The 100,235-nt window shown below is 51.8% G+C and carries 87 protein-coding genes and 4 pseudogenes (1 of these 91 only partly in view); 55 read left to right on the top strand and 36 right to left on the bottom strand.

Going from position 1 to position 100,235, the window contains the following annotated elements; all coding sequences use genetic code 11:
• Window positions 1–30: 30 nt before the first annotated feature.
• A complete protein-coding gene (locus ACN0YN_RS26260; protein WP_417387997.1) occupies window positions 31–687 on the bottom strand; it encodes a hypothetical protein in 657 nt (218 codons plus the stop codon).
• A 323-nt stretch (window positions 688–1,010) separates the two neighbouring features.
• On the opposite strand from ACN0YN_RS26260, the gene ACN0YN_RS26255 reads away from it, so the two are divergent.
• The 4 genes from ACN0YN_RS26255 to ACN0YN_RS26240 all read left to right on the top strand — a co-directional run bounded on the left by ACN0YN_RS26255 (window position 1,011) and on the right by ACN0YN_RS26240 (window position 6,562).
• Complete coding sequence (locus tag ACN0YN_RS26255) at window positions 1,011–1,907, top strand: efflux RND transporter periplasmic adaptor subunit (RefSeq protein WP_417387996.1); 897 nt, start codon at window positions 1,011–1,013, stop codon at window positions 1,905–1,907.
• A gap of 34 nt (window positions 1,908–1,941) precedes the next feature.
• Complete coding sequence (locus ACN0YN_RS26250) at window positions 1,942–4,155, top strand: site-2 protease family protein (RefSeq protein WP_417387995.1); 2,214 nt, start codon at window positions 1,942–1,944, stop codon at window positions 4,153–4,155.
• A 172-nt stretch (window positions 4,156–4,327) separates the two neighbouring features.
• Window positions 4,328–5,290 carry a D-alanine--D-alanine ligase gene (locus ACN0YN_RS26245; protein WP_417387994.1) on the top strand — a complete coding sequence of 321 codons (963 nt, stop codon included), beginning with the start codon at window positions 4,328–4,330 and terminating at the stop codon, window positions 5,288–5,290.
• Between the two features lie 294 nt (window positions 5,291–5,584).
• Window positions 5,585–6,562 (top strand): cell division protein FtsQ/DivIB, encoded by a 978-nt coding sequence (locus ACN0YN_RS26240; RefSeq protein ID WP_417387993.1) that lies wholly within the window; start codon window positions 5,585–5,587, stop codon window positions 6,560–6,562.
• 2 nt (window positions 6,563–6,564) lie between these two features.
• Here the strand turns inward: ACN0YN_RS26240 and ACN0YN_RS26235 are convergent, their stop codons facing one another.
• The gene (locus tag ACN0YN_RS26235; RefSeq protein ID WP_417387992.1) at window positions 6,565–6,984 is read right to left on the bottom strand and encodes a hypothetical protein; all 420 of its coding nucleotides are present in this window, start codon (window positions 6,982–6,984) and stop codon (window positions 6,565–6,567) included.
• On the bottom strand, window positions 6,981–7,943 hold the full coding sequence (locus tag ACN0YN_RS26230; protein ID WP_417387991.1) for a DUF1559 domain-containing protein: 963 nt from the start codon (window positions 7,941–7,943) through the stop codon (window positions 6,981–6,983). The genes ACN0YN_RS26235 and ACN0YN_RS26230 overlap by 4 nt, the downstream gene beginning before the upstream one ends.
• Window positions 7,944–8,184: 241 nt before the next feature.
• On the opposite strand from ACN0YN_RS26230, the gene ACN0YN_RS26225 reads away from it, so the two are divergent.
• Window positions 8,185–8,916 carry a phytanoyl-CoA dioxygenase family protein gene (locus ACN0YN_RS26225; protein ID WP_417387990.1) on the top strand — a complete coding sequence of 244 codons (732 nt, stop codon included), beginning with the start codon at window positions 8,185–8,187 and terminating at the stop codon, window positions 8,914–8,916.
• A 14-nt stretch (window positions 8,917–8,930) separates the two neighbouring features.
• Here the strand turns inward: ACN0YN_RS26225 and ACN0YN_RS26220 are convergent, their stop codons facing one another.
• Window positions 8,931–10,049, bottom strand: a complete 1,119-nt coding sequence (locus tag ACN0YN_RS26220; RefSeq protein WP_417387989.1) for an acyltransferase family protein — start codon at window positions 10,047–10,049, stop codon at window positions 8,931–8,933.
• A gap of 526 nt (window positions 10,050–10,575) precedes the next feature.
• Between ACN0YN_RS26220 and acs the strand changes: the two genes are divergently transcribed.
• From acs to ACN0YN_RS26195, 5 genes are all read left to right on the top strand, one after another.
• A complete protein-coding gene (gene acs / locus ACN0YN_RS26215) occupies window positions 10,576–12,531 on the top strand; it encodes an acetate--CoA ligase (protein WP_417387988.1) in 1,956 nt (651 codons plus the stop codon).
• Between the two features lie 127 nt (window positions 12,532–12,658).
• The gene (larB, locus tag ACN0YN_RS26210; protein ID WP_417387987.1) at window positions 12,659–13,441 is read left to right on the top strand and encodes a nickel pincer cofactor biosynthesis protein LarB; all 783 of its coding nucleotides are present in this window, start codon (window positions 12,659–12,661) and stop codon (window positions 13,439–13,441) included.
• A 34-nt stretch (window positions 13,442–13,475) separates the two neighbouring features.
• Window positions 13,476–14,984 carry a PKD domain-containing protein gene (locus ACN0YN_RS26205; protein ID WP_417387986.1) on the top strand — a complete coding sequence of 503 codons (1,509 nt, stop codon included), beginning with the start codon at window positions 13,476–13,478 and terminating at the stop codon, window positions 14,982–14,984.
• A gap of 128 nt (window positions 14,985–15,112) precedes the next feature.
• A complete protein-coding gene (locus tag ACN0YN_RS26200; protein WP_417387985.1) occupies window positions 15,113–16,972 on the top strand; it encodes a glycoside hydrolase family 88 protein in 1,860 nt (619 codons plus the stop codon).
• 110 nt (window positions 16,973–17,082) lie between these two features.
• The gene (locus tag ACN0YN_RS26195) at window positions 17,083–18,519 is read left to right on the top strand and encodes a neutral/alkaline non-lysosomal ceramidase N-terminal domain-containing protein (protein ID WP_417387984.1); all 1,437 of its coding nucleotides are present in this window, start codon (window positions 17,083–17,085) and stop codon (window positions 18,517–18,519) included.
• 8 nt (window positions 18,520–18,527) lie between these two features.
• Here the strand turns inward: ACN0YN_RS26195 and ACN0YN_RS26190 are convergent, their stop codons facing one another.
• Together ACN0YN_RS26190 and ACN0YN_RS26185 are read right to left on the bottom strand one after the other, a co-directional pair.
• Window positions 18,528–19,562, bottom strand: a complete 1,035-nt coding sequence (locus ACN0YN_RS26190) for a PDZ domain-containing protein (protein WP_417387983.1) — start codon at window positions 19,560–19,562, stop codon at window positions 18,528–18,530.
• 112 nt (window positions 19,563–19,674) lie between these two features.
• On the bottom strand, window positions 19,675–20,451 hold the full coding sequence (locus ACN0YN_RS26185) for a glycerophosphodiester phosphodiesterase (RefSeq protein ID WP_417387982.1): 777 nt from the start codon (window positions 20,449–20,451) through the stop codon (window positions 19,675–19,677).
• A 401-nt stretch (window positions 20,452–20,852) separates the two neighbouring features.
• Between ACN0YN_RS26185 and thiS the strand changes: the two genes are divergently transcribed.
• Both thiS and ACN0YN_RS26175 read left to right on the top strand, forming a co-directional pair.
• The gene (thiS, locus tag ACN0YN_RS26180; RefSeq protein WP_145223693.1) at window positions 20,853–21,053 is read left to right on the top strand and encodes a sulfur carrier protein ThiS; all 201 of its coding nucleotides are present in this window, start codon (window positions 20,853–20,855) and stop codon (window positions 21,051–21,053) included.
• Between the two features lie 5 nt (window positions 21,054–21,058).
• Entirely contained in the window at window positions 21,059–21,892 is an 834-nt protein-coding gene (locus tag ACN0YN_RS26175; RefSeq protein WP_417387981.1) for a thiazole synthase, read from the top strand.
• Window positions 21,893–21,910: 18 nt separating this feature from the next.
• Here ACN0YN_RS26175 and ACN0YN_RS26170 read toward each other — a convergent pair whose 3' ends face one another.
• Entirely contained in the window at window positions 21,911–22,609 is a 699-nt protein-coding gene (locus tag ACN0YN_RS26170) for a hypothetical protein (protein ID WP_417387980.1), read from the bottom strand.
• 152 nt (window positions 22,610–22,761) lie between these two features.
• A complete protein-coding gene (locus tag ACN0YN_RS26165) occupies window positions 22,762–23,385 on the bottom strand; it encodes a ClpP family protease (protein ID WP_417387979.1) in 624 nt (207 codons plus the stop codon).
• A gap of 226 nt (window positions 23,386–23,611) precedes the next feature.
• Between ACN0YN_RS26165 and ACN0YN_RS26160 the strand changes: the two genes are divergently transcribed.
• Window positions 23,612–24,754, top strand: coding sequence for a PmoA family protein (locus ACN0YN_RS26160; protein WP_417387978.1), 1,143 nt, complete (start codon window positions 23,612–23,614; stop codon window positions 24,752–24,754).
• 102 nt (window positions 24,755–24,856) lie between these two features.
• Here ACN0YN_RS26160 and ACN0YN_RS26155 read toward each other — a convergent pair whose 3' ends face one another.
• On the bottom strand, window positions 24,857–24,988 hold the full coding sequence (locus ACN0YN_RS26155; protein ID WP_417387977.1) for a hypothetical protein: 132 nt from the start codon (window positions 24,986–24,988) through the stop codon (window positions 24,857–24,859).
• Window positions 24,989–25,109: 121 nt separating this feature from the next.
• Here ACN0YN_RS26155 and aspS point away from each other — a divergent pair, with 121 nt between their 5' ends.
• Together aspS and ACN0YN_RS26145 are read left to right on the top strand one after the other, a co-directional pair.
• Window positions 25,110–26,873 (top strand): aspartate--tRNA ligase, encoded by a 1,764-nt coding sequence (gene aspS / locus ACN0YN_RS26150; RefSeq protein ID WP_417387976.1) that lies wholly within the window; start codon window positions 25,110–25,112, stop codon window positions 26,871–26,873.
• A 45-nt stretch (window positions 26,874–26,918) separates the two neighbouring features.
• The gene (locus ACN0YN_RS26145) at window positions 26,919–28,259 is read left to right on the top strand and encodes a PQQ-binding-like beta-propeller repeat protein (protein ID WP_417387975.1); all 1,341 of its coding nucleotides are present in this window, start codon (window positions 26,919–26,921) and stop codon (window positions 28,257–28,259) included.
• On the opposite strand, the pseudogene ACN0YN_RS26140 reads toward ACN0YN_RS26145, so the two are convergent.
• Window positions 28,253–28,725: pseudogene (locus ACN0YN_RS26140) on the bottom strand (protoglobin family protein). The gene ACN0YN_RS26145 and the pseudogene ACN0YN_RS26140 overlap by 7 nt on opposite strands.
• 109 nt (window positions 28,726–28,834) lie before the next feature.
• On the opposite strand from ACN0YN_RS26140, the gene ACN0YN_RS26135 reads away from it, so the two are divergent.
• The gene (locus tag ACN0YN_RS26135) at window positions 28,835–29,308 is read left to right on the top strand and encodes an RrF2 family transcriptional regulator (RefSeq protein WP_417387974.1); all 474 of its coding nucleotides are present in this window, start codon (window positions 28,835–28,837) and stop codon (window positions 29,306–29,308) included.
• A gap of 7 nt (window positions 29,309–29,315) precedes the next feature.
• Here ACN0YN_RS26135 and ACN0YN_RS26130 read toward each other — a convergent pair whose 3' ends face one another.
• The 3 genes from ACN0YN_RS26130 to ACN0YN_RS26120 all read right to left on the bottom strand — a co-directional run bounded on the left by ACN0YN_RS26130 (window position 29,316) and on the right by ACN0YN_RS26120 (window position 31,864).
• Window positions 29,316–30,356 carry a hypothetical protein gene (locus ACN0YN_RS26130; protein WP_417387973.1) on the bottom strand — a complete coding sequence of 347 codons (1,041 nt, stop codon included), beginning with the start codon at window positions 30,354–30,356 and terminating at the stop codon, window positions 29,316–29,318.
• Between the two features lie 104 nt (window positions 30,357–30,460).
• Window positions 30,461–31,018 carry a DUF3592 domain-containing protein gene (locus ACN0YN_RS26125; protein ID WP_417387972.1) on the bottom strand — a complete coding sequence of 186 codons (558 nt, stop codon included), beginning with the start codon at window positions 31,016–31,018 and terminating at the stop codon, window positions 30,461–30,463.
• A 57-nt stretch (window positions 31,019–31,075) separates the two neighbouring features.
• Window positions 31,076–31,864, bottom strand: a complete 789-nt coding sequence (locus tag ACN0YN_RS26120; protein ID WP_417387971.1) for a TIGR00266 family protein — start codon at window positions 31,862–31,864, stop codon at window positions 31,076–31,078.
• 362 nt (window positions 31,865–32,226) lie between these two features.
• Between ACN0YN_RS26120 and ACN0YN_RS26115 the strand changes: the two genes are divergently transcribed.
• From ACN0YN_RS26115 to ACN0YN_RS26090, 6 genes are all read left to right on the top strand, one after another.
• Complete coding sequence (locus tag ACN0YN_RS26115; protein ID WP_417387970.1) at window positions 32,227–33,120, top strand: FliM/FliN family flagellar motor switch protein; 894 nt, start codon at window positions 32,227–32,229, stop codon at window positions 33,118–33,120.
• A gap of 522 nt (window positions 33,121–33,642) precedes the next feature.
• Entirely contained in the window at window positions 33,643–36,591 is a 2,949-nt protein-coding gene (locus ACN0YN_RS26110) for a serine/threonine-protein kinase (protein ID WP_417387969.1), read from the top strand.
• A gap of 150 nt (window positions 36,592–36,741) precedes the next feature.
• Window positions 36,742–39,372, top strand: coding sequence for a tetratricopeptide repeat protein (locus tag ACN0YN_RS26105; protein WP_417387968.1), 2,631 nt, complete (start codon window positions 36,742–36,744; stop codon window positions 39,370–39,372).
• A gap of 25 nt (window positions 39,373–39,397) precedes the next feature.
• Window positions 39,398–39,847: a hypothetical protein gene (locus ACN0YN_RS26100; protein ID WP_417387967.1), complete on the top strand. Its 450-nt coding sequence runs from the start codon at window positions 39,398–39,400 to the stop codon at window positions 39,845–39,847.
• Entirely contained in the window at window positions 39,822–40,169 is a 348-nt protein-coding gene (locus tag ACN0YN_RS26095; RefSeq protein WP_417387966.1) for a hypothetical protein, read from the top strand. The genes ACN0YN_RS26100 and ACN0YN_RS26095 overlap by 26 nt, the downstream gene beginning before the upstream one ends.
• 8 nt (window positions 40,170–40,177) lie before the next feature.
• Entirely contained in the window at window positions 40,178–40,885 is a 708-nt protein-coding gene (locus tag ACN0YN_RS26090) for a class I SAM-dependent methyltransferase (RefSeq protein WP_417387965.1), read from the top strand.
• Here the strand turns inward: ACN0YN_RS26090 and ACN0YN_RS26085 are convergent.
• Window positions 40,882–41,655: an SDR family NAD(P)-dependent oxidoreductase gene (locus ACN0YN_RS26085; protein WP_417387964.1), complete on the bottom strand. Its 774-nt coding sequence runs from the start codon at window positions 41,653–41,655 to the stop codon at window positions 40,882–40,884. The two genes, ACN0YN_RS26090 and ACN0YN_RS26085, sit on opposite strands and share 4 nt — an antisense overlap.
• A gap of 166 nt (window positions 41,656–41,821) precedes the next feature.
• Here ACN0YN_RS26085 and ACN0YN_RS26080 point away from each other — a divergent pair, with 166 nt between their 5' ends.
• On the top strand, window positions 41,822–42,340 hold the full coding sequence (locus ACN0YN_RS26080; protein WP_417387963.1) for an SRPBCC family protein: 519 nt from the start codon (window positions 41,822–41,824) through the stop codon (window positions 42,338–42,340).
• Here ACN0YN_RS26080 and ACN0YN_RS26075 read toward each other — a convergent pair.
• The 4 genes from ACN0YN_RS26075 to ACN0YN_RS26060 form a co-directional block, all read right to left on the bottom strand.
• Complete coding sequence (locus tag ACN0YN_RS26075) at window positions 42,337–43,425, bottom strand: DUF1559 domain-containing protein (protein ID WP_417387962.1); 1,089 nt, start codon at window positions 43,423–43,425, stop codon at window positions 42,337–42,339. The genes ACN0YN_RS26080 and ACN0YN_RS26075 overlap by 4 nt on opposite strands.
• A gap of 24 nt (window positions 43,426–43,449) precedes the next feature.
• Window positions 43,450–44,541, bottom strand: coding sequence for a DUF1559 domain-containing protein (locus ACN0YN_RS26070; RefSeq protein ID WP_417387961.1), 1,092 nt, complete (start codon window positions 44,539–44,541; stop codon window positions 43,450–43,452).
• A 28-nt stretch (window positions 44,542–44,569) separates the two neighbouring features.
• Window positions 44,570–45,526 carry a DUF1559 domain-containing protein gene (locus ACN0YN_RS26065; protein WP_417387960.1) on the bottom strand — a complete coding sequence of 319 codons (957 nt, stop codon included), beginning with the start codon at window positions 45,524–45,526 and terminating at the stop codon, window positions 44,570–44,572.
• A gap of 94 nt (window positions 45,527–45,620) precedes the next feature.
• A complete protein-coding gene (locus ACN0YN_RS26060) occupies window positions 45,621–46,325 on the bottom strand; it encodes a hypothetical protein (RefSeq protein WP_417387959.1) in 705 nt (234 codons plus the stop codon).
• A 368-nt stretch (window positions 46,326–46,693) separates the two neighbouring features.
• On the opposite strand from ACN0YN_RS26060, the gene ACN0YN_RS26055 reads away from it, so the two are divergent.
• From ACN0YN_RS26055 to ACN0YN_RS26015, 9 genes are all read left to right on the top strand, one after another.
• Window positions 46,694–48,043: an FG-GAP repeat domain-containing protein gene (locus ACN0YN_RS26055; RefSeq protein WP_417387958.1), complete on the top strand. Its 1,350-nt coding sequence runs from the start codon at window positions 46,694–46,696 to the stop codon at window positions 48,041–48,043.
• Complete coding sequence (locus tag ACN0YN_RS26050) at window positions 48,040–49,422, top strand: tetratricopeptide repeat protein (RefSeq protein WP_417387957.1); 1,383 nt, start codon at window positions 48,040–48,042, stop codon at window positions 49,420–49,422. Before ACN0YN_RS26055 ends, ACN0YN_RS26050 begins: the two co-directional genes overlap by 4 nt.
• Before the next feature lie 251 nt (window positions 49,423–49,673).
• Window positions 49,674–50,612, top strand: a complete 939-nt coding sequence (locus ACN0YN_RS26045) for a DUF1559 domain-containing protein (RefSeq protein WP_417387956.1) — start codon at window positions 49,674–49,676, stop codon at window positions 50,610–50,612.
• Between the two features lie 204 nt (window positions 50,613–50,816).
• Entirely contained in the window at window positions 50,817–51,227 is a 411-nt protein-coding gene (locus ACN0YN_RS26040) for a carboxypeptidase regulatory-like domain-containing protein (RefSeq protein ID WP_417387955.1), read from the top strand.
• Between the two features lie 199 nt (window positions 51,228–51,426).
• Entirely contained in the window at window positions 51,427–51,912 is a 486-nt protein-coding gene (locus ACN0YN_RS26035) for a hypothetical protein (protein WP_417387954.1), read from the top strand.
• 80 nt (window positions 51,913–51,992) lie between these two features.
• On the top strand, window positions 51,993–52,991 hold the full coding sequence (locus ACN0YN_RS26030; protein ID WP_417387953.1) for a DUF1559 domain-containing protein: 999 nt from the start codon (window positions 51,993–51,995) through the stop codon (window positions 52,989–52,991).
• A gap of 65 nt (window positions 52,992–53,056) precedes the next feature.
• Complete coding sequence (locus ACN0YN_RS26025) at window positions 53,057–53,857, top strand: DUF4198 domain-containing protein (RefSeq protein ID WP_417387952.1); 801 nt, start codon at window positions 53,057–53,059, stop codon at window positions 53,855–53,857.
• Window positions 53,858–54,145: 288 nt separating this feature from the next.
• The gene (locus tag ACN0YN_RS26020) at window positions 54,146–56,545 is read left to right on the top strand and encodes a DUF4159 domain-containing protein (RefSeq protein ID WP_417387951.1); all 2,400 of its coding nucleotides are present in this window, start codon (window positions 54,146–54,148) and stop codon (window positions 56,543–56,545) included.
• A 135-nt stretch (window positions 56,546–56,680) separates the two neighbouring features.
• Window positions 56,681–57,073 (top strand): hypothetical protein, encoded by a 393-nt coding sequence (locus tag ACN0YN_RS26015; RefSeq protein ID WP_417387950.1) that lies wholly within the window; start codon window positions 56,681–56,683, stop codon window positions 57,071–57,073.
• A gap of 15 nt (window positions 57,074–57,088) precedes the next feature.
• On the opposite strand, the gene ACN0YN_RS26010 is transcribed toward ACN0YN_RS26015, so the two are convergent.
• Complete coding sequence (locus tag ACN0YN_RS26010; RefSeq protein ID WP_417387949.1) at window positions 57,089–57,490, bottom strand: hypothetical protein; 402 nt, start codon at window positions 57,488–57,490, stop codon at window positions 57,089–57,091.
• Window positions 57,491–57,772: 282 nt separating this feature from the next.
• On the opposite strand from ACN0YN_RS26010, the gene ACN0YN_RS26005 reads away from it, so the two are divergent.
• Window positions 57,773–59,071, top strand: a complete 1,299-nt coding sequence (locus ACN0YN_RS26005) for a glycosyltransferase family 87 protein (protein WP_417387948.1) — start codon at window positions 57,773–57,775, stop codon at window positions 59,069–59,071.
• A gap of 42 nt (window positions 59,072–59,113) precedes the next feature.
• Here the strand turns inward: ACN0YN_RS26005 and ACN0YN_RS26000 are convergent, their stop codons facing one another.
• From ACN0YN_RS26000 to ACN0YN_RS25985, 4 genes are all read right to left on the bottom strand, one after another.
• Window positions 59,114–60,478, bottom strand: coding sequence for a right-handed parallel beta-helix repeat-containing protein (locus tag ACN0YN_RS26000; protein WP_417387947.1), 1,365 nt, complete (start codon window positions 60,476–60,478; stop codon window positions 59,114–59,116).
• A 324-nt stretch (window positions 60,479–60,802) separates the two neighbouring features.
• The gene (locus ACN0YN_RS25995) at window positions 60,803–61,492 is read right to left on the bottom strand and encodes a hypothetical protein (RefSeq protein ID WP_417387946.1); all 690 of its coding nucleotides are present in this window, start codon (window positions 61,490–61,492) and stop codon (window positions 60,803–60,805) included.
• A gap of 41 nt (window positions 61,493–61,533) precedes the next feature.
• Window positions 61,534–62,091, bottom strand: coding sequence for a hypothetical protein (locus ACN0YN_RS25990; RefSeq protein WP_417387945.1), 558 nt, complete (start codon window positions 62,089–62,091; stop codon window positions 61,534–61,536).
• Window positions 62,092–62,177: 86 nt separating this feature from the next.
• Window positions 62,178–62,948, bottom strand: a complete 771-nt coding sequence (locus ACN0YN_RS25985; RefSeq protein WP_417387944.1) for a hypothetical protein — start codon at window positions 62,946–62,948, stop codon at window positions 62,178–62,180.
• Window positions 62,949–63,507: 559 nt separating this feature from the next.
• Here ACN0YN_RS25985 and ACN0YN_RS25980 point away from each other — a divergent pair.
• Window positions 63,508–65,913, top strand: coding sequence for a DNA gyrase/topoisomerase IV subunit A (locus ACN0YN_RS25980; RefSeq protein WP_417387943.1), 2,406 nt, complete (start codon window positions 63,508–63,510; stop codon window positions 65,911–65,913).
• Window positions 65,914–66,005: 92 nt separating this feature from the next.
• On the top strand, window positions 66,006–67,937 hold the full coding sequence (locus ACN0YN_RS25975) for a DNA gyrase/topoisomerase IV subunit B (RefSeq protein WP_417387942.1): 1,932 nt from the start codon (window positions 66,006–66,008) through the stop codon (window positions 67,935–67,937).
• Window positions 67,938–68,026: 89 nt separating this feature from the next.
• On the opposite strand, the gene ACN0YN_RS25970 is transcribed toward ACN0YN_RS25975, so the two are convergent.
• Window positions 68,027–70,348: a hypothetical protein gene (locus tag ACN0YN_RS25970; protein WP_417387941.1), complete on the bottom strand. Its 2,322-nt coding sequence runs from the start codon at window positions 70,346–70,348 to the stop codon at window positions 68,027–68,029.
• A gap of 576 nt (window positions 70,349–70,924) precedes the next feature.
• On the opposite strand from ACN0YN_RS25970, the gene ACN0YN_RS25965 reads away from it, so the two are divergent.
• Window positions 70,925–73,192 (top strand): ATP-dependent helicase, encoded by a 2,268-nt coding sequence (locus ACN0YN_RS25965; protein ID WP_417387940.1) that lies wholly within the window; start codon window positions 70,925–70,927, stop codon window positions 73,190–73,192.
• A 141-nt stretch (window positions 73,193–73,333) separates the two neighbouring features.
• The gene (gene xerD, locus ACN0YN_RS25960) at window positions 73,334–74,284 is read left to right on the top strand and encodes a site-specific tyrosine recombinase XerD (protein ID WP_417387939.1); all 951 of its coding nucleotides are present in this window, start codon (window positions 73,334–73,336) and stop codon (window positions 74,282–74,284) included.
• Here the strand turns inward: xerD and ACN0YN_RS25955 are convergent, their stop codons facing one another.
• From ACN0YN_RS25955 to ACN0YN_RS25910, 10 genes are all read right to left on the bottom strand, one after another.
• Window positions 74,285–75,202: a DUF1559 domain-containing protein gene (locus tag ACN0YN_RS25955; protein ID WP_417387938.1), complete on the bottom strand. Its 918-nt coding sequence runs from the start codon at window positions 75,200–75,202 to the stop codon at window positions 74,285–74,287. It lies immediately after the preceding gene.
• An 81-nt stretch (window positions 75,203–75,283) separates the two neighbouring features.
• Window positions 75,284–75,700: a hypothetical protein gene (locus tag ACN0YN_RS25950; protein WP_417387937.1), complete on the bottom strand. Its 417-nt coding sequence runs from the start codon at window positions 75,698–75,700 to the stop codon at window positions 75,284–75,286.
• A 13-nt stretch (window positions 75,701–75,713) separates the two neighbouring features.
• Window positions 75,714–76,325 carry a PulJ/GspJ family protein gene (locus ACN0YN_RS25945; protein WP_417387936.1) on the bottom strand — a complete coding sequence of 204 codons (612 nt, stop codon included), beginning with the start codon at window positions 76,323–76,325 and terminating at the stop codon, window positions 75,714–75,716.
• Window positions 76,325–76,780, bottom strand: a complete 456-nt coding sequence (locus ACN0YN_RS25940) for a type II secretion system protein (protein WP_417387935.1) — start codon at window positions 76,778–76,780, stop codon at window positions 76,325–76,327. Before ACN0YN_RS25940 ends, ACN0YN_RS25945 begins: the two co-directional genes overlap by 1 nt.
• Window positions 76,781–76,800: 20 nt before the next feature.
• Entirely contained in the window at window positions 76,801–77,913 is a 1,113-nt protein-coding gene (locus ACN0YN_RS25935; protein WP_417387934.1) for a type II secretion system F family protein, read from the bottom strand.
• Between the two features lie 69 nt (window positions 77,914–77,982).
• On the bottom strand, window positions 77,983–79,218 hold the full coding sequence (locus tag ACN0YN_RS25930; protein ID WP_417387933.1) for a type II secretion system F family protein: 1,236 nt from the start codon (window positions 79,216–79,218) through the stop codon (window positions 77,983–77,985).
• An 81-nt stretch (window positions 79,219–79,299) separates the two neighbouring features.
• The gene (locus tag ACN0YN_RS25925; RefSeq protein ID WP_417387932.1) at window positions 79,300–80,388 is read right to left on the bottom strand and encodes a type II secretion system F family protein; all 1,089 of its coding nucleotides are present in this window, start codon (window positions 80,386–80,388) and stop codon (window positions 79,300–79,302) included.
• Window positions 80,389–80,471: 83 nt separating this feature from the next.
• Window positions 80,472–81,677, bottom strand: a complete 1,206-nt coding sequence (locus ACN0YN_RS25920) for a GspE/PulE family protein (RefSeq protein ID WP_417387931.1) — start codon at window positions 81,675–81,677, stop codon at window positions 80,472–80,474.
• An 11-nt stretch (window positions 81,678–81,688) separates the two neighbouring features.
• Entirely contained in the window at window positions 81,689–82,126 is a 438-nt protein-coding gene (locus ACN0YN_RS25915; protein WP_417387930.1) for a hypothetical protein, read from the bottom strand.
• Window positions 82,119–82,688, bottom strand: a complete 570-nt coding sequence (locus ACN0YN_RS25910; protein WP_417387929.1) for an RNA polymerase sigma factor — start codon at window positions 82,686–82,688, stop codon at window positions 82,119–82,121. The genes ACN0YN_RS25915 and ACN0YN_RS25910 overlap by 8 nt, the downstream gene beginning before the upstream one ends.
• A 398-nt stretch (window positions 82,689–83,086) precedes the next feature.
• On the opposite strand from ACN0YN_RS25910, the gene ACN0YN_RS25905 reads away from it, so the two are divergent.
• The gene (locus tag ACN0YN_RS25905) at window positions 83,087–83,608 is read left to right on the top strand and encodes a shikimate kinase (protein ID WP_417387928.1); all 522 of its coding nucleotides are present in this window, start codon (window positions 83,087–83,089) and stop codon (window positions 83,606–83,608) included.
• Between the two features lie 57 nt (window positions 83,609–83,665).
• Window positions 83,666–84,709, top strand: coding sequence for a 3-deoxy-7-phosphoheptulonate synthase (locus tag ACN0YN_RS25900; protein WP_417387927.1), 1,044 nt, complete (start codon window positions 83,666–83,668; stop codon window positions 84,707–84,709).
• A gap of 12 nt (window positions 84,710–84,721) precedes the next feature.
• On the opposite strand, the gene ACN0YN_RS25895 is transcribed toward ACN0YN_RS25900, so the two are convergent.
• Together ACN0YN_RS25895 and ACN0YN_RS25890 are read right to left on the bottom strand one after the other, a co-directional pair.
• The gene (locus ACN0YN_RS25895) at window positions 84,722–87,142 is read right to left on the bottom strand and encodes an ATP-binding protein (protein ID WP_417387926.1); all 2,421 of its coding nucleotides are present in this window, start codon (window positions 87,140–87,142) and stop codon (window positions 84,722–84,724) included.
• 270 nt (window positions 87,143–87,412) lie between these two features.
• Window positions 87,413–88,936 carry a tetratricopeptide repeat protein gene (locus ACN0YN_RS25890; protein WP_417387925.1) on the bottom strand — a complete coding sequence of 508 codons (1,524 nt, stop codon included), beginning with the start codon at window positions 88,934–88,936 and terminating at the stop codon, window positions 87,413–87,415.
• A gap of 367 nt (window positions 88,937–89,303) precedes the next feature.
• Between ACN0YN_RS25890 and ACN0YN_RS25885 the strand changes: the two genes are divergently transcribed.
• From ACN0YN_RS25885 to ACN0YN_RS25810, 16 genes and pseudogenes are all read left to right on the top strand, one after another.
• Entirely contained in the window at window positions 89,304–90,128 is an 825-nt protein-coding gene (locus ACN0YN_RS25885; RefSeq protein WP_417387924.1) for a class I SAM-dependent methyltransferase, read from the top strand.
• A 205-nt stretch (window positions 90,129–90,333) separates the two neighbouring features.
• Window positions 90,334–90,951 (top strand): hypothetical protein, encoded by a 618-nt coding sequence (locus ACN0YN_RS25880; RefSeq protein WP_417387923.1) that lies wholly within the window; start codon window positions 90,334–90,336, stop codon window positions 90,949–90,951.
• Window positions 90,952–91,278: 327 nt separating this feature from the next.
• Window positions 91,279–91,713, top strand: coding sequence for a secondary thiamine-phosphate synthase enzyme YjbQ (locus tag ACN0YN_RS25875; protein ID WP_417387922.1), 435 nt, complete (start codon window positions 91,279–91,281; stop codon window positions 91,711–91,713).
• 2 nt (window positions 91,714–91,715) lie between these two features.
• Entirely contained in the window at window positions 91,716–91,955 is a 240-nt protein-coding gene (locus tag ACN0YN_RS25870) for a hypothetical protein (protein WP_417387921.1), read from the top strand.
• A 33-nt stretch (window positions 91,956–91,988) separates the two neighbouring features.
• Window positions 91,989–92,157, top strand: a pseudogene (locus ACN0YN_RS25865) (YjbQ family protein); the annotation flags it as partial.
• Window positions 92,158–92,183: 26 nt separating this feature from the next.
• The gene (locus tag ACN0YN_RS25860; RefSeq protein WP_417387920.1) at window positions 92,184–92,573 is read left to right on the top strand and encodes a hypothetical protein; all 390 of its coding nucleotides are present in this window, start codon (window positions 92,184–92,186) and stop codon (window positions 92,571–92,573) included.
• 206 nt (window positions 92,574–92,779) lie between these two features.
• A pseudogene (locus tag ACN0YN_RS25855) lies at window positions 92,780–92,865 on the top strand (YjbQ family protein); the annotation flags it as partial.
• Window positions 92,866–92,868: 3 nt separating this feature from the next.
• On the top strand, window positions 92,869–93,081 hold the full coding sequence (locus tag ACN0YN_RS25850) for a hypothetical protein (protein WP_417387919.1): 213 nt from the start codon (window positions 92,869–92,871) through the stop codon (window positions 93,079–93,081).
• Window positions 93,082–93,215: 134 nt separating this feature from the next.
• A complete protein-coding gene (locus ACN0YN_RS25845; RefSeq protein ID WP_417387918.1) occupies window positions 93,216–93,878 on the top strand; it encodes a class I SAM-dependent methyltransferase in 663 nt (220 codons plus the stop codon).
• Window positions 93,879–94,028: 150 nt separating this feature from the next.
• Window positions 94,029–94,373: a contact-dependent growth inhibition system immunity protein gene (locus ACN0YN_RS25840; RefSeq protein WP_417387998.1), complete on the top strand. Its 345-nt coding sequence runs from the start codon at window positions 94,029–94,031 to the stop codon at window positions 94,371–94,373.
• An 86-nt stretch (window positions 94,374–94,459) separates the two neighbouring features.
• Window positions 94,460–94,879: a hypothetical protein gene (locus ACN0YN_RS25835; protein ID WP_417387917.1), complete on the top strand. Its 420-nt coding sequence runs from the start codon at window positions 94,460–94,462 to the stop codon at window positions 94,877–94,879.
• Window positions 94,880–94,989: 110 nt separating this feature from the next.
• The gene (locus tag ACN0YN_RS25830) at window positions 94,990–95,580 is read left to right on the top strand and encodes a DUF421 domain-containing protein (protein WP_417387916.1); all 591 of its coding nucleotides are present in this window, start codon (window positions 94,990–94,992) and stop codon (window positions 95,578–95,580) included.
• Window positions 95,581–95,607: 27 nt separating this feature from the next.
• Window positions 95,608–96,732 carry an endonuclease/exonuclease/phosphatase family protein gene (locus ACN0YN_RS25825; protein ID WP_417387915.1) on the top strand — a complete coding sequence of 375 codons (1,125 nt, stop codon included), beginning with the start codon at window positions 95,608–95,610 and terminating at the stop codon, window positions 96,730–96,732.
• Window positions 96,733–97,004: 272 nt separating this feature from the next.
• Complete coding sequence (locus ACN0YN_RS25820; RefSeq protein ID WP_417387914.1) at window positions 97,005–98,243, top strand: AI-2E family transporter; 1,239 nt, start codon at window positions 97,005–97,007, stop codon at window positions 98,241–98,243.
• Window positions 98,244–99,203: 960 nt separating this feature from the next.
• A pseudogene (locus ACN0YN_RS25815) lies at window positions 99,204–99,902 on the top strand (manganese catalase family protein); the annotation flags it as partial.
• Window positions 99,903–99,992: 90 nt separating this feature from the next.
• A protein-coding gene (locus ACN0YN_RS25810; protein WP_417387913.1) for a TlpA family protein disulfide reductase crosses the window boundary here: on the top strand, window positions 99,993–100,235 show its 5' end (the start). Its footprint extends 504 nt past the window's final position; the window shows 243 of its 747 coding nt (coding positions 1–243); it begins with the start codon at window positions 99,993–99,995; its stop codon lies beyond the right edge, outside the window.

Genomic DNA, 100,235 nt, shown 5'->3' with positions numbered 1-100,235 from the left:
CAAGGTTCAATAAACTATGTTTACCACGCGTTAAAGAATACCACCACCGGCTCGACCTTCTTTCATAGTTTCACCCTCTTTTGTGTATTTGTGGATGAAGTGCGAACCATAACCATCGCCGACATAAAAACCCCCATCGGGAGCAAAGGCAATATTCGTCGGGCTGTAACGCTGCTTCTGATCTTTGTAGTGTTCGGGAGCGGCAGGTCGTCCGATGGTCCAGACAACGTCGCCAGTCAGACTCGTCTTTGCCACGACGCCATGTTTCGTATCGGAGAGATACAAAAACTCGTCGCTCCCTTCTTTGCGCACATCAATCCCGTGTCCGCCCCCATGATATTCTTTGCCGAATGAGCGGACGAATTTACCAGCCGGATCAAAGACCACAATCGCATCCATGGGCGTTTTCGTTTTCGAACGATGCTTGATATAAATCAGCCCCGCAGAATCGACGCAGACGCCATGCGTTTCCCCCCATTGAATATGCTTGGGAACCTCACCCCAGTTATGGATCGCTTCATACTGAAATGCCCCTTCCCCCAGGACAGGCGGTTTGCTTCCTGCTTTGTCTTCCGCACCGAGGATGGCTGGCGCGAAAAAACTGCCGGCGACAGCAGCACTGGCGGTCTTCAAAAAGGAACGGCGGGAATCGATCTGTCGTGAGTTCAAGGTTGAGCGTTGATCCATAAAAACGGGTACCTGGCAACAAAAAGTGCGATAAAATCTGTTGTTTGAACGGTCAGAGAATAGCTTCCTCCTGATCGATCTTAACGCACACATTGGCCCCTGCTCAATTGAGGATGCCAAAAAATAGGGTATTCTGACAATGTTCTCCGTAGATCCCCGCCTCGTTTCACGTACAACTCTCAGAGTCACGTCAATTAAGATGGTCATCCCTGACAAGATGTGGTATGAGAGGCTCACAACGAGAAAGAAACGTTTATCCTGACTGTTACTGACTTTAACTTCATCCATTCCTGCTGATTTCCTCTGAGAAGGAAGGGAATACCATGAATGCCACCCGCACGATTCCTGTTTTGTTCACCATCGTGTCACTGTTTTTGCAGCAGCCCCTGATTGTGGCAGACGATAAATCGACGAGCACATCCGAATTAAAGATTGATTCGGTACTGGTCAGCCTGATCGAAGAAGTGGAAGTCCCTGCGCAGGAAGTCGGCCAGTTGAATTCGATCAAAGTCAAAGAAGGAATGACGGTTGAAAAAGGCGACATACTGGCCCAGATCGAAGATTCCGAAGCGATGCTGCTGTTACAGCAGGCAAAACTCGAATATGAAATGGCGCGACTCAAAGCCGCCAACGACGTCGATCTCCGCTTCGCCCGGAAAGCGCATGAAGTCGCGATTGCAGAACTGCAGCGGGCGGAAGACTCGATCAAAAAATATCCCAAGAGTATTTCCAAGACCGAACTCGATCGTCTGAAGCTCACTGCAGAAAAATCGGAACTGGAAATCGAACAGGCGGACGAAGAACGTAAGACGACACAACTGGAAGCCAGCCTGAAACGCAACGCCGAGCAGATCGCCGCGCTGGCAGTGCAACGGCGAAAAGTCGTCTCACCGATCAATGGCATGGTCGTGCAGATTCAGATTCGCAATGGCGAATGGGTGCGCCCCGGTGATACCGTCCTGCGAATTTTAAGACTCGATCGTCTGCGCGCCGAAGGACTGATTAACGCTTCGCGACTGCAGGAACAGGATCTGATGAATCGCCCGGTCACACTGGTTGTGAATCCCGGCACAAAACAGACCATGGAATTCCAGGGAAGAATTTCGTTCGTCAGTCCCGAAGTCAATCCGGTCAACAACCAGACACGCGTCTGGGCCGAGATCGAAAATCCGGACCTCAAACTGAAACCGGGAATGCGGGCTTCCTTAATCATTAAATAAACTCCGTTCGATTCAGAAAGCGACTCCAGCCACCATGTCGTTCGGTCCTCAAGATTTTTCGAACCAGCCTCTGCGATTGAGAATGCGGGCCGACCTGCATGTGCAACCGCTGCAGTTTGGGGGAAAGAAATACTGGGGCATAAAAGATCCGATTTCCCTCCAGTATTATCAGCTGCGGGATGAAGAATATTTCATTCTGCAGCAACTGGATGGGCGGGCCTCTTTCGATGTGATTCGGAAAAAATACGAACAGCGGTTTCTGCCTCAGAAACTGCAGGCTTCCCATCTGCAGGGCTTCCTGTCGCGGCTGCATCAGTCGGGGCTGATCATCGCCGACGCCTTTGGTCAGGGGGAAATCCTGCTGGACCGTCAGCAGCAGAAACTGCAGCAGGCACGACGCGCACGCTGGATGAACCCGCTGGCAATTCGCTTTCGCGGCATCGACCCGCATCGCCTGTTGAACTGGCTGCAGCCGTGGACCGCGATCTGTTTTACCCCCCTGTTCCTGCTGGCAGTATTTGTGCTGATGGGCGCAGCGGTGACATTGATTTGTACGCATCTGGACGCGGTCATATCTCAACTTCCCGACTTTGCCACCTTTTTTGAAGCACGAAATTTGGTGCTGCTGGGCTGCAGCCTGGCTCTGGTCAAAATCGTGCATGAACTGGGACATGCGCTGGCCTGTAAACAGCTGGGAGGCGAGTGCCGGGAACTGGGAGTGATGCTGTTGGCCTTCATTCCGTGCCTGTACGTAAACGTAAGCGATGCCTGGACTATGCGCGACAAGTGGCATCGGATCATCGTGAGCTCCGCCGGGATCTTTGTAGAACTGATCATCTCGGCGGTCTGTGTGTTTCTCTGGTGGTTTTCCTATCCCGGGCTGTTCCATTCACTCTGCCTGAATATCGTAGTGGTCTGCTCGGTAAATACACTGCTGCTGAATGGGAACCCGCTGCTGCGCTACGACGGCTATTATATTCTGCTTGATCTGGTGGAAGTTCCCAACCTGCGTCAGCGGGCACAGACGATTGTTTCCAATCGACTGCATCACTGGTTTTTCGGACACAAAGCAGAGACGCTGCTCAAGGAACCCAGACGGCTCCGACGTTTTCTGTTTGTGTACGGCATTGCTTCGGTCATTTATCGCTGGTTTATCGTGTTCGCCATTCTGACCGTCTGTTATTATGTTCTGGAACCTTACGGCCTGGAAATCATCGCACAGGTGATGGGAACCGTTGTGTTGATGGGAATGTTAATCGTGCCTGTGAAATCTGCCGCTACTGAAATTCAAACGTATTCCAAAGCGGGCCAGATCCAATGGCGGCGTTTCAGCATTCGTTCCATATGCGTGCTGCTGTTTCTGGCGGGACTGCTCCTGACCCCACTGCCTCACCGGGTGACCGCACCTGCTCTGATTGAGCTCAAAGATGCAAAACATGTTTACATCACTGCACCCGGTTTTCTGCAATCGATTACCACTCCGCAAACCGCGATTGAGCAGGGCGCAGTGATTGCAGAACTTTCCAATGAAAAAATCAGACAGGACATTCTCAAGCTGACCGGGCAGATCAGCGAACAGGAAATTCGCATCGCGACCCTCGAACGCCGCCAGCTGGATGATCCGGAAGCGGCACAGGAACTCCCTACCGCGCAGGAACAACTGCTCGACCTGAAAGATCAGTTACAACAAAAGCAAACCGATCTGCGTCGACTCACTTTGAAAGCCCCTGTCGCAGGCACACTGATTCCGGCACCACGCAAGACAGGAAACCCGGACGAAGCAGACCTGCCCGCCTGGACCGGTTCCCCCTTTGATGCGGATAACCGGAACTGCTATCTGGAACGGGGGACCTGGTTGTGCTCGCTTGGTAATCCCGATCAGCTGCAGGCGCGATTGATTGTCGATCAGGAGCATGTGGAATTTGTCGAACCGGGACAGAGCGTGCGAATCCTGCTGGACGAATTCCCGAATGAAGTCTTAACGGGTACGATCCAGGAAATTGCGGAAATCGATCTGGATGATCTGCATCCCAACCTGATCCATCGGGAAGAACTCACCACCGAAGTTGATTCCACCGGAAAGCAGCAGCTCAGCAGCACTTCCTATCTGGCTCTGGTCACGCTGGCAACTCCGGTCGAACAACCTCTGATTCACTCAACTGGCCAGGCCAAAATCGCTGTGCCACCTGAATCGCTGGGAAAAAAGCTGTATCGCCAGCTCAGAAAGACGATCCGCCTCTTCCAATAAGTGATACTGCATATTTTGCAAACTTCCTGTTTTGACATTCTGGTGAGATAGAGAATCAACGTTTGCAGATTCGGGTAGAATTGTTAAAATTCCGCGACTCAAATACAGCAGATGATCGATTAATATAACGACAACATATTTTTCCAGCAGACGGCGGCAAGGAGGCTTCCCGATGACCGATTCACAAACGAATCCCTCTTCTACTTTAAACATTGTGGTTCTCTCAGGTGGAGAATCGGCTGAATGCGAGATCAGCCTCAAAAGTGGAGAGACGGTCGCGCGGGCTCTGTCTTCGCGCGGGCATCAGGTCAGAATCATTGACCCCTCACTGGTGGACCTGGAAAGTTTTGACTGGACCGGCTGCGACGTTGTCTTCATCGCCTTACATGGTACCTATGGTGAAGACGGCACGATTCAATCGACGCTGGATCGACTGGGCATCCCTTACTCGGGTTGCGACGCCGCGACTTCAAAACTGGCATTCAGCAAATCGGCTTCGAAAGAACGCTTTATCCAGCACAACGTGAATACACCCTCTTATGTGCTGATTCACGAATCAGACGACGCCGGTCGCATCGAACAGCATGCCCGCAGTATGGGCTATCCCCTGGTCGTCAAACCCGATGCGCAGGGCTCCAGCCTGGGGGTGACGATTGTGAAAACTCCCGAAGAACTGCCACAGGCGCTGGCAAGATGTTTCCATTACGATTCGTTCGGCATTCTGGAATCAGCCATCAAAGGGACCGAGTGGACGGTCACGGTCGTTGATGATCAGGTCCTGCCTCTGATTCAGATTCAGACGCCTCACGAATTTTTTGACTACGAAGCCAAGTACATTGAAGATTCGACACAATACCTGTTTGAATTTGATCTGCCAACCAATGTGATTCAGACCATTCTCAAAACCGGGGCCAATGCCTGCACAGCTTTGGGCACAACCGGGATTGTGCGCGTCGATCTGCTGGTCGACCGTTTCCAGCAGCCCTGGGTCCTGGAAGTGAATACGATTCCCGGGTTTACCGATCACAGTCTGGTCCCCAAAGCGGCTGCTAAGGCCGGCATCGATTTTGGTGAACTGTGTGAACAGGCACTGGTCAACTGCCTGAAAAAAGCAACCACCCGCCCGCAAAATTGATAAAGTTTCACCAGTCGGCCTGATTCGCTGAGGAAACCCCTGTTTTTCGGTGTGCGTCGCAACACAGACCGCTTCAATTTGCGATAATTATCATACAGAGACCGTGCGCAGACGCAGCGGGCGGTCTACTGTTCTTCTAGAGTGCATCACATTTAACCATAGCGTCTCTCAATCTCATATACTCGGTCCAAATGGCCCTGGAGACGCTACAGTAAAACTGGATACAGTCTACCCCCGATCTACTGCGGTTCGCAGCCCGATGATTTGTCAAAGGTCCACAATAAACCAGAGCACATGAGTCGAAAAACAAGCAAAAAACGACCTGTTAAAAAGAAGGTCGAAGTGGTCGAAGAAGAAGAGGAAACACTGGAAGAAACGCCTTCCCTGTTGAGCCCTTCGTCATTGATCCGCCTGTTGTTTCGCCCTAAAGTGCTGCTGGTTCTGGCGGCAGTCGTGACCGGCCTGTTCTTCTTTCAGAAAGTGAAAGAACAGATTCCCGACCTGTCCCAGCGCGAAGAATACCAGATTGAAACTAAAGAACTCTCCCTGCAGCCGGCACCCCCGCATTATGTCCCGATCGACATCGTCGACCAGGTCATCAGACGCAGCGAATTACCTGCGCGCGTCTCCCTGCTCGATCAGGGGCTGGTACTAAAGATTGCGGATGCCTTCCAGAAACATCCCTGGGTAGAGAAAGTCATTTCCGTCCGCAAGACAAACACGGTGGAAGTCGAAATTCAGTTTCGCAAGCCGGCAGCGATGGTGGAACTGAAACAGGGACTGTATCCGGTCGACAACGCGGGAGTTCTATTACCGCCTGAAGATTTTTCTGTCTCCGATGCCCGTCGCTTCCCGATCATCACCGGGGTCAGCTCAATCCCGGCCGGCCCCGCGGGCACCTCCTGGGGTGACCTGTCTGTCACGGGCGCGGCCCAGCTGGCAGAAGCATTGGGCCCCCACTGGAAAGAACTGGATATTGTTTCCATTGAAGCACCGCCACGCGTGGCTGCCGACGTCACTCTGGATGATCTGATCTATCGACTGATCACGACCGGCGGTTCGGAAATTGTGTGGGGTCGCTCACCCAAAAGCCAGCGTCGGGGTGAATTACGCGTCGATCAGAAAATCGGTAAGCTGGAAAAATACTATCGGGATTACGGCGGCTTTGACCGCCCGCATGGTCCCTATGAAATCGACATTCGCCACTGGCAGGAAATCTCCCGACGCCCGCTCAAACAGCAGAGCAGTCAACGGACCCTGATGCGTCGCTGAATTTATTTGCCTTTCACGGTGACATCAAAATTCACATCCGATGCGTCCTTGGTCACATCGATCTCCGTTTTATATTCGGTAAATAACATCGGAGGATCGCCGCCCGGGATCGTCGCTTCGGCTGAAGCGTATCCGTTCAACATCGCGATATGCGGGCCCGAAACAGGGCCTTTTTCCGGATCGGTATGCCAGCGACCATTTTCAATCGTACCGACGGCACCTGGCCCCTGATTTCCCTTCGCCGTATCAGGCATCAGGATGACCTGTCCCGCTGGCACTGGTTGACCGTTATGCAGCACCTCCCCTGAAAGCACGAAACGTTCCGGACCTGACGAACTCGCGCCACAGGCAGTCAGCAACAGGCAACTGAATCCCAGACTCAACCAGCAGTACCATTTCGATCTCATAAGTTGATAGTTCAAAATGCATATCCTCCCACAGGCAGGCCGTCTGCAATGATTCCCAGGGTCTGATAAGTGCTCAGATCGATATTTTCACTGATGAAATGTACGGAGCCATCACCCATCAGAAAGTGGGCTCCTCCGATATGGTTGCTGCCAAAATAAGAAGTCGCGACTTCCAGTTTGTAACCGTCTCGATGCGGGACGAACGAAGAACCGTTGATTGGCAAATAAGTGCCCCCCACCTGAGCTGGTGCATCTCCCCAGGAGGTCGTCGCCCAGGTCATCCAGTAGGTTGCTGCTGAACCGCTGCTCGCCCAGAGCGTCTGATAGCGACTCTCTCCGATCATGAAGACGTTCGAAGAACCATCGGTAATATCACGCATGCGGGTACTGGAGTCAGAATAAAAAATCCCATTGAAGAAATACGTGCGGATATTATATGCCCGGCAGGCTTTCCCGATCACAGCCATCGCGGTGTAGTCGCCGCCCCCCTGTACCCCCAGGTAATTGTTATTGGCCAGGGATTCATTCGAATTCGGATCGGACGGACATTCGAAGTTGGCGTTTCGCTGTTCCTGCAGGGTCTCGTTCACCGCGTCCCCGGTTCCATTCTGCAGGTTACGAAACCTCGCGTTGAAATCAAACTTGTTATAGAGTGTGGACTGTTCGATGTAGGGTAAGATCAGAATCGTCCAGGGGGCAGAGCGTGTTCCACCGGTCGTACAGGTTCCCCCCGATGAGCCACGACGGGCCGCGGTTTCGATGTAAGCGGGAGGCAGACGATTGAAGGTATCGTGATAATTGTGGAGTGCCAGCCCCAGCTGCTTCAGCTTGTTTTTGCAGGTGGAACGACGTGCAGCTTCACGGGCCTGCTGGACCGCCGGCAACAGCAGCGCAATGAGAATCGCAATAATGGCAATGACAACTAATAATTCAATCAGCGTGAAGCCACGCTGTTGTCTTCTGTGAGAGCTCATGTAAAAAATCCTGAAGTGAATCTTTACAGAGGTTGACATGAGCCCTGTCACACCATTCCTATTAAGTAAACTATACTAATAGAACATTTGACTAAATCAAGGACATATTTTCAGACTTTTGTATGAAACGTATTTTCTGCTGCAAAGCGGCATTTTCATGCGGAAAGTGGGAATTGCCTTTTTATAATGGAGTCGCGCCAGTCGTCAGGGACTGAAAACCATTTCAGACAGGAGAGTTAAGATGAATCAAGAAGAAGTCGTCCGACATTATCGGGAACAGGGATTTGTGCATCTTCCCGCCTGGTACTCGAGTGAGGAACTGGCTGAAATCAGAACAGCGATTGAACACTATAATCGGGAAATCGTGCCTGGGTTGCCTGAAAGTGACGTCGTCTTCGAAGCGGACGGTAGCGCCATTCGCAACTGCTGGCGAATGCAGACTCATGATCCCTTCTTTACAAAACTCCCTGCAGAAGAACGACTGCAGGCACTGATTGCCGATCTGGTGAATGGCACGCCGACCTGCATGGGAGTCGAAACCTTCAACAAACCGGCTAAGGTAGGATCAGGAGTCCCCCCGCATCAGGACAATGCTTATTTCTGTCAGGAACCGCCGGATGTACTCACCGTCTGGATCGCGATGGATGATGTGACACCGGAGAACGGCCCTGTGCATTATCTGCCCGGTTCTCATACTCAAGGGGTCTCTGAACATGTCCCTTCCGGCGTGAAAGGCAATTCCTTCGGACTGGCGGAAACAGTCGATGAAACGCAGGCGAGTGCGGCCCTGTTAAAGGCGGGTGATATCCTGATCCATCACAGTCAGACAATCCACTTCAGCGCCCCTAATGTCAGCGATTTTCCCCGTCTGGGACTGTTGCTCGTTTTTCGCGGCGAACACACCCGGGAGTCACCGGAAATGAAAGCCGCCTATCAGAAAGCCCGGGCACTGATGGAAGCAGGAGCAAACTGAACATTGAATGGAACTTATGCTTCTGACATTTCTTTCAATGGTTCCGTGTTCTCATCTGAAGCAGGAACTGTCGTCTCATCAACCAGGTAGTTCGTCCGCAGTTTCAGAAACGGTGACTCGATATAGCGGTAGCTTAAATGTGCAATCGGAACCATTATTAAAAAACCGATGATCGAATAAACGAACGCAATATAGAAGTTTGTAACAGGCATCAGGTACCTGCCCAGAATGAAACTCAAAAACCTGTAAGTAAAGAAGTGCAGCAGATAGATTGAATACGAATACACCCCAATCATTGCGATGAAACGGGAAAGAATATTTTGGGAATGCGAGAACGAGTTGTCGTACCAGGCAATCAGTAAACCATATGCCAGTCCCTCCAGAGTCGGGAGATAAACCCAGACCAGATTATTCGATGGATAAGCGGGGTTGTGATAAAATCCTCCCGCAGCATCAAAATACCAGTAGAAGAGTATGAAAGCAGTCAGACCACTCAGCACGAGTATATGACGCCCTTTAATCCAGGAACGAAGCTGGAAGGCAAGCATGCCCAGCAGGAACTGATCAATGTGCCCGATTATTGTGAAGTAAGAATACACTTGAATTCTGCCCACTGTAAGCGAGAGTGCCAATCTGAGAAGCACGGTACAACAGACGATCATTCCCAATGAGTATTTTGACTTCCGGGCAAGAAACAGGAGAAGAGGCAACATCAGGTAAAAATGGAATTCAACCGTAATCGACCATCCCCCGTTCGGCAGTGTTGGAAAGATAATGCCTTCAATCAGGGTTTTGTAATAGCGTGTGAGGCTTTGACCAGAGTTATAAATAGTGACCCCATACAAAACACAGACCACACACAGTAGTGGTGCCAGCCTTAAAAAACGGTTCCACAAAAAAGGAAGATAGCGAATTCGTTTGCCTTCCAGCAGTTTTGCAAACAGATAACCACTAAGTGTCATAAACAGGGAAACGCCTGTGTGACCTTCGTTAATCAGTGAGACTGGATAAAAAGAAGGGACATACTCGAAAGGGATTTTTTCGTGAATGAAATGCCAGGAAAATACCATGAACGCAGCCAGCGCCCGGAGATGATCCAATCCGATAAAATATTTTCCGCTAGATGATTTCATATCTCTGACAACACCGTTGTGAGCAAACGACTACACGAACTTTCTACTGAGCATGCGCCTATATTCCACGACCCTTTTTTAAACAGGGAGCGGAATCACAGGCAAGAAGTAAGTTCCGCAACAGGGCGTTTAAGACGATCTCGAATTAAACGGTTCTCGTTATAGCGATTATTCGTACAGATATCACAAGCGGCGAGAAAACAGACCAATTCGGGAAGAAAACAGGAGCCAGAGAGTCTTTCCCCGAATTTAAAGTGACTTGTGCACCCCGTCCCGCTTGATTTTCCGCGTTTTGACGCTTAGATAAGGTATTCAACAACGCTGTTCCGTTATCTGAGGAAGCGATTGTCCGTTTGTTGACTTCAAAAAAACAGTGCCCTAAAATCGCTATCTTAGCATTGTTTATTAATTCTTTAGAAAGACACAGGGAGAGAATCGAATCGGCGGTCCTGATACAAACAGGTAGCTGATCCACATTTTCGGTTCTTATTTCGCTCGCCAAATAAAACAAAGGGGAATGACAACGATGAGTGACCAGGCTAACGAAAACATTGAAAGTGTGCTTCAGGAAACTCGATCATTTCCGCCGCCAGCCGAGTTTGTGGAACAGGCTAATATTTCGAGCAAAGAACAATACGAAGAACTCTGGAACCGGGCCAAAGATGATCCTGCCGGCTTCTGGGGCGATCTGGCACAGGACCTGGAATGGTCTCAGCCTTACGAGAGTGTCCTCGAAGGCGAAATGCCCGAAACCAAATGGTTCAAAGGGGGCAAGATCAATGCTTCCGTGAACTGCATCGACCGTCACCTGGACAGCTGGCGCAAGAACAAAGCCGCGATTATCTGGGAAGGCGAACCAGGCGACACCCGCGTACTGCGTTACCAGGATCTGTACCGCGAAGTCTGCAAATTTGCAAACTGCCTGAAAAAGCTCGGCGTCGAAACCGGCGACCGCGTCACACTCTATATGCCCATGGTTCCTGAACTCGCGATTGCCATGCTGGCCTGTTCCCGTATTGGCGCCACGCATTCGATCATCTTTGGTGGTTTCAGTGCCGACGCAATCGCAGACCGCAACAACGATGCCCAGGCAAAACTGGTCATCACCGCCGATGGTGGCTGGCGACGCGGTAAAAACATTCCGCTCAAGGAAGCCGTCGATCAGAGCCTGGAAAAATCTCCCAGTGTGGAAAAAGTCGTCGTTTATAGACGCACGGGCTGCGAAGTGGACATGGTCCCCGATCGTGATTACTGGTGGCACGACCTGATGGAAGATGCTTCGCCTGAATGTGATCCCGTCGAGCTCGACAGCGAACACCCGCTGTTCATTCTCTACACCTCCGGAAGTACCGGCAAACCCAAGGGCGTACAACACTCTACCGGCGGTTACCTGCTGGGAGCCAAAATGACCTCCCACTGGGTCTTCGATCTGAAAGAAGACGATACCTACTGGTGTACCGCCGACATCGGCTGGATCACCGGTCACAGCTACATCGTTTACGGCCCGCTGGCCAACGGTGCTACCACCGTGATGTATGAAGGTGCTCCCAACTGGCCCGATGAAGGTCGCTTCTGGGAAATCGTCGAAAAGTACCAGGTCAACATTTTCTATACCGCACCAACGGCGATTCGCGCCTTCATTAAATGGGGCGATGAATGGCCGAACAAATACGATCTGTCCAGCCTGCGTCTGCTGGGAACCGTCGGCGAGCCGATCAATCCGGAAGCCTGGATGTGGTATCACACCGTCATCGGTCAGGAACGCTGCCCGATCGTTGATACCTGGTGGCAGACCGAAACCGGCGGCATCATGATGAGCCCGCTGCCCGGCGTCACTGCTACGAAACCCGGTAGCTGTACGACTCCTCTGCCTGGCGTCGTACCTGACATTGTGACAGCAGAAGGGGAAAGCCTGGGCGACAACCAGGGCGGTCTGCTTGTAATGCGTCAACCCTGGCCTCACATGCTACGCACCCTGTACGGCGACCACGAACGATTCAAAGAAGTCTATTTCAGCACGATCCCCGGTTGTTACCTGGCTGGCGACAGTGCCCGCCGGGATGAAGATGGTTACTACTGGATCATGGGGCGCATCGATGATGTGATCAATGTTTCCGGTCACCGCCTGAGTACCATGGAAGTGGAAAGCGCTCTCGTCTCGCATCCGAAAGTGGCGGAAGCTGCCGTCGTCGGCTTCCCGCACGAACTCAAAGGGGAAGGCATCTGCTGCTTTGTCTCTCTGAAAACAGACGATAGTACGGACGAACTGAAAGAAGAACTGAAACAGCACGTGCGCACCCAGATTGGCGTCGTTGCGACCCCCGATCAGATCCGGTTTGCTGCTGCACTTCCCAAAACCCGCAGTGGTAAAATCATGCGACGTCTGCTGCGAGACATCGCTGCCGGCCGGGAAAGTACCGGCGATACGACCACACTGGAAGACTTCTCAGTGATCGCCAATTTAAGTAAAAGCGAAGACTGATCTTTCAGGTTGCGTCAGTCAGCAACTTGAAACCGTGATCTGTTTTCACGCAAAACACAATTCCGCAGGATGGCCGGACTTCGACCATCCTGCTGTTTCTTTATCGCAGTCGAATTGAGGTATTCTGATGTCCGATGACCAGCTTTCACAACTGTTTGAGCAGGTCCGTCAGGGGGCGCTCTCCGTGGAACAGGCTGTCGAACAGCTCCAGGGTCAGACGTCTCAAAAAACAGGCGCACTCGCTTCCGCGAGCATCGACCTGGATCGCAACTCACGTTGTGGCTATCCCGAAGTCGTCTACTGCGAAGGCAAAACATCTGCTTCCCTGGTGGAAATTTTCACGCTGCTGCTGGAAGCAAAACAACGCTGCCTGGGAACACGCATTTCAGAAGAACAGGCCGAAACCGTACTCAAACAGTTCCCCCAGGCGATCTACAATCAGACCGCCCGCACGATTCGCATCCCTGAAAAAGACGCTGCCTTCGATGAAGAACTGATCTCCGGGAAAATCGCCGTCCTGACTGCAGGCACCAGTGACCGTCCCGTAGCGGAAGAAGCCATCGAAACACTGATCTGGATGGGTTATGAACCGGACTTCATCGTTGATGTCGGGGTCGCCGGTCCACACCGTCTGCACGAACAACTGCCGCGCATTCAGAATGTCTCTGCCATCATTGTTGCTGCCGGCATGGAAGGCGCACTGCCGTCTGTTGTGGGAGGCTGGGTCTCCTGCCCGGTCATCGCGGTTCCCACCAGCGTCGGTTACGGCGCCAGCCTGGGAGGCATGACGGCACTGCTGGGCATGCTCAACAGTTGTGCTGCGAATGTGACTGTGGTTAATATCAATGCTGGCTTCAAAGCCGGTTTTATCGCCGGCCTGATTGCCGACCAGAAACAGACAACTTCCTGATGCGCGCCCCCGACTCAACCCAGAGAGCCCTGCCATGTTGAACTCTTCCCTGCGATATAAGTGCTGTCTCCTCCTCTTCACGGTAATCTGTTTTCATACTCAGGTTGCAACTCTCCCGGCTGCGGACCCGGAAATCGATCCGGAATTTGCCCCGATCGTCCGTGTTGTCGATCTGAATGTCGGCGAGTCCACAACAGTCACACTCAGTAACGGCGAACAGGTACAGGTTAAATTACTCGACCTTAAGGAAACCCGCGATCCCATCCGTAATGCCGTTCGCAGTGCCATCGTAACCGTTGAAGTGGACGGCAAACCGATCAAGCTGGAGTCCGGCATGTACAATCTGCCGCAGACGATTGGCAAAGTGCAGATCGACTGTTCGATTACCAGCGGTTACAACTCGAACGGCACCCCCTCGTTCTGGGGACTCGACAAAGATGCCCGCCTGCGTTTCTGGCCGAAAGATTCTCCCTTGATCAAACCGGGTTCGTTTATCTACCCGGTGGAACAGCGCTGGTTTGCAACCCGTACCTGGTACGACAATGAGCCGGTCGACGGCGGACATGAAATCCTGCCGAAAATTTATTATCACAGCGGTCTCGATATCGGCGGTGCCGAGAAGCTGACGCGCGTCATCGCGGCTACCGATGGAATTGTGGTTTCAGCCGGTGACCAGGTGCTGGATGCCCACAAAAAAGATACACCGGTTGCACCACGGTATGATGTCGTCTATCTCCTCGATACCCGGGGCTGGTATTACCGCTACAGTCATCTGCATCAAATCAACGATCGCATCAAACCGGGACGCATTATCAAACAGGGGGAAGAAATAGGCATCCTCGGAAAAAAAGGAGCCAGCGGCGGCTGGTCGCATCTGCATTTTGAAATCAAAAGCCGCCAACCCTCAGGCAAATGGGGCACGCAGGCAGGCTATCCGTTTATCTGGGAAGCATATCGCAATCAGTACGAGCCCAGACTGGTAGCCAACACCCGCCGCAAACATTTTATCTTACCGAATGAGACGGTGACGCTCCGCGGAGATCAGTCTTACAGCGCAGACGACAGCATCGTAAAGTACGAATGGACCTTCAGTGATGGCTCAACTGCCCGGGGCCCGGTTGTCAAACGCAAATACCCTTCGCCCGGCATCTATAGTGAAGTTCTCAAAGTCACGGACAAAGCAGGCAACGTCGACTACGATTTTGCAGAAGTGCAGGTACTGGACCCCGCGGACCGGGAACATTACGTCCCCCGGATTCATGCGAGTTACTGGCCTTCGCTGCAGAATAAAGTTGGCGAACCGATCACCTTCAAAGTCCGTTCGTTCAACAACACGTTCGGCGAAGAGACCTGGGACTTCGGCGACGGCAGCCCGACCGTCAGTGTCAAATCAGACGGTAACGTGAAGCCGCTCAACGAAGACGGCTACGCGATCACAAAACACACCTATCAGAAACCAGGCGACTACCTGGTGAAGGTCGAACGCAGTCGCGAAGATGGTGTGAAAGCAGAGACACGCCTGCACGTGCGGGTAGAACCGTAATTCGAGATTGCTTTTCAAAGGGAATCGAGTTCTCTGCTGGCATTTGCTCTGCAGCAGTTTTACAATAATTGTGAGCCACTGTTTTCACTTTCATTCTTCCTGATTTCCCTGCCTGGATTCTGCCTGCCATGAAACTGCCACTGCTGACACTCTGCCTGATGCTTGTGACTCTGCTGTCTGTTCAACCAGTCTCTCTGTTTGCAGATCCCGTCCATGCAGACAAACCGGAAGCCTCTGTCGATTTCAAATCGGCCGTCCAGCAGAAACTGGAACCTTTAAAAAAACAGCCGGCGTTGATTCACTCTGCCATCGGTGTCACCCGTAAAGAAACACCGATCCCCTGTGTCTTCTCTGCCGACGATCTGAACTTTCATACGGGCAAAACCCGGATCCTGCTGATTGGGGGACTGGATGGCTCGAAGGACTCCGTGAACGCAGTGATCGAAGCGGTCGAATGGTTTTATTCGGCTGATGTCGCCGCACCACTACGGGAAAAATTTTCGCTGTCCGCGGTTCCCATCGCCAACCCGGATGGCTGGGTATTGAAACAGGGTCCTAAAAATGCTTCGGGAGGAAATCCCACAACAGGCTACCCACCACTGGGAGACTCCTACCTCAGCCCGACCAAACCCGAGTCCGAATACCTGTGGCGCTGGATCGGAATGCATGCCCCGGACCTGGTACTCGATGTCCGCGAAGGCAAACAGTTTGAATGGGTGGTCCCCGTCGACAGCTTGCCTGTCGTCCAGAGACTGGGCAAACTGCTGGCTCCCCAAATCCGCCCGGTGTTCGGGTGGGAACTGATTTCAGCACTCGCTTTCAAATCACCGTCGAACGTAGGCCGCGTGCCCGCTTTAGCAGTCGAACTGGATGCGAGCAGTCCTCGTGCGTTTCTTCCCGAATTGCTGACCGCAATGGAAAAAAGTTCTTTTCAGAGCCCTTCCCCGGCCCGGCTGGAGTTGATGCGACGTCAGCAACGCACTCCGATTCAGGTCGCTACGCAACTGTCAAAAGTGTATGGCAACGACCTGGGACGGCTCTCGTATCTTCCGGTACTCTCCCTGATCAGCCAGATCCGTTTAGGCGAACTGACGGACGACCACAGTCGACTGCCACACGTGGAAAAGATCACGCAGGATTATCTGAAAAAGAATCCGCAGCCACTCGATAACAAAGGGGGCGGATCTGTCATCGCCGGGCATCTGCTGTTTTCCGAACTGACAAAAGCAACCGGTAATCTCGACTATCTGAAATATGCGAAACAGGCGGCTGACCTCGGCTTTGACGAGCAGGGAAACATGAAAGAGTCGATGCCCCATCATGTGGAGATGAGCGATGCGGTTTTCATGTCCTGCCCGATCCTGGCGGCCGTCGGTCGGCTCACCAGGGACCCCAAATACTATGAGATGGCGCTGAAGCACTGGCGGTTCATTCAGAAGATGGATCAGCGACCGGACGGCATCTATCAGAATTCCCCCCTCAGTGAAGCGGCCTGGGGACGCGGAAACGGCTTTCCGGCTCTGGGACTGGCATTAGTCCTGTCAGAACTCCCCTTGAATTCACCACTGCGGAAACAGTTTGTGGAAGGGCATCGAAAACATCTGGAGGCGTTGAGCAAACATCAGGACCCGACCGGTATGTGGCATCAGGTCATTGATCATCCGGAAAGTTATCGCGAGATGACTTCCACCTGTATGATCACATTCTCGATGATTCGTGGCGTGCGCGAAGGCTGGCTGGATGAAAAAATCTATACGCCGATCATTGAACGCGCCTGGAATGGCATCAAAACCCGTGTTGCCTTCGATGGCACACTCGTCGATGTCTGCACGGGAACCGGCAAGCAGAAAGACCTGCGTGGCTATCTGGATCGGACCGCCATTCTCGGCAATGATGCCCGCGGCGGTGCGATGGCGTTCATCGTCTCTAACGAAATGGCACAGTGGCTGAATGAACGCGACAACGCCGCACAGCAGAAACAGAATTAATCCATCGGGGCTTCGTCAAATCCCGGCTCTGTTCTGGAAAAACAGCTTCTGTATCGTGTATGCTGGAAACGACGCTCTTTTCATCATTGAATCATTTTGAGAGGTCCCGCATGCTGCCCCGCATCATCCTGACATTGATCCTGCCTGCCTGTTTTCTGTTTCTGACCGTGACTGCCCGCGAAGCACAGGCGGAGACCACCGGTCTGCAGGCTGGCGCTGCTGCTGTTGATATTACTCCTCCGCTGGGAACGTCGCTGGATGGCGTCATCTCTAAAAATGGATCTGTCACCGGAGTGCACGATCGGATTTATTCACGGGCACTCGTACTCGCTGACGGGAACACACGCATTGCCATCTGTGTGAACGACCTGTGTATGGTCGAGCGGAGTTACTTTGATCGTGCGAAACAGATCGTCTTTGAAAAAATCGGTCTGCCCGTGGATCGCATTCTGATGACCAGCACGCACACGCATGCCGCCCCGCGCGTACCATACGGTCGCGCCAGTGAGAAAGATGACGCTTATTACGAACAGCTGCTTGAACAGATGGCATCTGCGATTATCCAGGCAGAGCAGAACCTCGCACCGGCGCAAATCGCCTGGGGCTCCTTCGATGCCGGCAAGTATGCCGCCTGTCGTCGATTTCTGGCAGAGAAAGGGAGCGTTTCTTTAAACCCGTTCGGAGTCGCCGGCGAACAGATCAAGTCGGTCTCGGGGCGCAGCAACTCTATCATTCAACCCGCGGCTCCCATTGATCCGCAATGCTCCATCCTGTCAGTTCAGCATCGAGACGGAACACCTCTGGCGGTCCTGGGCAACATGAGCATTCACTATTGCGGCGGTTATCAGAAAGGCCAGATCAGTGCCGACTATTTTGGCGCCTATGCCCGACACCTCGCGAAAAAACTGACGACAGAGAAATCACATCCTCCGTTTGTGGGCATGCTTTCCAATGGCACGAGCGGAAACGTAGGTGCGGTGATGAAACAGGACCAGAAGAAATACGCCGCGTTTGAATGGATTGAAGAGTCGGGCAAACAGTTTGCCGAACAGTCACTGAAAGTCATTGATCAGCTGAATTACAAATCGAACCTGAAGATTGAAATGCTGGAGCAGGAGCTTGAGTTGGGAATTCGCCGACCTGATGCCGAACGCCTGAAGTGGGCGCGTGAAATTCTGGAACATCCGCAACAGAAAACCGCGCACAGCTGGTCGAAGATTTATGCCAACGAAGCGGTTGAACTGAGTAAGTATCCTGCGACAGAAAAAATTAAGATCCAGGCAATCCGCATTGGCGATCTGGGAATCGTGGGGCTGCCTTGCGAAGTGTTTACGGAAACCGGACTGGCAATTAAAGATCAGAGTCCGTTCGCTGCCACCTTCTCGATGGAACTGGCGAATGGCTCGAGCGGCTATCTACCGACACCCGAACAGCATGCTTTGGGAGGCTATGAAACCTGGCCGGCTCGCAGCAGTTATCTGGAAATCGACGCGGAAACGAAGATTCGCCAGACTGCCCTCAAACTGCTCAACCAGTTGCATGACTGAATCAGAGATTATCGTTCGAGCCAGCTGCTGAGTGTCACGCTGACTGATTTCGGTTTGCCGTTTCGAATCAGCAGGACTTCCACTGTATCGCCGGCTTCTTTTTTGCCGATGAGATCCACCAGGCTGTTAAAACTATCCACTTTGTGATCGCCGAACTGCACGATACGGTCACCGGACTGGATGCCTGCTTTCGCCGCTGCCAGCCCTTCGCTGACATCACCGACCAGACAACCATCTGTTTCGACGGCGCCTGCCTGCGAAGAGGAGATTCCCAGCATCGCATCGCTGTCGCGTGTCTGGAAACGGGTTGAGGGAAGCGCTTTCATCAAATCATCCATGGCCAGTTCCGGAATCGTATTCCCCTTGATCATGTACAGCGTTTCCAGATTTCTGATCCGTTTGATAAATCGCAGACCGCGTTCGTTCGCACCTGTCGGTTCTGCCGCTTTCTTTTCTTTGCCACCTGTTTCAGTGACTGCTGGTGCTTTTTCATTCCCGGACCACCACTTCTCACCCAGCACAATGTAACGGACCTGACCTGGTTCCCGTGTACTGGCGCCGGGTGTTCTGGCAATGTCTTCGGCTGTCCAGAAAATGACTTTGCCGCCCAGTTTTGTGATTTCGCGGACGGCCCGTTTTTCGCGAATATCGGCGTGACGATCGATGGCTTCTTCCGCACGAATGGCGACGGAAGGATTTCTGGCATGGGCCAGTTGTTCCAGCGCGTCTTCAGCCTGCCCTACTGATTTTTCTTTTCCCTGAATGTAAACCTGCTCGATCACCAGAATCGCACGCACTGCTGCTTCCAGGCTGTCCCCCTGTGTCACTTTCAACAGCGGGGGAATAATCTGCTCGCCGTATTCAGGCAGTTTCTGCGTGGCCTGCTGACGTGTCTGAAAATCATCGCTTTCGAGATCGAGAATGTAGTCGATGGCCTGCTGAGGCAACGGTTGCGCTTCGTCTTTGGCGTACACTTCTGCAGTACAGAAGCAAGATGCCAGCCAGAGTGCAAAACCTGTCAGCAGAATCAAGCGGGTTTTCATCGGGTTTGTACCTCTTCTAAAATCCTGTCGAAACGGAGCGACAAGGTTCTATTTTCGAACAAACCCGGGTCTAAATCAATACGAGACACCACAGGGAACGCGGGAAAGGACGCTATTTTTCCTGTTTTAAAGCAGAAAGCAACAGCCCGGGCCGATCTGTGGTAATCCCGGTGACGCCCATTTCCACCAGTTTTTTCGCATCCGCCACTTCGTTGACCGTCCAGACATACACGGGCAGCCCAGCTTCTTTCGCCTGTTCGACAAATGCTTTGTTGACGAATTTATTATAGCCCAGATCCAGACCATCCAGGTTGGCTTCTTTGGCTTTCTGAATATAGTAATCCGGCTTGTGTTCCCACTTACGGGTAATTTTGTTCTGCTTGACTTTGAAGACCCAGATGACTTCCAGCTCCGGCATGAGCTGCTTGGCCTGCTGCATCGTGTCGTAATCAAAGCCAATGATCACAGTCTGAGCAGCTGTTTTTCCCGAGTCAGCCAGTTCCTGTTTCAGTTGAGGCAGGACTTCAGGTCCACATTTGATCTCAATAAACAGTCGCTTCTCTGCAGGAATCGTTTCCAGAACCTGGGTCAATGTGGGAATCCGCTCTGCTTTGTATTTTGCATTTTTCCAGGCGCCCACATCCAGAGTCTGCAACTCGTCGAAGGTCTGGTCTTTGACTTCCTGATTGCGTCCGCCGATGCGTTTGGTGGTTTTATCATGAAAGGCAATGATCTTCCCGTCTTTAGACAGGTAGATATCAATCTCGACGGCATCCGCGTTTCGTTCCCAGGCCAGATTGACGGAAGCGAGTGTATTTTCCGGTGCATCATAAGAAGCACCACGGTGACCGATGATCTCAACGGCGGAAAGTGAAGACGTGACTGTCATGATCAGAAGACCTGCACCAAAAGAAAGAAACCTCGAAATTCGTCTGCCGGACATTCTACACAATCCTCACTTCAAGTTATCGGTTTTCATAACGAACCACTGATTACGGGAAATCAAATCGTTATTTATATCGAATCATATTAAAGACTTGTAAAGAACTGATGAAATCAGTAATCCACGTCACAGGAACTCCGCAGGAGCTTCTGTTCAGAATATCATATGCGAACTCCACTGGAAATAGTCTGGCCGCTTCCCGGCCATTGCTTGACGACTGGCAGTATCACTTCTAAACTCGCTTTTTGCAAATAGCAGCAACCTGCTGAGCAACAGCAACCGCTCTTTGATCGGTATTCACTGATATTTGCAGGATCGCAAAAGCACATTTCCAAGGAGCCTGGTTGGTGAAAATTCAGGTGAACGGTGAAACCCGCGAGGTTCCGGCTGAATTCACAGTCGCCGATCTGCTGGTGGAACTGGCACTGCAGCCAAAATATCTGGCCGTAGAACGAAATTTAATTTTAATTCCACGCGAAGAACATGCTGCCTGCGCGCTGCAGGAAGGGGATCGCCTGGAAATTGTAACACTGGTAGGCGGTGGGTAATCATTATGGCAACAATCGGCAGCACAGAATCGTCTCTCATTCTGGGAACGCATCATCTGAATTCCCGCCTGATCGTAGGCACGGGAAAGTATTCAACGTATGAACTGATGCAGGAGAGCCTCGAAGTCAGCGGTGCCGATGTGATTACCGTAGCTGTCCGCCGCGAACGCCTGATTGATTCAGACGGTCGTAATATTCTCGACTTCATCGATCTGGATAAATACACCATTCTCCCCAACACCGCCGGCTGTTTCTCTGCCGAAGATGCCGTCCGTGTGGCACGCATGGGCCGCGAAATTCTGCGCGGACTGGAAAACCCGGGAGCCGACTGGGTTAAGATCGAAGTGCTCGGCGATACGAAAACGCTGCTCCCCGATCCGGTCGCCACACTGGAAGCCACGAAGCAGCTGGTCGACGAAGGCTTTTCCGTCCTCTGCTATTCCACCGACGATCCGATTACCGCAAAGCGGCTCAAAGATGCCGGCGCTACCTCAGTAATGCCTGCCGGCAGCCCGATCGGCAGTGGCCAGGGAATTCTGAACCCGAACAACATTCGCATCTGCCTGGAATACCTGAAAGAAGACGACCCCGATTACCCGGTGATCGTCGATGCAGGCGTCGGAACTGCCAGCGATGTGACCATCGCCATGGAACTGGGCTGCGATGGCGTGCTGCTCAACACTGGTATCGCCGGTGCACAAGATCCAGTGCGGATGGCAAGGGCGATGAAACATGGTATCGAAGCGGGGCGCGACGCCTATCTGGCCGGCCGCATCGCGAAGAAACTGTATGCGACCGCTTCCAGTCCGGAAACGGGTGTGATCGCACCTAAGGGTTAACCGATCGCTTTCTGACAACTATTCAGACTTCTTCGGCTTTGACTTCGAAGCAGCAGCGGGCTCGATTTTCCAGGCGGGCTGACGCTTCGCCACGATGACCACGCTGAGCTCGTTCAATCCAGCGATGCCTCCTACTTCACCCTGGACCGAATCGACTTTCCATGAAGCGGTCGCATCGCGCACGCCATCTTCACCTAAAGCCTGATTCAAACGGGCTAAAGCCTGCTTGAGTGCCTCCTCGTACGATCCCTGCTTTGATGTCCCCTTGAATCGTCGCATGTGCGGGCGGGTTTTCGGCTCTCCCTGATTGAAGAGCACCTCTTTCACTCCGTCATCCACGCCATGCACGCGAATCCCCTTGACCCAGAACGGCATGCCTTTCCATGTGTCGGTCGCTTTGACTTCTGAGATCACGGCAATCGCAGGCTGCGTGGGAGCTACCGCTTTCAGATAATAATCCTGAATTCCATCCTGCGGCGGATTGCGATAGCTGACGCGTACCAGTTTCACATCAGTAAATCCGCCACTGGGTACTTCTCCACTCACCGCAACAACTAACTGAGGGGGATTCGTTGTTAGAACCTGGGTTGCTACTTTTTTTATCTTTTTAACGGTCTCCGGTTCCACCTGTGGATCGGAGGCGTAGATGGCATTCAGCCAGCAGTTTGTGAGTATCAATATCAGTAAAGCGCAGGCGCTCTGTTTGAAATCTTTCATAGGACACCTTTTGACAATTAAATCAAACAATCGAACAGTCAGGTTTCAGCAGATGCTGCCTGAACTTCAGAATGGACGTCATTGAAACGTATGGAGTTCCAGAAAATCGTCTCTGGCTGTATTGGTACTCTGACACGCCCCGGATAAGCTCTCTATCTTGCCTCAATCAGCTGCCACTGATCTTCCGCTGAGAAAGGATCGATTAATTGTGCCAGGCCGGCATCAACCAGTTCCTGACCGGAGACGAACTTCCCGGGCCGCGTCCATTGATCCAGCAGACTCTGTTCACAGCCGAACAGCTGTGCCTGCAACCGGTCGAAATCCGACTCCATTATTTTGAAGTGCCGGGCCCATTCGGCTGCTTCTTCAAAGCGGACATCGTCTTCACTCTGCCAGCGGATCGGGTGAAACAGCAACGTGGTATAAGTTGTCACAAAGCGATGTCGGCAGGCTGCAAAGGGAAGAATCGCAGCAGACGAGCATTCGCCCAGCGCGACACCGGCGACATTTAACTTGCGGAGACGAATCAGACTCGCAAGCGTCAGACCGGCATAAACCGAACCGCCGGGTGAATCGAAGAAAATCGTACCGCGGCTGCCGCGTGGCAGCTCCACAATCCGCGACACCAGATCAGATTCTTTATCACCCAGATCCCCGGACAGGGCGATTTCCCACGCCGGTTCTCGATCCTGTGATCCTGATTTTCGCAAACCAGATGATTTCCCGGGATAGGACTTCAAGGGGGACAGAGTTCGCTGCCGTCGTTTCGTATTCATTGTTTTGTAGAGATGTCTTCAGATAAGAGTCAGGCGTTCTATATTCCTCAAGCTACTTAGGATAACAGATCAAAAGGTCATTTCGCAAACTGAGTTCCGGTTCAGTTCCAGAAAAAATCATTGAAATTGCCTGTGCGACTTGGCGCAGCAATGCCGTTCCGCACACAATAACTGACAGTAATTAACTAACCCGTTATGAATCACTGCCTTTTGAGGAATTTTCGCTGTGAAAATCGTGTTAAGTATACTCTGCCTGTTTGTTGGCTTCAGCTCAGTTGCCAGCGCCAAAGATGCCCCCGTTCAAATCACAAAAGCCGGTACGAAAGTGAATGTGACCATCGCGGGAAAACCATTCGCCACATATAACACAGGCGGCGATCTGCCCAAACCGTTTTTCTCCCCTGTACGTGCCGCTGATGGCACCGTCATCACACGCTCCCTGGTCGACCCTGAAGATCACCCGCACCACAAAGGGATCTGGGTGGCCGTCGATGAAGTCAACGAAGTCGACTTCTGGGCAGAAAAAGGCAAGATCAAAAACAGCGAAGTGAAAATCATCAAAGCAGACGGTAATCCCGGTGTGATGCAGGTCACCAATCAGTGGCTCGGCGCAGACGGAAAGCCAATCGTCACCGAAACTACCGTGATTTCAATTTACGCTAACCGGCTCCTGACATACGACATCACCTTCAAAGCAGGTGACAAACCGGTCGTCTTCGAAGACACGAAAGAAGGTCTGTTTGGAATTCGTCTGCCCAACGGCATGCGGGAAAAAGAAGAAGGCAGTGTCGAGAATAACACCGGAATTAAAGGCACCAAAGACAACTGGGGCAAACCTACTGAATGGATCGACTACTACGGTCCTCTCCACGGCAAACTGTATGGCGTGGCGTTGATGGACTCTCCCCAGAACTACAAAAAGTCACGCTACCACGTCCGTAACTACGGCCTGTTTACCATCAGCCCCTTCGGCGATCACTCTTACACAAACAAGAAATCGCCAAACGATCCCAAGCACCTCAAAGCAGGGGAAACGTTCAACCTGAAGTACGGTCTGTATATACATGAAGGCGATACAGCACAGGGAAAAGTCGCTCAGGCCTATCAGCAGTTCCTGAAAGTGACTGGTCCCAAGTCAGCAGACAAAAAGCAGACTGCCAAACCACAGACCAAAGCGAAAAAGGTCTCGGCGGCTCCCAAAAAACCAGCGGCTCCTGCAAAGAAAGTCGCTGCAGCTCCACAAAAAGAAAAGACTGCTCCGGTAGAACCGATTCCTGCTACCGAAGCGGTTTCCAATCCGGACTGCAACTGCTGCCCGGCTCCCGTGCAGCGACGTCGTGGGCTGTTTCGACTGCGTCGCAATCGCTAACAGCGCACACAAGTCCACCTCATAGCCAGCCAGATCCAGCTTCGGTCTGAATAATCGGAGATTCCGTTAAAAGATCACAGTCTGTGTCTGGCTATGCGCGTGCTATTCATTGCGGGCAGTAGCCTGCTTGAATAAGATCAGCTTCATTGTTTTTGCCTTAAGGAGCATCCAGGCGAACCCCGGCTCCTTAAAGCGGATCATAACCCGCAGGACAGGTCGGGATTGATGAGCCATCAGTGGCTCTCGGTCCAGTCGGTTGCGTTTGACGCGAATGGACTGGATCTACTCCTGACCGCGCGGGATCCACACAAACGTTATTTCGGTACTGCAGATTTCTTACCAAGGACTTACTAAGGTGTTACGAACACATACCTGTGGCGAATTGAGAACAGATCATGTCGGGCAGACAGTCACACTGGCGGGCTGGGTGATCCGCGGTCGCGACCATGGCGGCCTGGCTTTTATCGACCTGCGCGATCGCTACGGAGTGACCCAGATTGTGTTCAATCCGGACCGCGACGCCGCCATGCATGAGCTGGCCCGCTCCCTGCGTGCGGAAGACGTCATACAGGTCTCCGGCGAAGTCGTGCTGCGGGATGACCGGGAAAACGAAAAACTGGCGACCGGCAAAATTGAAATCCGCGCTCATGAGTTGAAAGTGCTCAACAAAAGCAAGACGCCCCCCTTCGAACCGGGTACGAGCGAACTGCCTAATGAAGAACTGCGATTGACCTATCGCTTCATCGATCTGCGCAGTGAACGCCTGCAGGAAGCACTCAAGATCCGGCATCGTCTGACCAAACTGACGCGCGACTATTTCGACGAACATCAGTTCCTGGAAATCGAAACACCGATTCTGGGACGCAGTACACCGGAAGGGGCCCGCGATTACCTGGTTCCCAGCCGCGTCCATGAAGGCAGCTTTTATGCGTTGCCTCAGTCACCGCAGATTTATAAACAGATCCTGATGATCGGCGGCTATGATCGCTACATGCAGATTGCCCGCTGTTTCCGTGACGAAGACCTGCGTGCCGACCGTCAGCCGGAATTCACACAGATCGACCTCGAGATGGCATTCGTCGAACAGGAAGACATTCTGACTCTGATCGACGGTCTGATCGCCCGCATTCTGAAAGAGCTGCGAAACATCGAAATCACTGAGCCCCTTCCCCGTTATGACTATCATGACGTGATGGAAAAATATGGTTCCGATAAGCCGGACCTGCGATTCGGTCTGGAGCTGGTTGACATCGGTGAGATCGCCGCCAGTTGCGACTTTGCTGTCTTCAAGAAAACCATGGAGACCGGTGGCCGCGTCAGAGGTTTAAACGCGAAAGGTGCCGCCGACCGCTACAGCCGCAAAGACATTGACGGCCTGACCGAATTCGTGGGTGAGTATGGTGCCAAAGGGCTGGCCTTCTTCAAAGTCACCGACGAAGGACTGCATTCCCCGATTGCCAAGTTCTTCTCCGATGAAGACAAGCAGAAGATCATGGAAGCCATGAATGCAGAAGTCGGCGACCTGCTGTTCTTCGTTGCCGATCAGTGCGAAGTGACTTCAGCTGCGTTGGCAGCACTGCGAAACCGGCTGGGTAAAGAACTGGAACTGTACTCTGCAGATGAGTTCAAGTGCTGCTGGGTCGTTAACTTCCCGCTGCTTTCCTACAACGAAGATGAAAAACGCTGGGACGCCGAACATCATCCCTTCTGTCAGCCCGTCGATGAAGACGTGCAGTACTTCGAAAGTGATCCGGCCAAGGTGCGGGCACAATCGTACGACCTGGTGATGAATGGTTATGAATTAGCCAGTGGCAGTGTCCGTGTGCACGATCAGAAAGTCCAGCAGACCATCTTTGACCTGCTGGGGATCTCGGCAGACGAAGCGGAAGAACGGTTCGGCTTCCTGCTGCAGGCACTGCGATATGGCGCACCACCTCACGCCGGCGCTGCTCTGGGCCTGGACCGTCTGGTGATGCTGCTCTGCGGTAATGATAATATCCGTGACGTCATCGCGTTCCCCAAAACTCAGAAAGCAGCCGACCTGCTGAGTGGTGCTCCCTCAGAAGTCGATCCACATCAGCTCCGCGATCTCCGGATCAAAGTTGACATTCCCAAGTAAGGGATCTGCGGGCATAATAGGGTGACATCCCTTAAGGAGAACGGAATGAAATTTGTCACCCCGTTTCTGTGTTCGCTGGCCTGCCTTTTCCTGTTCGCCTGCAGTGAAGCAGCACCGGAAACCGTTGAAGCCAGTGAACCGCATGAGCCCGCGGAGTCGCTGCCACCCGTCATCGCAGAAGTATCGTTCAAAGAAGCCCGCACGAAACCGGTTCCGCAGTCCGGGTTCTGGCCACACTGGCTGGGCCCGAACTTTGATGGTATTTCAAGCGAAACTGCGTGGCGGGCCGACTGGTCCGACAAACCACCGAAGGTAAGCTGGCGCAGAAATGTAGGAACCGGTTACAGTTCGATCTCTGCTGCCGACGGTCGCCTGTATACGATGGGCCACAAAGAAGGCAACGAAAGTGTGTTCTGCCTGGATGCGAATACCGGAGACGTGATCTGGGAGCAGAGTTACCCGGCGGAACTGGTCAATCATCTGAATGCCGGTGGCCCCGGAGCGACGCCGACCATTGATGGTAATTTTCTTTTCACCAACAGCCGTGACGGCAGACTGATCTGTTTTGAAATCAAAACGGGTAAGATTGTCTGGGAGAAGAAATTAACGGAAGCCTATGATATGGAAGTCCCCGAGTGGGGCTTTACCTGTTCGCCGCTGATCCAGGGGGACAAACTGTTTATCGAAGCGGGACGACTGGTCGCACTGGATAAACGCACGGGGAAAGAGCTCTGGAAATCGACGCCTCACATGCCGGGTTATGGAACGCCGGCCCCCTTTGAACTGGAGGGGACACAGTATCTGGCACTGCTCAACAATGACTGCCTGACCATCGCCCGCGCCAGTGATGGCGTTGAAGTCACAACATTCAACTGGCCTTCCCCCTTCGATACGAATTCCACCACGCCCATCATCGACGGCAAAACGATTTTTATCTCATCGGGCTACCATAAGGGTTGTGCACTGCTCGAATTTGAAAACGAGAAACTCACTGCCCGCTACACCAATAAAGACATGAAGAATCACTTCAACAACAGTGTGCTGTTTCAGAAGCACTATTATGGTATGGATGGGAATTCCAATCTGGGTCGTGTCGTGCGTCTGAACTGCCTCGATCAGCAGACAGGCAAAGTAAAATGGCGCGAAGCAGGTTTTGGCTGCGGTTCAGTTCTGATTTCAGATGGGAAGCTGATCATCCTCTCTGACGAAGGAACTCTCGTCACTGCGAAAGCCTCTCCTGAAGCCTATCAGGAAATTTCCCGTTTCAAGGTCCTCGATCATCAATGCTGGACGGTTCCCCTGCTCTGTGGCGGGCGCATCTACTGCCGCGACTCGTCTGGGAATATCGCCTGTGTGGACGTTCGCCAGCCGACACCGGATCAATAATCAGGCCTGATAATGGCGGTTGAGACAAATCCCATCAACGCATTCATCTGCACGAGAGGTACGTTCAAAGCGGGACTACCTGCCTTCGGCGTGTGAATTTTTCCCACAAGATCCAGATACTGCACCATTTTTTCGTCATACGGCCGGGTGACCAGGGCTTCCAGATAACGAGCCAGATGCTGTTTGCGAAACTGAATCATTTCATGATCCAGAGTCAGGGTCTCAAGGCTTTCAGGAATCTGGCCTTCATAACCAGATTGGCGCGGGACAAAATGGCGTTTCGTGCAATCATACCGGAACAATTGACATATACACCATCCACCAATGAGGGGACCAGCGGGGCAAGCGCACCTGCGGCTCCGTGAATCGCCTGCAGGTCGCTTTCCGTAATTCCAATAAATTCCGCCAGATACTGAAATCGACAGGCTAAATCCGATTCCAGTTTTTCTTCATCAATCTGCTTCATTTTTGATTTCTCCCAGAGTGGAGCGACTATAATGATTTGAGATTGAATCTAAAAATAACAAACGCCATAATAGACATCAATGTCCATTTATCGTTTTAAGGACTCGCATATGTTTTCGCAGACTGTTGAATACGCACTTCGAGCAATTGTCCATCTCGCGGATCAGGCTCCTAATCCCTGTACTACTGAACAAATCGCGAAAGCCACCAAGGTCCCCCAGGCCTATCTTTCGAAAGTACTTCAAAGTTTGCGGCAGTCAAGCGTCGTACATTCACAGCGGGGAATCGGCGGTGGTATCTCTCTGGTGAAGACACCTGAAGAACTGAGTCTGCTGGAAGTAGTCAATGCCGTCGATCCTATCTGCCGCATCCATACCTGTCCGCTGGGTTTGAAAGGACATGGTGCCAATTTATGTCCACTGCACCGCAAGCTGGACGATGCCATGCGTGAAACGGAAACCGCCTTTGCCGAAACCACGCTGGCACAGATCCTCCTGTCATCTACCAGCAGCTACCCGCTGTGCAATGAACCCCACGAGCGGCTGACCCAACTGGGCGGCACTACGATCTCTCCTTCAAACTGATCCGGAATTACTCACCAGCCTGATTGAAGTTCAGACGCTTTACACTTTGGTCTGTCTGCATTTCCTGTTCGTCAGGCCGGGCCATCTGTTCAAAGTGTGCATGTTGAATCTGCTGTGGATTCTCATCCGTCTGGTCCGAAGCCGGCTCCGTTTGAGTCGCCGAGACCTGCTGCAGTTCTGATCTGGCATGACGTGCGAGCTGTTCCTGTTTGACTTCGCGTGCTTTCCAGCGTCCTGCCAGATGACCGGGAATCACAGCTCCCGCTTTCACTGTGAGATCACCAAAAGGCAGGAAGGGCGTTGCCGCCCCTGCGATATATGTTGCGTAGGCAGGGTAGAGCACTTCGTACGCTTCTTCTTCCAGCTCATAATTTTCTTCCGCACGCAGGTAACCTAACGCATCGTTGGTGGCGATTGCTTCCGGCCAGAGTGAAACAATCGGCAGCGCGCCAGCGACAGCATAGGTGCCTTTATATTTCCGGGTGCCAAAATCTTTCGCGTGCCCCCCTTCATGCAGAGCGACAGCAGGATGATCGGAATACAGGCTGATCGTATTGGTAAACGGATTGTAGTTGTCGCCTCCAATAATCCGACCGGGCAGCAGCGTATAGGACAGAGCCGTCAATGTGCCCGCGGTATAGCGCCAGCCCCAGCCAACGGCTTTATTTCTGCGCAGTCGCTTCCATTCTCCCACCGGATCGTATTCATTGATGCGCACCTTCACCTGATCCAGTCCGTTCTTTTCCAGGTAGGCAGCGATCGCTGCTTCGGTCTCCGGAGAAACGTGATGGTTGTCAATGCGACGGTCCCAGAGCAGAACTTTACCGGGAATCCCGACGACCCAGCCGATGCCATCAATGACGGGTCTGCGTTTGCCTCTCGCAATTTGAGACTCGCCTTCTGTGAGTAAAGGCTCGGGGGACTGGATCAACGCAGGCTGGTAGACATAAGGAGTGGTAGCGCAGCCTGACATCGAGGAGCAGATCAGGCAGACGACCAGCATCGGTAAAATGGTTTTTCGCGCACAAAATCGCTGTAAAAAAGACATGAGAACTCAGCCCGGAAAGGGAATTGGTGAGAGAGGGAGGAGTTCTGTATCAGAGGTCTCCGTTTGAAGCAACCCCGTTTTCTGAATCGCACGATTTCCGGCATTTATTCGGCAAAGTCTGCCGTTTCGATCGGGCCATTTTTCATAAACAGGCGAAAAAACGAGCTGAACAGCGGAATTCCCGCCATCAGGATCCCCACCCCGAGGAAGACCCAGCCAAACAGGTAATAAAACCACGTGGTCTTAAAGACGCCCGGCTCCAGCACCGCTGCTGCCGGAACCTGGGGATCGTAATGCACGGTTACGCTCTGTTTGACCGGATATTTTTTAACGGTATTCTGAGCCAGTGATCGATCAGATGTGGAAATATCACTGCCAAACCAGACCGTTTCTGCCTGATAGTCTTTACCCTCGACCTGATAGCGATAGACAACATGCGCAGAGTAAGTGGAGGAATTCGAATTATTGCTGCGATGCGCTTTCACGTCCGATTCGAGGACCGTGCCCGTCGTTACAGGCCAGCTGGTACTGGCGCGGGCCTGTTCGAGCAGGGGGAGCCCTTTCTGATAAGCCATCAGATAGCCGACAAACAGAAATATAAACCCCAGAAAGATGATCAACCTGCGTCCGACTTTTTGCATGCGGTCCCGTTTGATATTCATTTCCAGACTCCTCTTTTTACCGTTCGTATCTGAGTTTCCTACCGGTTAAATCGAAGTTCAACGGTCGCCAAACATATCACTGAGGCCCCCCAGTACAGAGCCTTCCCCTACCGAAGATCCGCCGGCAGCCGGGGCGTGTGCCAGTACGCGATCCGCCAGTCGGGAAAAAGGCAGACTCTGCAGCAGTACGGTCCCATGCCCGCGCAGGGTTGCCAGAAACAGACCTTCTCCCCCCAGAACCATCGACTTTAAATTGCCGGCTTTTTCAATGCTGTAGTCGATGTCGCCGGTAAACGCGACAATACAGCCTGTATCCACGCGGAGCGTTTCACCGTTGAGTTTCTTCTTGATGACGGTTCCCCCCGCATGCACAAACGCCATCCCGTCCCCCCGCAGTTCCTGCAGGATAAAACCTTCTCCACCAAAGAAACCGGAGCCCAGTCGTTTATTGAATGCCATCGTCACTTCCGTACCTAAAGCGGCACAGAGAAAAGAATCTTTCTGGCAGGTAATCGCGCCCCCTACCTGATCCATATCAATGGCGATGATTTTTCCCGGATACGGGGCAGCAAATGCCACACGCTGCTGACGCGCCCCCTCGTTCGTAAAGTGGGTCATGAACAGTGACTCACCCGACAGCATGCGTTTTCCCGCTTTAAATAGTTTGCCAAAGAAGCCGTCATTGGGTTGCGAACCATCGCCCATCCGTGCTTCAAAGCGGATTCCCTCTTCCATGTAATTCATCGAGCCGGCTTCGGCAACCACCGATTCACCCGGGTCCAGAATGATCTCCACGATCTGCAGATCTGAACCAAATATTTCGTAGTCCACTTCATGACAACGCATAGGATTTTCCTCTTCCTTCAGTTGCTCGGCGATAACGCGTCGAATTGTAATAGAGCGGCTCCGGAAACCAGGATTCTCATTCCCGATGCTTCTGGCGACACTTCAGTAAACAGGACTTAAACCAGCTTAAGTGCCCGTCTGTGTAACACAACGAACAAACAGGCAGCAAGGCTTAAAATAAAGCAGGCAGACCCCTCAAATAATGTCAATCTTTTCCGAATAAATGAAGATTGCCGATTTTGAGTGAAGAACTAAATTTCAACTGGTCGATTGTATGAGTTAAGGATTCTTCATTTCAGACCACAAGTACGGTCACTGAAATGATGAACAAAACATCATTTTAAGGATCTAAATCACAAGAAATGTCGGGCTTCAGCCAGGAAAATGTAGAGACGATTTTCGCCCAGTCGGGTGAGAGTCTGTCTGCACTTGCTGACTCTTTCAACCAGTGTTTCGATTTTCAATATCGCCTGGAAATGGGGGAGTCTGGTGTCTGGTCGCCTGAAGAACTGGATGATGCATTTCAGGGCCCTGGTCTGGTTGCTCTGTTTCGAATTGGTGGCGAGGCGATGGCCGGGCTGTTTCCCGCGAATCTGCCTTTACCCGACTGGTATTCGGAACCTGGTGACTCGCAGAGTTCACGTCTGCAGACGCTGGCATTGGAATGGTCAATGAACCTGATCCCGATGGATCTGGGTGATGTTGACGAATTTAAAACGTACTACGTAGACAATTTACTAAGTGAAGTCACCGCATGTGTTCCCAGTGAATGGGCGGCACTCCTGCGTATCCATTTATTTCCCTCAGAAGAAGAGAGAGACGGCCAGAGCCCGAGTGCTGTGATCCCTGTAATTTGGCCACTGACGAAACCGCCTGTTACAGAATCCGCTGAACCGGAAGCCGATCCAGCACCGCAGCCGTCCTCTTCATCTTCCTCTACTTCTCAAGCGACGCCACAGATGGCACAGGCAACTTCTGCCAGACCGAACCAGAATCCCCTCAACCGGCTCAATAAACTGCCGGTACAGGCAATTGTGAAACTGGCATCCAAAAAAATTGAAATGAACCAGTTACTCTCCATCTGCCCCGGTTCACTGATCACTTTCGACAAGCCCTGTGAAGACCCCCTGGAGTTGTATATTAACAATCAGGTTTTCTGCCTGGGAGAAGCGGTCAAGATTGGTGAAAACTTTGGTTTGAAAATCGATCGCGTCGGCTTCAAGAAAGAATACGAATCCAAGATCATCGAGTTTTAAACTCGAACGAAATAACTTCTGTGATCTACTGATTCGGTAATCTTCGAATAGCGAATCTTTCGAACTCTCAGGCACCCCATGTAGAAACAATGTGAAATCAGCAGTTCAGGTACAGGATTAATTGGATGAAAAATCACGGAAATTGAAATTTTCTCAGAACGAATTACGACCGAAGCACGTATGATATAGTAGTTCCTTATTTTTAGTAACGAATTCCAGTCTGAGATCTTTTATCACATCTTCAACCTGATTCAGCCTGCTTGAATTCCAAGGCAACAAGAAGCTCCTAAACAGTCATTTCAAAAAGGTTTAGGACGATAAATCATGAAACAGTGCTCAAGCGAATCTTGCACAGGGCCTACGACACGCAATGATCCGGCATTACTTTACACCAATCGAGGTGAATTTGAATTGCGCTGTTGCCTGCCCGATAAAACGTTCGATATCATTTCACACATTGAATCATCGCTACTTTTAAGTGAACCTTAGATCATGGGCTCCGAGTCAAAATCTGAACGATCTATGACGGAACAGGAATCTCTGCCCGATTTTTTTGCGCGGCCGGTTCCTGACGCGGAAGGTCCGGAAACGATCATCAGTCCGCTGGAGCCCATCCCCGCACCAGACTCGAACCGCGACAAAGGGAGCGGCCAGGCGAATTTTGCCCGCTCCTCTATCTGGAATCGATTGTTTCCTCCGACAACGTCGGACGATCCGGATGCACCAGAAGAAGCAGTCAGTCCTTCCGGCATGCAGCTCGAACACTTTATCATTCGGGAACGCATTGGACGGGGAGGCATGGGTGCCGTCTTCCGTGCCATCGATACCCGACTGGATCGTGTGGTGGCACTCAAAGTACTAAGCCCCGGTCAGTCGCGTGATCCAGGTTCCGTCAAACGATTCCAGAACGAAGCCAAGTCGGCAGCGCGACTCGACCATGAAAATATCTCACGCGTGTTTTACATCGGCGAAGATCAGGGGCTGAACTTCATCGCCTTTGAATATGTCAAAGGAACCAACGTTCGCGAGATCATTCAGTCGCGCGGTATCCTGCCGTCGGCCGAAGCCGTCAACTATGCCTTGCAGATTGCCTCGGCTCTGAAGCACATCAACAAAGCGGGCGTGGTACACCGTGATATCAAACCATCTAATATCATTATCACTCCAGGCGGTCGCGCCAAGCTGGTCGATCTGGGTCTGGCACGCAAAGAAAGCGATAACGCTTCCGCCGACCTGACCACAGCCGGCACCACGCTGGGTACGTTCGATTATATCTCACCCGAGCAGGCGAAAGATCCGCGGAATGTCGATGTCCGCAGTGATATCTATTCGCTGGGATGTACCCTGTATCATATGTTGACGGGAGAGCCTCCCTACGGTGAAGGGACCGTGCTGCAGAAACTGCTGGATCACTCTGGGAAAAATGTTCCCGATCCGGCAGCCATCAATAAACAACTGCCACGCGAACTTTCGTTGATCGTGCAGAAAATGATGGCCAGTGATCCGGAAGACCGCTATCAGACTCCCGAAGAGCTGATGTATCAGTTAATGCAGGTCGCCGGACAACTGGATCTGCGCGGCGTCAATCCCGAAGGTCTCGTCTGGACCTCCCCTACAAATTCCCGTCTCGGATTTCTGGAAAAACATATCGGCTGGATTGCTACTGCAGCTGTCCTGCTCATCATTGTTGTTCTGCTGGACCGTTACCCTGCATTCAACCCGGCCGTAGTGAATGTGGCTCAAGACAACAGTCAGAAGAATGACGGTTCTGTCAAATCGACATCGGAAAAGACCGAACAGCAGACCCCAGGCGCAGATCCCGTCATCGCGAAAGCGGATACTCCCATTTCTCCGACCATCGCGAGTAAAGAAATCGTCGGTTCTCTCTCTTCGTCTGAAACAAACAGTAGTAAAACGGACACGAAGGCTGCAACGCCTGAGAAAACAACTGCCAGTGAAAGCGTTGAGGATAACCGATTAGCAAAAATGAATCTGGAAGAGGATAACAAACCTCTCAGCGAAATCTTTGACGACGTGCCTCTCCTGTCAACCAAAAGAACCATCAGCGAAATCCTGGATGCCGGAAAGTTCCCCGAGACTGGTTCTACGACAGGCAATAAAGTATTGCGGGATGACAAACCCGACACGACACTGGCCATGTCCGATAACAGCCAGAACAAAACCATGGTTCCACTGGCTCCTGCCAGCGAAGGTCCAACAGAAACAGAACCCGATCCGTTCCCGAAGAAAAACGACAACGAGTTTCGCAAGATCGAAATACCCGCCATCACCATTATAAATCCTGATGGCACCGCCGGCCAGGACTTCAAAACGCTGGATGCCGCCTGTGCTGCCGCCGATGATGGCAGTATTATCGAGCTCGGTTTCACCGGCATTCGTAAAGAAGCTCCCATCCACATCAATAACAAACGCGTGCGGATTCGTGCCGCCAAAGATCGCAAGCCGATCCTGCTCTTTGAGTCCGTCGAAGAACCAGCCGAAGGATTCCAGACTCACATGATTCAGATTGCCAATGGCTCTCTGGAACTGTTTGAGCTGGGAATCATGGTGGACGTTAAAGATCTCAATACCGATTCCTGGGCAATCTTCTCATTGAAAAATGCTCATGACATTCGCCTGCATCAGGTAACCGTCACCTGCGCGAATACCACCAGCCAGCAGGTTTCCATCTTCGAGATGAACGAACCCATCAACCAGGGTCTCAATGATGACTCGATGATGGGTAAACGTCAGGTGAAAGAATCAACGTTTGTGGAAATCGTCAACTCCGTACTACGGTGTGACGGCCACGCGTTTTCCATTCGGGAAACTGCTCCCACACGTCTGGAAATTACCAACTCTGCTTTGATGATTGCCCAGTCCCTGATTGAACTCGTGGGCTGCAATAACAAACCCATGGAAGGCGATCACCTGGAACTGGTATTGAATCATTCGACGTTCGTACTGGGTAAGGGTCTGTCGGTAATGGACAGTGGCGCGATTCCGCGTGAACTGATTCCACTCCATGTCTCTGCACGCAATAATGTCTTCTTCTCACGGACGAATGCCCCGTTTGTGATGATGAAGGGGAACACCAACGAGAACGACTTCCGCCAGAAAATGCTGACCTGGCGCGGATCCAACAATTATTTTGACCGTTTCAGCACCTTCTGGACGATTCAGTCTCAGCAGGGAACCACGGGAGCCCTCTCCATGGATGCCCTCGACTGGAAAGATACCTGGGGACTGTCTGCCGACGTCAACAGCTACCAGATGGAAATCCCCTGGGTGGTCGACCGCCAGAAGCTGATCAACGCGTTGTGCTCGGAACTGCAGCCGGCACAGTTGCAGTTCACCCAGCCCACCGATGGCAGCCCGACCATCACTGCCATCGATCGTACGAACGCCGGCGCCGATCTGGTGACGCTGCCCGAATTGCCTCGGGTGATCAAAGCACCAAGAACGGAATAATTGCCGCTTTTCTCCCCAAATCAGGGGCTGAGACACGAAATCAGGTCTGTCTGCTCTGTGCATAAATGTGTATGATGACACAATGCAGCAGCCTGTATTTTAATGCTGTCACTGACATTCCCGTTTCATTCAGCCTCTCGTTTTGTATTCATGATACGTCGTTCTCCACAACCCGACGGTTCCCTCACAGTGATCGCGAACAGACGATCTGCCTGGTGGCTGCGCGTCTGCTTACTGCTTGTCTTATTCTGCTCGCCAGCCATCAGTTCAGCCGACGACCCGACGGGGTCTTACTTTGAGGGTCTGCGACAGAGGCATCTGTTCGGCATTGCTGAAGGCTATTGTTTAAACCGGCTGGAACAGCCTCGCATTACTGACAACGAACGGGCACGCTACACGCTGGAACTGATACGTACCCTGGCGGCACATGCCATGGCGACCCAGGGACAGGAGCAGGAAGAGCTCTGGAAACGGGCTGAAGAGACGCTCACGGAATTCTCCCGGAAATATTCCGACTGGTCTGATACAACGGTCTTCGAAGCCGAGCGGGCACGCATTGCCGCGTTCAAAGCGGAAATCCTGTACTGGCAGGTCAAAGCCGATCCGCAAAACCAGTCACTCAGACAGACGGCCATTACACAACTTTCCCAGGCAGTCTCAGTGCTGAACCAGGCAGACACCCGCTTAAGCCAGCTGCTGAAAAAATCGGGGGCATTCAAAAAATTTACGGTTCTCAAGACAGCCACCATTCGCGATACCCTGCTCGACTTTCAACTGTTGATCGCATTGACGGGAATGAAACTCGGAGACCTGTATGAAGTAAACAGCCCGCAACAGAAAGCCGCTCTGGATGCGGCAGAGAAATGGCTGGAACCGTTGTCCCGCAGAGCAACCACACTGCAGCTGACCTGGCTCAGCAAACTCGCGTTGATTCAATGCGAACGGATCAGCGGGGATTCTGCCGGCGCGGCACGGGGCATTCAGGCACTCCTCAAAGAAAAACCGCCCGCCTATCTGAATGAACCGCTATTCGTGGAATCGATGCGTATTTCGCTGCAGGAGGGGAAAGCACAGCAGGTCGCTTCTCAGATCATTCAGTATCGACAGGAACATGGTAGCGTTTCCAGCGAACTGGGCTACCTGGAAATCACGGCACTAATTCAACTGCGAAAAATTGCTCTCGAGAAAAAACAGGAAGCGCTGGCGGAAGAAATCTGGCAGCAGGTTGAAACGCGGTCGCGCATTCTCAGACAGATACAACCCGGCTACTGGTCACAGCGGGCCTGGATGCTCGTCGATCAGCAGCATCAGGTCGATCAGTACGGCAGTCAGCTTTCTCAAAGTCTGAAGCAGGCGCAACTCCTCTACTCGCAAGGCAAGATCGAACAGGCCATCGAAGCTTATACGAAAACGGCAGAGCAGGCCACCGCGGAAGGAAAAGGCGATCTGGCATTTGAACTCGCCTTCACCAGTGCATCACTGCAGATGCAGGCAAAACAATACAAAGAAGCGGCTGAACAGTTTCAGTCACTCTCACGAAAATACAGCACCGCACCCCGTGCTGCGGACGCTGGCCTGCTGGCTGCCTGGTGCCTGGGACAGCTCTATACACAAAGCCGCACCAAATCGCGCAGGCTGGCCTACACCGCCGCGCTGGAAGAAGTACAGAAACAGTTCCCCGACAGCAAAAGCGATTATGAAGCAGGCTGGATGCTGGCGCGGCTGGAAGAAGCCCGGTTGCAGTATTCCAAAGCACTCGTGCTCTATGCAGAAGTGCCCGCCGATCATCCCCGGGCGGCTGACGCCCATCTGGGAATCGCCCGCTGCTACGAGCAGATCCTGCAACGACTCACTTCTCTTAGCAAACCGACCAGTGCCTGGCGGCAGGAAGCCATTGATGTCCTGGAAAAATATCTGGTCAACTTCCCTGCTGAATCTGACCCGCTGATCCTGCAGTCGCAGGCAGACATCGCCTTACGACTCACGCGCATTTATCTGAATGACTCGCCCCCTGGCTACACAAAGGCCAATCGACTGCTGGAACTAATCATCAGCACGGCATCGCGCAGTATCACAGAACTCAAACGCAATAATGAACATGCAGCAGCCAGCGTCGCCCAGACAGCAAAGGTGATCGAACGCTGGAATGAAATCGCCAATCAGGCACGACGTCTGGAAATCATTACCCTGGCCGGACAAGGTAATCCGACTGCGGCCCGCGCGCTGGTCGAGAACCTGGAGAACGCGGGAACAAACGAACTGCTGGCGGTACTGAATGGTGTCTCCCAGATCAACCTGGATCTGTCTGCAAAAACTCGCTACGAACTGGGACTACTGCAGTTGAAATCAGCTGAGAAACTGATCAGTCGCCGCGATGAACTGAATCCCCGACAAAGGCAGCAACTGGACCTCTGCCTGGCCGAAGCGTATCTGGCGACGAACCAGCACATTCGCGCGCTGGAGTATTACCAGGAACTGTTAAAACAGGCACCCCGGAACACGGCACTCATTAAACAGGTCGCGCAGCTGCTGGAGCACTGTGGCACAAAAGCCTGTCTGCGGGAAGCGGCACAAAAATGGCGGCAACTGGAATCAGCAGAAAAACCAGGCAGCATTCCCTGGCTCGATGCCCGCCTGCACATCGTTGAGACAACCTTCGATTCCGGTGATGAAGCCGAAGCCAGAAAACTGCTCGGCGTAACGATCCTACTCTACCCCGATCTGGGTAATGACGAATTAAAACAACGTTTCCAGGAACTGCAGCAACGCATTCAAAAGTAACCGTTTCCTGCTCATTCGGTGAATCATGTATCAGGTAGACCCACTCTTTAAAAAACATTTCTTCTTCTGTACCGGCATGATCACTCTGTTATTGATGTGGTACATCGATTGTCTGAGAGTTGCTGACGGCAAAGGATCAGGCATCAGTAATGCCATCGCTCTCGTCCTGTTTGTACCGGTCGGGGGAAAACTATTGTCAGCAAAGCAATACCTGTTATTTATAGCCACATTACTGCTATGTCTGGCTGTTGGCTTTGGAATCGGCAGCTTGATTGAAACACACCTGATGACGCTCTCCCTGTCTCACGGCCTGATCGTGAGCGGAATCGGCGGTCTGCTGGGGCTGCTGGAATATGGCTTATTATGGCTTATTATGGATGTTTTATCGCAGACTGTTTTTTCGCTCTCGCTATTATCTGCATCGAATCTTCAGCGACAGGAAATAGCGAATGAGCCTGGAACCTCTGCCCAGTGACGTCGGCTTTGCAGATGCGGAACTGGACCACTACCTCAAAACGCATTCCCAGCTGAAGGTGATCGTGAGAGCCTGGAATCAAAAGAAAATTGAGCTGGTCTTTCAGGATGTAATCCAGTTGCTCGATCAGGGGATCGGGGAGATTGCAAATGTTTGCAGGGAAACCAGCCAGACAGATTTCCTGATCTCCGCGCTCGAAACCATGTATGAAAGCATCCCGGCATCACATCCTTATCAGGAATATGTCTTTTTAGACTATAACGACAGTAAAGTCCTCACGGTGGTCGCGAAATCAGTTGAAGTCCAGGTGACCGACAGATGAGAGACGAAATGAAATACCCTCTCCTGACGAACTCAGAGCTGGAATGGTCGGATGTGGCGGCGAACTGTCGCATGAATCGCGAGCGGGAAATCACAGGGACGAACAGTTATACCGCCGACCTGAAATTCAACCCCCTCGAATTCCTGATGGCGCGGACCGAGACAAATTCCAATGTCCGCTGGCTTGATTTGTGCTGTGGATCAGGCCGTGCTCTGATTCAGGCGGATGAATATTTTCGCGCGCAACAGCAGTCCATTCAGATCCGAGGCATTGATCTCGTCGATCTGTTTCAGCCTGTCACGAATGCGACCTCTACACTGCAACTGGAAACAGCCTCACTGCATGACTGGACCACCAGCCTTACATACGACCTGATTACCTGCGTGCATGGTCTGCATTACGTTGGTGACAAACTGAAGTTGATCGCTGACGCAGCCAGCTGGTTAAAACCCGACGGGGCCTTCATCGCCCATCTGGATCTGGATAATCTGCAGAGCAGCACCAACAACTGGAGTGCACGCGAGAAACGCGAATACCTGCGACGATACCAACTGGATTTCAATCCACGCAGACATCTCCTGACCTGTCGCGGTTTTCAAACGATCAAGTTCCCCTGTCGCTATCTCGGTGCCTCGGATCAGGCCGGTCCCAATTTCACAGGTCAGCCGGCCGTCAATTCGATTTATGAATTACCGGACTGTCAGGAAAACCTTTAACCGCTTTTCTGACGCGTGCGGGGAATGATGGTCGCCAGTCCGCCGTCCACACCGAATACCTGACCGGTGACCCAGTCATTCGCCGGCTGCAACAGCCATTCGATCATCGATGCCACCTGATCCGGTTCCCCCAGGCGGTTCAAGGCATGCATGCTGCTGGACATCGACTCGGCTGCTGCAGACTCCCAGAGAGAGCGAGTCATATTCGATTTCACGAGACCGGGGGCCACCGCATTCACCCGAATTCCGCGCCCGGCATAAGAAGCAGCCGCCGATAGTGTCAGGCCGATTACGCCTGCTTTCGCAGCCGCAATCGCTTCATGATTCGCCAGCCCCACTCGCGCTGCAGCAGAGGAAACCAGAACCACCGATCCTCCGTGCCTCCCCATCACCTTCGCAGCACTGCGAACCGTCTCAAACGCTGATGTCAGATTGACGGCCAGCACTTCGGACCATTCTTCATCTGAAGTCAGATGAGCCGGCTTCAACAACACCGATCCGATGCAGTTGACCACGCCATCAATGCGATCAAAAGTCTCACAGGCTGACTGAAGCGTACGTTCAATCGAACCTGCCTCCAGGATATCCAGCCCCAAAGCCGGCGCGGCCAGCTCTTCAGACAAATCGCGCAAGACCTGTGGATTGCGACCCGCCAGAAACACGTCATGCCCTGCCCCTTTGAGACGACGGCTCAAGGAAGAACCAACCGCGCCGGTAGCTCCCAGGATCACCAGTTTGCACGCTTGCACCCCGGCAGCAGTATCATTCATCTGACTTCACCCTGTCCAATCTCGAAATCTGTTGAAAATCATCCTTCCCATTTCACACCGCCAGACCATAATCCTACGGATCTAAACCGGGTGAACTCTGATCGTTTTTAGTCGTGAACCTGATGATTTCAACCATCACTTTTTAATTTTCAACCTGGAAAGACAGATGTCGACAACTCAACTCCCGGAAGAAGCCATACAGCTGGAACGCCTGCCTGACGGAACGTATCGTCTGCATTCGGAAACCGTAATACCGTATTCGCTGGAAGAGGTATTCGCGTTTTTTGCAGAACCGGAGAACCTCGAAGCACTCACACCCCCCTGGTTGAATTTTGAAATCATCACGCCTTCTCCCATCGAAATGCGTGAGGGAACACTCATCGATTATCGACTCAAGCTGCACGGAATTCCCATCAACTGGAGAACCGAAATCCGTGACTGGGAACCGCCGTTCCGCTTTGTGGATTGCCAGCTGAAAGGACCCTACCGACTCTGGAGGCACGAGCATACTTTTACTGAATGCGAAGCTGGCACCCGGGTCACAGACGAGGTTCACTATGCAGTCAGGGGAGGGGCACTCGTCAATCGACTGTTCGTACAGAAAGACGTCACACGTATCTTCCGCTATCGCTGCGAACAACTGCGTGCGTTCAAACCGGTCTCCAGAGAAAGAGTCGCACGTTAAAACTCCCCCACCGGTTCGCCGCCGTTGGGTGTGCTGATCGCTTTTAAGACACTGGGATCGATGTCTTCGGAAAGAAATCGCACCGAGCCATCCCCCAGCAATACGTGGGCTCCCCCTTTAAACATACTGCCCAGGCCGCGCGGATTGCGATTGATACCCTCCGTCGGATCGCGAAAGTTGGTGGGGTCACCCCAGGCTTTGATGCCCGATCTGACTTCGCCTGCCAGAATCGTATTGGAACTGCCATCTTTTATGTTACGTAGATCCATGCTTGAGTTCGCGGATAAGACGCGACTGTTGGCAGCATAGTGCGCGGGTTTGTATCCTGTCGCCTCCCCCTCTTCTTTGGTAAAATCATAAGGCATCCCCGGACTTTGCAGCACAATGAAATTGGTTTCGAACGGCTCTCTGTTATCGGCGGCGGTCCAGGGCTGATCGAAGTCAATCTGCTCATACAGAGTTTTCTGATCCAGATAAGGTAACAGCTGCGTGACCCAGCTGTGTTGTGGCTGCCCTGCATTATCGAAGGTGCCGCCAACGGGAAACTGGCTATAGGTATCATGATAGTTGTGCATCGCCAGCCCAATCTGCTTGAGATTGTTTTTGGAGGTTGCCCGCCGGGCGGCCTGGCGCGCGTTTCCCATGTATACTTCTTGAATGATCTTATCTTGTGTCGTTGCCATCCAGAACAATTGATGTGTCACGCTGATCACACAGATGCCACTGACTGCCAGCAGCAGAAACATGGTCACCAGCGAAAGACTCCAGCGTTTCTGCCACGGTATGACTTCCGCTGGTTCAGTAGAGGACCGGCGTTTGATACGGCGGCAGCAGAGATGAAAACCGACGGCAAACAGCAACAGCGTGGACAGAAACATGAGTGTCAGGGAAGGTGAAATCGTCAGGCGCGAGAATGTCCGTGCCAGATAAGGCGCCCAGCCCACGCACAACAGAAACACAAAGCGAAACATAAAGATCCATCCCACGAGGATTAAAACTAACGCCAGCTGCAAAACGGGCACGCTGATCGCCAGCCAGATCTGAACGCCATTCGCTTCTTCTTTCTTTTCATCCGTCTCCATCATTGTTTCCTGTCCGTTTCCCGGCATTTAATATTCGCCGACGGTCTCTCCGCCATTGGGTGTCGCCAGTGCTTTCAAAATCTGCGGGTCGATATCATCGGAAATGAACCTGACACTACCGTCGACCAGCAGAAAATGGGCTCCCCACTGATAAGGACCGCCGAAGCCGTTCGGGCTGGCGTTGATTCCCAATTGGGGATTACGAAAGTTCGTGGGATCGCCCCAGGCTTTGATCCCCGTACTGACTTCACCAGCCAGAATGGTATCGGAAGCCCCATCTTTAATATCCCTCAGTTTCATGCCCGTATTCACATTGAGGATCTGATTATTAGCCGCGTAATGTGATGGCTGATATCCTTTTTGATTTTCTGCTCTCCTTTTTCCATTCTCGAACCGATGTATTACTCCCAGATTTTCCATGACATAGACTCTGGTCTCAAATGGACTGCGATTCACTTCTGCCTTCCAGGGCTGACTGAAATCAATCTGGTTGTACAGGGACCCCTGATCCAGATAGGGGAGCAGATGCGTTACCCAGCTGTGCTGTGGCTCCCCGATCCTGTTGAAGTCACCGCCAACCGGGAGCCGGTCAAACGCATCGTGATAATTATGAAACGCCAGACCAATCTGCTTTAAATTATTTTTGGAAGCACTGCGCCTGGCTGCAGTAAACCCGGACTTGAAAAGGAGCGGTTCATCGCTGGTGGCCAGCTGCCACGTCTGGTGCGAGATACCGAGCACACAGATGCCAGACACCACCAGCAATGCGAGAATGACGACGAGTGAAAGTGACCAGCGCCTCTGCCAGCCCCATGTTTTCGACATGTCTTCCGACTGCTTTGTGTATCGCCGGAACAGAACTCGTAACGCGAAATGCAGCAGGACGGCAATCACCGCGATCAGCAACAGACTGGATACGAGTTCGGGTAATGAAGCACTCCCTTCATTTACCAGCTGCATCGCTTGAGAAGTCCAGCCGGTCAGCAAGAGAAACAGGGCATGCACTGGAAACGTGAGCCCCATACATAATGTGACAAAGCCCAGAATGAATCCCAGCGAAACAATCCACCCTGTCCAGTAGGGTGAAGCCTTTGTTCCAGTATCATTCTCTGTGTCCATAGTCTTACCTGACTGATATCTGAGACATTCAATCCTGACTCACTATATCGCCGCCATTGGGTGTACTAAGTGCTTTCAGAATCTGCGGGTCGATATTATCGGTTATGAACCTGACGCTACCATCCCCGAGCAGAATATGGGCTCCCCCTGGAAAAGGGCTGCCGAAGCCATTCGGGCTGGCATTGATTCCCAATTGGGGATCACGAAAATTCGTAGGATCACCCCAGGCTTTGATCCCCGTACTGACTTCACCGGCCAGAATGGTATCGGAAGTTCCATCTTTAATATCCCTCAGTTTCATGCTCGTATTCACATTGAAGATCTGATTATTGGCCGCATAGTCGGCAGGCTGGTAGCCTGTGTGTTGTTCCAGTCGTCTGATACCCGGGTTGAGCAGGAAGGGAAGTTTCGTCTGATAAGGTTCCCGGTTGATGTCTGCACTCCAAGGCTCATGAAAATCGATTGTCTGATACAAAGCCTGCTGATCCAGGTAAGGCAGCAGTTGTGCCACCCAGCCATGCTGCGGCTCCCCGGCACCGTTAAAGAAACCCCCACTCGGCAGGACATGGGTGACTTCATGATAACCGTAGAGTGCCAGACCAATCTGCTTGAGGTTGTTCTTCGACATGCTGCGTTTCGATATCGTTGAAATATTGTAATCCACTCTTTTTTGACCGGAAAACAGCCAGAGCCCCTGATGTGCCATACCCACCACGGCAAAGCCGCCGGTAAAGGAGATCACCAGGAAGACAATCAAAGCGAACGTCCAGCGCCACTTCCACTGGCTCGAAGTGGCAATGGAATTTTGTTGTTGCAGACGTCGCCAGAGAACGCGCCCCAGCAGTTGAATCAGCAGCCCCATAAACACAACAACGACCAGAGCTGTCACCAGTCCGGAAACGGGTACAGTCACTTGTGGTAGATTACGACGTATAAACAGGATCCAGCCGGCAACCAGATAAAACAGACTCTGCAGGGGAAACATAATTCCCCCACAACTAAGCAAAAAAGCAAACAGGAAGCAGCTCACAAATAATAATGCGAATAAGCCGCGTTTTTTCTTTTTCGGTTCTACCGTTTCACTTTCCACTGAGCGTCTCCCGTGCTTCGGCAGGCGAAATCTGTTTGATTGCACCATCGGTAAACAGGATCAACTGCTGATCGTCTCCATAGATCGCCTGCTCAAATGCGAGCGGCCGAACCTTGTCGCTTTTCTTTTCGCCGGGCACATAACCATACCGCGCATTCAAATCACCGGGCTGAATCCAGAATTCGTCAGCGAAAGAGGCATCTTCCATTTTCGCAGGGTAGTTGCCGTCATGAGTGGCCACGTGCATGAACAGAGCCGTTCGCAGTTCGGCCAGTTTCGAACGACGCTCTTTAAGCAGCGTTTCTTTGGCTGCCTGGGTTTCCTGTTCCGATTCACTGTCTGTCAGTCGATAGGTGCGGCCATCCTTTTCCCAGGCACCGGGTGTCAGCAGCTCCCGCGCACCGGAGATCATCGTCAGCACAAACAGGAACATCAGTCCCCAGAGAAACGTCCCCGCGAGTGCTGCCTTAAAGGTGATGACTGGCAGTTTCGGGAAATCACGGGCCAGCATGTTCCAGAGTTTTTTCAACCCCCAGGCACTCAGCAGAAACAGCAACAGAAAAAATGAGATCGACTGCAGTCGCAACTGTGCGATTTCCGACAGGTCAATGGACGCACTCGGCATACCCGCCTCTGCCACGCTGCTGCATGAACAGAGAATCAATGTGCAGATCAGGATAATTCGAACCGGCATAACGAACGACTCCGCAGTAGCGTAAAGGAAAAACATCAACCTTTATCATACACTAGTTCACGTGATACGCGAGTTTATTCTGTCTGCTGTCGGGATGATTCAGGGACAAGTTTCCCTGCATAGAGCCCCGCGCGCGTTCAGCCGGTAGTTGACACGATTTCCAGCGAGTTATACGATTGAAGACAAGACTACTCCCCTGCTCTCCGGAGAGTCTCTTAAGTCAAAGCGCTGTGTGGGTCGAGTGTAGGCTGCGGAAGCCGCGCTGAACTGCGCGAAACCGGAACACTGTGTGTTTCATGAATACCGTTGTCCTGCCGGGATGAATTTCTATTTTGATACCTGCCCACCACTGGGAGTGCTCACCTGCGATGTCGTCCACTGAAAGTCCTCAAACGAACGAACCTCTCCCCGCTCAAACGCCGTGGCTGACGATCATTCTACTCGTCGCGGTCATTCTGCTTCCGCTGGCGACCTGGTTTCTGCTGCCCTCCGTTCCCGCGCTGGGGCGTTTACGCGAACTCTATTCCGGAGGCACTTCGTATCCGGCGACAGAGCTGCTGTTTGAACGCCAGGGTGCGCTGCAGACAGGAGTGGAACTGCCTCTGATCACGAACGTACAAATTCTGGATTTTAACGGCGACGGCAAAAACGACATCCTTTACTGTGACGCGGGGAATAATCGGGTCGTGTTGCGTACGCTTGATGACCAGGGAGGCGCGCACGATCAGATTCTGATTGCGGATGTCGCTGCACCCGCGCATGCAACACCCGTTGATATCGACGCTGACGGCGATCTGGATATCGTGGTTTCTGTGCTGGGAAATATCCAGCCAGACGATGGGGTCGTCGGTCGGGTCGAACTGTATGAGCAGACGGCTGATGGTTTTGTGAGGCATGTGCTGCTGGATGACGTACGGCGCGTGGCGGACGTGCAACCTGGCGACTTCGATGGTGACGGCGACCTCGATCTGGCGGTCGCCGTGTTTGGCTACAATCGGGGTGAAGTCCTCTGGCTGGAAAACCGTGGCGAATTTCAGTTCCTGGATCATCACCTGTATAACGCACCCGGCGCGATCCATGTTCCCGTAGCCGACTATGATGGGGATGGCGATCTGGATATCGCCACGATCATTTCCCAGGAAGAAGAAGAACTGGTCGGCTTTGAAAATCTGGGCGGTGGCAAATTCAAAACACGACCTCTCTGGCTGACGCCGAATATGGATCTGGGGAGTGCCGGCCTGATTCATGCCGACCTGGATCAGGATGGCGATGAAGATCTGATCCTGCCCGCCGGCGACAATCTCGAAGACTTCGACGCTTATCCACAGCCTTATCATGGCTGCCTGTGGTTTGAAAACAAGGGTGACTGGATCTTCGAAGAGCATCGAATCTCTGATCTGGGGGGCACCTATGCTGGTGCCGTCGCCGATATGGACGGGGATAACGATCTGGACATCGTACTGGCGAGCATGACCAACGACTGGTATTCGCCCGCGCATGCCAGCCTGGTCTGGCTGGAGAACGACGGTCAGCAGAACTTCACAACCTGGCAGATCGATAACCAGCCGATTCACCTGGTGACGGTCGCAGTAGGAGATTTGAATCAGGATCATTTACCGGATATTGCTGCCGGCTCGCTCAACATGCGAAAACCCTTTAATCGTATCCAGGCGGTTCCGTACTGGTTTCAACGAGCGAAGAAAGGAGCTTCGCCATGATCGTGCGAGTGATCGCTATAGTTCTGATATTAGAACTGGTCGCGTGTGGCTACCTGTTCGTACAACGGGCAAGCCGCCCCGAACCCGTGCTGCCCGAGCAGTCGCTGATGAATCCTTTATTTGCAGAAGACATCCAGCCGCTCGTGGAACAGGTCGCACAAACGAATAACGCATACGACTGGATGCGGCTGGGAGAAGCGTTGCTGGGCCAGGGATATTACAGTCATGCGGAACTCTGTTTTCGACAGGTTGTAGAACTGATGCCCGAAAGCAGACTGGCGGAAAGTCGCATCGCCTATTGCCTGGAACGAACGGGGCGAACAGCAGAGAGCAGTGAAATCTACCACGAACTGAATGACAGTCCCGACTTTTCACGTGAAGCTAAACGGGAACAGATGCAGGCCCTGTATGAAATTGGCAGGAATGCACTCCGCGAAGAAAACATGGATGAGGCAGAAAAACTGTTTCGTCAGAACCTGGGCTTTTTACCGGCCCGTTATCAACTGTCCAAACTGTTGATCAGAACCGATCGGGCAGATGAAGCATCGAAGGTGATTAATGAATCGCTGCAGCAGGTGCCCGGTTCATTGAAATTCCTGGAACTGCAACTGCGTGCTTATCAACAGATCGGCGATCTGAAACAGGCAGAGCAGACAGCGCAACGGCTGGAGCGCGCACAGCATACGATTCCCCTGCATCCGGGCTCGAATTTCATTGAACCCTTCCGTTTACAGTACGGCATTGACCAGCGAGTGGAAGAATTTAACCAGAAAATTCGTAACGGTTCGCTTCCCGCGTTAGAAGCGGAACTCGTCAAGCTGATCGAACTTCTGGAAGGTTACCCGTCAACGCACCGCCAGATTTTTCTGATGCGGTTACTGGAAGTGCAACACCAGCAGAAACAGCCTCGCAAAATGCTGGAAACAGTCCAGCTGTTGAACAACATGGGGATCAGCAACGCGGACGTTCTGATGTATCAGGCAGAAGCGACCGGGATTTTGGGGGACTGGAATCAGGCGGCGATACTGGGCCGACGTGCCGGAACCATGTCGAAAGCAGCAGACCTGCATCAGCGTCTGGCAAACATCCTGCAGCAGGCAGGAAAATCTGAGGAAAGCCAGCTCGAACAGGCGCTCGCCTATCGTCTGGAAGCGATGGATTATTTCCGGGCCAACGAGCTGACTGAAGCACTCAACAAGATCGAACTCGCTCTGAAAATCAATCCCCATGATCCCCAGAGCTGGTACGAACGCGGACTCATCCAGGAAGCCAGAAGGGAGGCAAAAGCCTCCATTTCAGATTTCCAGGAATGCCTCAAACGGGCGCCCCTGCATGGTCGGGCACGTCAGAAACTGGCAGAAGAACAACCTGCCTCCTGAGCTTTGCATCGTACTCAAATCATCTGAAGCGACGCACAGACTACGTCATCCTGACGACATATGGCCATATTAACACTGGCTTTATGATTAAATCCCCTCTCAGTTTCCCGTATTCAGTACGAAATAGAATCATAAGTTAATTTTCTTATTGAAAGTTAATTTTTACATTAGATACTATTATTTATTAAAGAAGCGTTCGTTGATCCATTTCCATTAAGAATATTTACTTATTATTTATCCAGGATGACGTAATGATGAAGACGAGTATGCGCTGTAATGTAAGGAAGCTGTTTCGAGGCTTTACTTTGATCGAACTCCTGGTGGTGATTGCCATCATCGCGATTCTGATCGCCTTACTGCTACCAGCCGTTCAACAGGCACGAGAAGCCGCCCGACGCAGCACCTGTAAAAACAGCCTGAAACAGATCGGCGTGGCCTTTCATAATTATCACGATACCGCCCGTGCCTTCCCTCCCGGCTGGATTGATGGCGACCAGACTTTAGCTGACGCTTCCGAAGCCGCCAACAAAAACGGGTTAGGCTGGGCGACGATGATTCTGCCTTACATTGATCAGGCCAACCTTTACAATCAGATCGGTACCGAAACCAGTAACTTCACGATGAACTGGCAGATTGGATATACGGGCACGACTTCGATTCCTGCAGCCAAAACGATCATTCCCATTTTCAATTGTCCTTCTGATCCCATGGGTGGTATCAATACGGACAAGGGGGGCTTCGGTAAATCCAACTACGCCACCGAACGCATTGTACTGGGCGTCAACAAAGCGCTGAGAATGCGTGACATCACCGATGGAACCACCAACACCATCCTGGTTGGCGAAGTGCGTACCGGGGATGAATCCGGAACGACCGGCAGTTGTGGCGGTTCTCCCTGTGATGAATTCACCGGCAAACTCTGGATTGGTGCCCGTACCGCAGCCTGGGGCTGGGAACGCGGACTGCAGGCCGAAGACGTCTACTTCATCGGCTACAATGTTCCCGATGACTTCATCAACGGTGGTGCAAGAACAGTTGCAGACCGCTTTGCACTTTCCAGTATGCATGTGGGAGGCGTGCATGTGCTGCTTGCCGATGGTTCTGTCCGCTTCCTTTCCGAAAACATCGACGTCAACACTTACAAGTGGTTGAACGATGAAAACGACGGCAAAGTACTGGGCGAATTCTAAAATCAAACCCCTGTATTCAAGTGATCGGGATCCTCTCCGATGCACTACGAAAACAACCGCGGGTATAAATGAATCCCCAATCCACAACAGCCTTTCATCAGGTTGTTGTGGATTTCAATTCGTTGATGACCACTCTGCTGCTGTCGTTTCCGGACAGGTCAGCTGATTCTTTCAAATCATTCATTATTCAAGAAACATACAGATATGATGACTCGACGCTGCATTACTTTCATGTTCTGTCTTACGCTTTCACTCATGCTGACCGCTTGTGGTGGTGCTCCCGATGATCAACCCAAACTGGCACCCGTCAGTGGTACGGTGACGATGGACGGGGCTCCTCTGGCTGGTGCGTTTATCCGTTTTTATCCCACTTCAGGCCGCGCCTCTGCAGCAAAAACGGATGAAGAAGGTAAATACGAACTGGTTTTTATCCGGAATGAAATGGGAGCTGTGCTCGGAAAACATTCCGTTAAAATTTCAACGCTCGATGAAGATGCCGATCCCTTCGGTAACCAGGGGAGCGAAACGGTTCCCGATAAATACAACAAAAAAACAACACTGGAAGCAGATGTCACAGAAGGCGATAACACTATCGACTTCGATCTGACGAAGTAATTCTCACTAAAAAGGGTCAGCTGCTCAGTTTGATAGCTGGCCCTTTTCTGCTTTTTCATGTGGCAAACGCTGTATTTCTACTGAAAACAGTGGCGTACCCGCCAGTACTATCCGTATAATCAGGGAACTTTGACTGTTTTCGGCTCAGCCGAAAAGCCTCTGTGTGCTTCCTTTAGAGCTCGCTTACATGTTCCCGCCAATGTTTTCACATTTAAAACAGTTTTGCCGCCATCGGTCTGTGACCGGTCTGGTGACGCTTTTCTGTTTTTTTACGACATCGGTCGGATTTCCACTGGAACCACTGGGAACGCCTCAAGCAGGTTGTCAGTGTGGTGATGAACTTCAAAGTTCGGGAGGCTGTTGCTGTTCCCGTGCGAAAGCTTCGCCCCAATCTAAAGGGCAAACCCGGTCCTGTTGTCTCCGGAAGCAGACAAAATCCTGTTGTGCCGGGAAGCAGAAACAGGGATGCGATGACACCTCATCATCGATTCTGATCTCCGCCTGTGGGTGTGGTCATGGTCCAACAGCAGGCACACTGGTCAATGACGATCCTCGTCTCCCCGCCCACCCTATCCTGGTTCTGAGTTCGGCTCCCGTCGAATTCTTCGTTGCCCTGATGGCAGATGTTCTTCCCGAACATCACCTCTTGCCTGAAACTCCGCCTCCGGAGTTGTGTAGCCTCTGAGTTTTTAAACCAGATGCATTCTGCAGACTGACCCTGAAGTCAGCCTGCGCACAATTTCATTTATTTTCAGGAGTTTCAAAATGAAACCAGCTTATGAGTGCTGCGCAAAACGTGTGCGCGGCTTCACCTTGATCGAACTGCTGGTGGTGATTGCCATCATCGCCATTCTGATTGCCTTACTGCTGCCCGCCGTTCAACAGGCACGCGAAGCAGCCCGACGGAGCCAGTGCAAAAACAATCTCAAGCAACTGGGACTGGCGCTGCATAATTATGAATCGACACACCGTGTCTTTCCCCCCGGCGGTCTGGGCTACCCTTATGTCTGGTCGGCCCATGCGCACCTGCTTCCGTTTGTGGACCAGGCGAACCTGCAGAATCAGTTTAATTACGATGTGCCACCACTCAATGCTTTCAACTCCGGAAGCTTTGATGCCACGCAGGTCGGCAATAACGACACTGCAGCACGCGTGCGACTGCCTCTGATGGTCTGCCCCAGTGATAAAGATGCCGTTCCCGGCTCAGATTATTCCGGCATCAGCTATCCCGCCTGTGCCGGCTCAGGGTTGAATGGCTCTGGAACAACCGATGATGGTTCCATCAGCAATGCAGACGGAGTGGTCTTTTCACAGTCCCAGATCCGGTTCCGCGATGTAACCGACGGCACCAGTAACACGGTCGCGTTTGGCGAACAACTGCTGGGAGACGGACAAAACAGTGCACCTCCCACCGGTAATTATCGCTTCCGCGTAGTGGAACTCTCAGCGGGAACACAGACCACTCCCGCCGCCTGTACTGCCGCTGCCGCTCCCGCCTGGTCCGGTCAACGGGGTGCTAAATGGGTGAACGGTCACCTGGCAGACACGATGTATAACCACTGGTACGGGCCGAACTCGTCGAACCCCGACTGCCAGAACGGTTATCACAACTTTGCGCTCGTCAGTGCCCGTAGTGCTCATGTGGGCGGCGTGCACGTCACGCTGGTGGATGGCAGCTGTCGATTTGTCGGCGAGAACATCAACACGGATCTCTGGCGCGCCCTGGCAACCCGAGCCGGCGGCGAAGTGATTGGCGAATATTAAACAGTCTCAGTTCATCCGGGTCGACCTTGGGTTGGCCCGGATGACGTTTCTTCGAGGAAGCTAACATGAAAACATTTTTCTACTCTCTGCTGACCGTCTGTCTGACAGTCTCCTCCGCAGCCGCCCATGATACTTGGGTGGAAACGAACACAAACCTGATCCGATCCCGGGACGCGGTTTATATCAACCTGAAACTGGGAAATCATGGGAATCACCACCGTGATTTTAAAATCGCCAGCAAGATCGATCTGGAAGGCTGCAGTCTGAACGTCATCGATCCGGCTGGAAAAACCTACGATCTGATCAGCGAACTGACGGATACCGGCTACGCTCCCAAGGAAGGTTACTGGCGAGGCAAGTTCGTGCCTGTCAAGCCGGGCCTCTACACGGTGGCGCATTCACTCGATCGTGTGGTCAATCATGGAAAACCGGTCCGGGCAATTAAAAGTGCGAAGACCTGTTTTGTCGTCAGTGCCAAACTGGATCAGACCCCGTTAGAAAACCCAGGGTTTGACCGGGCACTGGGACATCCGCTGGAACTGGTGCCGGTAGAAAATCCCGTGACGCCGATGGGCCCGGGTAAACCGCTGAAAGTCCGCGTGGATTTCAAAGGCAAACCACTGGCGAATACGGTCGTCTCTTTCGTTCCCCAGGGAGAAACTCTGAAAGAAGGATTCGATGAACGATATGAACGCAAGACCGATGCCTCCGGTCTCGCCTCATTCACACCAAAGACAGGCAATCAGTTTCTGATCGTCGTGCATCACCTGGCAGAAGACGAATCATCTGCCGACTACCAGGAGACCGCCTACGCGGCGACCTTGACGGTGTTTGTACCGGAAGTCTGCCCCTGCTGTGGAGACTGATGTCATACTTTCGTTTTGAAGTGTCTTCAGTAGACGCGGCGGGAAATAGAATCATTCCCGCCGTGTTTTTTTATTCGATCTGACTATTTTAATAAACAATAAAGTCAACGAGACTCATCACTTATTAAGAGTGCGTTTCACGGCATCTGCCTGGATTAAACGCACATTGACGCAATTGGATGGGCCTAATACGATGCGGCTCTTCTCGACTGACTGAACAGGCTGACAAAGGGGTGAATGCCGGCGTGGATCGCATTCACTACAACAGCATTCTGAAATGGTGTGAGCATGTATGATCGAAGACCGCCAGTACGAATCTTTTACGGCGTACTGTTCTGCTGGACTGTGGCGGCGGGAATCTTCGCATTCCCCCCTGCATTACAGGCGGAGTACATCACACGCGCGGATGTACTGTCTTCGATTGAAAAGGCAACACACTTTCTCCTGAAACAGCAGCAGCCCGACGGGACCTGGCAACTGGCCGGCCATCCCGATCAGACGGTCGTCCTGACCAGCTTCACACTGCATACCCTGCTCCATGCCGGCATGACGAAGGACGATGAAGAAATCCAAAAGGGATTCACCTGGCTCCGCAAACAGGATCCTGTCAAAACACACGAAATTTCACTGATGCTGGAAGCGCTGGCGGCGGCCCGCGATGCGGAACGCGACCTTCCGTTGATGAACCGTTTGACGCAGAAGCTGGAAGCAGGGAAAACTGAGGGTTCCAATGACGGTGCCTGGAGCTTCGGCGGTCGCGATGTGCCCAACTATGCCCATTTCGCGGCATTAGGTCTCTACGAAGTGGCACAACAGGGAGTGCCCGTTCAAACCGAGACCTGGCAACGGGCACGTACCCACTGGCTGGGCCGACAGAACCGGGACGGGGGCTGGGGATCACAGGGAACCGGATTCAGCCGCGGTGGCATTACGGCGGCGGGAATTGCCTACCTCGTCACAACAGAAAACCTGCTGCGCAGTCAGCGGATCGAGCGAAACGCAGATGGTACACCCCGCTGTTGCGGCGAAGCGTTCGAAGATGCAGCGATCGCAGCCGGTTGTCGCTGGCTGGGCAATCACTTCACAGTCACACACAACCCGAGCACCGATGCCGGTTCAGATGGATCGGTCGGTTACCTCTATTATCTGTATTGTCTGGAGCGTGTCGGCCGTCTGACGGGACGGCGTTATTTCACCAGTCAGTCCGGCAAACAGTTCGACTGGTATCGCGAAGGGGCGCAGTACCTGATCGCGCATCAGAATCCGATTACCGGCGCCTGGGTCGGCGCACCAGCTCTGCTGGAAGATTGTCCGATTCTCGCGACCGACTATGCGTTACACTTTCTCTCCCGGGGACTGACGCCGATCTTAGCCGGCAAGCTTAAGTGGAAAGGCAACCCCGATGCAGCCCGGGATTCGATTGACTATACGCCGCAGGATGTCTGGCATCTGGCACGTTATACCAGCCGACTACCAGACTGGCCGCGACAACTTACCTGGCAGTCCGTCAACATGAATCGAGCCGACGCCGATGACCTCAATCAATGTCCGCTGCTCATCCTGGACGTCGCCGATGCAGACCGTTTCACACCTGAGCAGATCACTCTGTTGAAAACATATCTGCAGGATGGCGGTTGCCTGTTTGCACTGGGCGGCTGTCAAAGTGCGTCTCCTGATGCAGCCATGCAACAGTTGATTTCGAAACTGTATCCGGCAGAAGAAGGCAAACTTCGTCAGCTGGAGCGAACTCATCCGGTCTACCGCAGTGAATTCCGGTTACTGGACCTGAAAACGGGAGCTCCACTGGTGGAGTTATGGGGAGCCGAGACCGGCTGCCGCACTTCCATTCTGTATTCACCCGAAGATCTGAGTTGCCTGTGGGATAAATGGTCGCCGCTGACTCTGCCCGACCGTGCACCGGAACTGGATGCCAGCATAACCCGTGCGCTGCACGTGGGAGTGAATGTCGCGGCGCTGACAGCAGGACGCGTACTGGTCAAGGAGCTGGGCCCGGAGAAGACAGCAGAAACCGCATCGACCACAGAACGGGTTGAGCATCGGCTGTTGAATATTGCGAAAATTCGCGCTTCTACCGAATGGGACGCCGCGCCGCATGCGTTGCGAAAACTGCTGCGCGCCATGAATCAGGTTTCCGGCGGCCAGTTCGCGACGAACCCCAGCAGCGTTCCGCTTTCCGATCCCCGGCTGTTCAAACATCCGTTACTGTATCTGCATGGTCGCGCTGGATTTGTTCTCAGCCCGGAAGATCAACGTGCTTTAAAAAAACACCTGCTGCAGGGGGGCGTGCTGTTCGCGGATGCCTGCTGCGGTGCTGAAGAATTTGATGCGAGCTTTCGCCGCCTGGCAGCACAGCTGTTCCCGACTCAACAACTGGAACAGATTCCCGCTGACCACGAACTCTTTTCAACGAAGACAGGCTACGATCTGCGGCAGGTGCATTTCCGGAAACCAGTCGACCTGGAAACCCGCGCGGCCGGGGAACGCATCGAACTGAAAGCGCCCGTCATCGAAGGCATCAAGGTTAACGACCGCTATGTGATCCTCTACAGTCCCTTTGATCTGAGCTGCGCCATCGAGCACGGCGATAAAATCACCTGCGCAGGCTACACCGAAACAGACGCGATCCGCCTGGGCCTGAATATCGTCTGGTATTCTCTATTGCATTAATCCAAATTTACAAACACGAATTAAGCAACTGGTAGAGTAAGTGTCTCACGATCGTGGAATAATTGATGTTGGAATACGCCAGGTTCCAATGTTAAAATGTGATAGATGTGGGCAGTACTTCAACAGGATCATTACATGCAGACGAATTTAACACGCAGGCGTTTTTTTGACGTCGATCTGCCAATTGCTGTCAGAGCCACGAAGGCATTTTTTGCGCGGCCCGATACCCAGTTACGACTGGTGATTTACGCACAGTGTCTGTTTACCGTCATCCTGTTCTGCCTGGTACACATTGGCTTTCAGCCTCTCACGACTTACCTGCATGAGAGAAACGCCATGTATTACTGGGTGCAGTTTCTCTCCCTGGTGCCGGTGATTTCGGTCTGTTTTGGTGTTGTATTTCTGCTGCTGTTTGGCTCGCATCAATACCCGATGGGAGAGTCGTGGCTCTGTTTTCTCGTTTATGCCACCAACTTCGCCGCCTCAATGGCGTTCCTGCATGCCCTGCGATTTGCCGATCTGCTCTGAATGCGATCCGGGTCTTTACTTAGCGGGTTGCTGCTTTTCTTCCAGGACCATCCAGTCGGGCATTGGTATCTTTTTGCTGCGGGCGACGAGCAACAGGCAACCCATAACGATCACCAGAATCGGGACTTCCACATCCAGGGTAATCCGACCGGTCTGACGCAGGACAGACAGGCAGCTGGCGATAATGAAAAAGGGACCGGTCAGGACCGTTGATTTATCAATGCCACTGACGGCGAATGAAAGAATCCCGATGCCGGCGAGCCCCAGAGTCCAGATCCAGTTGATGTTGGGTACAATGCCGAGAGTCGTCAACAACCAGCCTGTTCCGATGCAGATAATCAGCAGAGGCAGGATCAGAGTCTTCCGATCAGATTTGGCTTTCACGGTTTCCGCAACGGTCGCTGATGTCTCGTTCATGACGCTGACTTTCTATCTTGGGGAGTAAGTAAACAGCTCATCTAACTTCAGAAGCGTAGCGATACGGAAAACATCACGCTGGTTTTGCATCATTTTTTCAAAAAACGGAACTTTCGAATTGGATTCGATACAAAAAACGGTCAAATATTACTGAAATTGTTTTCACCTGAGGTAAAATGAGTAGCTAAAACCTGAAATGGATCTGCTACAATCGGCGGCTCCGGGAACAGGGAAACCAGCCTGAATACATGGACCGTTTGATCGTGACGGAATGGAGTCGTCGTGCCGAAATCACTATTCGCAGATAAGAACCGTTTCTGGCAAAGCGTGGTCATTACACTGGGAGTCATGATTGCGATTATCCAGTTTGTCCAGATCGCGAAAAAAAATCCGGGGGATTTTCATCTGCACTGGCGCTCGGGAGAACTGATCGCGACCGGCGAATTTCTCTACCTCAATAATCACAATTATCCCTACCCCCCTTTCTGGGGATTCGTGCATGCGCCGCTGGCCAGCTTCTCAATGCAGACGGCCTACATGCTGATTTACCCGCTGTTTTTTATCTCCCTGTTTCTGCTGGTCTGGGTTTTAAACCGCATGAGCGAGGCTCATTTTCCCCTGCTGCGGAATCAGTTGTTCTGGGTTGTCACTGCGGCGATTTTTCTGGCGAGCCGCTACCTGATCCGGGACATGCTGGAGTGTGGCGTGAACCTGGCGTTAGTGGCGCTCTCGTGGCTGGGCGTCTATCTCTGGAGCAGAAAAAAGGAACTGTGGGGCAGCATACCCCTGGGATTTGCGATGGCGCTCAAGTGCACGCCCAGCCTGTTCTGGGTCTATTTCATTTTGAAACGCGAATGGAAAATGGCGATCTTCACGTTTCTGGCAGCAGCTTTTTTTACGCTCTCACCCATGTTCAAACTGGGTTACACAGAATATCGCAGGACCTTTGAGCACTGGACAAAAATTGTCGAGAAAGGCATGCTGGAACCGAACCCGATTCACTGGATGGATGGCGAGATTCCACTGGCGAATATGTCGTTCAAGCCCTCACTGGCCCGCTACCTGATGCATTATCCTAAAGAACACGAAGCCCGACTGGATTCTCCCCTGTATATCGATTTTCTGGATCTGTCTCCTGAAACGTCACTGCGGATCATCAAGGGGGTGATGTTCTGCTTTCTGGTGTTGATTGGCTGGAAATTTCGCAGGCATTATGACGACCGGAACGACGAACGTATTTTGTGGGAGTGCGCGATCATCTCCATCATGATTCTGCTCTATTCGCCGGTCACCTGGGGACAGCACTGCGTGGGAGTTTTCCCGGGTATCTACCTGCTGATCCGTTGCGCCACCAGTCGCCAGAACTTTACAAAGCCATTGAAAATTGGCATCGGTCTGTTTGTATTTCTGATTCTGATTTTGAACCGTACCTTTATCGGCAAGTTTTACAGTGAGGTGATGAGCACGTATCACGTCGCCACGTTTGCTTTCATCGGGATCATCTTTTTCCTGTTGAAGCGCCACGCAAATGTGATGCGGGAGATCGAACAAAAAACAGAGTCGATCGCAGCTGATCCATAACGGCTATAACGTCTGATAGAAATCTTCAATAGAATATTGGAGTCAGTCTGTGAGTTTGATATTGGTAATTCCTTCCCGACCCGGATCAAAAATGTTACCAATAAAATGAATGCCGGTTGCCCGACGGTCGACGCGGACCGCGTACACATACCGGGGTTGCTGGTCTTCTGATTCAGCCTGTTGTCGTCCGGAATTCTGCACAATGTTTCCCTGAATAATTACATTTTCCAGAGGCGGATTATCGGGCTTCTGACCCGAGTCGAGCAGGATCGGGTTCCCCTTATTGCCCCAGATCCAGTGTGCGTTTCCGTATCCGAAGTCGGAGATAATATTGTTAGCGATCAACGAACCTCCATCACTGTTGTCGACGCGACCGGGTTGTTTGTCATCTGCTTTCTGAACGGCATGCGAGGCCGCGCCGGGCATTAAGCCGATGCTCCAGAGATCATTTTTGATAAACTGATTTCCGATGATGGCAATATTACGGGAACCGTGCATGGCTTTCATGCCGACAAAACAGTTGGAAACAATATTCTGCGAGACAATCACGTGGTCCGAGTGCAGGTCGATACCTTGCGCACCATTTTCGATCGTGTTTCCCAGAATCTGTGTGCGGTCGCTCACTTTGGGTGAGGTAACAATGATGGCAGATCCCTGATGCCAGTTATCGACCGTTTCACGGTCCCACACCTCCTGGCGCATCAACGCGCCTTTGGTTTCATTCTTTTTCGAAAACTGTCCGAGCTGATATTTCTGCTGAACTTCGGGAGTTGGCAGCAGTTCCTGCTCGACAATCCGATTCCCCTGGATCAGAGTGCCGGTACTCGCGTTGACGACGATTCCCGTGCCATCAATGCAGTGAAAGGCATAACCCCAGTCAGGTGAAGCAGTGCGGTCATCAATGGCGATCCGCATATAATTTGAAATCGTACAGTTGCGAATGGTCGCGTTACGGCAGTTGAGCAGATACAACACGCCGGACCGGGTACGATGATTCGTTATCGTAAGATTGTCGAGAACCAGATCCTGACAGTCGCGGACATTGATGGCTTCGGTCGCGGTGGTCTGTTTACCCTCAGGGCGCGTCAAAACAATGTCACGAAACTGTACGCCTTTACGATGTTCGACTTCAATGAAAGGCGCCTCGGGGCTCGTCTGTATGATCCGACCCGGCCCATACAGGCCGCTGCCATCATGGCGAATGACAATCTTCTTCGAGATCTCATAATCCCCGGCAGGCAGAAACAGCATCTTACCTGGCTGCGCATCGAGAGTTTCCTGGATCGACTGGCTGGGGGTAACGATGGGAAACGCCGGGTTATTCTGTGCGAAGCTGGAACTGACAAAGGGGACAAGGCTACTGAAGAGAACAGCAATTGCAATCGGGGAGCGCGTTGTGAATTGCATGGTTGATCCTGTGTGTGAATTCAAATTGACTGACAATATTGTCTGATCTGTTTTGAAAAGCTACCGTTTCAAAAATGGAATCGTCAATACATCAGATCCCTCGGCCAGCAGACTGTCAAGGAGTTTTCTTACACTCTAGATGCTTTTCCATTTTGAGTTCATCAGGTTTTTTTCCTACCCTGTTTGAAATCAACGCGAAAACAATCACTCTGAATTCATATTTCCATCGCGCATAAAAAAAGACAGAGCCACCCTTTGATCAGAAGTGGCTCTGTCAGATTACCAATCGTTATTACGAAACGATCTTATCGAGGAGTAGACGAATTATTTTTCGTAGGAAGCCTGGTTCAGCTTGGAAGGTGCCGGTGGCACGGCAGGAGCTGCTTCTTCCGGCTGTGGAGCGACTTCCGGTTCTGGTGTCACAGGACTTCCCGTGGAGTAGTAGACGGGGCCGCTGAACTGGTGACCGCCACGACAGTGTTTGCATCCATGTCCACGACAGGCTCTGCAGTCACGTGTGTGATACATGCTTGGATCTGGTGGCGGAGGCAGCATGCCTGCCCGTGGTTGCCAGGTTGGTACTGCCTGGTAGTAAAAACCAAGCTGAGTGGTATCGGTCGGCATATAAATCTGCGGGTAGTTAGCAGGTCCTACGGGTCCTGGTTGCCCCATGTACGCGTTGGAGTAATACCGCTGATATTGCACGGGAGTTCGCTGAATTATCTGAGAAGAAGGAGGACACCAGCCATGCCCGGGTGAAGTGTGACACTTTCGCAGGAAAGCGACTCCTTCACGTGATGTATAATTGCGATAAACGCCATCGCCATCAAAGCGGTTGGAATATCCGGGAGGGCAGTTGTATTCGTAACCGCCGCCCCGTACGTGATGACCTACCTGCTGGATCTGACTGTCACCAGCAGTCGTATTCTCATCTGCGCTGGCGGTCAGAGCAGAGTGAGTCATGACGCCGGTCACTGCGAGAATGGCCAGCATATGCACGTTTAAGATTCTCATATCAAACTTCCTGGACCCGATTGAGGATATTAAATTTTAGATTATTGAACGATGCGTGAGACCGGAGTCAAACGGCTTGAAGGTACGCCCCAACCGTAGTTGTAGGTAGAATGCACATTGGGAGCCAGGGGAACCGCAATGGGAACACCATAACCCTGAGCACCGTAAAGACGACCATCGCGTCCATCGAAGTAGTAGGGATCGACGGCATAAGTCATTTTGTAGTGTCCGATGGGAGCACAACCTTTTCCGCCACATCCGGTAGGAATAAAGTAACCAAACTTGCAGCGGAAAAATTCCCGCAGCGAGCCCCGTTTTCCGATCCCGGCTGATGTTCTATATCCGCCACCGGCACCGCCGGCACGACAGTGAGGACAATCTCCGCCAGCATAGGAAGCACCATCGGAGTACGAATAGACGTGCTTCTCTTTGCAGTTGCATTTATCGTGGATATATCCAACCTGCTGAACGGGTGAGGCTTTCTGCTGAGATAATTTCAGACCGCCCGGTTCGCCAGCCTGCAGGTGCGAAGCAGACAGGACGGTCATAATCCCGGCGACTGCAACGAGGCCTGCTGATTTATAAGTGAAGTTCTGCATTTTAATATTTCCTGATCGTTTCTCTGAGTACAAAACTCAGTGTGATAAACGTTTTCGGGTTGAGACTGTTTTTTCGTGGATGCCAGTTATCTGATCATCGGCGGAATGAATCGAGGGATGAATCCGAAGTCGGATTTATATTTCACGTTGACCCGGGTTCCTTCCAGCTTCCAGCGTTCATGAGATCGCATGCCGAAGGGAGTCCAGATCCATCCACCCTTGACGTTGTAGTAATAAGGACCATACATGGCGTTGTATTCATGGGCATACAACATTTCCTGGGGAGCCAGTGCCTGGTTGGTGATAATGGTTCGTCCGACATAATCGGGAATCCCCGGTTTAGGACTGGGGTACAAGGGTGCCTGCAGTTGTGGGTATCCGGGCAGTACATTCATGCCTTCCATTACAGGCAGTGGCTGTGCTGCTTTGTATTGTTTGTGATCTTTGAAATGCCCGTGAGCATAGCTGATGGGGCGTGCCTGCTGGGCGTTTTCAAAGGGAGCCGGAGTCGAAGTAATGATATTCGGCTGGTTGCTGACCTGCTGAATGTAGTACGGACTCGCACTGCGACGTCCCAGCGTAGGTCGTTTGGGAACAGGAATCTGGCTGCCTCTTACCTGAGGTGTTTCCTCGGCGTGAGCTACTTGCTGAACCTGGTTCTGTTTGTCATCAGAACTGGTAAACTTACGCTTGAACCAGCTGATCGGATTATACTTCGATGATTTCGAAACAGATTCCTGCTGGACAACCGCATTATTGACCGCACCCGGTTCCGCAGCCTGTAAAGCCGGCGCCATCAGTAAGAATGCCGGTAACAGTCCGGTAAGCAGGGTTACCTTCAGACTCGCCTGAGCCATAACAATCCCTCCCTGGATTTTTATTGTGGGGTTTCCACCAATGAGACTAGGTCAGAGGCTCGTCCAACCCCCGTCAGTCAATTATAATGATCAATTGTCTTCTATTAGAACCAGTCGTGGTTCACAAACGAGGCAAAGCCACTTCACAAAGTCCGATGTGAAAAATAGAAATTCTGGAAATTTCGCTTTTCAGTGTTCGGGTACTTTTTGTATGTTTCAATCGCCCGACAGCGGCCCTCTCAAAAAGAAAGCCACTAGTCCAAATTTCGGCTGGCAGGAATCATCGGAATGAGTCATTTTGTAACTACAATGACGATTCGTCCTATTTTCCCGAATTATTGTCTATTTAACGGGTTACGAGTGGCCTTATCTGTTCAATAATCGTTTCAACAGATACAATCCTCAATGTTTTCATAAACAGCAAATTTGACATATTTTTCTTAAGCTACCAGGCAAATTGACCCGAATTCTGAATAAGGCCCCCCACATTCAGAAGCTGAAAAACAGTCGCAGGCTGACTGTTTTTCCGGGGAATTCAGTAGATTAATTGGAGAGACCCTTGGCTAAGCGAAAATCAGCCAATAACGGCGCAACAGGTAATGGAACACCGAACACCGAAACAGACCGTATTGAATATGTCCCCATCAGTGATGTCACACGACGTCGCTATTTAAACTATGCGATGTCTGTCATCACATCACGTGCCCTGCCTGATGTGCGGGATGGCTTGAAGCCGGTACAGCGTCGTATTTTGTATGTGATGTACCACGACTTACGACTGATGGCGAATGCGAAGCCACGTAAGTGCGCGAAAATTTGCGGGGACACGACGGGGAATTATCACCCGCACGGCGATGCCTCCGTCTATGATGCGCTGGTCCGACTGGCCCAGGATTTCAACCTCAGAAGCCCGCTGATCAACGGACAGGGTAACTTCGGTTCGATCATGGGATTGCCTGCAGCGGCAGCCCGGTATACCGAAGCGCGGCTGACAGGGATCGCAGAACATCTGATGAACGAACTGCGTTATCAGACCGTGGAAATGCGTCCCAACTATGATGGCACACGCGATGAACCCGTTGTGCTGCCTGCACGCTTCCCCAACCTGCTGGTCAACGGGGTCCACGGGATCGCAGTGGGGATGGCGACGAATATCCCGCCTCACAACCTGGGTGAAGTGATTAAAGCGTGCGTGCACCTGATTCATCATCAAGATGCAACGGTGGCCCAGTTGATGAAACACATCAAAGGCCCCGACTTTCCGATGGGTGGCCGTATTGTGACAGATAAGCGGTCACTCACCACGGTTTATAAAGAGGGTCGCGGCCCGGTGAAAGTGCGGGGCGAGTGGAAGCCCGAACCGGGTGCCCGCAATAAAGGGACGCAGCGACTGGTCGTGTATTCGGTCCCCTATGGGGTGGAAACCGGTTCGCTGCTGTCGGAGATCGGCGGGATCGTCGAGTCGCGGAAACTGCCACAACTGGTAGATGTGGCGGATGAAACAGACGACAAAAACGGCCTGAAAATCGTCCTGGAAATCAAACCGGATGCCGACCCGGAAACCGTGATGGCCTTTCTCTATAAACACACAAATCTGGAGCAGAACTTCTCGGTCAACCTGACCTGCCTGGTTCCCGATGAATCAGACGTCCTCGTGCCACACCGCTGCGATCTGAAGGAAATGCTGCAGTACTTCCTGGACTTCCGATTTATTTCGGTTCGAAGACGATTTGAATATCAGCTGGAACTGCTGGAACGGCGGATTCATATCCTGAAGGGTTTTGAGATCATTTTTAATGATCTGGACAAAGCACTCAAACTGATCCGCGCCAGTAACGGAAAACAGGATGCCGCCAAAAAGCTGATGGACAATTTTCCGCTGGATGAAATCCAGACGATGGCGATTCTGGAACTGCAGCTGTACCGGATTTCGAAGCTGGAAATCAATACGATCCGTGAAGAACTTGCCGAGAAGGAAGCGGAAGCGGAAAAGATTCGCAAGATTCTGGCGTCGGACAAACGACTCTGGAAAGTCGTGGAAAACGAGCTGAAAGAACTGGGCGACTTGTTTCCGGAAAAACGCCAGACGAAACTTGGTTCCTCGGAAGAGATTACCGAGTTCGATCCGCAGGCCTATATTGTTCGTGAAAACACGAACGTAGTCGTCTCGCGGGAAGGCTGGATCAAACGCGTGGGCCGCCTGAAGACAAAAGAAGGCACACAGGAATTAGACAAAACCCGAACCCGTGAAGGAGACAGTGTGCTGGCAGTCGCACCGGGCAGTACGCTGGACCACGTGGTGTTCTTCTCCAGCGATGGCGTGGCTTATACGCTGCCGATAGAACAGGTGCCTGTTTCTTCCGGCTATGGTGAGCCTCTGTCAAAACATGCCCGAATGAGCGACGGTGCCTATCTGGTCGCCGCTGTGACGACAGACAGCCGCTTTACTCCCGAAGACAAAGCAACGAAGAAGCAACCGATTGCGACGCCCCATGTTCTGATCGTCACTGAAAAAGGACAGATCATGCGGATCTCGTTCAGCCTGTTCCGAACAGCCTCGACCAAAGCCGGTCGCAAATACTGTCGCCTGGGTAAGGATGACCGTGTGGTATATGCCGGGCTGGTCGAAGAGGCGGAGACCATGTTTATCGCCACGAAAGAGGCCCGCGTTCTGCATTGTGAGATCGAAGAAGCCGCCCTGCTTTCGAATCCGGGCAAAGGCGTAAAGGGGATCAAACTGGAAAAAGGGGACCAGGTGATGGGTGCCCTGCAGCTGACTCGTCCGAGCGACTGTCTGCGGGTGGTGAATACGGCGGGCAAAAAAATGACCTTTGGACAGATGAAATATGGCGTGACTTCACGCGGCGGAAAAGGCGTGAAAACCAGTCAGCGCAGCGGGTTTGAAGAGATCCTCTACCCGCCCATTGAAGTGGTCGACTGGGATGAACTGGGAGACGAAGCTTAAGCTGTTCGTATCTCGCCTTACGGTCCTCTGCTCCAACTCGTATAATCTCGTTTTCGTTCGCGTTTCAATCAGAGAAATATCAGTAAAAAACTATGGCAACTGCAGCAAAATCATCTGGCGCTAAAAAATACTCTGCTGACGATATCGAAGTTCTGGAAGGGCTGGAAGCGGTCCGCCGCCGCCCTTCGATGTATATCGGCGGCGTTGATATCCGGGGATTGCATCACCTGCTCTGGGAAATCGTCGATAACTCGGTTGACGAATACCTGGCCAAAGAAGCCGACACAATCACCGTCACCCTGCATAAAGACGGCGCTTCCTGCAGCGTGAAAGACAATGGACGCGGGATTCCCGTCGATAAACATTCCAAAACGAAAAAGTCGGCACTGGAACTGATTCTGACCACCCTGCATGCCGGCGGAAAGTTCTCCGACAAAAACTATGCCCGCAGTGGCGGTCTGCACGGCGTTGGCTCCTCCGTGGTAAATGCGTTGTCTACCGAGATGGTCGCGACAGTCGTGCGTGACGGTTATCAGTACGTGCAGCGGTATAAAAAAGGAAAGCCAACGACTCCCGTTAAAAAGGTAAAGCCTTTTCGCGGGCACGGAACCGAGATCTATTTTCGACCCGACGATGAAATTTTCCGTCGCGTACATTTCAACGCCGACACCATTCGCCAGCATCTGGAAGATGTGGCCTTCATTCATGGCGGCTTGAAAATCACCTTCCGCGACGAAGTCAAAAAAGAGACGCACGAACTCTCTCATCCGGAAGGAATTCGCGGCTACCTGGAAAAGCTGACTCAGGAACAACAGAAAAAACCGGTTCACGAGCAGCTGTTCTTCTCGGAAAAGGAAGACAAGAATATTCGCGTGGAAGTCGTCTTAAGATGGACCGATGCCACCGACGAACAGATTCGCAGTTATGTGAATGGAATCCGCACCCATGCCGGCGGAACGCACGAGAGCGGATTACGCTCGGGAATTGCGAAAGCCGTCAAAAATTACATGGATGTGCACAACATCAAACATAAGGGACTCGCGATCACTACAGACGATATCCGCGAAGGGGTGCTCTGCCTGATCTCCGTATTCCATAACGATCCGATGTTTCAGGGTCAGACAAAAGAGAAACTGAATAACCCTGAAGTCACAGGCTTCGTCGAAGGGATTGTCCGTCCGCTGCTCGAAACCTGGTTGAACCAGAATCCGAGTATCGCAGATGCAGTCGTAGGTCGGATCGTCCTGGCAGCACGGGCGCGGATGGCCAGCCGCGATGCTCAGAAAGAAGTACGGCGGAAATCGGTCACGAACCGCAAATCGACACTGCCGGGCAAGCTGCTGGACTGCCGCTCGAATAAGCCGGAAGAATCAGAGCTGTTTCTGGTCGAAGGTCTGTCGGCGGGTGGGACGGCGGCCATGGGACGAGACAGCCGCATTCAGGCGGTACTGCCACTGCGGGGTAAAGTTCTGAATACCGAATCCCTGGCGGTTTCCAAAATTATGGGGAACCAGGAAATCAAGGACCTGGTGGAAACACTGGGAACCGGGATTGGTCCGAACTTTGAGATCATGAACCTCCGTTACAACCGCATCATTCTGCTGATGGATGCCGACAGCGATGGTTACCATATCAGTACGCTGCTGCTGACGTTCTTCTTCCGACATATGCGGGAACTGATTCGACAGGGAAAGCTGTTTCTGGCACAGCCGCCACTGTACTGCATCAAGGTGGGTAACGAGAAGCATTATGCCCAGGATGATGCTCAGAAGGAAGAGATTGTGGAATCACTGGGTGCCAACCGAAAGTACGAGATTGGTCGCTTTAAAGGTCTGGGTGAAATGACCGCCAGCGAGCTCAAAGAGACGACGCTGGATCCCAAACATCGCGTCTTGCTGAAGGTGGATATCGACAGCCAGCTGGATGCGGATGCTACGTTCGCACAGTTGTTCGGAAAAGATGCCAGTCTGCGGTACGACCTGATCATGCAGGAAGCCATCGAAGCGGACGATATCGATTATTGATCACAGCTGTTTTACCAGCCGTTATAAAAAAAGAGGCGAATCGATTTGATTCGCCTCTTTTCATTTCTGGTCAGATCGGAAATCTCTGACTATTTTACGGAAGCTGTTTCCGCTGGTTCCGGTGGCAGCTTGCTTTCATTCTTTTCAACGGTCAGATCGTTGCCGACGGTAATCGTCAACCAGCCATCGTTGGCTTTGATGCCGGTGATGTCCAGGTAGACGGTCCGGTTTTCCAGTTTGGCTTTGACCTGTGAATCTTCAACACGATCCGGAAATGCTTTTTCCATCTTGCTGCGAACCACGCCGGCACGAGCGATTTGAGAAGCAATCCGTTCTGGTCGAACGACGGCTGATGATTTGACATCGCCGCGGGTGATATAAATTTTATCTCCGTCGACTTTGAAGTGCAGCGGAACAGTGATGATCTGTGTCGGCACAGCGGTTTCACCCTGCTGCTCAAAACCACAACGCAGGATCAGGTTCAGAGTATTGTCTGCGATCTGTACACGAATCGGATCATGATCGTCGAAGACCAGGATATTGGGTCCTTTATCTGGATCAACGGGAGGTCGTTCCAGTTTGACTTTACGTCCCAGAACATCTTCGATCGATTTTTCAAATTCGGTGATCAGATCCTGATCGGAAATTTTACGGCCATCCAGGTTCATCCGGGAGAGGCTGTTATTCATGACTGATTCGTGGAGCTGTACCACGACGCTTTCATCGGGAGTGATAGTCAGTGGTGGCGAATTGGCAGCCAGTTCGCCGGTATCCATCAACCGGGTCCGAATGTAAAGATGAGTATCAGTGGAAGCATAGCTGCGGGCTGTCGGGAACAGGCCATTGTCCTGCAGACGTTTATTCAGCTTGCCGCCGACTTCTTCGTTGGCACGGCCAATGCGTTCATCCACTTCTTCATCGAAGCGGGGACGAACCCGATCTCGTACGCGTTGTGCGGCGATGGCTTCTGCCTCGCCTTTCAGTTCCGCTGTACGACGGTAAGCCATATTGCGACCAATGCTGGCCAGCAGAGGAATGCCATCCAGTTTGGTACTGGCACCAACAGTGGTGTTATGAGCGGCGACTTCAACCCAGGCAGGCTGAGTTACGAAAGTATCACCATCAAAGTTAATTTCTTTGGTGCCCCAGATCTGATGATGGCCTGATGTGTAAATCGTGGCTTGATTGGTCGTACCGGAAGTCTCGCTGTTGGTGACACCTTTGAGTGTCAGGTCGAATCGCAGTGTGGAATCGCTGGGTTTGAAGTCAACGCCGACTTCCGTTGTAGTTGCCTGATTCCCGGTTACATAAGCTCCCAGGATGCAGTCGACAACAGGACCGGTTTCGCAGGTGCTGTCGTGAATCAGACGGTTCATGAAGTCTTCAGCGACCATGACACGCAGGTTATAGTTGAAATAATTGTTTCGCAGAGCAGTCGTCAGTGGCTCCAGCCCACCGGCCAGTTCCTGACGCAGCAGAGCATATGCTTTACGAGCTTCGAAAGCGTTCTTGTTGCTCTCTGTTGCTTCATATTGTTCCAGGTTGGTCACCAGTGCAGTCAGCTGTGTGCGAACTTTGCCGGAGTCAATCTTCGTCGCAGATGGCTTGGAATCTGCCAGTAATGCACGGATCGATTTTTCCAGGTTCTGGAACTGAGGACGGTTGAAGAACTTTCGCTGTTCTGCATCGGTCAAAGCACCACGCTCTTCAAATTTCTGTTTGAGCGATTTGAGCAGATCCATCAGTTCGACTTCGGAGTAGCTGTTCTTCAGTTCTTTCTGCAAGGCATCGAGCTGCAGGTATTCAACCCAGCCGTTTCCATTATCCATCGTACCCAGGTATTTTTTCAGAGCAGCAGCGGCTTTTGCAACTTTGTCCTGCTGTGCTTTCAACTGGGCAGCTTTGACGGCAGCGATATCGACTTCCAGTGTTTTCAGTACTGCATCCGCGATTTCCACACGACGCTGCAGGCGGCTGGTGTAGTCAGCCAGAACTGCCTGACCTTGTGCTTCCTGAATTTTTGTCTGCAGTGCAGCCAGAGTCTGCTTCTGCTGTTCCAGAGTCAGGTCTGATTCATAGAGCTTACCCAGCAGATCGCCGACCTGCTGATCCCATGTTGCCCACTTGCCTTCCAGTCCTTCTGGTGCCTCTGAAAGACCTTCAGGAACTTCGGCTGGCAAAATGCCCTGCAGACCCACGTCTGCTGTTTCCGGCTTCTTGTCTGCCACAGCCATTGAGTTTGTGACAACCAACGCCAGGCTGGCTAAACCTAAAACTGCCAGTCCAAGTACACCAAAATATTTCTGGTTCTTTCTGGTTCGCTTTGATTCCTTGAGAAGCATATCTGATCTCACTCCGTCGACAAAGGGATTCGAATAACGGTCGCCACCATTCACAAGAACGCGGGACACCAAAGGCCCTCATTAATGGTAGTAGGGGTGGAAACTACCGTTGTAAAATAATTTATCGTCATTTAGCAGCAGGGAATGTTTGCTGAATTCATACATCCCTGCCCCCAATCAACTTTTCCAGTATCAATACCTGCAAAACCCTGTCCACAGGGAGTTTTCAAAAACAATATTCTGAGATTGCAGAAATCCTGTTAATTTCGATGGCGTAAATTCGGGCCGGAGACTCCAGCCAGACATCCTATTCCTCGAGATCGTCAAACTCAGCCGACATTTTTCCCAGGGAAATCATCACACCATCTCTGCGCAGTCTAGTGGACCCACAAATATTGTGCAATCAACCAAAGCGGCTTGTATTCGCAACATTAACAAAACGTGCGAATGTTCACCATTACTGGATCCCGAGACTGTTTTTCCCACTGTGACAGACTGCAGAATTCACGAATTGCTCTGATTTCGTGAATCAGATGGAGAATCGAGCTGAATAATCGACGGGTTCGATTTGGAATTTGAGAAGCGGGAACGTACATTGGTGGTTTCAGATAATAAATCCAACTCAACGTATAAAAGGATTTTCACTTGGATTTTCAGCAGGTCCTGACTCCGCCTCAATATGCTGCTGTCTCGCATCATCAGGGACCATTACTGGTACTGGCGGGACCGGGCTCAGGAAAAACCCGTGTTATTACCCACCGGATCGCTTCGCTGATTCATGCACAGATTCCCGCCCATCAGATTCTGGGAATCACGTTCACGAACAAGGCAGCGGATGAAATGGGAGAACGGGTCAGGCAGCTGATCCCCGACTCGCGCATCGAGATTTCCACCTTTCATAAGTTCTGTGTGAAAATTCTGAGAAGGTACGGCAGAGGTGTGGGGCTGGACAGTAACTTCTCGATTTTTGACACGACCGATCAGCAGCAGCTGATTCGCTTCGTGTTGAATGAACTGGACATTGATACGGTGGCCTATAATCCTTCGACCATCGCATCCATGATCAGCCGCGCCAAAAATGATCTGATTACGGTCGACCGGTTTGTTGAAGTCTATCAGGAATCGGTGGGCGATCATCTGCAGGCGGTCGCGGCCCGCGTGTATCCGATGTACCAGAAACTGCTGCTCGAATCGAACGCGGTCGACTTTGACGATTTACTGCTGCATGTCGCCAGTCTGCTCAAAGGCTCTCCCGAATTGCGGGCGACACTCGATGAACGGTATCAGTACATTCTGGTTGACGAATACCAGGATACGAACCTGGCGCAGTACCAGATTGTCATGGGACTCTCTTTAAATACGCGCAATCTGTGTGTCACCGGTGATCCCGACCAGTCGATTTATGGCTGGCGGGGTGCGAAGATTGAAAACATCCTGCAGTTCGAACGGGATTTCCCCGACTGCAAAACGATTCGACTCGAACAGAACTTTCGCAGTACGAAAGAAATCCTCCGCGTCGCCGACGACCTGATTTCTCACAATCAGCGCCGCAAAGCCAAATCACTGTTTACAGAAAATGACGAAGGTTCTCCGGTCGAGCTGCTCAGTTATCAGGATGAACGCCACGAAGCCGACGACATCGCGCGACGCATTCGCAGCGCCGTCGATCAGGAAGAGCACGAATATACCGATTTCGCCATCTTTTACCGGGTCAACTCGCTTTCACGCGAACTGGAACTGGCGCTGGCCCGGCATAAAATACCGTACCAGCTGGCCGGCAGTGTTGCCTTCTATGAACGCACGGAAGTCAAAGACCTGCTCTCATATCTGAAACTGATCAACAACCCCGACGATCGCGTTGCGTTCTCACGCATCGTGAATAAGCCACTTCGTGGCATCGGTAAAACGACTCAAAACAAATTGATTCGCTGGGCCGACGAACGTGGCATCAGCCTGATGGAAGCCGCTCACCAGGCAGCAGACTGTCCGAAACTTTCCAAACGGGCAGCAACCATGGTGGCGCGGTTTGCCAAAATGATCAACGGATTTTCGATGGCCGACTCGGGATCCGTCGCACACCTGATGGAAAATATCATCGACAGTACACGGATGGTCGACAGCTGGAAGGAGAGCCCGGACGAAGATGATCAACAGCGGATTGCCAACGTCAACGAACTACTGTCTACTGCCAAGAAATATGATGACATCTACGGCGAAGAAACAACGCTGGAAGGTTTTCTGGAAGTCAGTACGCTGGCCAGCGCAACCGATCAGCTGGATGCTGACGCTGGACGCGTGACACTGATGACACTGCACGCGGCGAAAGGCCTGGAATACCCGGTCGTGTTTATCGTCGGTGTCGAACAGAACCTGATTCCCCACGAACGCGTTCTGCGCGAAGAACTGCGCGACGGACTGGAAGAAGAACGCCGCCTGTTTTTTGTGGGGATCACCCGGGCTGAACAGAGTCTGTACCTGACACAGACCCGCGAACGTTCGATGCGCGGCCGTCCGTGGAGAACCATCACCAGTGACTTCCTCAAAGAAATCGACGTGGAACTCAACGATCAGACTACCGATGAACTGTTCGAATCGCGCTCGCACTTCGATGAGTTCGTGGAGTCCGTCAAACGTGGTGAGATTGATACGACTGCTCTGAAAGCAGCCAATCCGGAGCGGCCTCTGCTGATGACCGGTGCCGACCTTCTCAAAAATTCACCCCAGGCTGCTGAGATCCCTCAAGGCTTTTCGGTAGGTATGCGGGTCAGACATCCGCGGTATGGCGTGGGAACCGTGATGGGCATCAGTGGTTTTGCCCGTAAAAGAATGGTGAGTGTCCTGTTTGACGATGCCGACGAACCGCAGACCTTTGTCGCCGCGCATTGCCCCCTGCAACCGTTAGGATTGCGCTAACCCGGCGCCGGTTCAAGCGGATCTCAGCTGCCTGCCGATAAACCCGATTGGCGCCTGCCATTAATTCTGTTGATGAATAAACTGGTAGTGTCGCAGTCTTTCAGCAAGTCTGATTCACTTAAACTGACTTCGGGTTCTCTCATGCCGCCACGTAAACGACCACCGGCGAATTCCAGATTCCAGGTCCGCAAACCGGCTGACCCCGGGGTGCATCTGGAACCCTTCCTGCATTACCTGGAAGCGGAATGCGGGATGGCAGAGAATACGGTTTTCGCATATCGCTCGGATATCGTGCAGTTTCTGGACTGGTACCGCGTGCAGAAACCGGTCCCTTTGAGTGAAGTGGATCTCCCGTTTCTCTCCGGTTACCTGCAGCATCTCAACCGGCGCAAACTGGCAGCCACTACCGTTTCACGGCATCTGGTCACGCTGAAGCTTTTCTTTCGCTACCTGGTACTGGAAGGCGTACTGGCGGAAAGCGTCGCTGACCTGTTGAACTCGCCTAAGCTCTGGAAATACCTGCCGAAAGTTCTCAGTCCGGAAAAAGTCAACCAGCTGCTCTCAGCTCCCTGCAATCAGGATCGTTACCCCCTCCGAGACCGGGCAATTCTGGCGATGATGTATGCGACGGGTTGCCGAGTGACGGAGATCGTGACACTGCCTTTGAATTCGGTCAAGCTGGCGGAAGGCTATGCCCGCTGCGTTGGTAAAGGTAACAAGGAACGCATGGTGTCATTAAATCCGGTCGCGGTCGCCGCGGTGGAAGCGTATCTGCGGCACGAACGTCCCCTGCTGACCCGACGTAATTCTGCAGAACAGGCGCTGTTTCTGAATCGGGGAGGCAAGCAGTTATCGCGGGTCATGGTCTGGAACATCGTCAAGAAAAATGCGGCCCGTGTCGGCTGCAGTAAAGAGGTCAGCCCGCATACACTGCGACACAGCTTCGCGACTCATATGATGGCAGGTGGCGCCGAGATCAGAGCGTTACAGGAACTGCTGGGACATGCCAATATCCGCACCACCCAGATCTACACGCACGTCGATCACAGTCGCCTGAAAGCCGTGCATCAGATGTATCATCCGCGTGGCTGATTAAAACTCGCCCATCAGTTTGCCGTCTCCGCGGTTTCCGAGCTGCTCAAGCAATTCGGGATCAATGTTTTCGGAAATGAAGCGAACAGAACCGTCGCCCAGCCCGATGTGAGCGCCTCCGACATGGTAGCTGCCGAACCCGCCGACATTTAACAGGGGATCGACAGGAGTCTCCTCTACAGGGGTGGTAGGGTTATTGATGCCCCAGCTACCTGAATATCCGGGGAGATCCTTGTTAATAGAACCGGTATTCCGCAGACTGGCACGGGTACCGGAGAGCCAACCCAGGTTGGTTTCGTCGTAGAGATGCTCGCCGATAAAGATGGTATTGCTGCTGCCGTCGGTGATTTGATCGTAGGTGATGCTGCTGTTTAAAAACATGACTCCCGAGTTGTTGACATCGATGGGCGCTTCATTGGCGTTATAACAGGCCGCGTAGTTTGTCTGAAACAACAGGAGATCATTGTCGATGGGCACTTTCAAAACCGGGCCTTTGGAATCAGAAGGGCAGCTTAAAACCTGCATGGGTCTTTTACGCACTTCGTAATTGGTATCGGCGTACACACTTTGTTTGAAGTCAATGTGCCGATAAACAACCGCCTGATCGAGAAACGGCATAAGCCCGCCGAGCCAGCCCATGTCATAGCCTTTGGGTTCATTTTTGACAGGTCCTGTCTGGTTGTAGACGCCTGCGGGCAGGACCTCGAACGCCATTTCATAGTTTTGCAGCGCCAGGTTGATCTGCATCAGATTATTTTTACACGTCGTACGCCGTGCCGCCTCGCGTGCCTGCTGAACAGCGGGCAGCAGGAGTGCAATCAGAATTGCGATGATCGCAATTACGACCAGCAGTTCAATCAGTGTGAAGCCGCTACGCTCCAGACTTTGTCGATATCGGGGAGCAACTTTTTTCATCATCTGTAGTTCCTGAAACAATAATACCAGATCATTTTTAAGCAGGTACTTTATAAATACGGAATACTGACCGACTCGACGTGGTCATAAAATTATTTTTTTCGTTCGGGTAATCGTAAGCGTCTGTCCTTCCGGATATTGCACACGTGCCTGGATCGACAGTTTACGATTCGCGTCCCCTTCCGGTTTCAATATAATTTCTGCAGAAGCAGCATAGCGGGTTCCCAGTTCTTCCGGATCAATCTGCCAGACTTCACCCTGGTATTCGGGATTCGTTAATCGCTGCTGCGCGGCACGTTCCAGAGCCGACTCGACAAGCCAGTCTGCCTGCACCTGCAACTGCTCTTTCAGCATTTGCCGTCTCTGCATCAATGTCGATTTCAACAGGGAAGCCATCACCAGTGAAATCAACAGCAGACAGATCATGACGATAACTAACACGGCTCCGCGGCGTGTGTTCTTCGTCTGAGATCCAATGACTGATTTATAGTAGAGACGCATAGGATTGACCCTGTCACTCGGTTTTATTTGTTTCTATTTCTGGTTGTTTCAGCTTCAAATCTGCTAATCGGTAATCATGGCCGATGGTAGAAATGATGGACAATTCCTGGACCGCCGGTCTCCCGGACTGGTCAGACTGGTTTTTCTTATGGTTCAACACCCGCTGTAAGGGATCGGGTTCTTCGATGGAAATTCCGGCACGATGCAGTCGCTGCTGTTCGAAAAAGCGGGCATGACTTCCCTCGGGCAGATAAAAGACATCACGGTGCGCTTCTTTCCCCTGGCTGGTGACCACTCTGAAAATCTGATGCTGATCGATACGATAGGTCACACTCTGATTGTCGGGCTGTTGCAGCGTAATTTCTGCTCCCCCCTCTGCAGGAAACCGCACAGCAACGGCCGCATGAATATCCGCGCGCAGCAGATGAGAAAAACGCTGGAACGAAGAACCCAGCCAGGCGGCTTTGCTGGTTTCACGTTCGGCCTGGAGCACGGTATGCATGGTTGTCATGCTGATACCCATCAGTACCGAAGCGATGCCCATCGCCACCACGACTTCCACCAGAGAAATTCCTGGAGGACAGCCGTATTGTCTGATCGAAAAATGAAATCCGCGTCGCTGCATTACTTCTGTTCCTTCAGACAGACCCAGGAAGTGAGGCTCACCGGCATCTCTCTGATTCCCTGCTGGTTCTTCCAGTCGAGCTGGATCCGAATTTTTTTCATCTGCTTCACATCAGCCGCATTACTGATTTTAATTTCTAAACTGGCATCAGGCAGTTGTCTGACCACACTTTCCGATAAAGCGAACTTGTCCACGGTCGACTGCTTTACTTCATCGAAGGGCAAAGCAACCGTGCGCTCCATCAGATTTTCCACTTCGACAATCGCAATCTGACGGCGTTCGGTCTGACGGCGTTCGCGATGCACCCAGTAAATTGCAGGCACCACGATCATGGAGACCGTCATCAGCAGCACGCCAGCCACCATCATCTCCACCAGAGTAAATCCGCGCCGTCGACATCCCGGCGATGCGACACGACTTGAACAGGCTCTGTGATATTGAATTTGATTTCTCACGTTTCAACCGTTATCTGAGGTTAAGACAGGGCATTCATGATCGTCACCAGCGGCAAAAACAGCCCGATGACGAATATTCCCACGACACAGCCCAGTCCTAGAATAAAAGTCGGTTCCAGATATTCTCTCAGCAGCGCCATTCGATAATTGATGCGCCGCTCAATTCCTTTTGCAATCGCTTTGAGTGCCCAGCTTAAATTTCCCGCCCGTTGTGCTGACTGCAACAGACGCACTTCACTGGGAGTCAGCAGACTGTAATCATGCAGTGATGTCCAGCAGTCGTTCCCTTTATGAACATCTGCCAGAATCGCATTAAAGCGGGCAGACAGATATTTATTTTTTGTGGTGTTTGACAGAGTCTCAAATGCCCCCAGCAGGGGTCGCCCGGATTCCGTTGTGACATGCAGAAAGCGTAAGACATCCGGCGCAATCAGACGGGGATAATAGCGCCCGGACACAAACCGGGGACGCCAGCCGTTTTCCAGGTAGCCGGTTCGACGGAGTCTGAGATACAAAAAAAAGAGAATCAGAATTCCCGGTAAAATCAATGGAGAATAAGTCACGATCAGGTCAGAAGTATCGTTGATTGCTACCGTCAGGTCTGGCAGTTCCATATTGAAGTCGTAATAGATTTTTTTCATCTTGGGAATGATCCAGTAGCAGATGAACATGAAGACCAATATCATGATGAGAAAAACCGTACAGAGATAAAGTCCGATACCGGGGCGCAGGTAATCGCGTTCATTGCGCTGTTCGGCACACACCTCCGCAGCCAGCGCCAATGCAGAAGGCAGCGTTCCTGATTCCGCTCCCGCCTTGACCAGAAAGAACGCATTGGCGGGAATGACGTACGGAATTTTCTCCAGCGCCTCTGCCAGGGGGACTCCACTCCGCAGCAGGTCGACCAGTCGCATGATCTGGTGGCGCCAGTGACCTCGAATGTCTTTTCCGAATGTTTCCAGAACATCAATCAAAGGCAGCTGTTTGTCGGCGGCAATCGCCAGAATCCGCAGCAACGCGACCTGTTGAGAATAAGAGACGCGACCGAAAGACAGAAAGTTCTCGAATGGCGACGAACTTCTTACGTTGCCAAAAATTCGATTCAGATTTTCGAAGTGAGATTTCTTGTCCATGTGTGATTGAACGCGACAGTCGCTCTCTGGAGTAAATGATTTTGATATCGATACAGTCAGCCACCCGATTCAGGACAGCCAGTTCAACAGTTGAATTAAAGGGGCCAGCATGGCGATGAACAGAAAACCCATCAGCGTGCCACAGAAAATAATCACCAGTGGCTCAACGACTGACGAGAAAAATGTAATGCGAACCCGTGTCTGACTGTTTAACATGTCCGACAGTGCATTCAGGATTTCAACAGAATAGCGGGGGCCCTGATGAGATGTGGCACCTGACTGACTGGCTAAAGTCTGCAAAAACGTCGCCGGAAATATCTTCAATGACTCCAGGGAAGCAATCTCCGCCTGCCCGGACGAAACCGACTCCGAAAACTTTCGGCAGGCATTGCGAATTTCATAATTACTGGAACTTTCCCCGGTCATCTTAAGTGCTTCAAGGAACGGAACCTGGTTGTCGACCAGCAAAGCCAGCAGATGCGAAAACCGCGAGACAGACAGGCCACTGAGCAGTCCGCCAATCAAAGGCAGACGATATAATATTTTCTGCGACCACATCTGGCCGCGCTCTGTTTTCATCAACAGCAGATAACATCCCGCCAGCAGCAGTCCGGCAGGCAGATACCACCACCATTGCGTCCGCAGGAAAATGGACATTTCCAGCATGGTAAACGTCATTGTCGGTAGATCGATTCCGAAATCGAGATAAATCGATTCAAAGGCAGGCAGGATCCAGAGCATGATGCTCAGGAACATCAGCATGGCAAACGCCATCAGGATCAGAGGATAGCTGAGTGCCATCAGTAACTGGCTTCTCATCTCCGAGAGTTGCCTGGTATGTGCGACATAGTCCGCCAGAATTTCGCTCATCTTCCCGGAGCGCGTGCCGGCATGCACCAGCGCACACAGTTCACGCGGAGCCCGGGAGTCGGCGAGCACCGTTTCCAGATCGTTGCCGGCATCCAGTTGTGAAGCCAGCTTCTGGACAGCGGACCGCAGACGCGGATTTTCGATCTCATGCGAAACCGCTTCCAACCCCGTCGATAAAGGGAGCCGCGCACGTGTCAGATCAGACAGGTGATCGGAAATCACATCGTAGTCGCGGGACGACAGCTTCTGACTGCCTGCAGAAGCAGACACGCCGGGAATGGAACAGGCCAGCTCTGATTCTTCCTCTTCGATCCGTTCGATCTTGAGTCCCTGATCCTGCAACCGGCTCGCAACCTCATCCCGGTCTGCGGCGTGGATGCGGCCGGAAACATGTTTACCTTGCGAGTTGGTTCCCTGGTAACGATACCAAATCATCTGACAGCCATCCCGTAATACATGCAATCCCTGCAATCGTTAAAACCCGGATCACAACAATGACCTCTCACTGTAAGAACCTCATGGCTGGGCTAATTGTTTAAGCATGTCCGAGAACGGAAGAAATAATACCAGAGAATAGCATAATACCGTTCCTCCGCCGATGATCGCGCCGGTAAAGATCGGAAACAAAACGCGAAACCAGCGTGTATAGCTGGTAGCTTTCCTCCGATACATATCTGCCGCATTTTTGAGCGCCAGACTGAGTTCCCCCTGGTGATTTTTCGTGGTCAGCAACCAGGTTAACAGCGGAGGCCAGCCATATTCTTTTGTGGTTACGACTGTTTCCGGCTGTGCATGCAGATGCCGCTCCGCCATCAGGGTAGCCGATTTCACCAGCTGATCATCGCCAGTCGCTTCTGCAGCCAGCACGACCGATTCGGCAAAGGGAATGTTCTGCTGAATTAACAGCGACATGAGTTCAGAAAAATTGCCGTACCGGTAATAGTTGGCAATCTTCTGCACGCCGGGAATCCAGCCAATCAGACGGCTGGTCCCTTTGAAATTCAGTAACTGCGAACTGCCGGTCCTCATCCAGACAATAACAAACAGAAACAGCAGCAGCGGCGGAACCATACCCCAGTAAATGACCGTGGACTGCATTGAGTTCAATAACTGCAGAGGCTTTGATTCACCAAGACGGAAAATATCATAAGCAGCATTGAATCGCGACAGGACTTCAAACAGGAAGATCATGAACAACCCATATGCCAGGCTGAACACAATCAGCGGATAGACCATCGCCATGCCGATCTGGCGGCGCAGATGAAACAGTTCCCACGCGTAGTTTGACATCTCTTCCAGCGCCACCGTCAGCTTACCCGACTTGATGCCCGCTTCCACAATCACGCGATACACGAGAGGAAAACTGTCCCCTTCCGCGTCCATTGCTTCCGGCAGCGTACTGCCCCGCTCCATTCTGGTTGCCAGATCAGCGGTGATTCTCCCGAGCCGATCCGGGAGTTCATTTCCCATTTCGCGGAGCCCCAGTTCCAGGGGAATTCCGGCCTGAACCAGTGAAATGATTTCTTCGTTCAGCGCGATCAGCTCATCGAGTTCAAAGCGGGTCTCACTGCTCTCGTTCGATTCAGAATCGTCTCTTGAATTCATAGTCACACCTGCTTTTGTCAGAAACGATTAATGCTGCGTCCAGTTTTCATCCGTACTTCAGCGTTGAAAAAACCGGCTACCCGTTATCCATTATTTCGCGTCATCCCCAGTACCCGACGGACTTCCGCCGGGCTGGTGAGTCCCTGATTCACTGCCTCCAGTGCACGGTCCCACTGGGTCCGCATCCCCGACTGGATGGCGAGCTGATGCAGGACCGTCGCATCGGATCGATTCAGGATCGCATTCGCCACTTCGGACTGACCGGGCTGTAACATTTCGGTCAGGACCATACGTCCCTGATAGCCGGTCTGTCCGCACTCTTGACAACCGACGGGCACTTTCCACTGTTCAACGTCCAGGCCCATTCGATCTTCTTCGGCTTGTGAATGTTCTGCACACGTACAGAGCCGCCTGAGCAAGCGCTGGCTCAAAATCGCCAGCAGACCGCTGCGCAGCAGATACGGTTCGATGCCCATATCCGACAGGCGACTCACCGCTTCCGTCGCACTGCCGGCATGAAATGTAGTGACGACCAGATGCCCGGAAAGCGATGCCTGGAAGACGGTTTCCGCGGTTTCCCGGTCGCGGATTTCGCCGACCATAATGACTTCTGGATCCTGTCTGAGCAGGGAACGCAGACCGAGGACCATATCGAATCCGGCAGCCGGATTCACCTGCGATTGCGCAACCGTGGGCACGACGACTTCAATCGGATCTTCCAGTGAAGCCAAACTGCGAGATCCTTGAGACTGCCGAATGATTTCGCGCAGACAGGCGTAGATGGTTGTCGTTTTCCCGCTGCCCGCCGGCCCCGTCATCAGGATGACGCCCCCGGTCTGAGACAGCAGTCGCTGCAGTTCGAACAGAATTTCACCAGGCAGATTCAGGCTTTCCAGATGTTTATACTGCCCTGAACCGACAAATAATCGGACCACCACTTTCTCGCCATACAGAGTGGGAAAGGTACTGATGCGTGTTTCAACCGCCTGTTCCCCCTGCTGTCGCAGGCGTCCCTCCTGAGGCACATCCGTACGATAGGTCAGCAGATGCGACAGAACTTTGAGTCGCGAGGTAATCCGCGGCGCGAGTTCCGGTGAAAAATCGGCGACGTGATGTAAGACGCCGTCAATGCGCCAGTCCATGCGCATTCGGGATTCGGAAGGCAGCAGGTGAATGTCGCTGGCATTGATGTCCTGGGCCTGATTTAAAATCAGATCGACCAGCTCGGTGACATACTCCGGGTGATTCTCAGGTTTTTCAGGGAGCTGCTCCTGAAAATGTTGTGACAAACTCTCCTGCATTAATCGCCTCGATGAAAGATCTGCTCAATCGTTCCTGCACGCTCATTGCGAAACTGAACGACGGCATCGACGAGCCCCCATTCACCCGAATGTTTTAGAGTGGCCTGCACTGAATTCCAGTCGGTCTTGATGGGTGTCGACTGGCGGGTGACGGTGGAAATGCCTAACACTTCATTCCCCTTCATGTAGATCGCTTTGGACCAGCCTGGCGCTTCGGTCGCAGCGGTACCGGTCCCACGCAGACACCAGAACAGACCGCAGCAGACAAGTAGCATGCTGCAGGTAATCCATCTTCGCTGACAGCGCCGACGATTCCCCGCCTGCTGTGCCGCTTCCAGAACCTGCTGACGAAGTCCGTCGCGCAGGGGAACGGCTGCAGAGGTACCGGCCTGCAGCAACTGTTCTTCCAGAGAATCGTGATCTTCGAATTCAAACATTGATATCCTCATGCGTCACGGGACGCAAATAATTATCTAACTTCTGGAGCGCATAACGATAACGACTGGCCACAGTATTCGGCGATTCATCCAGCACACTGGCAATTTCCGCAAAAGTCATGTCTTCCCAGATCTTCAAGACCACTACTTCTGACTGATTGGTTGGCAGGCGCTTCAATGCCTTGCGGATCAAACGCGCCTGATCGTTTTCTTCTACAATTTCTTCATCTCGTGCCCAGAGCTGTCGGCACTGTGCAAATATCTGAAACGGCTTCCGCTTCTGCAGAATCCGTAAGGCTTCGTTGCGGGTGACCCGTAACAGATAGGCCCAGGGCTGCTGCGCGGTTGCCAGAATTTTTGGTTTCATGGCGATTCGTACCATGGTCGCCTGAATCGCATCTTCCGCATCCGGCATATTCCGGGTCACGGTGACGGCATAACGCACCAGTCGCTCCGATGTCAAATCGTAGAGCGAACCCAGCCGGTCGACCCCCTGATCGTGCAGATCATTGGCACAACATCGGATTTTCGCGGCAAATTTGACTGGTGACAGTTGTTCCACGATGGAATTCAATTCTGCAAAGTTTTTGAAAAACTCTGATTCTCACTGCTGATTCACAGTAAGAATGTCCTGACAGAACTGCCAGGCTGCGATGACGAGTAAAATTTGTGTGAATTCAGCACAAATATCAGCTCTCTCCTTGTGTTGAATCGGACCGGAAAATAACAATGATATTTCGCTCACTTTTCACACAGTTCCTATTAGAACTGATTTGCGATATTATTTGTTTTGCTTTTCACCGGAATTTTCATATTTTTTCAATTCCGGCGGACTCGAATAATCGTAAGCCCTTATTTATCAGATAGATACTGCTTTCATGTTTTTGTGCACCGATCTTTGTGCCTTCCTGAAAAAAAACCAGCGCCTCCCTGAAATTCCGCAGATGACGGAGTCCCCGGATGGCTGCTGAAAGTGCACCTGAGAAACAGGGGGTCATCCTGATTGGTATGCCCGGGTCGGGAAAGTCGACCGTGGGGAAACTACTGTCTGAACAGACAGGTCTTCCCTTTCTGGATACGGATGCATTAATTGAAGCCGGCGAGTCGAAACGGCTGGCGGAAATCATCTCGCATCACTCGTCTGAGGGATTCCGGAAAATCGAGGCAGCATATGTTCAATCGATCCAATCAGCAGGATCGGTAATTTCTACTGGCGGAAGCGTCTGTTACAGCCGCGAAGCCATGCAACATCTCGGCAGTCTTGGTACCATAGTCTGGCTGGATGTGTCACCCGAAGTACTGGAGCAGCGGGTGGCCGATGCGTTTGACCGGGGCGTGCTGATTGAACCGGGAACAACGCTGGCCGACTTATACGACAGTCGCTTCCCACTGTATGAACTGTATGCACAATTAAAAATCGAGTCGTCGCTGCTGACACCTGAGGAAGTCGTTTCCCTGATCTGTGAGCAGTTGAATCTCTAAAACGATCATCAACTGACACCAAACTTTTGATAGTAAATGAAAAACGATAGCAAGCCGATGTTACCCATTCAAAACGTCAACATTCATGATTCCGTCCGCCTGGTTGCACCACAGGAACTGAAAGACACTTACAAGCGGACCGACAAAGTCACCGAGACCGTTGGCGAATCGCGCGAACAGATCAAACGCATTCTCTCGGGAGAAGATCATCGGCTCATCGTAGTCGTCGGCCCCTGCTCGATCCACGATCCCAACGCCGCCATTGAGTACGCAAAGCGACTGAAAGAACTTGCCTCCAAAGTGGACGATCGGATGTTCCTGATCATGCGGGTCTATTTCGAAAAGCCGCGCACCACGGTTGGCTGGAAAGGCCTGATCAACGATCCACACCTGGATGGTACCTTCGACGTCTCGTCCGGTCTGAAGATCGCCCGCCAGCTGTTGCTGCAGATCGGCGAACTGGGCGTGCCCGCCGCAACCGAAATGCTGGAACCGATCACGCCTCAATACATTGCCGACGCGATCTCGATCGCTTCCATCGGTGCCCGCACTACAGAATCCCCCACACACCGCCAGATGGCCAGTGGACTCTCGATGCCCGTCGGTTATAAAAACGGTACGGACGGCAGTCTGGACGTCGCGCTGAATGCGATGCTTGCCGCACAAAGCCCGCACAGTTTTCTGGGAATCGATGCGGACGGTCAGACCTGTGTGGTCAACACCAAAGGTAATCCCTGGGGTCACCTGATTCTGCGTGGCGGACGTTCCGGCCCGAACTACTCGCGGGAACATCTGGAAGAAGCCAGCAAGAGCCTGCAGGCCGCCGGCCTGTCACCCCGGTTCATGGTCGACTGCAGCCATGCGAATTCCAGCAAAGACTATCGTAACCAGGGGAAAGTCTGGAACGACGTCATCGACCAGCGCGTCGCCGGCAACGATACGATTATCGGCCTGATGCTGGAAAGCAATCTGCATTCCGGCAATCAGAGTCTGCCCGAAGATCTGTCACAGCTCCAGTACGGCGTCTCGATCACTGACGAATGCATCGACTGGGAAGAGACCGAAACCCTGATCATGACGGCTCACGAAAAGCTGTCGTAAGCGTCAGCTGGTTTAAGAAGACAGAGCCGTTTTTTGAGTGTGCTGTAGAATCAGCTGTATCAGTTGCACTCGATCAACGGGTTTTGAAACATAACCATCACAGCCGCAGTCCAGACACTTTTCTGCATCTCCTGCGAGAGCATTGGCGGTAATGGCGATGATGGGAATTTCACATCCCTGATCCCGCAATGTCCGTGTTGCTGCATAGCCATCCAAAACCGGCATTTGCATATCCATGACGATGACGTCAAACCAGTTACCAGCCACAACAGATGTTTCAATCTCCTGCAGAGCGATTTGACCATTTTCAGCGGTCGTGACATGCGCTCCCGCTTTTGACAGGATAAATGAAATTAACTTGCGCGTGTCGAGACCATCCTCCACCAGCAACACTCTCAGGTTTTTGAGCTGATTCATGATTTCGAAACGGGATCTGGTATCCAGGCTGGAACCTGTGTCTGAGATTCCGGAAGATTCATGTTTCATTTCCCCAATGGGCAAAGTGAATGTCACAGTGGTTCCTCTATTTAATTCACTTTCCAGATTGATTGAGCCTCCCAGGTTTTCGACGATTTTTTTACAGATGGTCAGTCCCAGTCCGGTTCCTCCATACTGGCGCGTTGTGGAAGAATCTGCCTGCGTGAACGGAACAAACAGGTTTTTGATTTCTTCCGGCGCGATTCCGATTCCGGTATCAGTGATTTTAAAATTCAGGAACAACGGCAAGGAATCGCTTCGTCTTACTTCCAGAACCACAGATCCTTTTTCTGTAAACTTGATCGCATTACCAAGCAGATTGACCAGAACCTGACGCAGACGTGTGGGATCTGTTTTAACCATTTCAGGTACAGGACCCACACAGCGAATTTCCAGATGAACTCCCTTGTTGTGTACCACTTCCTGAAACAGGAACTCGAGTTCCGAAAGCAAGACAGGTAAGGAAAATTCAATCTCTTCCAGCGTCAACATTCCTTCTTCGACTTTCGCCAGATCCAGAATATCATTGATCAGGCACAACAGATAATCCCCATTGCGTTTGATTGTCTGCAGCGAAGATATTTGCTCGCTGGAATTGTTTCCTTCTTCTTCACACTGGTCCAGCAGCAGGTCTGTAAAGCCGAGAATGGCAGTCATGGGAGTACGAATCTCGTGGCTCATGTTTGCCAGAAAATTACTTTTCGTATGGTTGGCAACTTCAGCAGCCTCTTTGGCCTGAACCAGATCCCGCTGAATCTGTTCCCGCTGAACAGAGTTCCTGGCAATGATGACTGAACCGGAAGCAACCATGAATTCCAGTGCAACGACAACCCAGAACGCCCAGAAATCAAATTGCGCCGTACGTGCTGCGAGTTTTGATTGAGGTATGAAGGAAACGATTTTCCAGACCGGAATCACTCCCGCTTCATTGTGATTAGAACTGAATAGACCGATGAAAGGCTCTTGTTCCATGAGCCTGGCGGTACTTTTGAATCCAATATCAGAATACGTGAACAACCCCGATTGGTTTTCGATCTGCCCTTCCTGCTGTTCCTGCATCAATTTCCAGACTTCCGGATACTCCGTCAGAAATCGATTCTCAGCGCGATCCGGATACATAAAGTTCCAGTCGTTCCGAGGCTGATCGCTTCTTAAGCAGTATCCCTGCTGATTGATCAACAAGAGTTCTGCTGCCAGCCCATGCTGACCAGCGAGTTGTTCCTGGACATCGACATGATTTAATATCTCGTTCGCACAGTAGTTGAGCATGAGAATTCCATGCTTGTTTCCAGCAGAATCGAACACAGGTGTTCCAACTCGAATGATCGGTTTCACTCGGACACCAGATCCGGTATCCCTCCAGTGGGGGTGCTGCTGTTTTTCTTGCGACACTTCAGCGGTTATCTGCTGCTGTTCAATGACTCCATGCTCTACATTCAAATCCATCGGAGAGATATAAATTTCTCCGTGATTCAACTGGAAGCATTCCTGAAAATAATACCGCGACGATTTATCCTGCAGTTCCGACTCTGGAACCACGACGGGTACTCCTCCTCGATAATTAATACGCAGGGTTTCCCTGCCTTTGGAATTGAAGAGCCGTACTTGATCAAAATGCCCGGAGCTCTCAGCAACCCTGATGAGTTCCTGAACCAGTTCTGTTCTGGCCTGCTGACTGGAACTTTCAGTTCCCTTGAGTGCAGCCTGGAGTTGATCATTTCGCGCAAGAAATTTGAGTGTTCTGAATACCGAGCTGAATTCGATCACGATTTTATCATGAGCCAGGTCAATCGAATTCCGTGCTTCGTGTTCTACGACCAGTCTGTCAGACGCATGTTTCTGATAACAGACAATCGCAGCCACACCGATGATCATTACGGACAACGGAACAAATAGAGTCAGACTTCGTTTGATGGTCAGTAAAACTTTCGTATGGGAATGTTCATTATTTAACATGACAGGAGTTTCTCAGCGCTTCATAAGAATCATTAAATTTAACTGCGGAAGAAATTTAGCTTGAAATTGAAGATGCTGAGCTGAGAAATTAATTGATCTTGCGCCATTCAGACAGAGGCTGGGACAGGAGATCGCATAATCGTCATGTTTCAATATTTTTGTGAGGGATATCACTGCCGGTCATGTGAATTTGTAAACTATAAAACAAGGGAAATGTACGGATTTCCGCTACACATCAGCATCCTGAAACCGGGCAATTTGAGACCCCAATTACTGTTTCTGCTGAGCGGCCTGCAGTAATTCTTCTGCGAGTTGCTGCTCTTCAGGCGTAAAGGCTGACTTGAGTTGAGTTGAAGTTCCCTGTTCTGAACGCCGGGATTCCTCCGACAGAACTCGAATTGCCGTGGCAAAGGAAGGGGTCTCACCCAATCGGACTGATGCAGCCACTGCCTCTTTCAACGCAATGAGTTTTTGCTTGTCCCCTCCCTTAGAATGAAGCGCAGAGGCGATTCCATACAACAACCGGACTTTCTGATTGTCATATGCAATCTGCTGAGTCAGCTCCAGTGCATCATGGACTTGACCTGCGTTGAAGAGACCTGAAGCCACCTTCGCGACTGCAATGCGCCGGCTGTCGAGCACAGGAATCTGCTGCACGACCTCCTGCGCCTGTTTTGATTTTCCGGTCTCAGCAAGAGCGATCGCCACTTCCATCAGGTAAGTGGACTGTTCTCGGGAACCGTCAATCAACGGAGCAATTTCCAGTGCCTGTTCAGAGTGACCTGTCTCGATCAGCAATTTTGCCAGCGATCGCAGAAACCAGGGGCGACGATGTAAAAATTTGATTTGTTGAACCACTTTCAGAGCCTGACTGCCTCTGCGTGCTTTTGCAAGTTCCAGAGCAATTCCCTCCAGCGCTTTCAACCTGGTTTCCTCATCGGTGATCTGCTTCGCAATCGTCAGCGCCTGATTACAGGCATTTGACTTCGCCAATACGAAAGTAATCTGCTGGAGCGCCTCCGATTGAGATTTCCGGTCCTGAATGGTCTCGACAAAACTCAGGGCCTGCTCGACATTCCCCGTTTTCGCGATCTGCCCCGGGATGGAAATCATCGTTTTTTTGCGTAGATCCAGATTCGCGATTTGTTGCGCTACTTCGACAGCTTTATCTTTGTCCCCCGCCCGCGCATATGCTTTTGAGTACAGATTCAGCAACTCTTCGTGCTTCAGTGGATCCTGAACCTGAGGCAATAATTTTTCACCCTGAACCAGATATGGCTTTGACCGCTGGAAGACTTCCTCGTCCATGAGAGCCCAGGCGATACCACAATACGCTTCCGCCTGCTCACCCGCATCAGAAATCAATTCCGCCTCGTTAAGTGCTGCGTTTAATCTCTCAATCGATCCATTTGCGACCAGCTTGTGATACTGCGGGAAGACAGCTTTTTCAGAATCGTTCTCCGTATTCTGCATGCCAAGGACACTCCCCACAGTTAATGGCCTCCTGATTTTGGTCTGCTTTACCGATCCGCTGGAATCCTGCTCTCTTTGTTGAGGAATATTTAAGGTCCGCTTCATCAACGCCACCCATTCCTCCGGTGTCTCCCATTGTGGAACGGGGGGCGCTGAAGCTTCCTGTACTTTTTCCGCATTTGTTTTGCCAGGATCAGGTCTGGTTTCCTGCTCAGACACAGGTTCGCCATCCATTTCAGGTGGCGGCACCTGGTCGCTGCATCCAACGAAAGTGAAACCTGCAAACAGGATCATCCCCAAAATCAACGTCTTTATCATCATCGAGTCTGGCCTGGTAAATTGATGGACGGAAACAGGTCCGTTTTGGGACAGCTAATAGAAACAGGCAGCAGCCAATTGAAATGAGATTCGCTCTGCCAACCACCTATAGTAACACATTTGATCACGTGTTAAATCATGATCCCCTCTTTTTTCTGTCAGACTCGCTCTGATCTGCCGACATTGATCACAGACACTGGAGAGCTGTCGTAATCAACGGCTGCTTCAAATGACGATCTGGCTTGTGTACTGTATGATAGACACTTGATTTGCGTTTTCACCAGACCAGCCGCTTTGTCGATATGGAATACAGGTTCTACGAGGGAATCGCGGGGGCACATCAGCGCTGTCGCTGCAGGAAGAAAGAGAAATGAAAGAGACGTTAAGCTACCAGGCTTATTTGAAGAGTCCCTATAAAAGCATCAAACACAGCACGTACTTCGAAGTATACGACGACCTGTTTTCCCGCTATCGGGGACAGGAAATCACGTTCGTTGAAATTGGTGTGCTGGGGGGTGGCTCGCTTTTTATGTGGCGTGAGTTTCTGGGTCCGCAAGCCAGAATTATTGGCGTCGACATGAATCCGAACGCCAGAAAATGGGAAAGCGAAGGCTTTGAAATTTTTATCGGTAATCAGGCTGACGAACAGTTCTGGCAGGAGTTTAAAAACCAGGTCGGCCGGGCAGATGTGATCCTGGATGATGGCGGGCATACCTTCGAACAACAGATTATCACAACCGAAATGCTGCTCGACATGATCAACGACCATGGCATGCTCGTCGTCGAAGATACGCATACTTCTTATATGGATGGGTTCGGCTTTAGACGATTTTCCTTTCTGGAATACGTCAAACGTTTCATCGACAAAATCAATCAGCGCTATAGCCAGTTTGACAAAACCGCCGCCGACCATCGGGTCTGGTCGATTCAGACGTATGAATCTTTCGTCGCCTTTCACATTAACCGAAGTGCATCGAACCGCATATCAGAGCGTACCGACAACGGCGGAGAATACGATCAGGCAGAAGGCTATCGCTATTCCGATAACGAGGCACTGAAACGGATGGATGCGCTGGTCTTAAAGCTGAATTTCCTGAAATATCTACCAGGCGTCAAGTGGCTAAACTCGAAACTGAGAAGCCACTTCATCGTCAAAAGATCAAAAGACAGATTGAAGCAGTTCTTTCAAAAGTGAAATCGAAATTCCACTGACTGATCCTGGTTGACACAGAACCAATTTAGCCCAGACTGTTCTCACGCCACGATTTCGAGTTCCTGACGCGTCGTATCCCACCATTCTTGAAAATCAAGCGGTGACCCTGTTTGTCAGACACCATTCGTTGTAATATGACCAGATCGGTGATGGCCTATAACGTTCAGTTTCGGACAAGGAGAAACTCGTGACGGAATTAGAATGGCTCGACTGCAAAGATGGCGACCAGAGCGCCTTCCTTATGAATCTTGGAGATAACCGCAAACTGCAATTGTTCTACTGTGCCTGTTGTCGGCATGCGTATGATCTTCTCAACGACGAGCATCGAGATCGAATTTCTCAAATGGTGAATTATTTTCTCCCCTCGCGCGGCGTGGTGCTTGGCGAGGTTTGGGAGGTTATACGAAATGCCATCGAAACCTCCGAACGGTTTGCTGACGGACACACAACAGATGCCGAGCGAGAAAAGGCGGCCCAAAAAGCGGATGATATATACAACCAATTTGGGGACATTGCCGCCTGTGCCCCTGTCCCCGGCGAAGACCCGAATTATGACGATGCAGCAGTCAAGATGGGTGGTGATCTCGCAGGTGCAGCTTACTGTGCTGCCTTTATTCTTCCGGGTGCTGCTGAACTTTCCGTTCGAGTCGTTGCGAATTCGGTTGCCTATGACAACGAAGCATACTACGCCGGTGCTGAAGGCACCCCTGAGATAGACCCCATGCACCCACATCTATTGGCCCGACGCGCTGAACGTTCGGCCCAATGGAAACTGTTGCAAGATATTTTTGATTCGAAACAGTAAACACAAAAGTAACGGACGAGCTCCAAAATAATAAGCGGTCCAGCCCAAAGCTTTGAACTCCTGCTACACCATGCCAGCAAACGAGTGTAAACCGCTGTAATCGCAGTTACTAACGGGGTGAATGCTATTCAGGGGATACACGTTCCTGGCTGCACTTAACTATTTCGTTATGATTTTTAGACTGTGTCCCGTTTTACTGTAGCGTTTCCAGGACTGTTTGGCCCGAGTATATTAGATTGAGAGACGCTATACTTGAATGTGATGCGTTCCAGTTTCATGCGTTTGCAAATACTCAAACATATCTAAGCGACAGGATAAATTGCCAAGATGAAATCACTGACAAAAGAACTCTGGATGGACATCCCCCAACGCCGCCAGATCATTTCGATTCACAACGAGGTCGAACAACTGGTCTCACAAAGCGGCGTCCAGGACGGCCTGTGCCTGGTGAACGCGATGCATATCACCGCTTCGGTCTTCATCAACGACAACGAATCCGGTCTGCATGCCGACTATGATCGCTGGCTGGAACAGCTCGCTCCCTTCGATGCAGGCAGTGATCCCAATACCGGCGGGTATCTGCACAACCGTACGGGCGAAGACAACGCCGACGCCCACCACAAACGCCAGATCATGGGCCGCGAAGTCGTCGTCGCCATCACCGACGGCCGGCTCCACCTGGGACCGTGGGAACACATTTTTTATTACGAGTTTGATGGTCGCAGGCGGAAACGAATTCTGGTGAAGATTATTGGGGAGTGAGAATGAGTAGTCAGTTTGACACCCCCTACAGATTTCCTGCGAAAGTACTTGCCAGTCTGCGTCCCGGATACCTGACTGTGTTCATTGGATACGGACAAGGCCTGGCTGACGGAGGCGCACCACATGAGGTTCCGCTTGATGACATCCCATTTGACCTTCGATTACCAAATTCGGAATTCACCGTGATCATAGACCCGACGAATGGTAAAATCATTGGTGTTGAACGTTACATAACTGAGTAGTACCTGAAACAACAAAGGAGAGTGTGTGACACAATGTGCCTGGGGAACGCAATGCATATCACCGCTTCGGTCTTCATCAACGATAACGAATCGGGACTGCATGCCGACTATGATCGCTGGCTGGAGCAGCTCGCTCCCTTCGATGCGGGCAAGCGATCCGGCTTCCGGTGGGTATTTGCATAATCGGACCGGTGAAGATGATTGGGGAGTAGCCCTTGGAGCAAGGTCATGGCTGTAGCAATTGGACTTTCTCGCACAGACGATGTCCACAATGCAGATTACACTTCGGGTATCTATCTGGAAGATGATGGTTACTACTGGTTTCTTTTTCCGTTCTTTCAAGACGTGTACGAACAGACGGGACAGATGATTGATCTGTATGACAATGCTGTCTTCAGTGCGAACGATCAACCAGTTCTACTTGCGATCCTTGAAAGGGCATCCGCAGAAGCCAGAGAAAAACCAGCTGAGTGGAATGTATGCATCGGGTGGCGTGGTGACAATGCTGTCATGTCGAAAGTAACGAAGCCCGAACTCCAAACATTGTTGACGAAGCTCATTGATCTGATTACTCAGGCCCAATCACGTCAATGTGCTGTCGTCTGTTTTGGAGATTGATCAACCTGCTAATACGAACGCAGCAATTTCACGATCTACTGAGGATACCTCCAGAGTTTACCAGTGCGAGTCCTGAACCCAAGATCGTTCAGAGCTTCGCAGACTTCAATCTGAGTCTTCCCCTGATCTCGGAGTTCAGCGGCCCTGGTACCAACTTCGGCGTACACATCTCGAAATTCTGAGGATATGATGTTCTTTGAGCGTCGCACCTGGGACCGTGGGAGCATTTATTTATTACGAGTTCGACGGCCGGCGAAGGAAACGGATTCTGGTGAAGATTATCGGAGAATGAAATATGCCTAATGGACGACCGGGTGACCATCCGCTGACAGATCTCTTGAATCACGGACATCATCCCTTTCCTGCAGAAGTCGAAGAATTGATTCTGGAACTGCACCAGCTAAACCCGAAGGCACTGGTGAATACGGAGGACATGCTGACGGACTGGCTACAGGGAACCGAACGGGGCATAACATGGTTGAAAGAAAAACTGAGCGAGTCGAGATAAAATTGTTTCCGGTGTGACCTGCCTGAAATTATAAAATTCAATGTGTGATAAGAAAGCAGCCGACAGGTACAATTCGACTTTCGAAAATTCACATTCACAAATTTGTTTTTTACTACGAACGAAGAGAAGCACAGATGGACCATTCGACAACCTGGGATCCTGAAACTTACGATGAACCGCGGCGGCGGCTGGTTCCCGATTTTGATGCCTTTTATGGAACCGCGGCAACGCTCGTTGAGATGACCGTCCCCGCTGAGGCGCGGATCCTGGACCTGGGTTGTGGCACCGGTCTTTTTTCCGAATTCATTCTGAACCGTTCGCCAGAGTCTACTGTCACTCTGTTAGACCAGTCTGCGGAAATGCTCGACGTGGCGAAGACGCGGCTGCAACAGTATTCCGTTACGGCGGTGCACAGCTCGTTCGATGAAACGTTACCAGTCGGCCCGTTTGATGCGGTCATTTCCAGTCTGGCCATTCATCACTTAGCCGACGATCAGAAAGCCCGGCTGTTTCAACGCGTCTCCGAGGCACTGGCCGACGGTGGCATCTTTATCAACGCCGACCAGGTGGCGGGACCCTCTCCCTGGCATACGGACCTGTATCGGACGATGCATGAGCAACAGGCGCGCGAACTGGGGACAGACGATGCAGAATGGTCTGCTACCCTGGAGAGAATGTCTATCGATCAGTACGCCTCCGTTGACTGGCATCTCGCACGCTTCGCTGACGCCGGCCTGAACCGGTGCGACGTTTTCTTTAAACGGTTCGGTTTCGCCGTCATGGCCGGCTGGAAATGACAGGTATCATTATCATGTGAAGCCGACATTGGAGCAGATTCTGGTGAAAGACATTGGAGTTTGAAATTGAAAACCAATTTCGACCGTCGAAAAAGTTTGCAGGAACTGGAAAACGATGACTGGGGTGAACCAGACTTCGACTCTTCCCTTGTGATAACCTGTCATCGTTTACGGCGGATTCCTCTGGAGGACTTCTCAACAGAAGATCTGCGAATTATGATCGGTCAACAGATCAGTTTGTTTTTTCTTATTCCTCTTGCCTTGGAATCTCTCGAAGAAAATCCACTGGCGGAGGGCCACTGTTATCCCGGTGATTTACTGAACGCTGTATTAGGCATCCGGGAGTCATTCTGGAGTCTGCACACCGACAAGCGCGAAGTACTTCGTCGGGTCATCACCAAAGCAAACGAAATATTAGGCTCGCTGAAAGAAGACGAAACAAGAATTGTCCGCCAGGTTTTGGCGAATGCACCAGACTCACTGACCGATCCGTAACAGGAGAAATTTCATTCAACAACAAACAAGACAACCGCGAACTTTCGAAAGCAGAAATCATCGTCGCACAATCGCTGCGGGTACTCTTGAACCAGACTGCAGTGGGTGCGCCTTTTGAAGAGACCGAAGATTGCCGACGACTCTTGAGTGCGTTCGACTATTTTATCCCGGAAGTGCTTGCCGAGATTCATCCTGAATGGAAATCGGATGCGCTGGATGATCTGATACCGCTGGTTGCTAAACGGTCCGGTGAAAGGGAAGCGATTCATTTTGGCTTAAGCTGGCTGATCCGTGATCAGACGGTGGTGCCAACGTATGTTCAACTGCAGATCGACCCTGATCTGGATCGCGTCAACTGGCTGGAATGTCGCATCGGCGAACGGGGACCGCAGGGCATGCTCCGCCGACCGGGTAACTCTTTCGACAGGCAACTCTATCGACTGCAGGACCGGGAAGATCTGATCGACTGGGCTTATCATGTGACTTTTGGCGAGAAAACACCCTGAAAATTCTTTCAGCGCCCGGCGATTTTCCGGGTTTGGCATGGGATATGCAAATGTCTGTTGGGATGCAATAAGAAACAAACTCCCTGTAGTCTCATCAGAAAGGCGGTTCCATGTTTGAAAAGTGGATCACAGATCAATGGACTGAAATTCCGATGGTGCTGCTGTCGTGCCTAGTGACTTATGCTGTGATTCTGTTCTATACCCGGCTGACAGGGCTGCGAAGTTTTTCCAAGATGTCTGCTGCCGACTTCGCAATGACGGTTGCCGTCGGTTCGTTGTTTGCTTCGACCATTTCCAGTTCCACGCCTACACTCGTCATCGGTCTGACGGCACTGGCAAGTCTGTTTGTCGGGCAATGGATACTGGCGATGCTCAGACAGCATTTTATCTGGTTCAGTAAGCTCGTTGATAATGAACCTCTGCTGCTGATGCGCGGCAGTACGATGCTGGATGAGAATCTTAAAAAAGCGAATATCACCCGCGACGACGTTTATGGAAAACTGCGCGAGGCAAACGCATTGAATGCCGACCAGGTACTAGCTGTCGTGTTTGAGACAACGGGCGATATCTCTGTTTTGCATTCAGCAGATCCCGATGCGAAACTGGAACCTGACTTTTTTAGAAATGTAATCGGCGCAGAACAGTTGTTTGAAAACCACGAGCATCCTTCTGAGACGATTGCCCGTACCTGCGTTTCCTGAAAACGATTTCAAGAGCGGACTATCATATTGAACAGTACAATCACTACTGAGAAAAAAACAGAAACGGCTTCCGGCGCGTTCCACTGGCGTCGCTGGTTGTGGTACGTCGTATTGCTGGTCTGCGTGATCCTGTCGTTGACCGCGTTTCTGCCTTTGCTGCTGGTCGACTGGTGGTGGGTACGAATCGGTGATTTTCCTCGGCTGCAGCTTCTGTTCTGTTATGTCTTCGTTCTGCTGGCAATTATTCCATTTTGTAAGCGATTGTCTGCGAAAATTGCCGCACTCGCATTATGCGCAGGCATCGGCATTCAGCTGTTCTGGATTTTTCCCTACCTCACGATCGCCCCGAATGAAGTCGAAACGGCTCAGTCCAGCAATCCGGAAACCCGACTGCGAATTATGACCGCTAATGTATTGCAGAAGAACACCAATGCATCGGCGGTGCTGAAGTTGATTGATCGCGAACAGCCGGACATCGTCGTACTCTGTGAAGTCAATCAGCGCTGGATTTCGGACCTGGCGGCTCTCGAAAACAAATACGCCTATCACCTCACACATCCCCTGGAAAACACGTATGGTATTGCGTTTTACTGCAACCTGCCGGTCAAGTCTGCGGAAGTGCGAGGACTGGTGAAAAAGGACATTCCATCGATCGATGTCACGATCCAGCTGCGTTCCGGTAAAGAGGTGCGGCTGTTTGCCATTCACCCTAATCCTCCCCGCCCGGGAGAAGATACCACCAAGCGCGATGCCGAGCTGGTGCTCGCCGGTCGTGAAGTCAGTCAGAACAAAAGTGCCATCGTACTGGGTGATCTGAATGATGTGGGCTGGTCGCGAACCACCAATCTGTTTCAGGAAGTCAGTGGCCTGCTCGACCCGCGTAAAGGTCGCGGCCTGTTCGCGACATTTGACGCCACCTCCTGGATCTGGCGTTATCCGCTGGATTATCTGTTTGTCTCCGATGACTTCCGCGTGGCCGAAATCCGTACGCTGCCTTACATTGGTTCGGATCACTTCCCGCTGCTGGTGGAACTGAGTTATGAACCCGAGGCGGCTGCTACCCAGGAAGGGCCAGATCTGGATGTCGGGGACCAGAAAGACGCTGCCGAAGCTGTGCAGTCTGCCAGGGAAAAACATCCCGCTCCGGAATAAAATGTGACCGCCCACCGTACAGACTGGGCGGTCAGACACCAGATAATCATTATTTTTCTCTGTTTTTCTGGATTTTTTACGTATAAGATAATAGAGATAACAGACAGATATTGAATCAAGCTCAATTCTGAGAGATGGCACGTTGTTTGCATTTCATTGTTCTGATGCCGGAGTCTCTCTGGTGATCGGCAAGTGCAACAAGAAGCAGCGCGTTCGGTTCCTTTTCAGAAATTGAGTTGAAGTCAATGCACCAGGCGGGGCAGAAAAACAGTATGCAATCAGACCAGCCCGGGGTTAGAGATCAAAAAGTCGTTCGCCTGAAAGAGCACACGCAAACCGGTTCTTCCAGCAAACTGGCTCATGCAATTATAGCGCTCGTATTTGTTGTGATCTTTGCCGCGGTGCTGGTCCTTGCCTGGGAAATTCTTCTCGCTTTGTTCATGGCGGTGCTGTTCGGAGTTTTTCTGACTCATACCAGCCACCAGTTAAGTGCCTGGACTCCCCTGCCTTACAAAGCCAGTCTGGCGGCGGTTGTGCTGATTCTGATTGGTACTTTTCTGGGTACCACCACATTTTTCTTTGTGCAGATCAACCAGCAGATCGAAGAAGTCCATCAGCAGATCGATGAGGGAATCGAACGGATTCATGACTGGGCCGACAAGTATATCTCGATTGGTTCGGTCATCCGCTCTACTCCCTTTCTGGCGAAAATGATTTCCACACAGAATGAAAATCGAAAACAGAAAAAAGCGGAACAGGATCAACCTGCAGAAAAAAATCAAAGCGGTTCAAAACCAGAGTCTGAAACAAAAGAGCAGCCATCGCAGAACAGTTTCCAGTCACTGACACAACCCGCGCAACAGGCGATGTCGTTTGTAGGCAGCATATTTAAATCGACTTTTGGAGTCGTCGTCAATGTGATCCTGATTCTGTTTGTCGGACTCTTTCTGGCAGTTACGCCGCAAACGTACCGTGACGGTGTGGTCATCCTGTTTCCTCCAGAACGCAGAGATCGCATACAGGGCTTGATGTCTCAGTTGAGTGATACACTCTGGCGCTGGCTGCTGGGACGCTTTGGCTCGATGGTTATCACGGGACTGGGTGCGTGGCTGGTGCTTTCGCTGATCGGCGTGCCGATGGCGGGAACTCTGGGAGTAATCTCTGGCCTGTTGACATTCATCCCGAATATCGGATCGCTGATTGCGTTCTGCCTGGCGATTCTGATTGCCCTGCCCAAAGGCCCGACAACCGCGGCGCTGGTCGTGCCTGCGTTTATCGGTTTACAACTGGTGGAAAGCTATCTGATCACCCCCCTCATTCAGGAACAGCAGGTTTCTCTGCCCCCTGCGTTGCTGATCTCATTCCAGGCAATCATGGGTGTGCTGTTCGGCTTTCTGGGCGCGATGGTCGCCTCACCTCTCCTGGCGGCAGGTAAAGTTGTTGTGCAGGAACTTTACGTCAAAGATTATCTGGAAAAGCAGACGACAACAGCCAGTGATGCCGAAAGCTGAGTCACGTTATTTCAGGTTCTGTTTGACATCGCCTTCCGCTACCTATACATTAGCTATAGCACTTCTGCACCAATCCGGTGCAAACTTGGTCCTACTACTCCCTTTTGTGGAGCGCGCTCATGCAATTTACCAGGTTCAAAACAACCCTGACCTCTGCCTCTCTGATACGTTCGATGCTCATAATACCGATGCAAACAGTATCGCGAAATTGACTTTGCCAGAAAATGAGATTGAAATTTTTACTTAAAGATTATCTGAGTGACTCAAAACCCGTTGAACTGTAGCAACTTATAACGACAGTGCCCGACTGGTATGAAATCAGGGTATCGCGGTGACCGGTTCCGTTCTGGATTCAGCCTGCGATCCCGTATAACACGGCCTGGTCATCAGGCATGATTCGCCTTACTACGGCAGCGTGACTTTTGAAGCACAGATGACGAAAGAGGGGACAATCCAGACGTAGGTATACATTGGCACGGATCTCTTCCCGCTACTAGACTGTGTCCAGTATTACTGTAGCGTCTCCAGGTCCATTTGGACCGAGTATATTAGATTGATAGACTCGATGGTTAAATGTGATGTGCTCTAGTGGAACTGAGATACGAACCCGAGGCGGTTGCAACCAAGGAAGAACCGAACCTGGATGCCGGGGCAGTGCAGTCTGTCAGAGAAACACCTCCCGCTCCTGAATACAAAGTGACAGCCCACCGCGCACATTGACCACTCAGAAACCGTTCCCTTCGTACCCATTTCCCGAAACGAACAATACCGGTGTCCTTAAGCGAAGAAAACTGAAGCTAAGTCGAGAGAACAGGCATTTGCTCTCTTTGGCACATCGTTTGCAAATCGAATTCAGAAGTCAGATTGACTCTCAGCTTTTATTTTGAGTGGCGATGTAATGTAGCGCGCCGCAGTTAATTCTCAGTTATTACTCACCAGTGAACCCAAAAAGGATTTAATATGTACCATCATGTTAAGAGGCTCATGTATACAGTCGATGTCAGTGATCCTGATCCCCGTTTCGGAAAGATGCTGCTGGAACAGTTCGGCGGTGCGAATGGCGAACTGGCTGCAGCGATGCAATATTCCATTCAAGGTCTGAACTGTGAAGACGCTGCTCGAAAAGATCTGTTGATGGATATCGGAACAGAAGAATTGAGTCACCTGGAAGTGATCGGTTCGCTGGCCCGGATGCACCTGAAACCTCTCCGTAAAAATGGTGATGCAGCGTTGGAAGATCCTCTCATTGCCGTTGTAGGGGGAGGTGGTGTTTCCCTGAATAACTCCCAGGGAGTCCCCTGGACATCCGCCTATATCGCTATCACCGGTCAGCTGGAAGTAGATCTGCGGACCAATATGGCGGCGGAGGCCCGGGCCAAGATTGTGTATGAACGTCTGATTGATTACACCGACGACCCAGGTACTAAAGATGCGCTGAAATTTTTAATGACCCGGGAAATCACACACTTGAAAGCATTCGGTCAGGCACTCGAAAGCATGGATAAAAAGCCGCTGGAAATTGGTAATCTGAAACCGGATGATAAGTGGGTTGATAAATATTTCAATGATTCGACTGGATCCGGCGATCTGGGGGATGACTATGAAGGTCCCTGGAATACCGGGGATGAATGGGAAGTCGTCGAAAACCCTGCGTTTCAGGAAAAATAAAAGGCACCCGCATGCGCCAGACAACCGAAGAATCGGTCCGCTTATAACCAATCTGAGACGAGAGCACGAGATGGTGGCGATATGGTGAAGAATTCGCAAACCGATTCTTCACATATCCCGGTTCCCACGATTATAACTTTGATTGTAATCGTGGTTCTCGCCTCAGCAGTGGTGAGTGCCTGGGCTCCCCTGCCTTACAAAGCCAGGCTGGCAGCCGTGGTGCTGATTCTGATTGGCGGCGTGCCTCCCGGAAAATACGATCTGGTATTGCGGCTGTTTGAAGAACCAGCAGGCTGCCTGGTCGAAGCGGTCGGCACGAAAGTG

This window comes from Gimesia sp., assembly GCF_048260065.1.
Lineage (GTDB): Bacteria > Planctomycetota > Planctomycetia > Planctomycetales > Planctomycetaceae > Gimesia.
Note: the sequence above shows the minus strand (reverse complement) of the source record. Positions and strands in the feature narration are given on the sequence as shown.

Bases quoted from the DNA above. Each gene is read 5' to 3' on its own strand.
- ACN0YN_RS26060 (WP_417387959.1), bottom strand. From the start codon at position 46,325: ATGCCGGTTCGAATTATCCTGATCTGCACATTGATTCTCTGTTCATGC.
- ACN0YN_RS25895 (WP_417387926.1), bottom strand. From the start codon at position 87,142: ATGTTAAATAATGAACATTCCCATACGAAAGTTTTACTGACCATCAAA.
- ACN0YN_RS26075 (WP_417387962.1), bottom strand. From the start codon at position 43,425: ATGATGGAGACGGATGAAAAGAAAGAAGAAGCGAATGGCGTTCAGATC.
- ACN0YN_RS25995 (WP_417387946.1), bottom strand. From the start codon at position 61,492: ATGAGAATCTTAAACGTGCATATGCTGGCCATTCTCGCAGTGACCGGC.
- ACN0YN_RS25870 (WP_417387921.1), top strand. From the start codon at position 91,716: ATGAGTAGTCAGTTTGACACCCCCTACAGATTTCCTGCGAAAGTACTT.
- ACN0YN_RS25820 (WP_417387914.1), top strand. From the start codon at position 97,005: ATGCAATCAGACCAGCCCGGGGTTAGAGATCAAAAAGTCGTTCGCCTG.
- ACN0YN_RS26120 (WP_417387971.1), bottom strand. From the start codon at position 31,864: ATGCGTTGTCATGAAGTGGACTACGAAATATTTGGTTCAGATCTGCAG.
- ACN0YN_RS26030 (WP_417387953.1), top strand. From the start codon at position 51,993: ATGAAACCAGCTTATGAGTGCTGCGCAAAACGTGTGCGCGGCTTCACC.
- ACN0YN_RS26220 (WP_417387989.1), bottom strand. From the start codon at position 10,049: ATGAAATCATCTAGCGGAAAATATTTTATCGGATTGGATCATCTCCGG.
- ACN0YN_RS25945 (WP_417387936.1), bottom strand. From the start codon at position 76,325: ATGCAGCGACGCGGATTTCATTTTTCGATCAGACAATACGGCTGTCCT.
- ACN0YN_RS26225 (WP_417387990.1), top strand. From the start codon at position 8,185: ATGAATCAAGAAGAAGTCGTCCGACATTATCGGGAACAGGGATTTGTG.
- ACN0YN_RS26185 (WP_417387982.1), bottom strand. From the start codon at position 20,451: ATGACAGTCACGTCTTCACTTTCCGCCGTTGAGATCATCGGTCACCGT.
- ACN0YN_RS26230 (WP_417387991.1), bottom strand. From the start codon at position 7,943: ATGAGCTCTCACAGAAGACAACAGCGTGGCTTCACGCTGATTGAATTA.
- ACN0YN_RS26255 (WP_417387996.1), top strand. From the start codon at position 1,011: ATGAATGCCACCCGCACGATTCCTGTTTTGTTCACCATCGTGTCACTG.
- ACN0YN_RS26145 (WP_417387975.1), top strand. From the start codon at position 26,919: ATGAAATTTGTCACCCCGTTTCTGTGTTCGCTGGCCTGCCTTTTCCTG.
- ACN0YN_RS26205 (WP_417387986.1), top strand. From the start codon at position 13,476: ATGTTGAACTCTTCCCTGCGATATAAGTGCTGTCTCCTCCTCTTCACG.
- larB (WP_417387987.1), top strand. From the start codon at position 12,659: ATGTCCGATGACCAGCTTTCACAACTGTTTGAGCAGGTCCGTCAGGGG.
- ACN0YN_RS25875 (WP_417387922.1), top strand. From the start codon at position 91,279: ATGAAATCACTGACAAAAGAACTCTGGATGGACATCCCCCAACGCCGC.
- ACN0YN_RS26065 (WP_417387960.1), bottom strand. From the start codon at position 45,526: ATGTTTCCCCTGCAGAGTCTGTTTTATCTGGTTGCCGGCTGGATCCTG.
- ACN0YN_RS26260 (WP_417387997.1), bottom strand. From the start codon at position 687: ATGGATCAACGCTCAACCTTGAACTCACGACAGATCGATTCCCGCCGT.
- ACN0YN_RS26240 (WP_417387993.1), top strand. From the start codon at position 5,585: ATGAGTCGAAAAACAAGCAAAAAACGACCTGTTAAAAAGAAGGTCGAA.
- ACN0YN_RS26190 (WP_417387983.1), bottom strand. From the start codon at position 19,562: ATGAAAACCCGCTTGATTCTGCTGACAGGTTTTGCACTCTGGCTGGCA.
- ACN0YN_RS25975 (WP_417387942.1), top strand. From the start codon at position 66,006: ATGGCAACTGCAGCAAAATCATCTGGCGCTAAAAAATACTCTGCTGAC.
- ACN0YN_RS26250 (WP_417387995.1), top strand. From the start codon at position 1,942: ATGTCGTTCGGTCCTCAAGATTTTTCGAACCAGCCTCTGCGATTGAGA.
- ACN0YN_RS26125 (WP_417387972.1), bottom strand. From the start codon at position 31,018: ATGAATATCAAACGGGACCGCATGCAAAAAGTCGGACGCAGGTTGATC.
- ACN0YN_RS26085 (WP_417387964.1), bottom strand. From the start codon at position 41,655: ATGAATGATACTGCTGCCGGGGTGCAAGCGTGCAAACTGGTGATCCTG.
- ACN0YN_RS25830 (WP_417387916.1), top strand. From the start codon at position 94,990: ATGTTTGAAAAGTGGATCACAGATCAATGGACTGAAATTCCGATGGTG.
- ACN0YN_RS25990 (WP_417387945.1), bottom strand. From the start codon at position 62,091: ATGCAGAACTTCACTTATAAATCAGCAGGCCTCGTTGCAGTCGCCGGG.
- ACN0YN_RS26100 (WP_417387967.1), top strand. From the start codon at position 39,398: ATGTATCAGGTAGACCCACTCTTTAAAAAACATTTCTTCTTCTGTACC.
- ACN0YN_RS26070 (WP_417387961.1), bottom strand. From the start codon at position 44,541: ATGGACACAGAGAATGATACTGGAACAAAGGCTTCACCCTACTGGACA.
- ACN0YN_RS26115 (WP_417387970.1), top strand. From the start codon at position 32,227: ATGTCGGGCTTCAGCCAGGAAAATGTAGAGACGATTTTCGCCCAGTCG.
- ACN0YN_RS25860 (WP_417387920.1), top strand. From the start codon at position 92,184: ATGGCTGTAGCAATTGGACTTTCTCGCACAGACGATGTCCACAATGCA.
- ACN0YN_RS26090 (WP_417387965.1), top strand. From the start codon at position 40,178: ATGAAATACCCTCTCCTGACGAACTCAGAGCTGGAATGGTCGGATGTG.
- ACN0YN_RS25985 (WP_417387944.1), bottom strand. From the start codon at position 62,948: ATGGCTCAGGCGAGTCTGAAGGTAACCCTGCTTACCGGACTGTTACCG.
- ACN0YN_RS25850 (WP_417387919.1), top strand. From the start codon at position 92,869: ATGCCTAATGGACGACCGGGTGACCATCCGCTGACAGATCTCTTGAAT.
- ACN0YN_RS26020 (WP_417387951.1), top strand. From the start codon at position 54,146: ATGTATGATCGAAGACCGCCAGTACGAATCTTTTACGGCGTACTGTTC.
- ACN0YN_RS26045 (WP_417387956.1), top strand. From the start codon at position 49,674: ATGATGAAGACGAGTATGCGCTGTAATGTAAGGAAGCTGTTTCGAGGC.
- xerD (WP_417387939.1), top strand. From the start codon at position 73,334: ATGCCGCCACGTAAACGACCACCGGCGAATTCCAGATTCCAGGTCCGC.
- ACN0YN_RS25905 (WP_417387928.1), top strand. From the start codon at position 83,087: ATGGCTGCTGAAAGTGCACCTGAGAAACAGGGGGTCATCCTGATTGGT.
- ACN0YN_RS26195 (WP_417387984.1), top strand. From the start codon at position 17,083: ATGCTGCCCCGCATCATCCTGACATTGATCCTGCCTGCCTGTTTTCTG.
- ACN0YN_RS26095 (WP_417387966.1), top strand. From the start codon at position 39,822: ATGAGCCTGGAACCTCTGCCCAGTGACGTCGGCTTTGCAGATGCGGAA.
- ACN0YN_RS25930 (WP_417387933.1), bottom strand. From the start codon at position 79,218: ATGATTTGGTATCGTTACCAGGGAACCAACTCGCAAGGTAAACATGTT.
- acs (WP_417387988.1), top strand. From the start codon at position 10,576: ATGAGTGACCAGGCTAACGAAAACATTGAAAGTGTGCTTCAGGAAACT.
- ACN0YN_RS26110 (WP_417387969.1), top strand. From the start codon at position 33,643: ATGACGGAACAGGAATCTCTGCCCGATTTTTTTGCGCGGCCGGTTCCT.
- ACN0YN_RS25925 (WP_417387932.1), bottom strand. From the start codon at position 80,388: ATGAATTCAAGAGACGATTCTGAATCGAACGAGAGCAGTGAGACCCGC.
- ACN0YN_RS26245 (WP_417387994.1), top strand. From the start codon at position 4,328: ATGACCGATTCACAAACGAATCCCTCTTCTACTTTAAACATTGTGGTT.
- ACN0YN_RS25950 (WP_417387937.1), bottom strand. From the start codon at position 75,700: ATGCGTCTCTACTATAAATCAGTCATTGGATCTCAGACGAAGAACACA.
- ACN0YN_RS25845 (WP_417387918.1), top strand. From the start codon at position 93,216: ATGGACCATTCGACAACCTGGGATCCTGAAACTTACGATGAACCGCGG.
- ACN0YN_RS25915 (WP_417387930.1), bottom strand. From the start codon at position 82,126: ATGTTTGAATTCGAAGATCACGATTCTCTGGAAGAACAGTTGCTGCAG.
- ACN0YN_RS26170 (WP_417387980.1), bottom strand. From the start codon at position 22,609: ATGAAAGATTTCAAACAGAGCGCCTGCGCTTTACTGATATTGATACTC.
- ACN0YN_RS26040 (WP_417387955.1), top strand. From the start codon at position 50,817: ATGATGACTCGACGCTGCATTACTTTCATGTTCTGTCTTACGCTTTCA.
- ACN0YN_RS26175 (WP_417387981.1), top strand. From the start codon at position 21,059: ATGGCAACAATCGGCAGCACAGAATCGTCTCTCATTCTGGGAACGCAT.
- ACN0YN_RS26000 (WP_417387947.1), bottom strand. From the start codon at position 60,478: ATGCAATTCACAACGCGCTCCCCGATTGCAATTGCTGTTCTCTTCAGT.
- ACN0YN_RS26080 (WP_417387963.1), top strand. From the start codon at position 41,822: ATGTCGACAACTCAACTCCCGGAAGAAGCCATACAGCTGGAACGCCTG.
- ACN0YN_RS26200 (WP_417387985.1), top strand. From the start codon at position 15,113: ATGAAACTGCCACTGCTGACACTCTGCCTGATGCTTGTGACTCTGCTG.
- ACN0YN_RS26015 (WP_417387950.1), top strand. From the start codon at position 56,681: ATGCAGACGAATTTAACACGCAGGCGTTTTTTTGACGTCGATCTGCCA.
- ACN0YN_RS26050 (WP_417387957.1), top strand. From the start codon at position 48,040: ATGATCGTGCGAGTGATCGCTATAGTTCTGATATTAGAACTGGTCGCG.
- ACN0YN_RS26135 (WP_417387974.1), top strand. From the start codon at position 28,835: ATGTTTTCGCAGACTGTTGAATACGCACTTCGAGCAATTGTCCATCTC.
- ACN0YN_RS25935 (WP_417387934.1), bottom strand. From the start codon at position 77,913: ATGGACAAGAAATCTCACTTCGAAAATCTGAATCGAATTTTTGGCAAC.
- ACN0YN_RS26165 (WP_417387979.1), bottom strand. From the start codon at position 23,385: ATGAATACGAAACGACGGCAGCGAACTCTGTCCCCCTTGAAGTCCTAT.
- ACN0YN_RS26025 (WP_417387952.1), top strand. From the start codon at position 53,057: ATGAAAACATTTTTCTACTCTCTGCTGACCGTCTGTCTGACAGTCTCC.
- ACN0YN_RS26010 (WP_417387949.1), bottom strand. From the start codon at position 57,490: ATGAACGAGACATCAGCGACCGTTGCGGAAACCGTGAAAGCCAAATCT.
- ACN0YN_RS26155 (WP_417387977.1), bottom strand. From the start codon at position 24,988: ATGGCTCATCAATCCCGACCTGTCCTGCGGGTTATGATCCGCTTTAAG.
- ACN0YN_RS26105 (WP_417387968.1), top strand. From the start codon at position 36,742: ATGATACGTCGTTCTCCACAACCCGACGGTTCCCTCACAGTGATCGCG.
- ACN0YN_RS25885 (WP_417387924.1), top strand. From the start codon at position 89,304: ATGAAAGAGACGTTAAGCTACCAGGCTTATTTGAAGAGTCCCTATAAA.
- ACN0YN_RS25900 (WP_417387927.1), top strand. From the start codon at position 83,666: ATGTTACCCATTCAAAACGTCAACATTCATGATTCCGTCCGCCTGGTT.
- ACN0YN_RS25955 (WP_417387938.1), bottom strand. From the start codon at position 75,202: ATGATGAAAAAAGTTGCTCCCCGATATCGACAAAGTCTGGAGCGTAGC.
- ACN0YN_RS26055 (WP_417387958.1), top strand. From the start codon at position 46,694: ATGTCGTCCACTGAAAGTCCTCAAACGAACGAACCTCTCCCCGCTCAA.
- ACN0YN_RS26035 (WP_417387954.1), top strand. From the start codon at position 51,427: ATGTTTTCACATTTAAAACAGTTTTGCCGCCATCGGTCTGTGACCGGT.
- ACN0YN_RS25890 (WP_417387925.1), bottom strand. From the start codon at position 88,936: ATGATGATAAAGACGTTGATTTTGGGGATGATCCTGTTTGCAGGTTTC.
- ACN0YN_RS26130 (WP_417387973.1), bottom strand. From the start codon at position 30,356: ATGTCTTTTTTACAGCGATTTTGTGCGCGAAAAACCATTTTACCGATG.